The sequence below is a fragment of the Streptomyces populi genome (genome assembly GCF_002911015.1).
GTDB classification, from domain to species: Bacteria; Actinomycetota; Actinomycetes; order Streptomycetales; family Streptomycetaceae; genus Streptomyces; species Streptomyces populi.
The window spans coordinates 1-99,368 of the sequence record NZ_KZ626861.1; the positions used below are offsets into that span (position 1 = coordinate 1).

The 99,368-nt window shown below is 72.9% G+C and carries 84 protein-coding genes, 1 other RNA gene and 4 pseudogenes; 45 read left to right on the plus strand and 44 right to left on the minus strand.

Features of this window, described 5'->3' with window-relative positions:
• Together CW362_RS13820 and CW362_RS13825 are read left to right on the plus strand one after the other, a co-directional pair.
• Positions 1-345, plus strand: a pseudogene (locus CW362_RS13820) (MFS transporter); the annotation flags it as partial.
• The gene (locus CW362_RS13825; RefSeq protein WP_103549735.1) at positions 342-1,361 is read left to right on the plus strand and encodes a TolB family protein; all 1,020 of its coding nucleotides are present in this window, start codon (positions 342-344) and stop codon (positions 1,359-1,361) included. The pseudogene CW362_RS13820 and the gene CW362_RS13825, both read left to right, overlap by 4 nt.
• A 94-nt stretch (positions 1,362-1,455) precedes the next feature.
• On the opposite strand, the gene glnA is transcribed toward CW362_RS13825, so the two are convergent.
• Positions 1,456-2,817, minus strand: a complete 1,362-nt coding sequence (glnA, locus tag CW362_RS13830; RefSeq protein WP_103549736.1) for a type I glutamate--ammonia ligase — start codon at positions 2,815-2,817, stop codon at positions 1,456-1,458.
• A 327-nt stretch (positions 2,818-3,144) separates the two neighbouring features.
• On the opposite strand from glnA, the gene CW362_RS13840 reads away from it, so the two are divergent.
• Positions 3,145-4,347 (plus strand): globin domain-containing protein, encoded by a 1,203-nt coding sequence (locus CW362_RS13840; protein ID WP_103549738.1) that lies wholly within the window; start codon positions 3,145-3,147, stop codon positions 4,345-4,347.
• 218 nt (positions 4,348-4,565) lie between these two features.
• Here the strand turns inward: CW362_RS13840 and CW362_RS13845 are convergent, their stop codons facing one another.
• Positions 4,566-5,000 carry an RrF2 family transcriptional regulator gene (locus tag CW362_RS13845; protein ID WP_103549739.1) on the minus strand — a complete coding sequence of 145 codons (435 nt, stop codon included), beginning with the start codon at positions 4,998-5,000 and terminating at the stop codon, positions 4,566-4,568.
• Positions 5,001-5,251: 251 nt separating this feature from the next.
• On the opposite strand from CW362_RS13845, the gene CW362_RS13850 reads away from it, so the two are divergent.
• The 4 genes from CW362_RS13850 to CW362_RS13865 all read left to right on the plus strand — a co-directional run bounded on the left by CW362_RS13850 (position 5,252) and on the right by CW362_RS13865 (position 11,145).
• Positions 5,252-5,923: a DUF3105 domain-containing protein gene (locus tag CW362_RS13850; protein ID WP_103549740.1), complete on the plus strand. Its 672-nt coding sequence runs from the start codon at positions 5,252-5,254 to the stop codon at positions 5,921-5,923.
• Positions 5,920-6,549 (plus strand): DUF305 domain-containing protein, encoded by a 630-nt coding sequence (locus CW362_RS13855; protein ID WP_103549741.1) that lies wholly within the window; start codon positions 5,920-5,922, stop codon positions 6,547-6,549. Before CW362_RS13850 ends, CW362_RS13855 begins: the two co-directional genes overlap by 4 nt.
• Positions 6,550-6,969: 420 nt before the next feature.
• The gene (locus CW362_RS13860; protein ID WP_103549742.1) at positions 6,970-8,910 is read left to right on the plus strand and encodes a S53 family peptidase; all 1,941 of its coding nucleotides are present in this window, start codon (positions 6,970-6,972) and stop codon (positions 8,908-8,910) included.
• A gap of 177 nt (positions 8,911-9,087) precedes the next feature.
• Positions 9,088-11,145, plus strand: coding sequence for an NAD(+) synthase (locus tag CW362_RS13865; protein WP_103549805.1), 2,058 nt, complete (start codon positions 9,088-9,090; stop codon positions 11,143-11,145).
• A gap of 154 nt (positions 11,146-11,299) precedes the next feature.
• On the opposite strand, the gene CW362_RS13870 is transcribed toward CW362_RS13865, so the two are convergent.
• The 4 genes from CW362_RS13870 to CW362_RS13885 all read right to left on the minus strand — a co-directional run bounded on the left by CW362_RS13870 (position 11,300) and on the right by CW362_RS13885 (position 16,312).
• The gene (locus tag CW362_RS13870; protein ID WP_103549743.1) at positions 11,300-12,523 is read right to left on the minus strand and encodes an MFS transporter; all 1,224 of its coding nucleotides are present in this window, start codon (positions 12,521-12,523) and stop codon (positions 11,300-11,302) included.
• A 202-nt stretch (positions 12,524-12,725) separates the two neighbouring features.
• Positions 12,726-13,763 carry an endonuclease/exonuclease/phosphatase family protein gene (locus CW362_RS13875; protein ID WP_103549744.1) on the minus strand — a complete coding sequence of 346 codons (1,038 nt, stop codon included), beginning with the start codon at positions 13,761-13,763 and terminating at the stop codon, positions 12,726-12,728.
• Between the two features lie 200 nt (positions 13,764-13,963).
• Positions 13,964-14,584, minus strand: a complete 621-nt coding sequence (locus CW362_RS13880) for a TetR/AcrR family transcriptional regulator (RefSeq protein ID WP_376450350.1) — start codon at positions 14,582-14,584, stop codon at positions 13,964-13,966.
• A 126-nt stretch (positions 14,585-14,710) separates the two neighbouring features.
• Positions 14,711-16,312: an MFS transporter gene (locus CW362_RS13885; RefSeq protein ID WP_103549806.1), complete on the minus strand. Its 1,602-nt coding sequence runs from the start codon at positions 16,310-16,312 to the stop codon at positions 14,711-14,713.
• A 243-nt stretch (positions 16,313-16,555) separates the two neighbouring features.
• Between CW362_RS13885 and panB the strand changes: the two genes are divergently transcribed.
• From panB to CW362_RS13900, 3 genes are all read left to right on the plus strand, one after another.
• The gene (gene panB, locus CW362_RS13890; protein WP_103549746.1) at positions 16,556-17,440 is read left to right on the plus strand and encodes a 3-methyl-2-oxobutanoate hydroxymethyltransferase; all 885 of its coding nucleotides are present in this window, start codon (positions 16,556-16,558) and stop codon (positions 17,438-17,440) included.
• Positions 17,441-17,676: 236 nt separating this feature from the next.
• On the plus strand, positions 17,677-18,711 hold the full coding sequence (locus tag CW362_RS13895; protein ID WP_162684066.1) for an ATP-binding cassette domain-containing protein: 1,035 nt from the start codon (positions 17,677-17,679) through the stop codon (positions 18,709-18,711).
• Positions 18,708-19,583, plus strand: a complete 876-nt coding sequence (locus CW362_RS13900) for an ABC transporter permease (protein ID WP_240657779.1) — start codon at positions 18,708-18,710, stop codon at positions 19,581-19,583. The genes CW362_RS13895 and CW362_RS13900 overlap by 4 nt, the downstream gene beginning before the upstream one ends.
• A 63-nt stretch (positions 19,584-19,646) precedes the next feature.
• On the opposite strand, the gene CW362_RS13905 is transcribed toward CW362_RS13900, so the two are convergent.
• Together CW362_RS13905 and CW362_RS13910 are read right to left on the minus strand one after the other, a co-directional pair.
• The gene (locus CW362_RS13905) at positions 19,647-22,973 is read right to left on the minus strand and encodes an AfsR/SARP family transcriptional regulator (RefSeq protein WP_103549748.1); all 3,327 of its coding nucleotides are present in this window, start codon (positions 22,971-22,973) and stop codon (positions 19,647-19,649) included.
• 14 nt (positions 22,974-22,987) lie between these two features.
• A complete protein-coding gene (locus CW362_RS13910) occupies positions 22,988-23,527 on the minus strand; it encodes a DUF6578 domain-containing protein (RefSeq protein WP_103549749.1) in 540 nt (179 codons plus the stop codon).
• Between the two features lie 114 nt (positions 23,528-23,641).
• Here CW362_RS13910 and CW362_RS13915 point away from each other — a divergent pair, with 114 nt between their 5' ends.
• Complete coding sequence (locus tag CW362_RS13915) at positions 23,642-24,439, plus strand: site-2 protease family protein (RefSeq protein ID WP_103549750.1); 798 nt, start codon at positions 23,642-23,644, stop codon at positions 24,437-24,439.
• Positions 24,440-24,476: 37 nt separating this feature from the next.
• Here CW362_RS13915 and CW362_RS43765 read toward each other — a convergent pair whose 3' ends face one another.
• From CW362_RS43765 to CW362_RS13925, 3 genes are all read right to left on the minus strand, one after another.
• Positions 24,477-24,638: a hypothetical protein gene (locus CW362_RS43765; RefSeq protein ID WP_167455616.1), complete on the minus strand. Its 162-nt coding sequence runs from the start codon at positions 24,636-24,638 to the stop codon at positions 24,477-24,479.
• A 105-nt stretch (positions 24,639-24,743) separates the two neighbouring features.
• Positions 24,744-25,448, minus strand: coding sequence for an NADPH-dependent F420 reductase (npdG, locus tag CW362_RS13920; RefSeq protein ID WP_103549751.1), 705 nt, complete (start codon positions 25,446-25,448; stop codon positions 24,744-24,746).
• 68 nt (positions 25,449-25,516) lie between these two features.
• The gene (locus tag CW362_RS13925) at positions 25,517-26,662 is read right to left on the minus strand and encodes a sialidase family protein (RefSeq protein WP_103549752.1); all 1,146 of its coding nucleotides are present in this window, start codon (positions 26,660-26,662) and stop codon (positions 25,517-25,519) included.
• A gap of 115 nt (positions 26,663-26,777) precedes the next feature.
• Here CW362_RS13925 and CW362_RS13930 point away from each other — a divergent pair, with 115 nt between their 5' ends.
• Positions 26,778-27,380, plus strand: coding sequence for a hypothetical protein (locus CW362_RS13930; protein WP_103549753.1), 603 nt, complete (start codon positions 26,778-26,780; stop codon positions 27,378-27,380).
• A 30-nt stretch (positions 27,381-27,410) separates the two neighbouring features.
• Here CW362_RS13930 and CW362_RS13935 read toward each other — a convergent pair whose 3' ends face one another.
• Positions 27,411-27,647, minus strand: a complete 237-nt coding sequence (locus tag CW362_RS13935; RefSeq protein ID WP_206300954.1) for a hypothetical protein — start codon at positions 27,645-27,647, stop codon at positions 27,411-27,413.
• A gap of 58 nt (positions 27,648-27,705) precedes the next feature.
• On the opposite strand from CW362_RS13935, the gene map reads away from it, so the two are divergent.
• Both map and CW362_RS13945 read left to right on the plus strand, forming a co-directional pair.
• Positions 27,706-28,563 (plus strand): type I methionyl aminopeptidase, encoded by an 858-nt coding sequence (gene map / locus CW362_RS13940; RefSeq protein WP_037623897.1) that lies wholly within the window; start codon positions 27,706-27,708, stop codon positions 28,561-28,563.
• A 194-nt stretch (positions 28,564-28,757) separates the two neighbouring features.
• Positions 28,758-29,462: a biliverdin-producing heme oxygenase gene (locus CW362_RS13945; protein WP_103549755.1), complete on the plus strand. Its 705-nt coding sequence runs from the start codon at positions 28,758-28,760 to the stop codon at positions 29,460-29,462.
• A gap of 286 nt (positions 29,463-29,748) precedes the next feature.
• Here the strand turns inward: CW362_RS13945 and CW362_RS13950 are convergent, their stop codons facing one another.
• From CW362_RS13950 to CW362_RS13960, 3 genes are all read right to left on the minus strand, one after another.
• Positions 29,749-30,393 carry a PhzF family phenazine biosynthesis protein gene (locus CW362_RS13950; protein WP_103549756.1) on the minus strand — a complete coding sequence of 215 codons (645 nt, stop codon included), beginning with the start codon at positions 30,391-30,393 and terminating at the stop codon, positions 29,749-29,751.
• Positions 30,394-30,545: 152 nt separating this feature from the next.
• On the minus strand, positions 30,546-32,066 hold the full coding sequence (locus CW362_RS13955; RefSeq protein WP_103549757.1) for an HtaA domain-containing protein: 1,521 nt from the start codon (positions 32,064-32,066) through the stop codon (positions 30,546-30,548).
• Positions 32,067-32,157: 91 nt separating this feature from the next.
• Positions 32,158-33,567: an HtaA domain-containing protein gene (locus CW362_RS13960; protein ID WP_103549758.1), complete on the minus strand. Its 1,410-nt coding sequence runs from the start codon at positions 33,565-33,567 to the stop codon at positions 32,158-32,160.
• A gap of 118 nt (positions 33,568-33,685) precedes the next feature.
• On the opposite strand from CW362_RS13960, the gene CW362_RS13965 reads away from it, so the two are divergent.
• From CW362_RS13965 to CW362_RS13995, 7 genes are all read left to right on the plus strand, one after another.
• Complete coding sequence (locus tag CW362_RS13965; protein WP_240657780.1) at positions 33,686-34,699, plus strand: heme/hemin ABC transporter substrate-binding protein; 1,014 nt, start codon at positions 33,686-33,688, stop codon at positions 34,697-34,699.
• A complete protein-coding gene (locus CW362_RS13970) occupies positions 34,696-35,823 on the plus strand; it encodes a FecCD family ABC transporter permease (RefSeq protein ID WP_103549760.1) in 1,128 nt (375 codons plus the stop codon). The genes CW362_RS13965 and CW362_RS13970 overlap by 4 nt, the downstream gene beginning before the upstream one ends.
• Positions 35,820-36,752, plus strand: coding sequence for a heme ABC transporter ATP-binding protein (locus CW362_RS13975; protein ID WP_103549761.1), 933 nt, complete (start codon positions 35,820-35,822; stop codon positions 36,750-36,752). Before CW362_RS13970 ends, CW362_RS13975 begins: the two co-directional genes overlap by 4 nt.
• Before the next feature lie 177 nt (positions 36,753-36,929).
• Positions 36,930-38,066 (plus strand): iron uptake system protein EfeO, encoded by a 1,137-nt coding sequence (gene efeO / locus CW362_RS13980; RefSeq protein WP_103549762.1) that lies wholly within the window; start codon positions 36,930-36,932, stop codon positions 38,064-38,066.
• 11 nt (positions 38,067-38,077) lie between these two features.
• Positions 38,078-39,382, plus strand: coding sequence for an iron uptake transporter deferrochelatase/peroxidase subunit (gene efeB, locus CW362_RS13985; RefSeq protein WP_103549763.1), 1,305 nt, complete (start codon positions 38,078-38,080; stop codon positions 39,380-39,382).
• 2 nt (positions 39,383-39,384) lie between these two features.
• Complete coding sequence (efeU, locus tag CW362_RS13990) at positions 39,385-40,260, plus strand: iron uptake transporter permease EfeU (RefSeq protein WP_103549764.1); 876 nt, start codon at positions 39,385-39,387, stop codon at positions 40,258-40,260.
• Entirely contained in the window at positions 40,217-41,227 is a 1,011-nt protein-coding gene (locus CW362_RS13995; RefSeq protein WP_103549765.1) for an SCO2278 family lipoprotein, read from the plus strand. Before efeU ends, CW362_RS13995 begins: the two co-directional genes overlap by 44 nt.
• A gap of 46 nt (positions 41,228-41,273) precedes the next feature.
• Here the strand turns inward: CW362_RS13995 and CW362_RS14000 are convergent, their stop codons facing one another.
• Positions 41,274-42,008, minus strand: coding sequence for a bifunctional DNA primase/polymerase (locus CW362_RS14000; protein WP_103549766.1), 735 nt, complete (start codon positions 42,006-42,008; stop codon positions 41,274-41,276).
• Between the two features lie 289 nt (positions 42,009-42,297).
• Here CW362_RS14000 and ddaH point away from each other — a divergent pair, with 289 nt between their 5' ends.
• On the plus strand, positions 42,298-43,131 hold the full coding sequence (gene ddaH, locus CW362_RS14005) for a dimethylargininase (RefSeq protein WP_376450339.1): 834 nt from the start codon (positions 42,298-42,300) through the stop codon (positions 43,129-43,131).
• A 126-nt stretch (positions 43,132-43,257) separates the two neighbouring features.
• Here the strand turns inward: ddaH and CW362_RS14010 are convergent, their stop codons facing one another.
• Genes CW362_RS14010 through CW362_RS14020 form a run of 3 tightly spaced genes read right to left on the minus strand, consistent with a single transcriptional unit; the run spans position 43,258 to position 46,817 of the window.
• Positions 43,258-44,250 carry a small ribosomal subunit Rsm22 family protein gene (locus CW362_RS14010; RefSeq protein ID WP_103549767.1) on the minus strand — a complete coding sequence of 331 codons (993 nt, stop codon included), beginning with the start codon at positions 44,248-44,250 and terminating at the stop codon, positions 43,258-43,260.
• A 51-nt stretch (positions 44,251-44,301) separates the two neighbouring features.
• Positions 44,302-45,483: a serine hydrolase domain-containing protein gene (locus CW362_RS14015; RefSeq protein WP_103549768.1), complete on the minus strand. Its 1,182-nt coding sequence runs from the start codon at positions 45,481-45,483 to the stop codon at positions 44,302-44,304.
• Positions 45,429-46,817: a multidrug effflux MFS transporter gene (locus tag CW362_RS14020; protein WP_103549769.1), complete on the minus strand. Its 1,389-nt coding sequence runs from the start codon at positions 46,815-46,817 to the stop codon at positions 45,429-45,431. The genes CW362_RS14015 and CW362_RS14020 overlap by 55 nt, the downstream gene beginning before the upstream one ends.
• 80 nt (positions 46,818-46,897) lie before the next feature.
• Here CW362_RS14020 and CW362_RS14025 point away from each other — a divergent pair, with 80 nt between their 5' ends.
• Positions 46,898-47,908 (plus strand): Gfo/Idh/MocA family protein, encoded by a 1,011-nt coding sequence (locus tag CW362_RS14025; protein ID WP_103549770.1) that lies wholly within the window; start codon positions 46,898-46,900, stop codon positions 47,906-47,908.
• A 268-nt stretch (positions 47,909-48,176) separates the two neighbouring features.
• On the opposite strand, the gene CW362_RS14030 is transcribed toward CW362_RS14025, so the two are convergent.
• Positions 48,177-49,448, minus strand: a complete 1,272-nt coding sequence (locus CW362_RS14030; protein ID WP_103549771.1) for a D-alanyl-D-alanine carboxypeptidase family protein — start codon at positions 49,446-49,448, stop codon at positions 48,177-48,179.
• Positions 49,449-49,808: 360 nt separating this feature from the next.
• Here CW362_RS14030 and CW362_RS14035 point away from each other — a divergent pair, with 360 nt between their 5' ends.
• Complete coding sequence (locus CW362_RS14035) at positions 49,809-51,272, plus strand: ABC transporter permease (protein WP_103549772.1); 1,464 nt, start codon at positions 49,809-49,811, stop codon at positions 51,270-51,272.
• Between the two features lie 92 nt (positions 51,273-51,364).
• Positions 51,365-52,168 (plus strand): ABC transporter ATP-binding protein, encoded by an 804-nt coding sequence (locus CW362_RS14040; RefSeq protein ID WP_376450335.1) that lies wholly within the window; start codon positions 51,365-51,367, stop codon positions 52,166-52,168.
• Between the two features lie 52 nt (positions 52,169-52,220).
• On the opposite strand, the gene CW362_RS14045 is transcribed toward CW362_RS14040, so the two are convergent.
• Both CW362_RS14045 and CW362_RS14050 read right to left on the minus strand, forming a co-directional pair.
• Positions 52,221-53,213 carry an aldo/keto reductase gene (locus tag CW362_RS14045; protein ID WP_103549809.1) on the minus strand — a complete coding sequence of 331 codons (993 nt, stop codon included), beginning with the start codon at positions 53,211-53,213 and terminating at the stop codon, positions 52,221-52,223.
• Between the two features lie 58 nt (positions 53,214-53,271).
• On the minus strand, positions 53,272-53,598 hold the full coding sequence (locus tag CW362_RS14050) for a hypothetical protein (RefSeq protein ID WP_103549773.1): 327 nt from the start codon (positions 53,596-53,598) through the stop codon (positions 53,272-53,274).
• A 132-nt stretch (positions 53,599-53,730) separates the two neighbouring features.
• Here CW362_RS14050 and CW362_RS14055 point away from each other — a divergent pair, with 132 nt between their 5' ends.
• A complete protein-coding gene (locus CW362_RS14055) occupies positions 53,731-54,276 on the plus strand; it encodes a DoxX family membrane protein (protein WP_103549774.1) in 546 nt (181 codons plus the stop codon).
• 275 nt (positions 54,277-54,551) lie between these two features.
• Positions 54,552-54,881, plus strand: coding sequence for a MazG-like family protein (locus CW362_RS14060; protein ID WP_103549810.1), 330 nt, complete (start codon positions 54,552-54,554; stop codon positions 54,879-54,881).
• Positions 54,882-55,091: 210 nt separating this feature from the next.
• Here CW362_RS14060 and rnpB read toward each other — a convergent pair.
• From rnpB to CW362_RS14080, 4 genes and pseudogenes are all read right to left on the minus strand, one after another.
• Positions 55,092-55,505, minus strand: an RNA gene (rnpB, locus tag CW362_RS14065) — RNase P RNA component class A.
• A gap of 118 nt (positions 55,506-55,623) precedes the next feature.
• Positions 55,624-56,403: pseudogene (locus tag CW362_RS45615) on the minus strand (DMT family transporter); the annotation flags it as partial.
• A 73-nt stretch (positions 56,404-56,476) separates the two neighbouring features.
• Entirely contained in the window at positions 56,477-57,400 is a 924-nt protein-coding gene (locus CW362_RS14075; protein WP_103549775.1) for a helix-turn-helix domain-containing protein, read from the minus strand.
• Positions 57,401-57,492: 92 nt separating this feature from the next.
• Positions 57,493-58,926, minus strand: coding sequence for an RNB domain-containing ribonuclease (locus CW362_RS14080; RefSeq protein WP_103549776.1), 1,434 nt, complete (start codon positions 58,924-58,926; stop codon positions 57,493-57,495).
• Between the two features lie 197 nt (positions 58,927-59,123).
• On the opposite strand from CW362_RS14080, the gene yaaA reads away from it, so the two are divergent.
• The 3 genes from yaaA (at position 59,124) to CW362_RS14095 (ending at position 61,598) form a co-directional block, all read left to right on the plus strand.
• Positions 59,124-59,924 (plus strand): peroxide stress protein YaaA, encoded by an 801-nt coding sequence (gene yaaA, locus CW362_RS14085; RefSeq protein ID WP_103549777.1) that lies wholly within the window; start codon positions 59,124-59,126, stop codon positions 59,922-59,924.
• A gap of 170 nt (positions 59,925-60,094) precedes the next feature.
• The gene (gene eda / locus CW362_RS14090; protein ID WP_103549778.1) at positions 60,095-60,739 is read left to right on the plus strand and encodes a bifunctional 4-hydroxy-2-oxoglutarate aldolase/2-dehydro-3-deoxy-phosphogluconate aldolase; all 645 of its coding nucleotides are present in this window, start codon (positions 60,095-60,097) and stop codon (positions 60,737-60,739) included.
• 58 nt (positions 60,740-60,797) lie between these two features.
• A complete protein-coding gene (locus CW362_RS14095; RefSeq protein WP_103549779.1) occupies positions 60,798-61,598 on the plus strand; it encodes a helix-turn-helix domain-containing protein in 801 nt (266 codons plus the stop codon).
• Between the two features lie 63 nt (positions 61,599-61,661).
• Here the strand turns inward: CW362_RS14095 and CW362_RS14100 are convergent, their stop codons facing one another.
• From CW362_RS14100 to CW362_RS14110, 3 genes are read right to left on the minus strand one after another with little or no spacing between them, the layout of a single operon-like run.
• Entirely contained in the window at positions 61,662-63,047 is a 1,386-nt protein-coding gene (locus CW362_RS14100; RefSeq protein ID WP_103549780.1) for a bifunctional RNase H/acid phosphatase, read from the minus strand.
• Between the two features lie 12 nt (positions 63,048-63,059).
• Positions 63,060-63,803: a zinc ribbon domain-containing protein gene (locus CW362_RS14105; RefSeq protein WP_206300957.1), complete on the minus strand. Its 744-nt coding sequence runs from the start codon at positions 63,801-63,803 to the stop codon at positions 63,060-63,062.
• The gene (locus CW362_RS14110) at positions 63,800-64,651 is read right to left on the minus strand and encodes a Nif3-like dinuclear metal center hexameric protein (RefSeq protein ID WP_103549782.1); all 852 of its coding nucleotides are present in this window, start codon (positions 64,649-64,651) and stop codon (positions 63,800-63,802) included. Before CW362_RS14110 ends, CW362_RS14105 begins: the two co-directional genes overlap by 4 nt.
• A 279-nt stretch (positions 64,652-64,930) precedes the next feature.
• Between CW362_RS14110 and CW362_RS14115 the strand changes: the two are divergent.
• Both CW362_RS14115 and CW362_RS43265 read left to right on the plus strand, forming a co-directional pair.
• Positions 64,931-66,169 (plus strand): annotated as a pseudogene (locus CW362_RS14115) (hypothetical protein); the annotation flags it as partial.
• Between the two features lie 1,218 nt (positions 66,170-67,387).
• Complete coding sequence (locus CW362_RS43265; RefSeq protein WP_162684064.1) at positions 67,388-67,570, plus strand: hypothetical protein; 183 nt, start codon at positions 67,388-67,390, stop codon at positions 67,568-67,570.
• Positions 67,571-67,704: 134 nt separating this feature from the next.
• Here the strand turns inward: CW362_RS43265 and CW362_RS14120 are convergent, their stop codons facing one another.
• From CW362_RS14120 to CW362_RS14130, 3 genes are read right to left on the minus strand one after another with little or no spacing between them, the layout of a single operon-like run.
• Positions 67,705-68,655: a 3-oxoacyl-ACP reductase gene (locus tag CW362_RS14120; protein ID WP_103549783.1), complete on the minus strand. Its 951-nt coding sequence runs from the start codon at positions 68,653-68,655 to the stop codon at positions 67,705-67,707.
• Between the two features lie 49 nt (positions 68,656-68,704).
• Positions 68,705-69,781 (minus strand): Zn-dependent alcohol dehydrogenase, encoded by a 1,077-nt coding sequence (locus CW362_RS14125; RefSeq protein WP_103549784.1) that lies wholly within the window; start codon positions 69,779-69,781, stop codon positions 68,705-68,707.
• Between the two features lie 34 nt (positions 69,782-69,815).
• Positions 69,816-70,673, minus strand: coding sequence for a MaoC/PaaZ C-terminal domain-containing protein (locus CW362_RS14130; RefSeq protein ID WP_103549785.1), 858 nt, complete (start codon positions 70,671-70,673; stop codon positions 69,816-69,818).
• Between the two features lie 366 nt (positions 70,674-71,039).
• Here CW362_RS14130 and CW362_RS14135 point away from each other — a divergent pair, with 366 nt between their 5' ends.
• Genes CW362_RS14135 through CW362_RS14145 form a run of 3 tightly spaced genes read left to right on the plus strand, consistent with a single transcriptional unit; the run spans position 71,040 to position 73,927 of the window.
• Positions 71,040-71,942, plus strand: coding sequence for an ABC transporter ATP-binding protein (locus CW362_RS14135; RefSeq protein WP_103549786.1), 903 nt, complete (start codon positions 71,040-71,042; stop codon positions 71,940-71,942).
• Entirely contained in the window at positions 71,942-72,661 is a 720-nt protein-coding gene (locus tag CW362_RS14140) for an ABC transporter permease (protein WP_103549787.1), read from the plus strand. Before CW362_RS14135 ends, CW362_RS14140 begins: the two co-directional genes overlap by 1 nt.
• 15 nt (positions 72,662-72,676) lie before the next feature.
• Complete coding sequence (locus CW362_RS14145) at positions 72,677-73,927, plus strand: sensor histidine kinase (protein WP_103549788.1); 1,251 nt, start codon at positions 72,677-72,679, stop codon at positions 73,925-73,927.
• A 10-nt stretch (positions 73,928-73,937) separates the two neighbouring features.
• On the opposite strand, the gene CW362_RS14150 is transcribed toward CW362_RS14145, so the two are convergent.
• Positions 73,938-74,570 carry a TetR/AcrR family transcriptional regulator gene (locus CW362_RS14150; protein ID WP_103549789.1) on the minus strand — a complete coding sequence of 211 codons (633 nt, stop codon included), beginning with the start codon at positions 74,568-74,570 and terminating at the stop codon, positions 73,938-73,940.
• 142 nt (positions 74,571-74,712) lie between these two features.
• On the opposite strand from CW362_RS14150, the gene CW362_RS14155 reads away from it, so the two are divergent.
• A complete protein-coding gene (locus tag CW362_RS14155; RefSeq protein WP_103549790.1) occupies positions 74,713-75,489 on the plus strand; it encodes an SDR family oxidoreductase in 777 nt (258 codons plus the stop codon).
• Positions 75,490-75,580: 91 nt separating this feature from the next.
• Here the strand turns inward: CW362_RS14155 and CW362_RS14160 are convergent, their stop codons facing one another.
• Positions 75,581-77,074 (minus strand): alpha-L-arabinofuranosidase B, encoded by a 1,494-nt coding sequence (locus CW362_RS14160; protein WP_103549811.1) that lies wholly within the window; start codon positions 77,072-77,074, stop codon positions 75,581-75,583.
• 357 nt (positions 77,075-77,431) lie between these two features.
• Here CW362_RS14160 and CW362_RS14165 point away from each other — a divergent pair, with 357 nt between their 5' ends.
• Entirely contained in the window at positions 77,432-78,064 is a 633-nt protein-coding gene (locus tag CW362_RS14165; protein WP_103549812.1) for a response regulator transcription factor, read from the plus strand.
• A 286-nt stretch (positions 78,065-78,350) separates the two neighbouring features.
• On the opposite strand, the gene CW362_RS14170 is transcribed toward CW362_RS14165, so the two are convergent.
• The 4 genes from CW362_RS14170 to CW362_RS14185 form a co-directional block, all read right to left on the minus strand.
• On the minus strand, positions 78,351-79,832 hold the full coding sequence (locus CW362_RS14170; protein ID WP_162684068.1) for an FG-GAP-like repeat-containing protein: 1,482 nt from the start codon (positions 79,830-79,832) through the stop codon (positions 78,351-78,353).
• Positions 79,833-80,007: 175 nt separating this feature from the next.
• Positions 80,008-81,420 (minus strand): FG-GAP and VCBS repeat-containing protein, encoded by a 1,413-nt coding sequence (locus CW362_RS14175; protein WP_240657784.1) that lies wholly within the window; start codon positions 81,418-81,420, stop codon positions 80,008-80,010.
• Between the two features lie 199 nt (positions 81,421-81,619).
• Positions 81,620-82,462: a hypothetical protein gene (locus CW362_RS14180; RefSeq protein WP_206300955.1), complete on the minus strand. Its 843-nt coding sequence runs from the start codon at positions 82,460-82,462 to the stop codon at positions 81,620-81,622.
• Positions 82,462-83,001 (minus strand): SigE family RNA polymerase sigma factor, encoded by a 540-nt coding sequence (locus CW362_RS14185; protein ID WP_103549793.1) that lies wholly within the window; start codon positions 82,999-83,001, stop codon positions 82,462-82,464. Before CW362_RS14185 ends, CW362_RS14180 begins: the two co-directional genes overlap by 1 nt.
• A gap of 427 nt (positions 83,002-83,428) precedes the next feature.
• On the opposite strand from CW362_RS14185, the gene CW362_RS14195 reads away from it, so the two are divergent.
• Positions 83,429-84,868, plus strand: coding sequence for an RNA-guided endonuclease InsQ/TnpB family protein (locus CW362_RS14195; RefSeq protein ID WP_420856869.1), 1,440 nt, complete (start codon positions 83,429-83,431; stop codon positions 84,866-84,868).
• Between the two features lie 113 nt (positions 84,869-84,981).
• Here the strand turns inward: CW362_RS14195 and CW362_RS14205 are convergent, their stop codons facing one another.
• Positions 84,982-86,172 (minus strand): lipid-transfer protein, encoded by a 1,191-nt coding sequence (locus CW362_RS14205; protein WP_103549795.1) that lies wholly within the window; start codon positions 86,170-86,172, stop codon positions 84,982-84,984.
• 7 nt (positions 86,173-86,179) lie between these two features.
• Positions 86,180-88,606, minus strand: coding sequence for an acyl-CoA dehydrogenase family protein (locus CW362_RS14210; protein WP_240657785.1), 2,427 nt, complete (start codon positions 88,604-88,606; stop codon positions 86,180-86,182).
• A gap of 290 nt (positions 88,607-88,896) precedes the next feature.
• Here CW362_RS14210 and CW362_RS14220 point away from each other — a divergent pair, with 290 nt between their 5' ends.
• The 6 genes from CW362_RS14220 to CW362_RS14245 all read left to right on the plus strand — a co-directional run bounded on the left by CW362_RS14220 (position 88,897) and on the right by CW362_RS14245 (position 94,762).
• The gene (locus CW362_RS14220) at positions 88,897-90,417 is read left to right on the plus strand and encodes an MFS transporter (protein ID WP_103549796.1); all 1,521 of its coding nucleotides are present in this window, start codon (positions 88,897-88,899) and stop codon (positions 90,415-90,417) included.
• 122 nt (positions 90,418-90,539) lie between these two features.
• Positions 90,540-91,190 carry a class I SAM-dependent methyltransferase gene (locus CW362_RS14225; RefSeq protein WP_103549797.1) on the plus strand — a complete coding sequence of 217 codons (651 nt, stop codon included), beginning with the start codon at positions 90,540-90,542 and terminating at the stop codon, positions 91,188-91,190.
• A gap of 130 nt (positions 91,191-91,320) precedes the next feature.
• Entirely contained in the window at positions 91,321-92,295 is a 975-nt protein-coding gene (locus CW362_RS14230) for an N-acetylmuramoyl-L-alanine amidase (protein ID WP_103549814.1), read from the plus strand.
• Positions 92,296-92,500: 205 nt separating this feature from the next.
• On the plus strand, positions 92,501-93,259 hold the full coding sequence (locus tag CW362_RS14235; protein WP_103549798.1) for a DUF5336 domain-containing protein: 759 nt from the start codon (positions 92,501-92,503) through the stop codon (positions 93,257-93,259).
• A gap of 114 nt (positions 93,260-93,373) precedes the next feature.
• Positions 93,374-94,384: an LLM class F420-dependent oxidoreductase gene (locus tag CW362_RS14240; protein ID WP_103549799.1), complete on the plus strand. Its 1,011-nt coding sequence runs from the start codon at positions 93,374-93,376 to the stop codon at positions 94,382-94,384.
• Positions 94,385-94,468: 84 nt separating this feature from the next.
• The gene (locus CW362_RS14245) at positions 94,469-94,762 is read left to right on the plus strand and encodes a hypothetical protein (RefSeq protein WP_103549800.1); all 294 of its coding nucleotides are present in this window, start codon (positions 94,469-94,471) and stop codon (positions 94,760-94,762) included.
• Positions 94,763-94,865: 103 nt separating this feature from the next.
• On the opposite strand, the gene CW362_RS14250 is transcribed toward CW362_RS14245, so the two are convergent.
• From CW362_RS14250 to CW362_RS14260, 3 genes are read right to left on the minus strand one after another with little or no spacing between them, the layout of a single operon-like run.
• On the minus strand, positions 94,866-95,948 hold the full coding sequence (locus CW362_RS14250) for a prenyltransferase/squalene oxidase repeat-containing protein (RefSeq protein WP_103549801.1): 1,083 nt from the start codon (positions 95,946-95,948) through the stop codon (positions 94,866-94,868).
• Positions 95,945-96,694, minus strand: a complete 750-nt coding sequence (locus tag CW362_RS14255; RefSeq protein WP_103549802.1) for a class I SAM-dependent methyltransferase — start codon at positions 96,692-96,694, stop codon at positions 95,945-95,947. Before CW362_RS14255 ends, CW362_RS14250 begins: the two co-directional genes overlap by 4 nt.
• Positions 96,688-98,130 carry a glycosyltransferase family 4 protein gene (locus tag CW362_RS14260; protein ID WP_103549803.1) on the minus strand — a complete coding sequence of 481 codons (1,443 nt, stop codon included), beginning with the start codon at positions 98,128-98,130 and terminating at the stop codon, positions 96,688-96,690. Before CW362_RS14260 ends, CW362_RS14255 begins: the two co-directional genes overlap by 7 nt.
• Positions 98,131-98,470: 340 nt before the next feature.
• Between CW362_RS14260 and CW362_RS14265 the strand changes: the two genes are divergently transcribed.
• Positions 98,471-99,070: a TetR family transcriptional regulator gene (locus tag CW362_RS14265; protein WP_376450450.1), complete on the plus strand. Its 600-nt coding sequence runs from the start codon at positions 98,471-98,473 to the stop codon at positions 99,068-99,070.
• Positions 99,071-99,150: 80 nt separating this feature from the next.
• Here CW362_RS14265 and CW362_RS14270 read toward each other — a convergent pair.
• Positions 99,151-99,368: pseudogene (locus CW362_RS14270) on the minus strand (tetratricopeptide repeat protein); the annotation flags it as partial.

The following is a 99,368-nucleotide window of genomic DNA, read 5'->3' on the forward strand; positions in this document are numbered from 1 at the left end:
GCCCTGCTGCTCGCGTACGGCCTGCTGCTGACCTCCTGGCACGGGACGGCGCTGCCGTTCGCCGTCCTGTTCCTGCACGGCGGCTTCTACGCGGCGACGGACGGCGTGCTCATGGCCGCGGCCTCGGACAGCGTGCCCGGGGAACTGCGGTCGTCCGGGCTCGCGCTGGTCCAGACGGGCCAGGCGCTGGCCCGCTTCGTCTGCTCGCTGGCCTTCGGCGCCGCCTGGACGGCGTGGGGCGACCGCACGGCGCTCACCGCGTCGGCCGTGGCGCTGGCCCTGTGCGCGCTGTTCTCGGTGATCCTGCGCCCCGTCCGCCGCACCTCCCCGGAAGGCCTCGTATGACGCTGCGAACCCGCATCCTGGTCCTGCTCTCGGCGCTGGTCGTCCTCGCGGGCGTCGCGACCGCCTCCGTGCTGCACGCCTCGGCCCGCGCGGAGCGCAGGAACCAGGCACAGCCGGGCGGCCCGCGGGTCACCGCCGGTCCGGTCTCGCTGACCGACTCGCGGCGGCTGGTGTTCCGGAACATGGCGTGGGGCCCGCACCGCGACGAGCTGACGTCCGTCCCGGCGTCCGACCCGTCGGGCCCGCGCACCGCGTCCAGGGTCAAGTGCCTGCGCTTCCACGCCGCCTCGGGCACCGGGGTGTGCCTCCAGGCGGTGCGCGGCACGGTCCAGGACACCTACCGGGCGGTGATCCTCGACGCCGGCCTGCACGTCAGGGCCCGCTACGACGTGCCCGGCATCCCGTCCCGCGCCCGCGTCTCGCCCAGCGGCCGGTACGCCGCCTGGACCGCGTTCGTGGGCGGCGACTCCTACGCGGGCACGAACTTCTCCACCCGGGCGGCGATCGTCGACACCCGCACGGGGAGGCTGACGCCGTCCCTGGAGGCGTACCGCGTGGTGAAGGACGGCAGGACCTACCGGTCGGCCGACGTCAACTTCTGGGGCGTCACCTTCACGGCCGACGACCGCGGGTTCTACGCGACGATGGCCACGCACGGCACGACCTATCTCGTCCGCGGCGACCTGGCCGCCCGCACCGTCACCACCCTGCACACGAACGTCGAGTGCCCGTCCCTCTCCCCCGACGGCACCCGCATCGCCTTCAAGAAACGCGTCGAGGGCCTTCCGAAGGACGCGCCCTGGCAGCTGTACGTCCTCGACCTGCGCACCGGGCACGAGACGGCGCTCGCCGAGCCGCGCAGCGTCGACGACCAGGTGGTCTGGCGCGACGACCACACCCTCGTCTACGCCCTCCCCGGCGACTACGGGGCCGACCTGTGGACCCTCCCGTCCGACGGCACGGGACGGCCGCGGCGCGTCAGCACCGCGGCCGTGTCACCCGCGTACGTGCGCTAGGTGGTGCCCCGGGGCCGGCGAGGACGACCGCGGGTCCACGGTCAGTGACCGTGGACCCGCGTACTGCGTCCCGCAAAGTACCGCTGACCAGCGCCTACAGCACCGGCAGGTTCTTCCGCAGCTCGAAGGCGGTGACCTCGCTGCGGTACTCCTCCCATTCCGCCTTCTTGTTGCGCAGGAAGAAGTCGAAGACGTGCTCGCCGAGGGTCTCCGCGACGAGTTCGCTGCGCTGCATGAGGGAGAGGGCCTCGCCGAGGTTCTGCGGGAGGGGCTCGATGCCCATCGCCCGGCGCTCGCCGTCGGAGAGGGCCCAGACGTCGTCGTCGGCGCCCGGCGGGAGCTCGTACCCCTCCTCGATGCCCTTCAGGCCCGCGGCCAGCAGCAGCGCGTAGGCGAGGTACGGGTTCGCGCCCGAGTCGATCGAGCGGACCTCGACCCGCGCGGAGCCGGTCTTGCCGGGCTTGTACATCGGGACGCGGACGAGGGCGGAGCGGTTGTTGTGGCCCCAGCAGATGTACGAGGGGGCCTCGCCGCCGGCTCCGGCGGTGCGCTCCGAGCCGCCCCAGATGCGCTTGTAGGAGTTGACCCACTGGTTGGTGATGGCGGAGATCTCCGCGGCGTGCCTCAGCAGGCCGGCGATGAAGGAGCGGCCGACCTTGGAGAGCTGGTACTCCGAGCCGGACTCGTAGAACGCGTTGCGGTCGCCCTCGAAGAGGGAGAGGTGGGTGTGCATGCCGCTGCCCGGGTACTCCGAGAACGGCTTCGGCATGAAGGTGGCCTGGACGCCCTGCTCCAGCGCGACCTGCTTCATGATCAGCCGGAAGGTCATGATGTTGTCGGCCGTGGAGAGCGCGTCGGCGTAGCGCAGGTCGATCTCCTGCTGGCCGGGGGCGCCCTCGTGGTGGCTGAACTCGACCGAGATGCCCATCGACTCCAGCATCGTGATGGCCTGGCGCCGGAAGTCCTGGCCGACGTTCTGCGGGGTGTGGTCGAAGTAGCCGGAATTGTCGGCCGGGGTGGGCCGCGAGCCGTCCAGCGGGCGGTCCTTCAGCAGGAAGAACTCGATCTCGGGGTGGGTGTAGAAGGTGAAGCCCAGGTCCGAGGTCTTGGCGAGGGCGCGCTTGAGGACGTAGCGCGGGTCCGCGAAGGACGGGGAGCCGTCCGGCATGAGAATGTCGCAGAACATGCGGGCCGTGCCGGGAGCCTCGGCGCGCCAGGGCAGCACCTGGAAGGTGCCCGGGTCCGGCTTGGCGATCATGTCGGACTCGTACACGCGGGCGAAGCCCTCGATGGCGGAACCGTCGAAGCCGATGCCCTCGTCGAAGGCCTGCTCCAGCTCGGCCGGGGCCACGGCCACCGACTTCAGGAAGCCGAGCACGTCCGTGAACCACAGACGTACGAACCGGATGTCACGCTCCTCCAGTGTCCGGAGCACGAACTCCTGCTGCTTGTCCATCTTCCGCTTCCACCCATCCTTGCTGGTCAGGCCGCCTGCTCCCACGCCGCGAAGACGATCGGCGCACCTGAGCATCCCACCACAACACCATTTCATGCGCGTTGCGGACCATGATCGGCCGGGCGACCTCGGCCTGAACGCCTCGCGTACGGCAGGTGTCCTTCTCTGCCGCACATACTGCCTGCTCACCCACGCACCCGTAAGGGGCGGCCGGTACTCGCCCGTCCCCCGAGTTTTAATTTGCATCTCAAATGCAAGTTTGATTAGTGTGCGGCTCATGCGGAGGGGTGTAACCCACCGCTTCCGCCCCGGCCTTGAGGAGTCCCGATGCTGTCCGAACAATCCGCCGTCACCGTGCGCGCGACCCTCCCCGTCGTCGGCGCCGCCATCGGCGAGATCACCGAGCGCTTCTACGCCGGACTGTTCACCGCCCACCCCGAGCTGCTCCGCGACCTGTTCAACCGCGGCAACCAGGCCGCGGGCACCCAGCGCCAGGCGCTCGCGGGGTCCATCGCCGGCTTCGCCACCTACCTGGTCGACCACCCCGACGAGCGGCCCGACGCGATGCTGAGCCGCATCGCCCACAAGCACGCCTCCCTGGGCGTCACGCCCGAGCAGTACAAGGTCGTGCACGAGCACCTCTTCGCCGCCATCGTCGCGGTGCTCGGCGACGCGGTCACCGCGGAGGTCGCCGCCGCCTGGGACGAGGTGTACTGGCTCATGGCGAACGCCCTGATCGCCCTCGAGAAGCACCTGTACGACGAGAACGCCGACGACGGGGCCCTGCACCCCTGGGTGGTCACCGAGCGCGTCGAGGAGACCGCCGACGTCGCCACCTTCCGGATCCGCCCGGCCGACGGCGCGCCCCTGCCGGACTTCCGCGCGGGCCAGTACGTCTCCGTCGGCGTCGAACTCCCGGACGGCGCCCGCCAGATCCGCCAGTACAGCCTCTCCAGCGCGCCCGGCTCCCCGGTGCGCCAGATCAGCGTCAAGCGGGTCCGCGCCGACGAGAACGGTGCGACGAGCCCCGAGGGCGAGGTCTCCGCCCATCTGCACGCGCACGTCCGCGAGGGCAGCGTCCTCCAGGTCTCGGCGCCCTACGGCGACCTGGTCCTCGACGACACGGACGCCCCGCTCCTGCTCGCCTCGGCGGGCATCGGCGTCACCCCGATGATCGCCATGCTGGAGCAGCTGTCGCTCTCCGGCCACAAGGCGCCCGTCACCGTGGTGCACGCCGACCGCTCCCCCGCCGAGCACGCGCTGCGCGCCGAGCACGAGGCGTTCGCGGGCAAACTCCCCGACGCCGAGACCCACTTCTGGTACGAGCGGCCCGAGCCGGGCCACCCCGCCGAGCGGACCGGCCTGGTCGACCTCTCCGGGGTGACCGTCCGTCCGGGCACGCACGCCTACCTGTGCGGACCGCTGCCCTTCATGCGCGCGGTACGGACCCAGCTCCTCGCGAAGGGCGTGCCCGCCTCCGACATCCACTACGAGGTGTTCGGACCGGACCTCTGGCTGGCCCAGGACTGACGAGGCGGCCGAAGCGGGGCCCGGTGCGCGCCGGGCCCCGCTTCCCGGTTCCCGGCCGGACGGCGGTACACGGCGGTCGGTTCCCGGCCGGACGGCGGTACGCGGCGGCCGCGGGGCCGCCGGCTCCACTAGGGCCGCGGGCCCCTGCCTCCGCCTCCGCTCCAGGGACGCCGCCCGGACCGGACCCGACCGGACCGGGTCCGACCGGACCGGGTCCGTCACGGCCTGCGGCTGATGCCCAACAGCACGGGCCCGGTCGGCTCGGCGACGACGTCGGCGATGGTCAGCGGGTCCAGAGAGGCGTAGAAGGCCTCCTGGGCCCGCCGCAGCGCACCCCTCAGCCGGCACGCGGAGACGAGCGGGCACGGGGTGTCGCCCTCGCACTCGACGACGTCGCCCTCCCCCTCGAAGGAGCGCACGATCGCGCCGACGGACTCCCCGCGCCCCTTCTCGGTGAGCGTGAGGCCGCCTCCCCTGCCGCGCCGGGCGTCGAGCAGCCCGAGGTGCTGGAGTTCGGCGACGACCTTGGCGGTGTGCGTGTAGGGGACCTCCATGTCGGCCGCGACCTCGCGCGTGGTGGGCGTCGAGTCGCCGACGACGGCCAGTCGCATCAGGACGCGAAGGGCCAGGTCGGTGGAGCGCAGCAACCGCATGACCGACAGGGTAGGTAATGCGCATCTCCGGTTCAAATTTTCTCTCCGGGCCCCGTCCGGCCCCCTTCCCCTCCGCCGCCGGCACGCGTCCGCCGCCCGCCTCCGCCCGCCCGTGTCCGCCCGCCCGCGTCAACCCTCTTTCCGGCATCACCCGCACACTCCGGGCCAATCCCGTGCCCTCCCTGCCATGTCCCCCTCTTCCCGTTTACGATCAGCGGACCCGACCGCCCCATCCCCCATAAGGACTCACCATGGGTTCCGCCAAGAACACCAGCACCGGATCGCGCAAGGAGCGCATCGAAGAGCTGCGCCGCGCCGAGCGCGCCCGCGAGCGGCGCAACCGGTTCCTCGTGATCGCGGCCAGTACGGTCGCCGTCGCCGGCCTCGTGGCCGGTGGTGTCGCGATCGCCCGGTCGCAGTCGGACGACGGCGGGAAGGACACGGCGAGCGACTCGAAGCAGGCGTCGGGGCATTTCGTCACGGGCGCGGACGGGGTGAAGAGCTGGAAGGGCACGCTGGCGCGCAACCACGTCTCGAAGACCGTGGCGTACGCGATGGAGCCGCCGGTCGGCGGTGACCACAACCAGGTCTGGATGAACTGCAACGGCGACGTCTACCCCAAGGCCGTGAACAACATGAACGCCGTGCACTCCCTGGAGCACGGCGCCGTCTGGGTGACGTACAACAGCAAGGCGTCCGAAGCCGACGTGAAGGCGCTCGCGGCCAAGGTCAGGAAGACCCCGTACACGCTGATGAGCCCGGTCGAGGACCAGAAGGACCCGATCATGCTGAGCGCCTGGGGCAAGCAGCGCACGGTGACCGGCGCGGACGACAAGAACGTCGACGCGTTCCTCTCCGAGTTCGTGCAGGGCAAGCAGACCCCCGAGCCGGGCGCGGCCTGCACCAACGGCCTGACCCAGTGAGGCACGTGGGGTGGATCGCGGGTGCCGCGGCGACCGTGCTCGTCACGGCCGGGGCGATCACGTACGCGGTCGCCGACGGGGACGACTCCGGCTCCGGGACGCGGACGCCCGCCGCCGGCTCCGCGGACGCGGGCTTCGCCCGGGACATGGCGGTCCACCACCAGCAGGCCGTCGAGATGTCGTACATCGTGCGGGACCGCACGAAGGACGTGGAGGTGCGGCGCCTCGCGTACGACATCGCGCAGACGCAGGCCAACCAGCGCGGCATGCTGCTCGGCTGGCTCGACCTGTGGGAGCTGCCGAAGGTGTCCCCGGACCCGCCGATGACCTGGATGGGCATGGGTGACATGGCGTCCGGCAAGGACGGTTCGCTGATGCCGGGCATGGCCACGAACGCGGAGATGAAGCGGCTCGGCACGCTGAACGGGAAGCAGGCCGAGGTCTTCTACCTCCAGTTGATGACCGACCACCACAAGGGCGGCATCCACATGGCCGAGGGCTGTGTCGCCAAGTGCACCGTCGGCGTGGAGAAGCGGCTCGCGCAGGGCATGGTCGACGCCCAGCAGTCGGAGATCACGTTGATGGCCGACATGCTGAAGGCGCGGGGCGCGAAGGCGCGCGACTAGCCGGCGCGGGGCCGACGGCCCGGCAGACGGAGCGACGGAGGAGCGGGACGGGTCCAAGGTGCCTTGGACCCGTCCCGCTCCTCCGTCTCCCGCCCCGCCCCGGTTCCGCCCCGCCCAGGTCCCGTTCCGCGGCAAGGGACTCGATCCGCTCACAGAAGCCCGCCACCCCTTTACAGCGCCCCGATCGGGATCGAGGGAAAACCCTCGAATATGCGCGAGGGTGCACATCAAACCGCCCCAAATGGCCGCCAATTGCCGCCACTTGGTCTTTCCTTGGGTTGTTCATTCCCCTGGCATGAACGGTTCACCGTAAGAGTGGCCCCCATCTGTGATCCATTCCTCACGCTCCGGCAGGACGTGGGGCTTTCGCGTGGATCACCGCAACCACTACATGCGACGAATCGCATCGCAGGGGGTTCTATGAGATCCAACCGCGCCACCGCGCGCGCCGGAGTGAGCCTGGCGGCGACCCTGCCCCTGCTCGCCGGCGCGCTGGCGCTCGGCATACCCGCGGCGTCCGCCGCGGACGGCCCGAGCCGGGTCACGCTCGCGGGCACCAAGCCCGCGTGGGCCACCGCCCACGCGGACAAGGGAGCGGCTTCCGACAGCTCCCAGGTCGCGGCCCGGGTGTACCTCGCCGGACGGGACGCCAAGGGCCTGGCGTCGTACGCCAGGGCCGTGTCCGACCCGCACTCGGCTTCGTACGGGAAGTACCTCAGCGCCAAGAAGGCGCAGGCACGTTTCGGCGCCACCAAGGCCCAGGTCACCGCGGTGACCACCTGGCTGAGGTCGGCGGGCCTGAAGGTCACCGGAACGACGCAGCACTACGTCTCCGTCACCGGTGACGTCGCCGCCGCCGAGAAGGCGTTCGGCACCCAGCTCCACAACTACACCAAGGGCAGCAAGGTCTACCGGGCGCCGTCGAGGACGGCTTCCGCGCCCGCCGCCCTGAACGGCGCCGTCCTGACCGTCACCGGCCTGGACAACGCCCCGCACAAGGCGCGGCACGCCGATCAACTGCCGCCTCCGGACGCGGTGTTCAAGAACTCCGGGCCGTTCTCCTCGTACTACGGCTCGAACATCGCGAGCACCCTGCCGGACGCCTACGGGACGAAGATCCCGTACGCCGTCCAGGGCTACACCGGCAAGCAGCTGCGCGCGGCGTACGGGGCGGGCAAGCGCACCGGCAAGAACGTGCGGGTCGCCATCACCGACGCGTACGCCTCGCCGACCATCGCCTTCGACGCGGCCACCTACGCCGGCAAGCACGGTGACGCGAAGTACTCCAGCGGTCAGCTCCGCCAGGTGCTGCCCAAGAAGTACACGAAGACCGAGGAGTGCGGAGCGGCCGGCTGGTACGGCGAGGAGACCCTCGACGTCGAGGCCGTGCACGCCGTCGCGCCGGGCGCGGACATCACGTACGTGGGTGCCGCCTCCTGCTACGACGACGATCTGCTCGACTCGCTCAACAAGATCGTCGACGGGCACCTGGCCGACATCGTCTCCAACTCCTGGGGCGACATCGAGGCCAACCAGACCCCGGACCTGGCCGCCGCCTACGACCAGACGTTCCAGTTCGGAGCGGTCGAGGGCATCGGCTTCTACTTCTCCTCCGGCGACGACGGCGACGAGGTCGCCAACACCGGCACGAAGCAGGTCGACACCCCGGCCAACTCGGCCTGGGTGACGGCGGTCGGCGGTACCTCGCTGGCGGTCGGCAAGGGCGACAAGTACCTGTGGGAGACCGGCTGGGGCACCGAGAAGGCCTCGCTGTCCGCGGACGGCAAGAGCTGGACCGGGTTCCCGGGCGCGTTCACCTCGGGTGCGGGCGGCGGCACCAGCAAGACCGTGGCGCAGCCCTACTACCAGAAGGGCGTCGTCCCGAACGCGCTGGCCAAGGCCAACAACGCGGCGGGCAACCGGGTCGTCCCGGACATCGCGGCGATCGCCGACCCCAACACCGGTTTCCGCGTCGGCCAGACGCAGACCTTCCCGGACGGGACCGAGCAGTACAGCGAGTACCGCATCGGCGGCACCTCGCTCGCCGCTCCGGTGATCGCGGCCGTCCAGGCCCTCGCCCAGGAGGCGCGCGGCGGCAAGGCGATCGGTTTCGCCAACCCGTCGATCTACGCCAAGGCCGGGTCCAAGGCCTACCACGACGTGACCGACACGCCCGGCGGCAAGCACTACGCCGTGGCCCGCGTCGACTTCGTCAACGGCCTCGACGCCGCCGACGGTCTGGCCACCTCGGTCCGCAGCCTCGGCCAGGACAGCTCGCTGAAGGCCGTGAAGGGCTACGACGACGTCACCGGCGTGGGTTCGCCCGCCCCGGGCTACGTCGAGTCGTTCAGCCGTCGCTGACCGACGCCTCACGGACGATGCGCCCGGCTCCCCCGCGGAGCCGGGCGCATCGCTCGTTCTCCGGGCTCCCCGCCCGGCGCGCTCCGGAGCCGGGTGTCCGCCGCGGAGGACGGCTCGCCGCACACCCCGGCCACCCCATCGCGTCGCTCTGACGATTACACTGGCCGGGTGCCTCCTCTGAACTTCCGGTCGCTCTATCAGCACGGCTTCGCACGCGTCGCCGCCTGCACGGGCCACACCGTCATCGCGGACCCGCTCGCCAACGCCGAGGCCGTCCTGCGCCAGGCGCGCAGGTGCGCCGGGGAGGGTGTCGCCGTCGCCGTCTTCCCGGAGATGGGGCTGTGCGGCTACTCCATCGAGGACCTGCTGCTCCAGGACGCGCTGCTCGACCAGGTCGAGGAGGCGCTCGGGACCGTGGTGGCGGGGTCGGCCGGGCTCCTGCCGGTCCTCGTCGTGGGCGCCCCGCTGCGCCACCGCAACCGGGTCTACAACTGCGCGGTGGTCGTGCACCGCGGCCGGGTCCTCGGGGTCGTGCCCAAGTCGTACCCGCCGAACTACCGGGAGTTCTACGAACGCCGGCAGATCGCCGCGGGCGACGACGAGCGCGGCGGCACGATCCTGGTCGGCGGCGAGTCCGTGCCGTTCGGGGTGGACCTCCTGTTCGCCGCCGAGGACGTACCGGGCCTGGTGCTGCACGCGGAGATCTGCGAGGACATGTGGGTGCCGGTGCCGCCGAGCGCCGAGGCGGCCCTGGCGGGCGCCACCGTCCTCGCCAACCTCTCCGGCAGCCCGATCACCGTCGGCCGGGCCGAGGACCGCAAGCTGATGTGCCGCTCGGCGTCCTCACGCTGCATCGCCGCGTACGTCTACTCGGCGGCCGGACTGGGCGAGTCGACCACGGACCTGTCCTGGGACGGCCAGACCATGGTCTACGAGAACGGGACGCTGCTGGCCGAGTCCGACCGCTTCCCGCTCGACGACCAGTTCGCCGTGGCGGACGTCGACCTCGACCTGCTGCGCCAGGAGCGGCTGCGCACGGGCAGTTTCGACGACAACCGGCGCACCCACACCGCCCGCACCGCCGACTTCCGGACCCTGCCCTTCCGGCTCGACCCGCCGAGCGGCGACCTGGGCCTGCGGCGGCGCATCGAGCGCTTCCCGTTCGTGCCCGCGGACCCCGACCGGCTGGCCCAGGACTGCTACGAGGCCTACAACATCCAGGTCGCGGGACTCCAGCAGCGACTCCAGGCGATCGGTGGCCCGAAGGTGGTCATCGGGGTGTCCGGCGGTCTCGACTCCACGCACGCGCTGATCGTCGCCGCCCGCGCGATGGACCGGGCGGGCCGTCCGCGCAGCGACATCCTGGCCTGGACCCTGCCCGGCTTCGCCACCAGCGACCACACCAAGGGCAACGCGCACGAGCTGATGCGCTCCCTCGGCGTCACCGCGGCCGAGCTGGACATCACGCCGACCGCCCGGCTGATGCTTCAGGAGATGGGCCACCCCTTCGCCTCCGGCGAGCCGGTCTACGACGTCACCTTCGAGAACGTGCAGGCCGGGCTGCGCACCGACTACCTGTTCCGGCTCGCCAACCAGCGCGGCGGGATCGTGCTCGGCACCGGTGACCTCTCGGAGCTGGCGCTCGGCTGGTCCACGTACGGCGTCGGCGACCAGATGAGCCACTACAACGTCAACTCGGGCGTGCCGAAGACGCTGATCCAGCATCTGATCCGCTGGGTCATCGGCAGCCACCAGTTCGACGAGGACACCGACCGCACCCTCGCCGCGATCCTCGACACGGAGATCAGCCCGGAGCTCGTACCGGGCGAGGAGATGCAGTCCACCGAGTCGAAGATCGGCCCGTACGCGCTGCACGACTTCACGCTCTTCCACGTGCTGCGCTACGGCTTCCGGCCGTCGAAGATCGCCTTCCTGGCCTGGCACGCGTGGAACGACCCGGACGCGGGCGCCTGGCCGCCGGGCTTCCCCGAGGCCGAGCGCGTCGCCTACGACCTGCCGGAGATCCGGCGCTGGCTGGAGGTGTTCTGCCGCCGCTTCTTCGGGTTCGCGCAGTTCAAGCGCTCGGCCATGCCCAACGGGCCGAAGGTCTCGGCGGGCGGCTCGCTCTCGCCGCGCGGCGACTGGCGCGCGCCGTCCGACGGTTCGGCCCGCGCCTGGCTGCGCGACCTGGCCCGCTTCGACCCCCCGGAGGACGAGGGCGCGTCCACGGACTGAGGGTTCGGGGGCGCGGCGTCTCCGGCCGGCCGGGGACGTGCGCGGCGCCGCCCGCGCGCTCCGGACCGGCCGCTTCGTGCGGCGCGGTCCCGGCGCGCGGGCGGCGTCACCCGTCCCGGGACGGCGGACCCCGATCCGGCGACCGCCGGGCCCGTCACCGGTGTACGCGCTCCGGCGGCGCGGGCACGTGGGCGGCCACGAGACGGCCGGGGGCGCCCCCTCCGAGGGCCACCCGGCGGCGGTCGACGCCGTACGCCAACCCCGCGACGGCCAGGCCGAGCACGGCGAGGGCGGCTCCGGCGAGCGCCGGGGAGGTGGTGCCGAAGCCCGCCGCCAGGGCGAGCCCGCCGGTCCACGCGCCGCCCGCGTTGGCCAGGTTGAACGCGGCCTGGTTGGCGGAGGAGGCGAGGGAGGGCGCGGCGGCTGCCTTCTCCATGACCATCAGTTGCAGGGGCGAGCCGGTGACGAAGGCGGCCGTGCCGAGCAGCAGCACCGCGGCCGCCGCGCTCCACTGCGTGCGCATCAGCACCGGGAAGGCGGCGAGCACGACCACCAGTGAGGCCAGGCCCCCGAACAGGGTGGCGCGCATCGCGTGGTCCGCGAGCCGGCCGCCGAGCAGGTTGCCCGCCGTCGCGCCGACGCCGAACAGCGCGAGCAGCGGCGTGACGCTGCCCTCGGTGTATCCGGCGGCGTCGGTCAGCATGGGCGCGATGTAGCTGTAGGCGGCGAAGAGGGCCGCGAAGCCGGCGACCGTCGTGCCGAGGGCGAGCCAGACGGGCAGCGGGCGCAGGGCGGCGAGTTCGCCGCGCAGGCCGCCGCCGGGGGTGGGTCCGGGGACCGGCGGGATCAGCAGGAACAACGAGGCGATGGCGACGGCCCCGATCGCGCTCACCCCGAGGAAGGTGGCCCGCCAGCCCAGGTGCTGTCCCACGAGGGTGGCGGCCGGGACCCCGGCGATGTTGGCGACGGTCAGGCCGAGGAACATCAGCGACACGGAGCGGGCCTTGCGCTCGGGGGCGGCCAGGCCGGTGGCCACGACGGCGCCGACGCCGAAGAAGGCGCCGTGCGGCAGTCCGCTGAGGAAGCGGGCGGCGAGCAGCCAGTGCTGGTCGGGGGCGAGCGCGGAGAGCGCGTTGCCCGCGACGAACAGGCCCATCAGGGCGATCAGGACCGTGCGGCGGGGCATGCGGGCGGTGGCCGCGGCGAGCAGCGGGGCGCCGACGACGACGCCGAGCGCGTAGGCGGAGACCAGATGTCCGGCGGCGGGGATGGATATGTGCAGGTCGCCCGCGACGTCGGGCAGGAGACCCATCATGGCGAACTCGGTGGTTCCGATGCCGAAGGCGCCCACGGCGAGGGCGAGCAGGGCCAGAGGCATGAGATGCCTTTCGGGGGAGCTGGGGCGAGCGGGACTCCGTACGGGCGCGCGGTGTGCGGGAACACGCGCGGGTACGGGCACGCCCGCGCACGGCGATGTGCGCGGGACGCGGTCGGCTGGACACCGGCCTATTAAGTTTAGCCGGTGAACAAAGTCTGCTCGATCCAGTATTCCGGGAGACCCGAAGGCGGTTGCGGGTGGATCACGACGCGGTGGCGTCCACCTTGACGCGGGCCGCGACCGGGAGGTGGTCGCTGCCGGTGGACGGCAGGGTCCAGGAGGTCACCGGCTCGATGCCCTTGACCATGATCTGGTCGATCCGGGCCATCGGGAACGAGGCCGGCCAGCTGAACCCGAAGCCGCTGCCCGCCGCGCCCTGCGTGGAACGCATCTGCGAGGTGACCGCGTTCAACGCCCGGTCGTTCATGGTGCCGTTGAGGTCACCGAGCAGGACGACCCGCTCCAGGGACTCGTCGGCGATCTCCTCGCCCAGCGCGTTCGCGCTCTTGTCGCGCTGCCGGGCGGTGAACCCGGCCTTCATCTTCACCCGCACCGAGGGCAGATGGGCCACGTACACCGCGACGGGACCGGCCGGCGCCGCCACGGTCGCCCGCATGGCGCGCGTCCAGCCCAGCTTGATGTCCACCGGCCGGACGTCACCGAGCGGGTACTTGCTCCACAGTCCGACGGTGCCCTGGACCGAGTGGTACTTGTACGTCGAGGCCAGCGCCTTCTCGTACACCGGCACCGCCGACGCCGTCAGCTCCTCCAGGGCGAGCACGTCGGCGCCGGAGGCGGCCACGGCCCGGGCGGTGCCGGACGGGTCCGGGTTGTCGGCGTTGACGTTGTGGGTGGCGACGGTCAGATCGCCGGCCGCGCCGGTCTTGTCGGTGAGCAGTCCGCCGAAGAGGTTCAGCCAGACCGCGCCGGTCAGCAGCACGGCGATCAGGGCACTGGCGGACCTGCGCACGAAGGCGAGGACCAGCAGGACCGGGATGAACACCCCGAGCCACGGCAGGAACGTCTCGGTGAGACTGCCGAGGTTGCCGATCCGGTTCGGGATCCGCCCGTGCGCCAGCATCACCAGGGCGAGCAGCAGCGCGAGGGCGGCGAGGACCAGTCCGCGCCGCCAGATGCCGCGGTCGGCACGCCAGCCGTCGAGCAGGCGTCGGATCCGGGACTCTCTGCGCTCCGGCCCCCGGCCGTCGCTGCCCGTCTCCGTCATATACGCCTGCGCCATACCGTCGCCTCACAAAATGCCGTGCGCACCTACTGCCCCTCGACTACGACCCTAGGGGATGTCCGGTGTCGTTCTCGCCGTCCGGGACGGCCGTACAGGCATGGGGACGTACAACTCCGAGCCCGGAGTTCCGCATCCTGGCACGAGGTGCGGCTTCTGTGACGAAACACGCACATTCACGCCGTCAGAAACGGTTCGCGTCACGGCCGGACGGGGCGCAGGCCCTCCAGCAACGTGTCGACGATCTGTTCGGCGAGGCCCTCCGGGAGGTCGGTGTCCGGGCGCATGACGGAGCGGACGAGCATGGGGCCGACGAAGATGTCGTTCAGCAGCTCGATGTCGACGTCGTCGCGCAGTTCGCCGTTCTGCTGACCGCGGCGCAGCACCTCGTAGCCCAGCTGGCGTCTGGGCGCTATGACCGTGGCGTCGTACGCGGCCCACAGCTTGGGGCTGGACTTCATCTGCGCGTAGACGTTGTGCAGGATCGCCGACGAGCGGCTGACGAGACCTCGCCGGCGCAGCGACTCGAGCAGGACGACGAGGTCGTCGCGCATGGAGAGGCCGGGGAGCTCGGGGTCGGCGGGCTCGGCTCCGCGCAGGACGTCGACGAAGAGCTCCTCCTTGCCGCTCCAGCGGCGGTAGATCGTCGCCTTGCCGACCCCGGCGGTGCGCGCCAGACGCTCGATGGAGATGTCCGCGAGCGGGACCCCGTCCTCCAGGAGCTTCATCACGCCCTCGACGATGGCGCGTTCCACCGCCTCGCTGCGGGGACGCCCCCGGCCGGGGCACACCTGCCTGTCTCGGCTGTCCGCGAGGCTCACGTCGAACTCCGTTCCCATCGTTGACCAGGTGTCATTCTCCCCCGTTCACGGCGGTCGCGGACACTCGGCGTGACGTGCCCGCCGTGGACACCCCGGTCGGGGTGTCCACGGTCGTGTGCGCCGGTGTCAGTCCTGTCCGAGGCCGGCCGTCACCAGCTCGGCCCCGTCCTCGCCCTTCTGCGGGGCCGCGGGACGGCCGGGCAGGAACAGGGCGACGATCACCGCGCCGATGACCGCGACGCCCGCGCCGCACAGGGCGGTGACGTGCATCGCGTGCAGGAAGGCGTCGTTGGCCGGGGTGACGAGGGCCTTGCCCTGCGGACCGAGCTTGGCGGCGACGCCGAGGGTGGCCTCGATGGACTCGCCCGCGGTGTGCCGCAGCGGGGCCGGGACGAGGGCGAGCTTGTCCTCGATGCCGTTGCGGTAGGCGGTGGAGAGCACGGAGCCGAGGACCGCGATGCCGAGGGCACCGCCGACCTGGCGGAAGGTGTTGCTCAGCGCGGACGCGGAGCCGGCCTTCTCGCGCGGCAGCGCCTGCATGATGACGACGCTGGTCGGGGTCATGATGTGCGCCATGCCGGTGCCCATCAGGAAGAAGATGACCTCGAGGAGCCAGATCGGGGTGTCCGCCTCCAGCGTGGCGAACGCGGCCAGCATCGCGGCGATGATCACCAGACCGGCCGTGCAGGTGACGCGGTTGCCGAAGCGGTCGACGACCAGCCGCGCGCGCGGCGCGAAGATCAGCTGGGCGACGGCCAGCGGGAGCATCAGCAGACCGGTCTGCAACGGCGAGTAGCCCCGCACGCTCTGGGTGTAGAAGACGGAGAAGAAGGTCACGCCCATGAGCGCGAAGAACACGAGCGCGATGGCCGAGATCGCCGCCGAGAAGACCTTGTTCTGGAAGTACGTGACGTCGATGGACGGGTGGTCGCTGCGCTTCTCGAACAGCACGAAGCCGACGAGGACGACGACACCGGCGCCGATCGTCGCGAGGACCTGCGGGTCGGTGAAGTCGGCGAGCTGGCCGCCCTTGATGATGCCGTAGACGAGCAGGACGAGTCCGATGACGGAGAGGACCACGCCGACCGGGTCCAGGCGGCCCGGGTCGGGGTCGCGGGAGTCGGGGACCAGCCAGATCATCAGGCCGATCGCGAGGACCACGATGGGCACGTTGATCAGGAAGACCGAGCCCCACCAGAAGTGGTCCAGGAGCACACCGCCGGTGATCGGGCCGATCGCGATGGCGAGGCCGACGCCGCCGGCCCAGATGCCGATGGCCTTGGGCTGCTCGTCGCGCTCGAAGACGTTCATCAGGACGGCGAGGGTGGCGGGCATCACGAAGGCGGCGCCGAGACCCATCAGCGCGCGGAACGCGATGAGCTGGACCGGCGAGCCGGACTCGGCGGCCAGCGCGGAACCGGCGCCGAAGACGGCGAGACCGGCGAGCAGCACCTTCTTGCGGCCGAGCCGGTCACCGAGGAGGCCCGCGGTGAACAGGAGGCCGGCGAAGACGAGGGTGTAGGCGTTGATGGCCCACTCCAGCTCACCCTGGGTGGCGCCGAGACCGGTGGGCGCCGGGGTCGAGATCGTCTTGATCGCGACGTTCAGGATGGAGTTGTCGAGCACCACGATCAGCAGGCTGAGCATGAGCACGCCGAGGATCGCCCAGCGGCGCCGGTGCACCGCCTCGGGCACTCGCCGGTCGAGCGGAGGAGCGGAAGTTGTCATGACGGCCACCCTACGGGCGATTCGATACGGCACCGTCTCGTATCGGAAATGCTTTACGGAGAACTTACGAAGAGGCCCGGGACCCTGGGCCGGGGTGGGACGGGCCGGGGCTGCCGGGGACGTGGCGGGAACGACACCGGGTCCGGCGGGCCGGCTCTAGCCGCGCACAGCACGAGGTGCCACCATGGAGGTGATCCGGGGACGCCGTCAGGGTGCCTCGAGATGACATAAGGAGCCGTTGCGATGACGCAGCTTTCGGCTGCCCAGAAGCAGCCTGCGGAGGGTGCCCTCAAGGCCACCGGCAGCAAGGCGCTGTACGGGGGCAAGAGCACCCGCCGTATCACGGTGCGCGACATCACCGCCGCCAAGGAGCGCGGCGAGAAGTGGCCCATGCTCACGGCGTACGACGCGATGACCGCGTCCGTCTTCGACGAGGCCGGCATCCCGGTCATGCTCGTCGGCGACTCGGCCGGCAACTGCCACCTGGGGTACGAGACGACCGTCCCGGTGACCATGGACGAGATGACCATGCTGTCCGCCGCGGTCGTCCGGGGCACCAGCCGGGCCCTGATCGTCGGCGACCTGCCCTTCGGGTCCTACCAGGAAGGCCCGGTGCAGGCGCTGCGCTCGGCGACCCGCCTGGTCAAGGAGGCCGGGGTCGGCGCGGTGAAGCTGGAGGGCGGCGAGCGCTCGCACCGCCAGATCGAGCTGCTGGTGGAGTCCGGCATCCCGGTGATGGCGCACATCGGCCTGACCCCGCAGTCCGTGAACGCCATGGGCTACCGCGTCCAGGGCCGGGGCGAGGAGGCCGCGCACCAGCTGCTGCGGGACGCCAAGGCGGTCCAGGACGCGGGCGCCTTCGCCGTCGTCCTCGAACTGGTCCCGGCGGAACTCGCCGCCGAGGTCACGCGCACCCTGCACATCCCGACCGTGGGCATCGGCGCGGGCGCCGAGACGGACGCCCAGGTCCTGGTGTGGACCGACATGCTCGGTCTGACCGGCGGCAGGATGCCGAAGTTCGTCAAGCAGTACGCCGACCTGCGCCGCGTCATGGGCGACGCGGCGAAGGCGTTCGCCGAGGACGTCGTCGGCGGGACGTTCCCGCTGGAGGAGCACTCCGTCCACTGACCCCCGGGGTACGGGACGCGCGGCCGGCCGGTGGGACCCCGGCCCCGCGAGGTCCCGGAACCTCCGGGCCCCGAGCCACTGCGGCACCAGGGACAACCCGCCGATCTTCCCCCGTCGGCGGGTTGTCGCCGTTTCGGGCACGCTGTCGGTCGACTGTCGGCGACCTATCGGTAACGATCGGGCCCTGTAGGCGGCCTGTCGGTCGTCTGTCGGTGGCGGCTGGCACCTTGATGGACATGACGCGAATCGACAACACGCCCCGGCAAGCTGCGACCGGCCGCAGCGCCGTCACCGTACGGGGGCTGGTCAAGCACTACGGCGAGACCAAGGCGCTGGACGGGGTCGACCTGGACGTGCGCGAGGGCACCGTCCTCGGAGTACTGGGTCCCAACGGCGCCGGCAAGACCACCCTCGTCCGCTGCCTGTCCACCCTCATCACCCCCGACGCCGGAACGGCCACGGTCGCCGGCTTCGACGTGCTGAGGCAGCCCCGGCAGCTGCGCCGGGTGATAGGCCTCACCGGCCAGTACGCCTCGGTCGACGAGAAGCTCCCCGGCTGGGAGAACCTCTACCTGATCGGACGGCTGCTCGACCTGCCCCGCAAGGAGGCCCGCCGGCGCGCCGACGAGCTCCTGGAGCGCTTCTCCCTCACGGAGGCGGCCAAGCGCCCGGCGTCCACGTACTCCGGCGGCATGCGCCGCCGGCTCGACCTCGCCGCCTCGATGATCGGCAGCCCGGCCGTGCTGTACCTGGACGAGCCGACGACCGGCCTCGACCCGCGCACCCGCAACGAGGTGTGGCAGGAGGTCAAGCGCATGGTCGCCGACGGCGTCACCGTGCTGCTCACCACCCAGTACATGGAGGAGGCCGAGCAGCTGGCCTCCGAGCTGACGGTCATCGACCGCGGCAAGGTCATCGCCGGCGGCCGGATCGACGAGCTGAAGGCGCGCGTCGGCGGCCGGACGCTGCGGATCCGCCCGGCGGACCCGCTGCAACTGCGCCCGCTGGCCGCCATGTTCGACGAGCTGGGGCTCACCGGCCTCGCCACGACGATCGTGGACGCCGAGACCGACAGCGTGCTGGTCCCGGTCCTCAGCGACGAGCAGCTCACCGCCGTGGTCGGCGCGGTCACCGCGCGCGGCATCACGATCGCCTCCATCTCCACCGAACTGCCCAGTCTGGACGAGGTGTTCCTCTCCCTCACCGGCCACAAGGCCAGTGCCCCGCAGGACGAGAACCCCGCCCGCGCCTACGAGGAGGTCTCCGCATGAGCGCCCGCCCGTCGCCCACCGCCACCCTTGAGAAGAGCGGCTCCGCCGCGGACCTCCCTTCCGTCGAAGCCCCCCTCGCCGTCAAGGGCGACCCCCGCATCTCGCCCCGCGCGCACCTGCGGCACACCGGCGCGCTGATCCGCCGCAACCTGCTGTGGATCCGCCAGGACCCGGAGTCGATGTTCGACGCGATCCTGTTCCCGGTCATCTTCACGCTGCTGTTCGTCTACGTCTTCGGCGGCTCCATCGGGCAGTCGCTCGGCGGCGGCCAGGAGCGGTACGTGCAGTACGTCGTGCCCGGCCTGATGGCCATGATGGGCATGAACATGGCCCAGGGAGTGGGCACCGGCTTCAACACCGACTTCAACTCCGGTGTCATGGACCGGTTCCGGTCCCTGCCGATCGGGCGCGGCTCGGTGCTGTTCGCCAAGATCGCGGTCGAGCTGATGCGCATGCTGATCGCGACCGCGGTCCTCATGGTCGTCGGTGTCCTGGTCGGCTTCCACATCACCAACTGGCCCGGTCTGTTCGCCTCCGTGGGCCTGTCCGCGGTCTTCGGCTCGGCCCTGATGTGGGTGTTCCTCACCCTCGGTGTGATCATGAAGAGCGCGCAGTCCGTGCAGGCGATGGGCTTCCTGGTGCTGATGCCGCTCCAGTTCGGCTCGTCGATCTTCGCGCCGACCCAGTCGATGCCGGGCTGGCTGCAGAACTTCACCGAGTACAACCCGCTGTCCTCCCTCGCGGACGCGGCACGCGGGCTGATGGTGGGCGGTCCGGTCGAGCACGGCCTGTGGGTGACGCTCGCCTGGTCGCTGGGCCTCACCGTGGTGATGGCGCCCATCGCCATCCACAAGTTCCGCACCAAGAGCTGACGTCCGACGCACGGACCCGGCCCCCGTCGGCGGGGCCGGGACGGGCCGGTTCGCGTCCGCGCCTCAGACGAGGGCGGTGGCCTCCTCCAGGGAGAGGCCGCCGCCCTCCGCGTACGCCGCCTCGTACGCCGCGTCGCCGAGCAGGGCCCGCGCGCCCGACTCGGCCTGCTCACGCACCTCCACCTCCATGGGATTGGGGACGTGGCCCGGCGGCAGCAGGGCGTCCGCGGCGCCGAGGAGCCGGGCCGCGTCCGTCGCGCGACCACCGCCGTCCAGGCCGTTCAGGGCGATGGCCGCCGTCATCAGATGGGCGGAGGGCATGTGCGGCGCGATCATCCGCGACAGCCGGTCGACGGCGCCCAGCGCTCGGCGCGCCTTGTCCAGGGCGCTCTCGCACTGCCCGTCGATCGCGTCCAGCCAGGCCTCCACACCGAGCATGAACCCGTCGAACAGGACGAAGGAAGCGGCCCCGAAGTCCTGCCGGAGCAGCCGTATCTGCTCGCGCGCCTCGTCGGTCCGGCCGGTGCGGCCGAGCCAGGTCGCGAGGAAGAGGTGGGCCGCCGGCATGGCCTCGTTGTGGGCACCGTGCCCGGTCGCGAGGACGTCGCGGATCATCCGCTCGCCCCGCTCGGTCTCCCCCAGCTCCATGTACATGCTGCCGAGCCGGACGTTGAGCACCGCCCTCTGGGCCCGTGCGCCCAGCCGCTCGGCGTACTCCGCCGCCTCCGCGTAGTCCGCGGCGGCGGCCCGGAAGTCGCCCTTGCGCTCATGGGCCTCCCCGCGCGCGGAGAGCGATTCGGCGGCGCCCCAGCCGTCCCCGATGCGTCCGAAGAGCTCCAGTGCCTCGTCGGCGTCCACGGTGGCGTCGCCCGCCATGTCGGCGCGGTTGGCGAGGATGTTGGCGCGCATCTGCAGGGAGGTGGCCAGTTCCCAGTCGTAGCCGAGTTCGCGGCAGGTGCTGACCGTCTTGTTGATCACCTCGGTGAACCGCTCCATCGTTCCGGTGAGCAGCACGGCGTAGAACCAGAGGTAGCCGGGGGCGCGGCAGGTCTGCGGCATGCCGGGCTCGTACGTCATGCTGATCGCGCGGAGCTTCTCCTGGGCCTGGGGGGTCTGCCAGGCGCCCATGTCCATGTCCATGTAGGCGAGGTGGATGAGGTGGACGCCGCGCCGGGCCTCCTCCAGGACCGCCTCGCGCATCGGCGGCGGGAAGTCCGTGCAGCGCTCGTACAGCGCGGCGGCCGGCCGGGCGGGCGGGGCGAAGGGGTCGGGACCGAGGCCCATCACCTCCAGGGACCAGGCGCGGGCGTCGATGCGCTGGTCACGGATCTGCCAGTACCAGGCAAGCGAGTGGACCATGCACAGCGCCTCCTGCTCGTCGCGTTCGGCGACGGCGTGCCGCAGGGCGGTGCGCAGGTTCTCGTACTCGCGCTCGATGACGTCGATCGCGGAACGCTGTCCGGGTCCGCGCAGCAACGGGTCGGTGGTGCGGGCGAGTTCGCGGTAGTACGTGAGGTGGGCGCGCTCGGTGGCCCCGCGGGCGCCGGACTCGTCCAGGCGTTCGCGCGCGTACTCGGCGACGGTCTCCAGCAGCCGGTAGCGCATCTGGGTGTCCCCCTCGCCCGAAGGGGCGGCGACGACGAGGGACTTGTCGACGAGCGAACCGAGGACGTCCAGCGCCGCCGGACCGCACACCGCCTCGGCGGCGGCGAGGTCACAGCCGCCCGCGAACACGGACAGCCGTCCCAGGGTGTCCCGTTCGGTCTCGTCGAGCAGGTCCCAGGACCAGTCGACGACGGCGCGCAGGGTCTGCTGCCGGGGCAGCACGGTACGGCTGCCCGAGGTCAGCAGCCGGAACCGGTCGTCGAGCCGGTCGGCGATCTGGCGCGGGGTGAGCATCCGCAGCCGGGCGGCGGCGAGTTCGATGGCGAGCGGGAGTCCGTCCAGACGCCGGCAGATCTCGGCGGCCGCCTCCGGGTCGTCCTCGACGCGGAAGCCGGGCCGGGCGGCGGCTCCCCGGTCGGTGAGCAGCCGCAGCGCGACGGGCTCCGGCAGCGGGTCCACCGGACGGAGCAACTCCCCCGGTACACCGAGGGGTTCACGGCTGGTGGCGAGCACGGTCACACCGGGACAGCGCTCCAGCAGCGCCTCGGCGAGATGCGCGGCGGCGTCGACGACGTGCTCGCAGTTGTCGAGGACGATCAGCATCCGGCGCTTGGCGCAGTGTTCGGCGAGCCGGGTGAGCGGGTCGTCGTGCCGGTCGGCCACGGCGCGCATCTCCTCGGCACCGGCTCCGCGCAGTACGGTCTCGCGGGCGCCGACGGCGGTCAGCACGGCCTCGGGCACCGCCTTCGGATCGTCCACCGGGGCCAGTTCGGCCAGCCACACCCCATCCCGCGGGGCGGGGGCCAGAGCCTCGGCCGCCTCCTGCGACAGCCGTGTCTTGCCCGCCCCGCCGGGGCCGAGCAGGGTCACGAGCCGGGCCGCCGAGAGATCGCCCCGGATGGCATCGATGTCCTTCTCGCGTCCCACGAAGGACGTGAGCCGGGCACGGAGGTTGCCGGGGGGCGGTGGTGAGGGGCGGGTGCCGTCGGCCGCCGCGCGAGCGCGATCGGCGCCAGGGGAGCGCGTTTCCGGACCCCGGGCCCCTCCGTCACTCCCGGCCGGGCGCAGCAACTCCCCGTGCAGGGATCGCAGTTCGGCACCGGGGTCGGAGCCCAGGCGATCGGCCAGCAGCTGTCGTACGTCCTCGTAGGCGGACAGGGCCTCGGCCGTGCGACCCGCGTCACGCAACGCGCGCAGACGCAGGGCCTGGAGGGGCTCGTCCAGGGGGTGGGCGTCGCACAGGGCGGTCAGTTCGGGGAGGGCGGATTCGGCGTGGCCGAGGGCCAGGGCCGCGGTGAGGCGGGTGCACCGGGCGTGCAGGCGGCGGGTCTCCCAGTGGGCCGCCTCGGCGGTGCGGTCGGGGAGGTCCGCGAGCGCGGGGCCGCTCCACAGGGCGAGGGCGTCGTCCAGGGCGGCAGCCGCCTTGGCGGGATCGCCGTCGGCGAGGGCGCGGGTGCCCTCGCCCGCGAGCCGCTCGAAACGGTGCAGGTCGATGTCGTCGGACGCCGCCACCAGCCGGTAGCCGCCCTCGACCGACTCCACCGCGTCCGCGCCGAGCGCCCTGCGCAGCCGCCCGATCAGCGCCTGCAGCGCGCCGGTCGCGTCCGCGGGCAGGTCCCCGTTCCACACCTCGTCGACCAGGACGGCCGCGGAGACGGTCCGTCCGGGCCGCAGCGCGAGGACGGTCAGCAGGGCGCGCAGCCGCGCCCCGCCGACCGGGACGGGCGTGCCGTCGGGGCGGAGTGCCTGGGTGGTGCCGAGGATGCGGTAGCGCACGGGGTCCATTGTCTCCGCTGACGTCAGGGGTGGGGGCCGGGTACGTGGAGTTCGGCCAGGACTCCGACGCCGCCCCCGCCGAACCACTTGGGGCAGCGGTCCACGGCTTCCGACGAGCGCGACGCGGGCACCGGTTCCCGGGTGCGCGAGCCGGGCGCGATCTCCGCGAAGTCCTGGCGCACCAGGTGGATCGTACGGACCGTGCCGGTCGTCTCGGGCCACCGGGCCCCGTGCCGCTCGACGGTGAGCAGGCCACTCCTCGTGACCCGACGGCCGGGTCCCGGCCACGTCCCGTCACCGTCCGAGGCGGCACCGTCCCCGGGATCGGCGGACAGCGCCACGACCAGGCCGTCGTCCGCGCGCAGCACCCGCATCTCGGCTCCGTCGTCGCGCACGTGCTCCGCCGTCGCCGTGATCTCGGCGATCGCCCCGGACCAGCCTCCGCCGAGCGTCTCGCCCCCTTCGTCCAGCAGGAGCGGCCAGGTCACCTCGTCCCCGACCGAGAAGGGGGTGCCGCAGCACTCCATCTGCCAGTCCGCGTAGAACACCCGCCACAGTCCCATTCCCCCAGCCTCCCCGGAACCGATACCCGATCGCGAGACGTTTTCGGCATGAGCCCGGTACGGTCGGGCAGGCCCCGAGCACACCGTCGTCCGTCCAGCCAGTCCAGGAGCGCCATGACCACCGCCACGACCCGCCGCAGCGACCGGAGGATCAGTCCCGTCTTCGTCGGCATCGCCGCCGTCATGGGGGTGGCGGGCTGGGCGACCTGGACCGGGTTCGCCGAGCAGCCCGGCGTGGCCGTGTTCCTCTTCGTGACGGCGGCCTGGGTCGTCTCGCTCTGTCTCCACGAGTACGCGCACGCGCGCACCGCGCTGCACAGCGGAGACATCACGGTCGGCACGAAGGGCTACCTGAGCCTCAATCCTCTCGCCTACACACACGCCCTGCTGAGCATCGTGCTGCCCGTGATCTTCGTGATCATGGGCGGGATCGGGCTGCCGGGCGGCGCGGTCTTCATCGAGCGCGGGCGCATCCGCGGCCGCTGGAAGCACAGCCTGATCTCGGCGGCGGGACCGCTGACGAACGTGCTGTTCGCCGTCGTGTGCACGGCCCCGTTCTGGCTGCACGCCCTGGACGGCGTCCCGCCCGCCTTCCGCTACGCGCTGGCGTTCCTCGCGCTGCTCCAGGTCACGGCCGCGATCCTGAACTCCCTGCCGGTCCCGGGCCTGGACGGCTACGGCGTGATCGAGCCCTGGCTGTCGTACGGTGTCCGCCGCCAGGTCGAGCCGTTCGCGCCGTTCGGACTGCTCGCGGTGTTCGCGCTGCTGTGGATCCCGTCGGTGAACAGGGAGTTCTTCCACCTGATCGACACGGTCCTGGGCGGTCTCGGCATCGAGGGCCGTGACGCCGACTGCGGACAGTGGCTCTACCGCTTCTGGGAGACGGACAACGACATCTGTCTGCGGTCGTGACCCGGCGGGTGACGCCGGCCGGTGTCCCGGCCGGCCGCTACGCCCTGCCCCGCCGCGCGTAGTACCAGGTCATGTTCGACGACAGGCCCGCCAGCAGCACCCACACGATGCCCAGCCAGCTGCCCTGGACGAACGAGACGACGGCCGCGGCCACGGACAGCACACAGACGGCGAGGGCGTAGAGAGCGAGGCGGGGCATGGGGTCGGCTCCTGTCGGGGGGACACTGCTTGGCACCAGTGTCCCCCACCGGAGCGAGGACCCGCGCACCCCCCGGGACCTGCCGTCCGTCCGGGCGAGGGGGTCCTAGACGTCCGTCACCCGCAGGCCCGCGTGCGCCTTGTAGCGGCGGTTCACCGAGATCAGGTTGGCGACCAGGGCCTCGACCTGATGGGCGTTGCGCAGGCGGCCGGAGAACACGCCCCGCATGCCGGGGATGCGGCCCGCGAGGGCCTGGACGATCTCGACGTCGGCCCGCTCCTCGCCGAGGACCATCACATCGGTGTCGATCTCCTCGATCTCCGGGTCCGCGAGCAGCACGGCGGAGAGGTGGTGGAAGGCCGCGGTGACCCGGGAGCCGGGCAGCAGGGCGGCGGCCTGCTGCGCGGCGCTGCCCTCCTCCGGCTTCAGCGCGTAGGCGCCCTGCTTGTCGAAGCCGAGCGGGTTGACGCAGTCGACGACCAGCTTTCCGGCCAGTTCCTCGCGCAGCGACTCGAGGGTCTTGCCGTGGCCCTCCCAGGGCACGGCGACGATCACGATGTCGCTGCGCCGCGCGGTCTCGGCGTTGTCGGCGCCCTCGACGCCGTTGCCGAGCTCCTCGGCCGCGGCGTGCGCGCGGTCGGCGGCGCGCGAGCCGATGATCACCTTCTGGCCCGCCCTGGCGAGGCGGTAGGCCAGGCCCTTGCCCTGCGGACCGGTGCCGCCGAGCACGCCGACGACGAGCCCGGACACGTCGGGCAGGTCCCAGGGGTCCTTGGCGGGGGCCTTCTGTGCGCTGTCAGTAGAGGTCATGGGCCGACTGTACGTGCGTGGGCCGCGGCGGGGCGCCCGGGGCGGCGGAGCACCCCGGGTGAGGACGGTCACCCGAGCGCGGTCACGGGGATGCGCCGGAAGGTGATCGTCTCGTACGCGCCGAAGTCGCCCGTCTCGTAGAGGAGTCCGACCGTCCCGGTGTCGACGCGGACCAGGTCGGAGTATGCGGCGGGCAGTCCGTCCACCGTGTGCGCGGACCGCCAGGTGGTGCCGCCGTCGGCCGAGGCGCGGACCGTCATCAGCGCGCGGAACCCCGGGTCCGCGGGTCCGGAGAACAGGAGCAGGTCCGGGTCGCGGAGCTGGAGCAGGCTGCCCTGGACGACCGGGGTGACCAGACCGGCCTGCGGACGGAACGGCCTGACCAGGGTCCTGCCGCCGTCGAGGGAGTGGGCGTCGGCGCGGTTGCCGGGCGAGGGGGAGTCGTTGCGGGTGTTGAAGTAGACGCGGCCGTCGGGGAGTTCGGCGGCGGTGGTCTCGTTGACGTTGACGTACCCGTTGGTGTTCTCGTCGAGGTAGCCGAGGTACCAGGTCGCTCCCCGGTCGTCGCTGAGCAGGCAGTGCCCGCTGTTGTACTTCGCCTCGGTGCCGTTGTCGGTGCCGGTGGGCGCCAGGGTGTGGTTGCCGGGCACGACCACCCGGCCGGAGCCGAGCTGGAGGGCGTGCCCGGGGGTCGTGGCGTACCAGCGCCAGCCCGCCTTCTTCACCTGTGCGGTGATCTCCTCGGGCGCCGACCAGGTGCGTCCCTCGTCGTCGCTGTGCTGCACCCATACGCGCCGCCCGTCGGCCGCCCTCACCTTGCCGCGCAGGAGGGCGTCCTCGGTGGCGGAGGCCGCGCTGCGGACGTGGACGAGCAGGACGCGGCCGGTGTCGAGGGTGACGGGCGCCGGGTTGCCGGCGAGGTCGGTCCCGTTGTTCGCGACGACCTGGAGCGGGCCCCAGGTCCGGCCGCCGTCCGTGGACCGCTTGAGCACGATGTCGATGTGTCCGTGGTCCTTCGCGGAGTCGACCCGGCCCTCGCAGAACGCCAGCAGGGTGCCGGTCCGGGTGGCGACGACGGCGGGGATCCGGAAGCCGGCGTAGCCCTCGCGCCCGGCACGGAAGGGCACGCTCACCCCCGTACCCGTACCCGTGCCCGTGCCCGTGCCGCTCTCCGTGTCCGTCCCGGTGCCGGTCGCTGCGCTCGGCTGTGTCATGGCCGGCTCCCTGCTGCGGTCGCTCGTGGGGTCGTCGGTACCGGCTTCTGCCCGACCCGGGCGAATTCGTGGTGAACTCCGGGTCACGAGTGGCTCATTGCGGCAGGATGCGGCCATGGATGCCGTACGGGTCGCATTGCTGCGCGAAGTGCTTGCCGGGACCGAATGGCTGGGTGCGACAAGACGGTTCGGGGGAACCCTGCGGGGGTCCGTGGTGTCGTACGGCGGCGGGTTGCTGCTGGTCGGTTCCGAGGCGTACGAACCCTGGCACCTCGCGGCGCACCTGGTGGACGAGGCTGCCTGGTCGGGGACGCCGGAGCTGTCGCCGACGCTGGTGCGGCACGGGGCGCGGGAGTCCGGTCCGGCCCACCTGGCGGTGGGGCTCGGGCGGATCGAGGCGGCCCGGCGCGGGGAGACCCTGCTCGTGGTGGCATCGGACGCGCCCGGGGCCGCGCTGCTGGAGCGGGTGCACGACGCCCGGCGGGCCGGGGCGACGGTGCTGGCCCTGTCCCGCGGGGAGGGCGAGCTGCCGGCGCTGGCCCACGAGTCGCTCGCGGTGCCGCCGGACCCCGAGCTCGACCTCGACACCGTGCAGCACCTGGTCAGTGCGGCGGCCGGGGAGAACGCGCTGCCCGCGCCCCGCGGCCGCCACCGCTTCCGCGACCGCCTGTCCCGCGTCGCGGACCGGCTCACCGCCCCGCCGTCGTACCGGTGGTAGCGGACGCGGTCCGCCCGGACGTCCGGCGCCTCAGCCGCCCTCGGGACCCTGGGCCTTGCCCGACGCGTCGTGCCACTTCGGGTCCGTCTCCCATTCGAGGTTCCGCTCCCGCGCGAGGTCCATCGCGTGCGTGGCCTCCTCGCGGGTGGCGTACGGGCCGAAGCGGTCCTTGGCGGGGCACTCGGGGCCCTCCTCGACCTTCTTGTGCTCCAGGCAGTAGAACCACTCGCCGGGCTTGCCGACCGTCCGCTTCTTGAACAGGGCCATCACCAGCTCCTTTCGCCTAGGACATGTTCCCCCATGCCCGCTGGTTAGACTCGCTGCCATGTCTGGCCAGTCGCTGCTCGTACCAGGGGAGCTCTCTCCCACCCGCTCCGTGCCGGGAAACATCAGGCGTCCCGAGTACGTCGGGAAGCCCGCCCCCACGCCGTACACCGGACCGGAGGTGCAGACACCCGAGACGATCGAGGCGATGCGCGTCGCCGGCCGGATCGCCGCGCAGGCGATGGCCGAGGCCGCGAAGCTCATCGCGCCGGGCGTGACGACGGACGAGCTGGACCGGGTGGCGCACGCGTACATGTGCGACCACGGCGCCTACCCGTCGACCCTCGGCTACCGCGGCTTCCCCAAGTCGCTGTGCACGTCGGTCAACGAGGTCATCTGCCACGGCATCCCCGACTCCACGGTGCTGCGCGACGGGGACATCGTGAACCTGGACGTGACGGCGTACATCGGCGGTGTGCACGGCGACAACAACGCGACCTACCTGGTGGGCGACGTCGACGAGGAGTCACGGCTCCTCGTCGAGCGGACCCGGGAGTCCCTCGACCGCGCGATCAAGGCGGTCAGGCCGGGGCGCCAGATCAACATCATCGGGCGTGTCATCGAGTCGTACGCCAAGCGCTTCGGGTACGGGGTCGTCCGTGACTTCACCGGGCACGGGATCAACTCCTCGTTCCACTCCGGGCTGATCGTCCCGCACTACGACAACCCGCACGCGACCACCGTCATGCAGCCCGGGATGACCTTCACCATCGAGCCCATGCTCACGCTCGGCACGCACGACTACGACATGTGGGACGACGGGTGGACCGTCGTGACGAAGGACCGCAAGCGCACGGCCCAGTTCGAGCACACCCTCGTCGTCACCGCGAGCGGCGCGGAGATCCTCACTCTTCCGTAGCCGCCGGGAGGTCCCGGACCCGCTGAACCCGCCCTGTCCACAGGGCGGGTTTTTCATGTGGCCGGGGCCGGCGATCGGGGTACGGTTTTACCGACAGGATGTCGGGAAGTCTATTGACTTAGGTAAGCCTAACCATAGAAGATTCGACTGATCTTGCAACGCACTCGCCCTTCCCCACCGACTCCGGAGGCCCCATGAACGCGTCGGACACGTCGGACACGACGAGCGCGCCGGACACCACGGGCCCGGCGGCCACCCCGTTCTCGACGCTCATCCGCACCGCGTCGCACGAGGCGCACACCGAGGCGGAGACCTCGACGTTCATGAGCGACCTGCTCGGCGGCCGGCTCGGCGTCGAGGCGTACGCGCGCTACACCGAGCAACTGTGGTTCGTGTACGAGGCGCTGGAGGCGGAGACCGAGCGGCTGGCCGCCGATCCGGTGGCCGGGCCCTTCCTGCGGCCCGAGCTGCCGCGCCGCGCCGCCCTCGAACGCGACCTCGCCCATCTGCGGGGCCCCGAGTGGCGGGACACGCTCACCGCGCTGCCCGCGACCCGCGCGTACGCGGACCGGGTCACGCGGTGCGCCCGCGAGTGGCCGGGAGGTTATGTCGCCCACCACTACACGCGCTATCTGGGCGACCTCTCCGGCGGCCAGATCATCCGCGGCCGGGCGGAGCAGACCTGGGGCTTCAGCCGCAAGGGCGACGGGGTCCGCTTCTACGTCTTCGAGGACATCTCCAACCCGGCCGCGTTCAAGCGGAGCTATCGCGAACTGCTGGACGGGGTGCGGGCGGACGACCTGGAGAAGCAGCGGATCGTGGCGGAGTGCAAGCGGGCGTTCGCCCTGAACACCGGGGTGTTCAGGGCTCTGGGCGAGGAGTTCCCGCTGACCGCGTGAAGGTTCCCGGCCGCGGGGTCGGCACCAGGTCCCGGGCGCCCCGGGTTCTCCGGGGCCGTGTCCCCGATTCCCCCGGCCCCGGGGGGCCGTCGCGGTTCGCGGGCCCGCGGGACGGTGGGGGCTGGTCGCGCAGTTCCCCGCGCCCCTGACCGGGGTCGGCATGACCCCCGGTTTCGAGCGGACCGCCCCTGACCGGGGTCGGTGTGGCCCGCGGTTTCGAGCGGACCGCTCCTGGCCGGGGCCGGTGTGGCCCCGGTTCGAGTGCACCGCCCCGATGGGCGTGGGCTCAGCGTTCCAGGCGGACCCGGCCGCCCATCTCGACCCAGTCGCCCGGCTGCGGTGCGGTGAGGATCTGCGATCCGACGCCCTGGGTGATGTTGAGGGCCCGGCCGAGCTGCTGGGTCAGCAGCAGCGCCGCCGCCCCGGTGGCCTCGTCCTCCTCGATGCCGTCGTTGCGGCCGGGGAAGGCGCGGGCCCGCACCCGGCCGGCGGCCTCGTCCTCCCAGGCCCAGGCGTAGATCCACTCCCCCGACGGCGGCACGGCCAGCGCGTCGACCTCGGCCGCGGTCTCGTGCCGCCGGAGCGTCCTCGGCGGTGCCCATTCGGCGCGCGCCTCGATCCAGCTGAACTCGCCGTCCAGCCGGACCCCCACCACACCCGCGGGCGTGACCAGTTCGGGCACGTCGAGCAGCCAGCCCACCCCGACACAGGGGTGTCCCGCGAAGGGCAGCCGCGACGACGGGGTGTAGATGTCGATGATCCCGCGCTCGGGGTCGTCGACGAACACGGTCTCGCTGAAGCCGAGCTTCGCGGCGAACTCCTGCCGGTCCGCGCGGTCCGGCATCACCGAGCCCTCGCGCACGACACCGAGCTCATTGCCATACCCGCCGCCTGGTCCGCAGAAGACCCGCAGCACGTCGTAATCAGTCACTCCGGCATTCAAACATTCATCCGCCCGATCGGTGACCCACACGACCGGACCGCCCGCCTCCGAATGCCCCCTGATCATCGGGAACGGTGCCGGAGACGGGCGGTCCGGGTCCGGTCGGACCGGTCGGCGGACGTACGGACCGGACCGGTGGATCAGACCGTCTGCCGCCTGCGCATCGCGACCACCGCACCGGCGCCCGCGGCGACGGTCACCGCGGCCACGGCTCCGAGCGCTCCGGCCGGGAGCTCCGACCCGGTGGAGGCCAGCGCGCCGCCGACACCGCCCGTCGTGGACCCTGTCGTCCCCGCGCCGCCCGTGGTGCCCGACGACGTACCGGAGCCGCCCGACCCGGAGCCGGAGTCCGAGCCGCCGTCCCCGTCCGGGAGCCGGGCGTCGTCGCTCAGCGCCACCGAGAGGCCGACCGGGTCGAGTTCGGTGCCCTCGGCGTAGAAGCCGCCGAACGCCTCGGCGCCGGCCTCGGTGAGTCTGGCGGTCACCCCGTCCAGAGTGATCACGTCGTCCGTCGCCGTCAGGTCGGCGGTGTCCGCGCTCAGGTCCGCGAGGACGACGTCGTCGGAGGTCTCGCCGAGGCTTTCGACGTCGGCGGTCAGCTTCCCGGAGCCGCCGTCGAGCTCCACCCCGAGTTCGCTGAGAGTGAGGTCGAGCCCGTAACTGCCGTTCTCCTCATGGCCCTCGAAGTTCACCGCGCCCTTGAAGGAGGCCGTGAGGGTGTCGGCGTCGGTGTCGTAGGCGCCGGTGGCGTCCGGGAAGGTGAAGGCTCCGTTGCCGACGGCCTGCGCCGCCCCGCCGGACACGGTGATCTTCCCCTTCGCGGCGCCGTCCACGACGTAGGTACGGAAGGACTGCTTCACGCCCCAGCCGAGCGTGCCGTCCGCTATCTCGCCCCGCGTGGCGGCACCGGTCCCGGAGGCCGAGGCGCTCGGGCTCGCGCCCTGCGAGGCCGGGTCCGAAGGCGACGGGGACGAGGAGACCGACGCCGAGGGCGAAGCGGAGGAGGAGGGCGAGCCGGAGGCGGACGCGGACGAGGTCGGCTCCGGGGACGCGGAATTCGTCGCGGTCGACGTCGGGGTCGCGGTCGGCGACGGCGTCTGCGTCGCGGCCGGCTTCTGCGTCACGGTGAGCGGGTCGCCCGCGGCCCCCTCGTAGCCCGCGCTGCCGAGGACCGTCGCCGCCTCCTTCGTCAGTCTGGTCTCCATGTCCGTCATCGTGCGGGTCACGGTGACGTCGGCGAGCGGGACGTCGTCCCGCGTCGTGCCGCCGCTCGTCACGTCGGCGGTGACCTTCGCCGCCGCGCTGTCGAACCTCACGTCCGACAGGGTGAGTTCGAAGCCGTGCAGCTTGGAGGCGATCTTCAGGCTGCCCGCGAAGCCGAGCCGTACGGCGTGGGTGCCGGAGTCGTACGTCCCGCTGCCGTCGGTGAAGGTGAACGCGCCGTTGCCGGCCGCCTGCGTCGCCCCGTCGGCCGGGGTGAAGGAACCGGCCGCCATCCCGGTCACGTACGAGCGGTAGGACTGCTTGATGCCCCAGGTCAACTCGTAGTCCTTGAGCGGCGCTTCGGCGGCCGAGGCGCTGGTGACGGCGAGGGCGCCGACCCCCAGGGCGACCGCGACGGCGGCGGCGAGTGCGAGGGGGCGGCGGCGGTTGACGGCCATGGTCGTGGGTCTCCTCGGGGGTTCGGGGTGGGTCCGGTCGAGCGGTTCGGGGGCGAGCCGGGCTCGGGGTGGGCGGGTCGGGGGATCGGGGTCAGTCCGTGCGCGTGCGGCGCCTGCGGGCGAACCCGAAGGCGGCCGCGGCCGCGAGCAGCGCTCCGACGGCGAGGCCGACCGGCAGGACCGGTCCGCCGACGGAGCCGTCGCTCGCGGTGTTCTCGGTGCGGGGCGTGGCGTCGGCCTTCGGGCCGGGCGTCCGTGACGCGCTCGGCGCGGGCGAGGGGGAAGCGGACTCGCCCAGGTCGGGCAGGGCGGGGAGCCGGGCCGCGTCCGTGAGGGCGACGGAGAGGGTCAGGGGGTCCATCTCCGTGCCGGCCCGGTACATCCCGCCGAACGCCTCGGCGCCCCGGGCGGTCAACTCGCCCGGCGCCTCGGTGAGTCGGAGCAGTCCGTCCTCGAGCTCCAGGGCCTTGGCCGCGAAGGTCACGAGCGGGACCTTCTTCCCGGTGAGGTCCGCGCTCGTCACGTCGGCGTAGAGCGTGCCCGCGCCGTCCTCGACGGTGACCCGCACCCCGCTCAGCCGGAGATCGAGTCCATGGCGGCCGGTGAAGCGCAGGGCTCCGCCGAAGGCGGCCCTCAGGACACGCTTCTTCCCGTCGTAGGTGCCCTCGCCCGCGGGGAACCGGAAGAACGCGCCGCCGTCCCGGGCTCCGGCGGTCAGCGTCCACTTCCCGTCGGCGACGGGCCCGGTGACGTACTCGCGGAACGTGCGGCGCACTCCCCAGTCGACGGCCCCGTCCTCGATCGCGCCCGGAGCGGCCTTCCCGGAGGGGGACCCGGACGGCCGGGCGGTGGGTGTCTTCGACGGTCCCGCCGGGGCCGGAGCCGGTACGTCCGCCTCCAGGCTCACCGGATCGAGTGCCGTACCGGCCGTGTAGTAGCCGGCGAAGGACCGGGCGCCCTGCGCGGTGAGCGTGGCCGGGAGGTTGTCGAGCCGAACGGCGGTGCCGCCGCCCCTCATGTCGATGCCGCCGAGGGAGAGGGCGGCGAAGGGCACCCCTCTGGACGTCGTGACCGTCCCGGTGCCCTTCGCCTTGCTGGTGATGTCGGCGTAGAGGGTGCCGTGGCCGCCGGAGATGCGGACGGCGGGGCGGCTGATCGTGAGGTCGAGCTCGTAGCCGCCGTCGCTCCCGCGGTGCCCGACGAAGCGGACCCCGCCGGACCAGGCGGCGGTGAAGGCGCCCGTGCCGCCGTCGTAGGAGCCGGTGGCGGAGTGGAAGCGGAACCGGTTCGCGCCGACCGTGGCCGCGCCCCCGGTGAGGGAGTAACTCCCCTTCGCGACGGGCCCGGTGACATAGCTCTGGAAGGACGACTTGACGCCCCAGTCGAGCCGGCCGCCCCGCACGGTGCGGCTCGCCGCGTGCGCGGCCGTGGCGGTGAGCAGAGCCCCCAGCACGGTCACGCAGACCACGGCGGCCGCCAGGGCCCTCGAACGCGCGGTCATGGGTGTCCTCCGGATTCCGGGGCCCCGAGAACCCCTGGCGACTTAGGTAAGGCTAACCTAAACTACCGATCGGACGTGCCGGAAGAGGACCGAGAGGAACGACGGGACAGTGCAACGCTTGCGCACACGACTGGCGGGGGCGCTGCTGTCCGCGCTCGCCCTCACCCTCGCCCTGACCGGATGCGGGGGTCCCGCGGACCCCGCGTCGACGGCGGTCACCACGACGGCCGGAGCGGACGGCCCGGACGCCACCGACCGCGTCGAACCCCTGGCGTCCCCCGGAACGCCCCGGCTCCCGGTCACGGTGCGCTCGTCCGACGGGAGGCGGACGACCGTCGAGAAGGCCGACCGGATCGTTCCGCTGTCCGGCGGCCTCAGCGAGATCGTCTTCACGCTCGGGCTCGGCGACCGGGTCGTGGCCCGCGACATCACCGCCACCTTCGCCCAGGCGAGGAAACTGCCCCTCGTCACCCGCAACCACGACGTCTCCGCGGAGGGCGTGCTCTCACTGCGCCCCGACCTCGTCCTCGCCGAGACGACGACCGGACCGGACGAGGCCGTGCGGCAGATCCGCGACGCCGGTGTTCCCGTCCTCGTCGTCGCCCCGGCGCGCGGCCTCGCCGACGTGGGTCCGCGCATCCGGACGGTGGCCGACGCCCTCGGCGTACCGGCGGCGGGGAAGCGGCTGGCGCAACGGTCGCAGGACCGGATCGCCGCCGTGCGCAAGGCGGTTCCGCCCCACGCGGACCACCCGCGCGTCGCCTTCCTCTACCTCCGCGGCTCCGCCTCCGTCTATCTCATCGGCGGCCGGGGCTCGGGCGCGACCTCGCTGCTGGAGGCGGCGGGGGCGGTCGACGCGGGCGCCGCGTCGGGCCTGGACAAGGACTTCACCCCCATCACCACCGAGGCGCTCGTCCGGGCCGCGCCCGACGCGATCCTCGTGATGTCCAAGGGACTCGAGTCCGTCGGCGGAACCGACGGACTCGTCAAGATCCCCGGGGTGGCGCAGACCCCGGCCGGCATGGAGCGCCGGGTGGTGTCCGTCGAGGACGGGGTGCTCCTCAACTACGGGCCGCGCACGGACCAGGTACTGAGGTCGCTGGTGCGGCAGTTGTACGGGGACGCCCGATGACCGCCGTCGACCGCCCGGCCCCCGAGGCCCCCGCCGGCCCCTCCCCCGGACCGGCCGTCGACGGGACCGGCACCCCTCCCGTACGCGAACGGGCGGCACGCGGCACCCCCTGGCTCCTGACCGCCGGGCTGCTCGCCGCCCTGCTCGTCCTGGTCCCCGTGGCCGCCGGACTCGGCGCGTACCCGATCCCCACCGGGGACGTGCTCGCCTCCGTCGCCCACCGCGCCGGTCTCGGGGGCACCGCGCTGGACCGGGTCCCGGAGTCGGTCCTGTGGGACGTGCGCTTCCCGCGGATCGTGCTCGCCCTGCTCATCGGCGGCTCGCTGGGCTGCGCCGGCGCCCTCATGCAGGGCGTGTTCGGCAATCCGCTGGCCGAACCCGGGGTCATCGGCGTCTCGTCGGGCGCGGCGGTCGGCGCGGTCGCCGCCATCGCGCTCGGCCTGGACTTCCTCGGCACCTTCACCGTCCCGGCCGTCGCCTTCGTGACGGGTCTGGCCACCGTCCTCGTCGTCCACGCGACGTCCCGCTCGGGCGGCCGCACCGAGGTGGTCACGCTGATCCTCACCGGGATCGCCCTGAACGCCTTCACGGGCGCCCTGACCGGACTGTTCCTGTTCTTCGCGGACTCCGCCGCCGTCAGCCAGATCGCCTTCTGGCAGCTCGGCTCGCTGGCGCAGGCGACCTGGCCGAAGGTCCTCGCGGTCCTGCCCTGTGCCGCGGCCGGCCTGGCCCTGGCACCGCTGTACGCCCGCCGGCTCGATCTGCTGTCCCTCGGCGAACGGCCCGCCCGGCACCTGGGCGTCGACGTCGAACGGCTGCGGCTCGTCCTCGTGCTGGTCATCGCGCTGCTCACGGCGGCGGCCGTCAGCGTCTCGGGGATCATCGGCTTCGTCGGTCTCGTCGTACCGCATCTGCTGCGCATGGCGGCCGGACCCGGTCACCGCTTCCTGATCCCGGGCAGCGCGCTCGGCGGCGCCGCGGTCCTGCTCGCGGCCGACCTCGCCGCCCGGACCCTCGCGCAGCCCGCCGAGCTCCCCCTCGGCGTCCTCACCGCCCTGCTGGGCAGCCCGTTCTTCCTCTGGCTGCTGCGCAGGACCCGTCGCAGGCAAGGAGGCTGGGCATGAGATCCGACGGAAGCGGCACCGGGGGCACGCCCCCGAAGACGCCGCGCACCGCCGGGGGTCCGCGGCTCGCGCGTGCCGCCCGGGGGCTGCGGCTCGTATCCGCGGCGCGGCCCGCACCGCCGCCCGCGCCCGCCCCCGGTGACGTGCTCGCCGAGGCCGCGGGCCTCCACGTCCGGCTCGGCGGCCGGGAGGTGCTGCGCGGCGTCGACGTCACGGCCCGCGCGGGCGAGGTGCTCGCGCTGGTCGGGCCCAACGGGGCGGGCAAGTCGACCCTCCTGGCCGCGCTGGCGGCCGACCTGCGGGCCGCGGAAGGGGTCGTACGTCTCCACGGGCGCCCTGCGCGGTACTGGTCCGCGGCCGAACTCGCCCTGCGCCGGGCCGTGCTCCCCCAGTCGGCGGCGCTCTCCTTCCCGTTCACGGTGGAGGAGGTCGTCCGGATGGGGCGGGCTCCCTGGGCCCACAGCCCGCGGGACGACGACGCGGCGGTCGGCGCGGCCATGGCGGCCACCGAGGTCACCGCGTTCGCGGCACGCTCCTTCGCCGCGCTCAGCGGCGGGGAGCGCGCGCGGGTGGCGCTCGCCCGGGTGCTCGCGCAGCGCGCGCCGCTCCTGCTGCTCGACGAGCCGACGGCCGCCCTCGACCTGCGGCACCAGGAACTGGTCCTGCGGGTGTGCCGGGAAAGGGCGCACGCCGGTGACGCGGTGGTCGTGGTGCTGCACGATCTGGGTCTGGCGGCGGCCTACGCGCACCGGGTCGCGATCCTGTGCGCCGGTCGTGTCGCGGCCCACGGCCGGCCGGCGGAGGTCTTCACCGACGGGCTGCTGACCGAGGTCTACCGGCAGCCGGTCGAGGTGTTTCCGCACCCCAGGACCGGCGCCGCGCTCATCACCCCGAAACGCGACGAAACCGCCTCCTTGACCTCCGCTTGACCATTCCATGGGATCCGTTTTGAGTCACCGTGATCAAGCCGTTCCTGTAAGCCGCCTGTGAGAGCTGAATCACCGCATAGAGGGGTATCACTGAGGCAAGCCTCAGATAAGTTAGGCCAGCCTCACCATGCCGAACGGGCCCGCCGTGCGGCTTGTCCGACTTCTCTTGGAGCCTGCATGCGAGCCGTCCGACTGTCCGTCGTCACCGCAGCCGCCACCGCGGCCGCCCTGGCCGCTGTCACGGGTTGCACCCAGAAGAGCGACGCCAAGAACGGCGACGCGATCCAGGTGACCGCGGCCGACTCCAAGTGCGAGACCTCGACCAAGACCGTCCCGGCCGGCCAGGTCACCCTGAAGATCGAGAACAAGGGCTCCCAGGCCACCGAGGTCGAGATCGTCTTCCCCGACGACCGGATCGTCTCCGAGAAGGAGAACATCGGCCCCGGCACCAAGTACACGCTGACCGCCGAGGTGAAGGCCGGTTCGTACGAGATCGCCTGCCGTCCGGGGATGAAGGGCCACGGCGTCCGCCAGAAGCTCACCGTGACCGGCGGCAAGGTCGCCAAGCGCGACCCGCGCCTGGACAAGGCGGTCGCCTCCTACCGCGAGTGGGCACAGTCGGAGGCCGACTCCACGATCCCGAAGGTGAAGACGTTCGCCGACGCCGTCAAGGCCGGCGACCTCGAGGCCGCCAAGAAGGCCTACGCCCCCTCGCGGGTCGGCTGGGAGAGCACCGAGCCGATCGCCGAGTCGTTCGGTGACATCGACCCGAAGACCGACACCCGCGCGGACGGCCTGGAGAAGGGCCAGAAGTGGACCGGCTGGCACGCGCTGGAGAAGGCGCTGTGGGCGGACAAGAAGATCGGTGACGAGCAGAAGGCCCTCGCCGGCCAGCTCGTCACCGACCTGACCGACTGGCAGAAGCGCGTCGGCAAGGCCGAGATCACCCCGACCTCCATGGCCAACGGCGCCAAGGAACTGCTCGACGAGGTCGCGAGCGGCAAGGTCACCGGCGAGGAGGAGCGCTACTCGCACACGGACCTCAGCGACTTCAAGGCCAACGTCGACGGCGCGCAGAAGGCGTACGAGCTGCTCAAGCCGGTCGCCTCGGAGAACGACGCGGCGCTGACGGCCGAGCTCGACAAGCAGTTCGCCGCGGTGAACAAGCTGCTCGACACGTACCGCACGGACAAGACGTCCGACGGCTTCGTCTCGTACGACAAGGTCGGCGAGGCCGACCGCAAGGGGCTCCTGGACGCGGTCAACGCGCTCGCCGAGCCCCTGTCCAAGCTCGCCGCCGCCGTCGTGAAGTAGGAGCCAGCGCCATGACGGACACCACCCAGGACAGCACGAACGGCGCCGACGCCGACGGGACCGCCCGCACCGGCTCCGCGCCGACCCGGCGTTCCCTGATCGGCTGGGGCGGCGCGGGGCTCGCGCTCGGTGCCGCCGCGGCCGGCGGTGCCGTCGCGATGACCCGCGCCGGCAACGACGTCGACCCGGTCGGCGCCGACACCGGTGCCGCCGTCCCCTTCCACGGCCCGCACCAGGCCGGCATCGCGACGGCGGTGCAGGACCGGCTGCACTTCGCCGCGTTCGACGTGAAGACGGACGACCGCGACGCCTTCGTCCAGCTCCTCAAGGACTGGACGCAGGCGGCCGCCCGGATGACCGCCGGGCACGCGGTCGGCGAGGGCGCGTACGGCGGTCTGGCCGAGGCGCCGCCGGACGACACCGGTGAGGCGCTGGGGCTCAAGCCGTCCCGGCTGACCCTGACCATCGGCTTCGGCCCGTCGCTGTTCGCGAAGTTCGGTCTGGCGGACCGGCGGCCGGAGGCGCTCGTCGATCTGCCCGCGTTCTCGGGCGACAACCTGGACAAGGCCCGCAGCGACGGCGACCTGTGCATCCAGGCCTGCGCGGACGACCCGCAGGTGGCGGTGCACGCCATCCGCAACCTGGCCCGCATCGGCTTCGGCAAGGTCGCCATCCGCTGGTCGCAGCTCGGCTTCGGCAAGACGTCGTCGACGACCCCGGACGCGCAGACCCCGCGCAACCTGATGGGCTTCAAGGACGGCACCCGCAACATCGCGGGCACCGAGACCGAGCGGCTGAAGAAGTTCGTGTGGGCCGACGCGAAGGACAACGACGGGAAGGCCGCCTGGATGACCGGCGGTTCCTACCTCGTCGCCCGGCGCATCCGGATGAACATCGAGACCTGGGACCGCACCTCGCTCCAGGAGCAGGAGGACGTCTTCGGCCGCGACAAGGGCGAGGGCGCCCCCGTCGGCAAGGCCAAGGAGCACGACAAGCCGTTCCTGAAGGCGATGAAGCCGGACGCGCACGTCCGGCTCGCGCACCCCGACTCCAACGGCGGTGTGACGATCCTGCGCCGCGGCTACTCCTTCACGGACGGCACGGACGGCCTCGGCCGTCTCGAGGCGGGCCTGTTCTTCCTCGCCTACCAGCGGGACGTGCGCAAGGGGTTCATCCCCCTTCAGCGCAGCCTGTCGCGCTCCGACGCGCTCAACGAGTACATCCAGCACGTGAGTTCGGCGGTCTTCGCCGTTCCGCCCGGCGTCCGGGACAAGGACGACTGGTGGGGCCGCGCGCTGTTCTCCAAGGAGGTGTAGCCGTGTTCGGCAACTACCTGATCGGACTGCGCGAGGGCCTGGAGGCCAGCCTCGTCGTCTGCATCCTCATCGCCTACCTGGTGAAGACGGAGCGCAGGGACGCGCTGAAGCCGATCTGGGCCGGCATCGGCGTCGCGATCACCGTGGCGCTCGGCTTCGGCTGCGCGCTGGAGTTCGGCTCCCAGGAGATGACGTTCCAGGCCCAGGAGGCGCTCGGCGGTTCGCTGTCGATCCTCGCCGTCGGCCTGGTGACGTGGATGGTCTTCTGGATGCGGCGCACCGCCCGGCACCTGAAGTCCGAGCTGCACGGCAAGCTGGACGCGGCGCTCGCCATGGGAACGGGCGCGCTGGTGGCGACCGCGTTCCTGGCGGTCGGCCGGGAGGGCCTGGAGACGGCCCTGTTCGTGTGGGCGTCGGTGCACGCGGCCAGCGACGGCACCCCCCGCCCGCTGATCGGCGTGGCACTGGGCCTGGCCACCGCGGTCCTCCTCGGCTGGCTCTTCTACCGTGGCGCGCTGAGGATCAACCTCGCCAAGTTCTTCACCTGGACCGGCGGCATGCTGGTCGTCGTCGCCGCGGGCGTGCTCGCGTACGGCGTCCACGACTTGCAGGAGGCCGACTTCGTCCCGGGTCTGACGAACCTGGCCTTCGACATCAGCTCCACGATCGACCCGACGAGCTGGTACGGCACCCTGCTGAAGGGCGTCTTCAACTTCCAGCCCGACCCGACCGTCCTTCAGGTCACGGTGTGGGCCCTGTACTTGGTCCCGACGCTCACGATCTTCTTCGCCCCGGTAGGGTTCGCCTCCGGGAAGAAGAAGGTGAAGGCACCTGATGAGCAGGGATCGCACGGAGCTCAGCCCTCGAAGGCGTCGTAGCCCCGTCCGTCTCGCCCTGGCGGCGACGACGGTGACCGCGCTGTGGGCGGCGAGCGGCTGCGTGGTGGTGCACGGCGAGCGGGAGGTCGTGCCGGCCACGACCCGCGCCGACGCCGCCCGCGCGCTCGCGGACTTCACCGCCGCCTACAACAAGGCGGACGCGACGTACGACCGTTCGAAGGACGCGGACCGGGTGACCGGTCCGCTCGCGGACATCGACGGCGCCAAGCTGAGGGCCGGTCGTCTGAGCAAGCCCGCCGGGAATCCCGCGCATTCGGCGCTGGAGTTCGACGACGCCGAGTTCTCGATCCCCGCGAAGGCGGGCTGGCCACGCTGGTTCGTGGCGGACGCGACGGCCAACAAGGGCGTGCCGGGCAGCCGCTGGCTGCTCGTCTTCACCCGGGACGGCGCCCGCGAGAAGTGGCAGGCCTCGTACCTCACGGTCCTCGGGGCCGGTGACGTGCCGGAGTTCGCGAAGGACGAGGACGGCTGGGCACAGCCCGTCGCCGCCGACGACCCGGCGCTCACGGTCCGGCCGCGAGAGCTCGGCCGGTCGTACGCGGCCTATCTGAAGACCGGCGGCGACACCTTCGCCACGGGCGTCCACACCTCGCAGTGGCGGGCCCAGCGCGAGAAGTTCGCCAGCCGGCCCGGTCTCGCCCGGCAGTACATCGACCAGCCGCTGACCGCGGGCGACTACGCGCCGGTGGGTCTGCGCACCGCGGACGGCGGGGCGCTGGTGTTCTTCGCCACGCGCCGCTTCGAGAAGGAGACCGCCGCCGCGGGCACCGAGATCCCCTCCCCCGGCGCGGACGTGCGGGCCCTGACGACCGGCGAGATCAACCGGTCCCTGACCCTGGAGTTCGTCTCCAACCAGGCCGCCCTGGACCCGCCGAAGGGCTCGGGCCGTGGACAGGTGTCCGTCCTCGGACGGGTCGAGGGGCTTACGGGCGCCAAGGGCGAGTAGCCGGGCCCGCGCCACGGCCGACGTCGGCCGGCCGGCGCCCGGGGCCTCAGCCCCGGTGGGGCCAGGCGGTGAGCTGGTCCGCGCCGTTCTCCCCCGCGTAGCGGGCGCATGCGTCGGTCAGGGTCTCCAGGAGCGTGAGCGGGTCCGGCAGCGGGTGCTCGGGGCCGCGCACCCAGTCGACGCCCAGCCCTCCGGGCAGCCGGGCCGGCGGCACCAGGACGTACGAGCCGCGGCAGTGCCAGCGGAAGCCGGGGTGTTCGTCCATCGTCTCGGGGTGGCAGTCCAGCTCGCAGGGCCACCACTCGTCCTCGTCCTCGGGCGTGCCGCGGGTGAGGGTGAAGAAGAGCATGCGGCCGTCGCCGGTCTCCGCGACGGGGCCGACCTCGACGCCGGAGGCGAGCAGGCGCTCCAGCGCCTCGCGCCCGGCGTCCAGCGGCACGTCCAGGACGTCGTGCACCATGCCGGTCGCGGTGATGAAGTTCGCCTTCGGCTGATGCCGGGCCCAGCGCTCGATCTGGGCGCGGTCGGTCGTCGACTGCGTCTGCCAGGCGAAGGAGACGGGGTGGCGCGCGGGCGTGGGGCAGCCGACGCGGTCACAGGAACAGCGGTAGCCGGAGGGGTACGCGGCCTGCGCGAGCGGCAGCCCCGCGGCGGCGGCGGCGAGCAGCAGGGCTTCACGCCCGTCGGCGGACGTCTCCGCGGGGGCTTTGGGCCGGCGTCCGCCGAACCACTTCGAGATCCTGTCCCACGTGCCGGAGCGGCGGCCGAACTCTGCGCTCATCTATCCCCTCGCCTCGCCGTAGTGCAAATCGTCCTCGCCCCATCGTCCCACCATCCTGGGCCCCGGGTGGCCGGAGCCGACGACGGGGCAGGTGAGGTGATGCCTCCACCGGGCCTTGATCAGGCGTTATTGCATGATTTGAGGCTATTTCGCGGGCGTCCGACGAGTGCGGGATCACGGCCGGGGCGGGCGGACCCGGTGGACATCACCCGGGCGCCTCCCGCTCCCCGGGCCGGGCGCACCGCACCATGAGCACCAACTGCCCCTGCGGTTGCGTAAGGAGCCTTCCTTGCATCCTCTTCGCCGCGCCACGCCCCGGCGCTACCTCATGTGTCCACCGGTGCACTTCGACGTCACGTACGCGATCAATCCGTGGATGAACCCGGCCAAGCCGGTGGACGTCCCGCTCGCCCTCGCCCAGTGGGAGGACCTCCGGGACCGTTACCGCTCCCTCGGCCACTCGGTCGAGGAGCTCACCCCCCGTCCGGGCCTGCCGGACATGGTCTTCGCGGCGAACGGCGCGACGGTCGTGGACGGCCGGGTGCTGGGCGCCCGGTTCGCCTACCCGCAGCGCGAACCGGAGGCACGGGCGCACCTGGAGTGGTTCCGCGCCCGCGGGTACGGGCGGATCCACGAGGCCGAGCACGTCAACGAGGGAGAGGGCGACTTCGTCGTCACGGGGTCGTACCTGCTCGCGGGCCGGGGTTTTCGCGCGAGCCCGCTCTCGCACGGGGAGGCGCAGGAGTTCTTCGGCCGCCCGGTGATCGGCCTGGACCTGGTCGACCCGCGCTACTACCACCTGGACACGGCCCTCGCCGTCCTCGACGAGGACACGGACGACGTCATGTACCACCCGCCCGCGTTCTCCCCCGGCAGCCGCGAGGTGCTGCGCCGGCTGTTCCCGGACGCGCTGACCGCGACGGCGGAGGACGCCGCCGCGATGGGCCTCAACGCGGTCTCGGACGGTCTGCACGTGCTGCTGCCGCAGGAGGCGGCGGGCCTGTTCGACCCGCTGCGGGAACGCGGCTTCGTCCCCGTCGGCGTCGACCTCGGCGAGCTCCTCAAGGGCGGCGGCAGCGTGAAGTGCTGCACCCAGGAGCTGCGGGGCCCGGCCCCGGCCTAGGTCCTGTCGTCACATTCCCGTCGTCGCCCGAAGGGCGGCCCTGCGGCGTCGTGGGGGTCCCCCCTGCTCGAAGAGCTTGGGGGAGTGCCGGGCGTCGCGGGGCAGGCGGGAATGTGACGACAGGGCCTAGGGGGCGTCCCCGGGCGGCCAGGCGTCTCCCCACTCGGCGTCGCGGGCCGCCTTGTACAGCGGCCCGTGGCGCTTGGTCACCGTCTCCCGGCGCAGCGCCTCGTCCCGCCCGCACAGGTCGAGCAGGACCTGGCCCTTGCGGATCTGCGGCTTGCGCACGACCCGGGAGGGTGCCGGTGCGGGCGGGAAGCGGGTCGCGGCGACGTAGCTGAACTTCTCGTCCTCGTACGGCAGGGAGCCGCCCTTGACCTGGCGGTGCAGGGAGGAGCGGGCGACCCGCGCGGAGAAGTGGCACCAGTCCTGGCCGGGGACGATGGGGCAGGCCGCGCTGTGCGGGCAGGGAGCGGCGACGTGGAGGCCGGCGCCGGTCAGACGCTCGCGGGCGGCGAGGACCCGGGCGTAGCCGTCGGGGGTGCCGGGTTCGATGATCACCACGGCCTGCGCGGCGGCCGCGGCGGCGTCCACGACGGAGGCGCGGTCGTCCTCGGTGAGCTCGCCGAGGACGTACGAGACGGTGACCAGATCAGTGCTCTCGATGGTGAGCGCCGCTCCGATACGAGAGCGCTGCCACACGGCGCCCTCCAGTTCCGGGTTGGCGGCGGCGATCTCCCGGCCGAGCGCGAGGGCCGGCTCGGCCCAGTCGAGCACGGTGACCGGGCGGACGCCCGCCCAGGTGGCGTTCACCGCCCAGGTGGCCGCGCCGGTGCCGCCGCCGACGTCCACGTGACCGCCCGGCGCCCAGCCGGGCACCGCGTCCGCGAACGCCTCCAGCGCCGCGCACACCGCCTCGAACGTCGCGGGCATCCGGTACGCGGCGTACGCGGCCACGTCCGAGCGGTCCCGCAGGATCGGCGCGTGGGTCGGGGTGGTCCCCCGGTAGTTCGCGATCAGCCGCTCGACCGCCTGCGCGGCGGTCTTCGGCGGCAGGCCGTCGAGCAGTCCGGCGAGGGCGCTGCGCAGGGTGTCGGCGGGGGGTACGGGGGCGTTCACGGCCCGATTCTCTCAGGTGCCGCGTGTCCCCCGTACCCGCCGGGCGCCCTCTCAGGTGCCGCGCACCGCCCGTCGCAGCCGTGTGGCCGCCGCCGCCCGGGGCGCGTTGTCCGCCGGGCGGCGCCGGGGGTGGACCGTGTTGGCGAGCAGGACCAGGAACGTGTCCGTCGCCGGGTCCAGGACCAGGGAGGTGCCGGTGAACCCGGTGTGGCCCGCCGCCCCGTGACCGGCGAGGGTGCCCATGAACCAGGGCTGGTCGAGGGCGAACCCGAGGCCGGGCGGGGTGAGGAGGAGCTCGACGAAGTCGGGACCGAGGATGCGGGCCGGGCCGTAGGAACCGCCCGCGAGCAGGGTGCGGCAGAACACGGCCAGGTCGTGCGCGGTGGAGAACAGGCCGGCGTGACCGGCCACCCCGCCGAGCGCCCAGGCGTTCTCGTCGTGCACCACTCCGCGCAGCATGCCCCGGTCCGCCTTGGCCCACGGCCGCCGCTGGTCCTCCGTGGCCGCCGCGCCGGGGCAGGGACCGAAGGCGGTGGAGTTCATCCCGAGCGGGCGGGTGATGCCGTCCCTGACAAGGATGTCGAGCCCCCGGCCCGTGACGCGTTCCAGCACGTACTGCAACAGGAGCAGGTTGACGTCGGAGTAGCGGTACTCGCCCGGCCGCGACGAGGGGGCCTCCGCCCGCAGCAGCGCCAGCCGGGCCGTGTCGTCCGGGCAGTCGTACAGCGGCAGCTCGGGGCGCAGCCCGGAGGTGTGGGTGAGCAGCTGCCGTACGGTGACGCCGTGCTCGCGGACCGCGCGGAACTCCGGCAGGTACGCGCCGACGCGCGCGTCGATGCCCAGCGTTCCGCGCTCCAGCTGCTGCACCGCGGCGACCGCGGTGAACAGCTTGGTGAGGGAGGCCAGGTCGAAGGGCGTGTCCACGGTCATCGGCACCCGTGCCCGGGCGGGCAGTTCGACGCCGGTGTCCTTGTCCTCGTCGTGGGCCGCGTAGCGCACGGCCCAGCCCGCCGCCTCCGCGACGGCGACGACCGGACCCCGTCCCGCGACCACCACGACGCCCGCCGCCCACGGGTCGGCCCCGCGGGTGAGGGCGCGGACCTCGTGGACGAGCTGTCGCAGTTCACCGGCGTCGAGTCCGGCCCGTTCCGGCGTGCCGGTCCGCAGTCGTGGTGCGCTCAGCTCTCCGCCGCCTTTCCGTTCGAAGTACGTCCCGCCCGCCGGGGACGGCACAGTCCCACGAAGCAGGCGACGGCCACCAGCGCGGCCGCCAGCTGGACGATCGCCATCGGAACGGCGGTGTGCTCCCCGGCGACGCCGACGAGGGGCGAGGCGACCGCGCCGATGAGGAAGGAGGAGGTGCCGAGCAGGGCGGAGGCGGAGCCGGCCGTGTGCCGCACGCGCATGAGGGCGAGCGTCTGGGTGTTGGGCAGGGCGAGGCCCATGGCGGACATCAGCACGAACAGCGCGGCGGCGACCGGGGCGAGCCCGACCGGGCCGAGGGCGCCGGTGGACATCAGCAGCAGCGCGGTCGCGGCGAGGACGACGAGGGCGAGGCCGGTGGCGAGGACCTTCTCCAGGGCGACCCGGCCGACGAGCAGTTTGCCGTTGACCTGTCCGGCGATGACGAGGCCGACGGAGTTCACGCCGAAGAGCAGGCTGAAGGTCTGCGGGGAGGCGCCGTACAGGTCCTGGATCACGAACGGCGAGGCCGAGATGTAGGCGAAGAGGGCCGCGAAGGTGAAGCCGCCCGCGAGCATGTACCCGGCGAAGACGCGGTCGGCGAGCAGCCGGCGCATGGCGCGCAGTGCCTCGCCGACGCCGCCGTCGTGCCGGTCCGCGGGCTCCAGGGTCTCGGGCAGTTTCGTCCAGACGAGGGCCGTCAGCGCGACGCCGACGGCGGTGAGGACCACGAACACGCCCCGCCAGTCGGTGAGGCGCAGGATCTGTCCGCCGATGAGCGGCGCGACGACGGGGGCGACGCCGGAGATCAGCATGAGGGTGGAGAAGAACCGGGCCATCGCCACGCCGTCGTACAGGTCGCGGACGACGGCGCGGGCGATCACTATCCCGGCCGCGCCCGCGAGCCCCTGGACGAGGCGGAAGGCGACGAGGAGGCCGATGCCGGGCGCGAGGGCGCACAGGGCGGTGGCGAGGACGTAGACGCCGAGGCCGGCGAGCAGCGGCCGCCGCCGGCCCCACCTGTCGCTCATGGGTCCGACGACGAGCTGCCCGAGCGCCATGCCCGCGAGGCACGCGGTGAGCGTGAGCTGCACGGTGGCGGCGGGGGCGTGCAGGGAACCGGTGACCTCCGGCAGCGAGGGGAGGTACATGTCCATCGCGAGCGGGGGCGTGGCGGTGAGCCCGCCGAGGACGAGGGTGACGAGGAGTCCGGTGCGGCCCGGGGCGCCGGGGCCCGCGTGCGGTCGCGGCGCGGCGGCGGACGCCGCTCCGGTGTCCGCCGACGACGCCTCGGCGACCGTCGGCACGGTGCCCGCGGCGCTTGCCTCCGGTATGTGCCCCCGCGGGCTCTCCTGGTCCCGCGTGGTGCGGCCACGCTCGGGCATGTGCCCCCCTCTCCGAAAGATGCGGCCCCTATGCTCTCAGTTCGAACAGCGGGTTCGGAGTCAAGGATCAAGGGGCGGGCATGACGGGCGAGCGTGAACGCGTGCGGTGGGGGATTCTGGCGACCGGCGGGATCGCCGCGGCGTTCACGGCGGATCTGGTGGACATGCCGGACGCGGAGGTGGTGGCCGTCGCCTCACGGTCGGACTCCTCGGCGAAGGCGTTCGCCGAGCGGTTCGGGATCCCGCGGGCGTACGGGGACTGGGCGTCCCTCGCCGCGGACGAGGACGTCGACGTCGTGTACGTCGCCACACCGCACTCGGCGCACCGGGCGGCCGCCGGAATGTGCCTGGAGGCGGGGCGTCACGTGCTGTGCGAGAAGACGTTCACGCTGAACGCGCGGGAGGCCGGGGAACTGGTCGCGCTCGCCCGCAGCCGCGGCCGCTTCCTGATGGAGGCCATGTGGATGTACTGCAATCCGCTGGTGGGGCGGCTGAAGGCGCTGGTCGACGACGGTGTGATCGGTGAGATCCGCACGGTGCAGGCCGACTTCGGTCTGGCGGGCCCGTTCCCGCCCTCGCACCGGCTGCGGGACCCGGCACAGGGCGGCGGTGCGCTGCTCGATCTCGGCGTCTATCCGGTGTCGTTCGCGCAACTGCTGCTCGGGGAGCCCTCGGACGTCGTCGCGCGAGCGGTGCTCTCCGACGAGGGCGTCGATCTCCAGACGGGTGCGCTGCTCTCTTACGAGAGCGGCGCTCTGGCTTCGGTGCACTGCTCCATCAACGGCGGCACCCCCGTCACGGCCTCCGTCACCGGCTCCGCGGGCCGCATCGACGTCCCGGGCGGCTTCTTCTTCCCGGAGCACTTCGTCCTGCACCGCGACGGCCGCGAGCCGGAGACCTTCCGCGCCGACCCCGCCTCCGGCCCCCGCAACAGCCTCAAGCACGAGGCCGCCGAGGTGATGCGCGCCCTGCGCGCCGGTGAGACCGAGTCCCCGCTCGTCCCGCTCGACGGCACCCTCGCCGTGATGCGGACGCTCGACACGATCCGGGAGCGCATCGGCGTCCGCTACCCCGGTGAGGCGACGGCGTAGCGCGTCGGGCCCGTCCGGCGGTTCACCGGGAGGAGGCCGAAGCCTCGACCCACACATACGGAAGCCGAACCTCCGGGCCGTATGGGCCGTTGGTGCGCTTATGCTCAGCATCTCCCTTTCAGAGCTTCACAGTTGGAGCACACTGCTTCGGTACGACCACGGTCCACACCGATGGGGGAGGTGGCGGCCGCTCCGCGGCCCGGGAGGGGGCGGACCTCGCGCAAGGCCGCGAGGTGTGCACCGGACCGCGGAGCGACCGCCCCCGTCGTCAGCCCTGCCGGGGGCCTTCCGTCTCGGCCACCTCAGCGGTCTCGGCCACCTCAGCGGTCTCGGCCGTCCCGGTCACCTCGGCGGCCCCGGTCACCTCGGCCGTCCCGGCCGCCACGGTCGGCTCCCCCGCGGACCGGCGCCTGCGGGTGCGCAGCGCGAGCGCGCCGCCCGCCAGGAGCGCCACCGCCGCCCCGGCCCCGCCTATCAGACCCCACGGCGCGCCGTCCGACTTCCCGGCCGCGGCCGGGGCCGGAGCGCCCGCCGCCGCCTTCGCCGCCTTCCGGGCGGGGGCCTCGCTCGCGCCGCGCTCGCTGAGCGGATCGACCAGCCTGCCGACCGGCTCGGCGTGCGCGCCCTTCCCGAAGCCCCAGTCGAGCAGCCGGGCCGTCTCCTCGTAGACGCCGTTGCCGCCGCTCTTGGGGTGCATCACCGTGACGAGCAGGGTCCGTCCGTCGCGGGTCGCCGCGCCGGTGAAGGTGTTGCCGGCGTGGCTGGTGTAGCCGTTCTTCACCCCGATCAGGCCCTCGTACGGCTTCATCCCCCACGCGCCCGTCAGCAGACGGTCGGTGTTCTGGATCTGGAAGGTCTTCTTGCCGCCGGCCGGGAAGTCCGCGGTCCTCATCGAGCAGTACTCGCGGAAGTCGGCGTCCGCGAGGCCGTGCCGGGCGAAGAGCGCCAGGTCGTACGCGGACGACAGCTGACCCTTGTGGTCGAACCCGTCGGGGCTGACCACATGGGTGTCCAGGGCCTGTAGGTCCTCCGCGAGCGCCTGCATCTCGGCGACGGTGGCCGGGATGCCGCCGTTCATGTGGCTGAGCACGTGCACCGCGTCGTTGCCGGAGCGCAGGAAGACGCCCTGCCACAACTGCTCGACGGTGTAGGTGATGCCGGGCTTGATGCCGACGAGGCTGGAACCCGCGGGGACGTCGGCGAGGTCGGCGTCGACCACCTTGTACGTCTCGGCGCGCTCGAACTTCTTCAGCACGGTGTCCGCGAACAGCATCTTCAGGGTGGAGGCGGGCGGAAGACGCAGGTGCGCGTTGTACGAGGCGAGCACCTCGCCGGTGGTGTGGTCCGCCACCAGCCAGGAGCGGGCGGTGAGGTGCTCGGGCAGCCCCGACGCGCCGATCGCCTGGACCCCGGAGCGGGCCAGCCTCGCACCGCCGATCGTCGACGTGGCGTACGCGGTGGTGGCCGTCGCGGCGGCGAGGGGGACGGCGGCGGCGAGGCCCAGGACGGCACGGCGGGAGAGCCCGGAAGAATCACGCATCCCGGGACCGTACAAAGTCCGTCCGGGAAGCCCGACAGCGGGGTCGTAAAAGGAAGGAACGCTGATTTTGAAGCGGTGGCAAAATCGGGTGCGCGGAAGCGGATCCGGGCGAACGGAACCGGTCGGCGGCCCGCGGGGACCGCGTCCGCGGCGGGCCCGCCCGTCCGCGTCACGGGGCCACTCAACAGCGGTTTCCTGGCAATGAGCCCTTGAAAGGCTGAGAATGGGCTGTCTGACCCAATATTGATTCAGGGGTCCGGATTCTCAGCCCTCGCACATCTCTTACTCAGCCCGGCTCAAAGGTTCCTCCATAGCTTTTGGCCGCGCCCACAGGGGCGCCAAGAACCTTTGAGGAACGGGATGTTTGGCATCTATCTCAAGCGTGAGCTGAGCCGGCGCAAGAAGGCGGCGCTGGTGATCGCCCTGGGTCTGGCGCTCGGTATCGCGCTGGTGATCACCGTCAACTCGGTGTCGGCCGGCATGCAGCAGGCCCAGGACAAGGTCCTGAAGTCGCTGTACGGACTCGGCACGGACATGACGGTCACCAAGGCCCGCACGGCGCCGACGAGCGGCTCCTCGGGCCGACCGAAGTTCGACTTCGACGCCAAGTCGGACAGCAGCAAGACCCAGAGCTCGGACCGGGTGATGACCCAGGGCGGACAGTCCCTGAAGTCCTCGCTCGTCACCGAGGTCGCCGCGCAGAAGGGCGTGGCGAGCGCGGTGGGCGCGCTGAGCCTGAACGTCACCAAGGTCGACGGCTCCTTCACCCAGGGCAAGGCGAAGTCCACCACCTCGGGCTCCGGCCAGCAGGGCGGGCCCGGCGGCCAGGGCGACGGCACCGGCGCTCCCCAGGTGCAGGGCGGTGGCGCCTCCTTCGACGTGAACTCCTACTCGGTCGCAGGCGTCGACGTGACCCACCAGGACCTCGGCCCGCTGGCCACCTCGAAGATCACCACCGGCAAGACGTTCACGGCATCGCAGACCTCCGCGAAGGTCGCGGTGCTCAGCAAGTCGTACGCCAAGGAGAACAAGTACACGGTCGGCGAGACCTTCAAGATCTCCGGCACCAAGTACAAGGTCATCGGCATCGCGACGCCCGACAGCAGTGAGTCGACCACCGACGTCTACCTGCCGCTCGAGCAGGCCCAGACGCTCGGCGACGCCAAGAACAAGGTCACCACGATCTACGTCAAGGCGACCGACTCGAAGCAGATCTCCACGGTCAAGGCGACCATCCAGAAGAACATCTCCGGGACGACCGTCACCACCTCCGCCGACCTCGCGGACACCGTCTCCGGCTCGCTGTCCACCGCCTCGAACCTCGCCACGAGCGTCGGCAAGTGGCTGTCCGTCGCGGTCCTGATCGCCGCCTTCCTCGTCGCGGCGCTGCTCACCTCCTCCGCCGTCTCCCGCCGGGTGCGCGAGTTCGGCACCCTGAAGGCGCTCGGCTGGCCCTCCCGCAAGGTCACCCGGCAGGTCGTCGGCGAGTCGATCGTGAACGGACTGCTCGGCGGCGCCCTCGGCATCGCCCTCGGTCTCGCCGCGGCCTACACCGTCACCGCGATCAGCCCGAAGCTGACGGCGGAGCTCGGCTCCACCGGCGGGGGCGGCGGCATGGGCGGCGGCCCCGGCGGCGGGGGTCCCGGCCAGATGGCCTCCGCGGCCAAGAACACCGTGGACATCGCCCTCACCGCGCCGGTCTCGGTGACCACCATCGCGCTCGCCGCGGGCCTGGCCATCACCGGCGGTCTGATCGCCGGCGCGATGGGCGGCTGGCGCGCCTCCCGGATGCGTCCGGCGGACGCGCTCCGCAGCGTCTCGTAACCCGCCCCCGGCCACACCCCCTGAGCGGGGGCGCCGCGGCCACTCCCCCCGGGCCGCGGCGCCCCCACCCCTTCACTCCTCGGAGAAACCTCATGTACAAGCTCACCGGCGTCACCAAGCGCTACACGCGGGGCAAGGAGACGGTCGAGGCGCTGCGCGGCATCGACCTCACCATCGAGGACGGCGACCAGCTCGTCATCCAGGGCCCCACCGGCGGCGGCAAGTCGACGCTGCTCCAGATGATCGGCGGTCTCGACCGGCCGACCTCCGGCGGCGTCGAGCTGGACGGCGTGGACCTCGCCGCCATCAGCGAGGCCAAGCTGACCCGGCTGCGGGCCGAGAAGATCGGCATCATCTTCCAGTCGTTCAACCTCATCCCGACGCTGACCGCGCAGGAGAACGTCGAGACCGCGCTGGTCCCCCTCGGGGTCAAGCCGGCCGAGCGGCGCGAGCGGGCCGCCGAGGCACTGCGCTCGGTCGGCCTCGGCGAACGGCTCACGCACGTCCCGACCGAGCTGTCCGGAGGACAGCAGCAGCGCGTCGCGATCGCCCGGGCCCTGGTCAAGAAGCCGAAGGTACTGCTCGCCGACGAGCCGACCGGCAACCTCGACGAGGGCACCCGCGACGACATCATGGGGCTGCTCGAAGGGCTGTGGCACGAGTACGGACTGACGTTCGTCATGGTCACCCACGACTCCTCCATCGCCCGCCGCGCCCCGCGCCTCGCGACCATCAAGGCCGGACAGATCACCCTGACCGAGCAGGCCGGTGCCCGCCGGGCCGTCCCCGGCGGGGACGGCCGGGACCACCTGCCCGGACAGGAGCAGTACGCGCAACAGCTCTACACACCCGAGCAGTTCACGCAGGAGCAGTACGGCGCGCCCCGGGGCCGCTGAGCCCGCGGCGGCCCCGCCGCCCGCACCCGACCCCTCGCGCCTCCCGGGCCGCTCACCGTCCGAGCACGCCGTCGACCTCGGTCAACTGCGCCGCGGTGAGCGGCCCCCGGGCGATCGCGCCCGCGTTCTCCTCGGCCTGGGCGACCGAGCGGAAGCCCGGGATCGGCACGGTGCGCGGGCTGCGGGCCCACAGCCAGGCGAGGGCTCCCTGGGCGAGCGTGCGCCCGCCGCTGGTGAGGATCTCCTCGAGGGCGTCCACCCGGGCGAGCCACTCCGGGTCGGCGCCGCCCTCCCCGGTGAAGCCCTCCAGCCACACGGGCGGCACGCTGCGGATGTCCCCCGCCCCGAGGGCGCGCCCCGCCGGTCGCCGGCCGGTCAGCAACCCCATGGCCAGCGGGCTGCGGTTGACGCTCGCGAGCCCGGACTCCTCGCACAGGGCGACGAGTTCGGGCGCGTCCTGGAGGACGTTCAGCCGGTGCTGGACGGCCGCGCAGTGCTCACCCGCCGCGAAGACCGCCGCCCGCGCGGGGTCGTCGGTGCTCCACGCGTACGCCCGGATCAGCCCTTCTCGTACGAACTGCTCGCAGGTGTCCCGGAGTTCGGCGGCGCGCTCCGGGTCGGCGTCGGCCAGGTGCAGCTGGTACAGGTCGATCCAGTCGGTGTCCAGGCGCCGGAGCGAGGCGGTGAGCGCGCGGCGGGCGTACTCCGGGGAGTCGTCGCTGCCGATGAGCAGCCGCCGCTCCTCGTCGACGAGGTTGCCCCATTTGGTGGCGACGACCACGTCGGCCCGCCGTTTGCCGAGCGCCCGCCCGAGCACCCGCTCGCTGTGTCCGGTGCCGTACGCGTCCGCCGTGTCGAAGAACGTCACGCCGAGGTCGAGGGCGCGCCGTACGGCCCGTACGGATTCCTCGTCGTCGACCTCGCCCCAGCCCAGCGGCTGTCCGTCCGCCGTCGACCACTCGCCGCCGATGGCCCAGCAGCCGAAGCCGAGGGCGCTCACCTCGATCCCGCTGTTCCCCAGGGTCCTGTTCCCGGTTTTCTCCATGCCCGCGGACACTAGGAGTTGGAGTCCACGCGAGGACAAGACCCCGGGAGCGGGGCGGTCAGGCCTGGCCGGTCTCGAAGCGGCTGATCCTGCCGTCCTCGTCGACGGTGAAGGTCCACCTGGTCTTCATCTCGCCCCAGGTGTCGTTGCGGTACCGCACGAGGAGGGAGCGTCCGCCGGCGGACTCGCTGTCGACGTCCATGTGGCCGCGCGAGGAGAAGATCTCCCGGTCGGTCCAGTCGCCGAGGTCACGGTCGGAGCCGTCGTCGGACATGGTGGCGCCGGGCGTGAGCAGCGCGTCGAAGGCGCTCCGGTCGTGGGCGTTCACCGCGGCGACGAAGGCCCGGACGGCCGGGTCGCTGAGTCTCGTTACCTGAATGCTCATGGCAGTCAGGCTCACACCGGCCCCCCGCGCCCGCCACCCGAACGGCTGCGCGGGCACGTCGGGCGCGTTCGATCGGTGCGACGGTGGACACCCGGGAGGGAACCGTTGCCGCTGTCTGGACTGGGAGTCACCGTGACCTGTATCGACCGGCGTGATCTGGGACTGCTGCTGCTCCGTCTGAGTACGGGCGGTGTGCTGGCGGCGCACGGGGCGCAGAAGCTGTTCGGCTGGTTCGGCGGCGGCGGCATCGAGGGAACCGGACAGGCCATGGAGGCCATGGGGTACGCGCCGGGAGAGGCGAGTGCCCGGGCGGCGGGTCTCGCGGAGGCCGGCGGCGGCACGCTGCTGGCGCTGGGCCTCGCCACGCCCGCGGCCGGTGCCGCGGCCGCCGGCGCGATGGCGGGCGCGGCGGCCGTGCACGTGCCGAACGGGTTCTTCGCGATGAACGGCGGTTACGAGCACGCGGCCTCGCTCGGCCTGGCGGCGGCCGGCCTCGCGGTGGCGGGTCCGGGCCGGCTGTCCCTCGACCATCTGATGGGCCACGCCGTGAACCGCGGCTGGATGGTGCCGATCGCCCTCGGGACGACGGCGGCGGTCACCGCGGTCGTCGTGGGCGTCCGGAACGATCGGGTGCGCCGGGCGCGGGAGGGCAAGCAGGAAACCCTGTTCGAGGAGTAGGCGTCGGCCCCGCGGACCCGGGGGAGGCTCGCCCCATGCCTGATCGCACCGCGGAAGACGACCCGGCCGGGCGCACCGGCCCCGCCCCCTCCGGACACACCGACGCCGTCCCCTCCGGACGCACCGGCCCCGGCCCCGCCGGACACACCGGAGCCGGCACGGCGGGCGGGCCCGCCCGGGACACCCCGTCGGCAGGCCCGGGCGAACTCCCGGTCTCGGCCCGGGCCGAGGCTCCGGCCGGGCGCGCCGCCGACGGCGCGGACCCCTGGCCGACGATCGACCTGCTGCACGCCTGGCTGGACGCCGACCGGGCGCACGGCGGCCGGGAAGGACTGCTGCTGCGGGTGCTGAAGCTGTCGGAGGAGGTCGGCGAGGTCGCCCAGGCGGTGATCGGCGCGACGGGCCAGAATCCGCGCAAGGGGGTGAGTCACACCTGGGACGACGTCCGCTCGGAGCTGTGCGACGTCGTGATCACGGCGATGGTGGCGCTGCGCACGCTCGCGCCGGACGCCCGCGAGGTCTTCACCGCCCACCTGGCGGCCGTCGCCGACCGCTCGCTCGGCGGGACGCACGGCGGGACTCGCAACGAGTCGTCGACCACCTGACGGACAGCGGGATCTCGCCGACCGACCCGCGAACGGACGGCGGTGACCTGCTCTGTTCACTTCGGCGTCGAGGCCGAGGACCTGACCCACGACGAGTGGAAGAAGTCCCGGGCGACCTGGTTCACGGTCACGAACCGACTCCCGGGAACAGGGCCCGTACACGCCTCAGGGCTCGGCCCCGGTCCGTGGACCGGGGCCGAGCCCTGAGGGCAGACGAGTCGGGCTGTACGCCGGATTTTGTCACCCGGTCGCCTCGCGGCGGCCGGGGAGACGGCCATCCATCTAGGGCCGGCGTTGCCGCCGGCCTCGTGCGGTCTACCCGCGGACTCGGGCGAGCAGCCCTCGAACGTCCGCGCAGAGCCGCCTTCCCTCGCGAGAGGGCGGCTCCTCTTGACCTTGCTCCGGGTGGGGTTTACCTAGCTGCCCAGGTCACCCTGGGCACTGGTGGTCTCTTACACCACCGTTTCACCCTTACCGCGAACCGGAGTTCGCGGCGGTCTGCTTTCTGTGGCACTGTCCCGCGGGTCACCCCGGGTGGCCGTTAGCCACCACCCTGCCCTATGGAGTCCGGACGTTCCTCGGGAAGGTCCACAAGAACCTCCACGCGGCCGTCCGCCCGGCTCGTCTGCCGTGCCGACCATGGTACCGGGCGGGCGGGACGCCGGGGACCGGCGGACGCCGTGGCCAGGACGGAGCCCGCCAGGATGAGGGCGAAGGCGGCGAGGATCCCGGGGGTCAGGTTCTCGTCCAGGAAGAACGCACCCGCCGCGACCGCGACGGCCGGGTTGACGTACGTGATCACCGTCGCCCGGGTCGGACCCGCCTCCTTGATCAGTTCCAGGAAGGCCACGAAGGCGACGGCCGTGCAGACGACACCGAGGCCCACGAGAGCGGCCAGGACCTGTCCGGAGGGCATCGCCTCGGGCCGGGTGACGGCCGCCGCGGGGGCGTAGACCAGCGCCGCCAGCGCCAGGCAGGGGGCCGTCAGGTGGAGCGAGGGCACGTCCTTGAGCCGGCGGGCGACGATGAGCGGCGCGGTGGCGTAGCCGACGACCGTCAGCAGCACCTCGACCAGCGACCGGGCGTCGCCGCCGGTCAGATGCGGTGCCGTGAGGACTCCGACTCCGGCCAGGCCGAGGGCGAGGCCCGTGACGCGCCGGGCGCCGAGCCGCTCCGCGTCGCCGAGGAAGCGGGCCGCGACCACGCCGACGATCGGCACACCGGCGATCAGCAGGCCCGCGGTGGAGCTGGACAGGTGGCGTTCGGCGTCCGTGAGGGTCCACCAGGGGACCATGATCTCGATGACCGCGAAGGCCAGCATCGGGCGCCAGTGGGCCCGTACGGTCCGGGGCAGGCCGCCCTGCCGGATCGCGAAGGGGAGCAGCAGCGCGGCGCCGACCGCGCAGCGCGTGAACACCACCACCGACGGGGACACCTCGTCCACCGCCACTTTGATCATCAGATAGGGGATGCCCCAGATCACTCCCATCAGGGAGAACAGGAACCAGCCGCGTGCAGTCATACGGGCAGTCTCGGCCACCGCCCGGCGGCGGGTCTTGAACGCTGTTGCGCCCCGACGGCGTGAGCGCTCCGTCCTACGGGGACGGGAGCGGGGACAGGGACGAGGACGAGGACGAGGACGGGAGCACGCTCGCGCGGTACGCGGCCGGGGTCACGCCCAGTACCCGGCGGAACCAGCGGGTCAGGTGCGCCTGGTCGGCGAAGCCCACGAGTGCGGCGACCTCGGCGGGGCGCAGTCCCGACTCCAAGAGCCGGCGGGCCCGGTTCACCCGGTGCTGGGCCAGCCAGGCGTACGGCGGGATCCCCGTCGTCGTACGGAAGGCGCGCAGGAGCTGGTAGCGGGACAGACCCAGGTCCGTGGCGAGGGCGGCGAGGGAGGGCGGGTCCTGGAGCTCTTCGGCCAGGCGGTCGCGTACGGCGTCGGCTATGCGCGCGGCGCCGGGGACCTCGTCGCGGCCCGGGCGGGCCGTGGAGTGGCGCCGGGTCAGCGCGGCGAGCAGCCACGGGAGGCGGGACTCGGCCTCCAGCGGGTCCGGGCAGGCGCTCAGTTCGGTGTGCGCGACGCGCAGCGCGGCGGCGAGTTCGGGGTCGTCGAGCAGCCCTTCCCTGAAGTGCGGGAGGCCGCCGACGGCACCCTCCGAGAGCAGGGACGGCTCCGCGTACAGGGCCCGGTAGGCGTAGCCCTCGCAGGCGGCGGGACCGCCGGTGTGCATCTCGCCGGGGGCCAGCACGACGATGGACCCCGGGCCGGTCCGGAGGTGGCCGCCCCGGTAGCCGATGAGCTCCGAGCCGCCGACGCTGACGCCGATGGTGAACTCGTCGTGGGCGTGCGGGGCGTAGCGGTGCCGGTCGAAGCGGGCGGTCAGCAGGTCCAGCGGCCGCCCGCCCCGGCCGAGGACGGCCCGGGTCCAGCGTGCCTCTTCCCGCGCGGAGGGCTTCGAGGGGGGCTTCGCGGATTCCGTCACGGTCCCGGCCGCCGTCTCTCCCCGTCCGGTCATGGCTCTCTCCCCCTCGCTCCCGTGGCCGCCGTGTTCTCTCCACAGGGCCAACACGCGCGTCCCCCGTTTCCATGCCGGAGGCCGCACCCGGGTCAGACGGGTTCGAACCGCACCTTCGCCGTTCCGGGGTCCGCCTGTGCGAGCCGGACCCGCAGGCGTTCGCCCAGGGGCAGCGGTGCCGTGCCGCCCGAGATCCGGGCGAAGACCGCCGGGGACTCCAGTTGCACGGTGCCGGTCGTGGGTTCGTGTTCCGCCACGTCCACCACGCAGGCCTCGAAGAGGTCGCCGACCCGGTCCGCGAGGAGCGCGGCCTCCACGATGTCGACGCACTCGCGCTCGACGGTGCCCGCGCGCCGGCTGCCCTCGGCCATCTCCTTGGGCAGGGCGTCGAGCGCCGCGAGGACCCACTCGGGGGACGGCAGACCGGCGGCCGCCGCCAGGCAGATCTCCGCGGCGTAGCGGTCGACGAGCCGGCGCAGCGGGGCCGTGCAGTGGGCGTAGGGAGCGGCGACGGCGGCGTGCGCGGTGACCTCGGGGAGCGCCCCGTCCCGGAAGACGGTGTACCCGGCACCGCGCAGCAGGGTCGTGCACTCCTGGAGGAAGGCGGCGTGGTGGGGCAGGCGCGGGTCGAGGGAACGGACGAGCTGCGCGTACGAGACGTGGTGCGGCCAGTCGACGTGCAGGGCCCGGGCGGTGCGGCGCAGCCGCCCGACCGCCCCGTCGGGCGCGGCGGGCAGGGTCCGCAGCACCCCGGTGCCGTGGTCGAGCATCAGTTCGGCCGCCGTCATCCCGGTGAGCAGGGAGATCTGCGCGTTCCAGCCCTCGACGGGCAGCGGGGCCCGGTAGGCGAGCTCGTACGCCCCGTCCTTCTCGACGATCTCCTGCTCGGGCACGTTGAGCGAGATGCCGCCGCGCTCGATCTCCAGGGCCTCGCGCAGGGTGCCGACGTCCTTGAGCAGGGCGAGCGGTTCCTCCGCCGTTCCCTCGTCGATCCGGTGCTGCGCGGTCGCGTAGTCCAGCTTGGCGCGGCTGCGGACCAGGGCGCGGCGGACGTCGGTGATCTCGGTGCGTCCGTCCGGGCCCAGGTCGATCGTCCACAGGACGGCCGGGCAGGTCTGGCCCGGGAGGAGGCTCGCGGCGCCCTCGGAGAGCCGGGGCGGGTGGAGGGGGACCTTGCCGTCCGGGAAGTAGAGGGTCGTCACGCGCCGGTGCGCCTCGGCGTCCAGGGCTCCGCCGGGCGCCACGAAGGCGGCGACGTCCGCGACGGCGTACTGGACGCGGTAGCCGCCCCGCTCGCGGCGGGAGAGGTGCATCGCCTGGTCGAGGTCCTCGGACGTCGGCGGGTCGATGGTGAACAGGGGGACGTCCGTCGCGTCGTACGCGGGCAGGCGGGCCGGCGGCCCGACTTCCGCGAGGGCGTCGGCCGGGAAACTCCCGGGCACGCCGAGCTCGGTCCGCAGCGCGCGGAGAGCGGCTCGCAACGGGGTCTGAGGGGTGCCAGTGACGCGTACGTGACGGCGGGGCATGGGTCGAGCGTAGGCCGGGGCCGGGCGTCGGGCACGCGGAGCGGGGCGCCCTCCGGGCGAGGGGGACCGGCCGCACCCGCCACGCCGACGACCGGGCCCGGTGGGCCCCGGCGGGCCCGGTGGGGTCGGGCAGGGGAGGGCGTCCGGGTGTACCCGTAGGCTGGCGGCGGTCCGTACCACCGTGAGGAGAACCAACCGTGCTCGTGCTGCTGCCGCCCTCCGAGGGCAAGGCACCCTCCGGCCGGGGAACCGCGCTCAAGCCGGAGTCGCTGTCCCTGCCCGGTCTCGCGGAGGCGCGTCGGGCGGTCCTCGACGAGCTGGTCGAGCTGTGCGTGGCCGACGAGGAGAAGGCCCGCGAGGTCCTCGGACTGAGCGAGGGTCTGCGGGGCGAGATCGCGAAGAACACGGAGCTGAGGACCGCGGGCGCCCGCCCGGCCGGGGAGATCTACACGGGGGTCCTGTACGACGCCCTGGACCTGGCCTCGCTGGACGCCGACGCCGAGCGGCGCGCGGGCAGCTCGCTGCTCGTCTTCTCCGGGCTCTGGGGCGCGGTGCGGGTGACCGACCGGATCCCCTCGTACCGCTGCTCGATGGGCGTGAAGCTGCCGGGCCTCGGGGCGCTGGGCGCGCACTGGCGTACGCCGATGGCCGCCGCGCTCCCCGAGGCCGCGGGCGACGGGCTCGTGCTGGACCTGCGCTCCTCGGCCTACACCACGGCGTGGAAGCCCAAGGGCGAGGTGGCGGGGCGGACGGCGACCGTACGGGTGCTGCACGCGCAACTGGTGGACGGGGTCGAGAAGCGGTCCGTCGTCAGCCACTTCAACAAGGCGACCAAGGGCCGGATCGTCCGCAGCCTGCTCACCGCGAACGCCGCGCCGAAGGACCCGGCGGAGCTGGTGGAGGCGCTGCGGGACCTCGGGTACGCGGTGGAGGCGGAGGCCCCCGGCAAGGCGGGCAGGCCGTGGGCGCTCGACGTGGTGGTGCGGGAGATCCACTGAGCGGCCGACCACCGGGCGGGTCATCAGCGGGCGGGTCCCACCGGGCGGTTGTCCGCCGAGGGGCCGCCCGGCGGTCGTCGCCCGTCGCACGGCCGGCCCACCGCTTCACCGGCGTTGCAACATATGCAACGACCTTTGCGCACGATGCACACCCCGGGCACGATGAGGGCATGACGCCGTCATCGCCCCCGTCCTCGCGCGCCTCCGTCCTGGATCTCGCGCCCGTCGTCCCCGTCGTCGTGGTCGCGGACGCCCTCGACGCGGTGCCGCTGGCCCGGGCACTGGTCGCCGGAGGGCTGCCCGCCATCGAGGTGACGCTGCGGACCCCGGCGGCGCTCGACGCGATCCGGGCCGTCGCGGCCGAGGTGCCGGACGCGGTGGTGGGCGCGGGCACGGTCCTGACGCCGGAGCACGTGGCCGCGTCGCTGGCGGCGGGCGCCCGCTTCCTGGTCAGCCCCGGCTGGACGGACGGGCTGCTGGACGCGATGCGGGCGTCCGGGGTGCCGTTCCTGCCGGGGGTGTCCACGGCCTCCGAGGTGGTGGCACTGCTGGAGCGGGGGGTGCGCGAGATGAAGTTCTTCCCCGCGCAGGCGGCGGGCGGCACGGCCTACCTGAAGTCACTGGCGGGGCCGCTCCCCCAGGCCCGGTTCTGCCCGACGGGCGGCATCGGCCCCGAATGCGCTCCGGACTACCTCGCGCTCCCCAACGTGGGCTGTGTGGGCGGAAGCTGGATGCTTCCGGCCGACGCGGTCGCCGCCCGGGACTGGCGCCGGGTGGAGGACCTGGCACGGGCGGCGTCGGCACTGCGGCGGTAACCGGCACGACGAGTGTGCCGCCGTGCCGCTGTCGTACCCGTGACGTACAACTGGTCGCATGACGACCGGTGTCTCCGCCGACCCCCCTCCCTTCGCCCGGGAACTGCTGCGCTGGCGGCGCGCTCGCCGGGTGAGCCAGTTGGAGCTGGCCTCCCGGGCGGGCACGACCCAGCGGTACGTCAGCTTCATCGAGCGCGGGCGTTCGGTGCCCGGCAGGGAGATCGTGATCCGGCTCGCCGAGTCGCTGGACCTGACCCTGCGGGAGCGCAACGCGCTGCTCCTGGCGGCCGGTTACGCCCCCGCTTTCACCGAGTCCCCGCTCGACGCGGCCGCGCTGGAGCCCGTGCGCGAGGCGCTGGACGGCATCCTCGAGGGGCATCTGCCGTATCCGGCGGTGGTGGCGGGACCGCACGGTGAACTCGTCGCCGCCAACGCCGCGTTCGACGTCCTGTCCGAGGGGGCCGCGCCGGAGCTGCTGGAACCGCCGGTGAACGTACTGCGGTTGGCCCTTCATCCGCGCGGGATGGCGTCACGGGTGGTGAACCTGGACGCCTGGGGCCGGCACATCGTGGAGAACCTGCGGGCCCGCTCCCTGCGCAGCCCCGATCCCCTTCTCGACGCGCTGGTGGAGGAGTTGGCGCGGTACGTACCGGTGGGCGAGCCCGGCGCGGACCACCTCGGGTTCGCCGTGCCGCTGCGACTGCGGTGCCCGGAAGGCGAGTTGAGACTGCTCACCACCCTCACGTCGTTCGCGACCGCGGTGGACGTCACGCTCGCCGAACTCCACCTGGAGGCGTTCCTCCCGGCGGACCGGGAGACCGCCGGGATCCTCCGCGACCGCGCCGCCCGGCGGGGGTGAGGCCGACGCGCTCCCGGGATCGCCGTCCTCCGGACCGGCACCCCGGAACCGGTGCGGCCGGGGTCAGCGCAGGTGCGAGGTGTCGTTGAACAGCCGGACGCTCGCGTTGCCGTCCGCGTAGTACGCGACCGCCGAGAGCGACGCCGCCGACAGCTCCATCCGGAACAGCGACTCCGGCGGGGCTCCGAGGGCCAGCCGTACGAGGGTCTTGATCGGGGTGACGTGGGTGACGAGCAGGACCGTGCGGCCCGCATAGGAGGCGATCAGCTTGTCGCGGGTGGCCGCCATGCGGTGCGCCGTCGCGGCGAAGCTCTCGCCGCCGCCGGTCGGCTCGGCCTCCGGTGAGGCGAGCCAGGCGTCCAGGTCGTCCGGGTGCCGTTCGCGCACCTCGCCGAAGGTCAGCCCCTCCCAGGCGCCGAAGTCCGTCTCGCGCAGACCGTCCTCGACGACGACGTCGAGGCCGAGACGGGCGGCGACGACTCCCGCGGTCTGGCGGGTCCGGGCCAGCGGCGAGGCCACGATCGCCTGGATGGTGCCGCGCGCCGCCAGCGCCGCGGCCACCCGCTCCGCCTGCTCCCGGCCCGCGTCGGACAGCGAGGGGTCGCTGCCGCCGCTGCCCGAGAACCGCTTCTGCGGGGTCAGCGGGGTCTCGCCGTGCCGCAGCAGGACGAAGGTGGCGGGGGCGCCCATGTCGGGAGGCGCGCTCCAGCCCGCGGCCGGCGTCGTCGTGCGTTCCGAGGCCACGTTCCTCGCGGCCCGCTCGTCGTCGTCCGCCTTTCCGGCGGCCGGGATCGCGGCTTCGCCGCCGGAAGCGGGGGTGCCGCCCGACGCCGTGGGTCGGGTGCCGCTCGCCGCGGGCCGGTCGCGCAGTTCCCCGCGCCCCTGGTGGGGCGACTCGGCGCGGGTTTCCTTCAGGGCCGCGCGGGCCTTCGCCGCGCCCGCCGCCGCGTCGCCGGGTGGGCCCGTCGGCTCCGGCGCCGCGGCGCGGGCCGCGCGGGCGTCCAGTTCGGCCGTCGACGCCGACGGCGACCAGGCCTCGCCCCGCCTGCCCGCGTCCATCGCCTCGTTGGCCAGCCGGTCCGCGTGCTTGTTGCGCTCGCGCGGGATCCACTCGTACGTGACCTGGGAGGCCGGAAGGACCCCGGCCGCGCGCGCGGCCAGGGGCTTCATGTCCGGGTGCTTGATCTTCCAGCGCCCGGACATCTGCTCGACGACGAGCTTGGAGTCCATCCGGACCCTGACGCGCGCGGTCGCGTCGAGGTCGCGGGCCGCCTCGAGACCGGCGACCAGGCCCCGGTACTCGGCGACGTTGTTGGTGGCGACGCCGATGTACTCGGCGCGCTCCGCCAGCGTCTCCCCGGTGGCCGCGTCGATGACCACGGAACCGTAGCCCGCGGGCCCCGGGTTGCCCCGGGAACCTCCGTCGGCCTCGACGATGAACTCCCGCACGAGTCCGACTCCCTACAGGCCGGACTCGGCCGTGCGCACCAGGATGCGCTGGCAGTTCTCGCAGCGCAGCACGGCGTCGGGAGCGGCCGCCTTCACCTCGTTGACCTCGGTGATGTTGAGCTCCAGGCGGCAGCCCTCGCAGCGGCGCTGGTAGAGCCGGGCGGCACCGACGCCACCCTGCTGCAGGCGCAGCTTGTCGTACAGCTTGAGGAGGTCGGCGGGCACCGTGGCGGCGATGACCTCGCGCTCCTTGGTGACCGAGGCCGTCTCGCCGTCGAACTGCTCGAAGGCGGCGTCACGGCGGGCGGTCGCGTCGTCGGTCTTCGCCTGGACGGAGGAGACCCGCTCGGTCAGCTCGGCGACCCGCTCCTGGGCGGACTCACGGCGCTCCATGACCTCGAGGACGACGTCCTCCAGGTCGCCCTGGCGCTTGGCGAGGGAGACGATCTCGCGCTGGAGGTTCTCCAGGTCCTTCGGGGAGGTGACGGCGCCCGAGTCGAGGCGCTGCTGGTCGCGGACGGCACGCTGGCGCACCTGGTCGACGTCCTGCTCGGCCTTGGTCTGCTCGCGGGCGCAGTCGCTCTCCTCGGTCTGCGCGGCGACGAGCAGGTCGCGCAGCTGGGCGAGGTCCTTGTTCAGCGACTCGATCTCGGCGTGCTCGGGCAGCGACTTCCGCTTGTGCGCGAGCTGCTGCACGCGGGAGTCGAGGGACTGGACGTCGAGAAGTCGGATCTGGTCGGCGGGCGCGGCGTTCAGTTGGGGGCTCCTGTTGTGTCGTCGTGTGAGGCCGCGTGGGCGGTCCAGGGGTCGGTGACCGTCCGGGAGACGTGGACGCGCAGTCCCCATCCCTTCCGGTCGGAGATCTCGTCGAGCTGGGCGGCGGCCAGCTCGCACCAGGGCCACTCGGTGGCCCAGTGCGCCGCGTCGAGCAGCGCGAGAGGGCTGTGGGCGCGGGCCTCCGACACCGGGTGGTGCCGCAGGTCCGCGGTGAGGAAGGCGTCCACGCCGGCGGCGCGCACGTCGTCGAAGAGGCTGTCCCCGGAGCCGCCGCTGACCGCGACGGTCCGCACCAGGGCTTCGGGGTCGCCCGCGACGCGGATGCCCTGCGCGGTGGCGGGCAGCCGCTCGGCGGCCCGCGCGGCGAGTTCGCGCACGGTCAGCGGATGGTCCAGCTCGCAGACGCGGCCGAGGCCGCGGCGCCCCTCGGGGTCGGTGGTGTCCGGCACGAGGGGCCGCACGACCCTGAGGTCCAGCGCCCCGGCCAGCGCGTCGCTGACTCCCGGGTCGGCGCGGTCGGCGTTGGTGTGGGCGACGTGCAGCGCGATGTCGTTCTTGATCAGCGTGTGCACGACCCGGCCCTTGAAGGTGTCGGCCGACACGGTCGTCGTACCGCGCAGATAGAGCGGGTGGTGGGTGACGAGCAGGTCGGCTTCCAGCTTCACCGCCTCGTCGACGATGTCCTGGACCGGGTCGACGGCGAACAGGACGCGCGTGACCTCCTGGTCGGGGTCGCCGCAGACGGTGCCGACCGCGTCCCACCCCTCGGCCCGCTCGGGGGGCCAGAGGACGTCGAGCGCGGCGATGACTTCAGACAGACGGGGCACGGGGAAAAGGCTACCTGCCCCACGTCCCTGTCCGACCGGTCGCGGACCTCGGTCCCGATGTCCGGGCGGGCGGCGGACCTGCCGGACCGGTGCCGGGAAGGGCGGGCGGCACGCGGTTCCCGCCGTTCCCGGCGCGCGTCTCCCCGCCATGGTTCAGCACATCCGACCCGTTCCCTCAGGCGAATCCGAACACGGCCACCCTTATGTGTGAAGCAGCAGCCCGTCGCTCCCCCGCCTGTGCGTACGAAAACTACCTTCGTCGCCGGAGGTGACCGAACGATGACGGCCGGTGCGAGAGAACCCTTGGTGCGGAGCGAGCGTGCGAACGGTGCCGGGTACGGTGGCGCCGCGAGCCGGTGGGCCGCCCCTCCCGGCTGCGTGATCACCGCCGACGGCGCCTACGGGGCACGGCTCGCCCGCGACGGCGAGTCCTGGTACCCGGAGCGCTGGACGCTGGACGGCCCCGAGCCCTACGCCGTACCGCTGCCCGGTCCGCAGCCGGAGGAGCCCGGCGCCGAGGTGCTGCCGCTGACCGACGGCAGGGTGCTGATCCACCGCGTGGACGACGGACGCCACGCCTTCTCCCTCCTGTACCCGACCGGGCCGGGCACCGGCGAGCTCCCGCTCGGCGCCGTGGAGTGCCCCGACGCCGGCACCGTGCTGCGGCTGCTGCCGCCCGCGCCGGACGGGGAACGCGCGTACGCCCTCGCGGTGGGCCGGGGGTCGACGGCGGTGTGGCTGGTGGCGGGCGGCGCGTTCGGCCCGGAGCATCTGGCCGAGGTGCCGGGCCACTGTTCGGGAGGGGTGTGGCTGGACGGCACGGGACGGCTGCTCGCGCTGGACCGCCTCCAGAACGGCCGCACGAAGACCGTGGTCGTCGACCTGGAGCGCGGCGGAGAGGTGTCGCCGCTCCTCCAGATCGCCGAGCACAGCGACGACCGGCTGCTCCTCGCGGACGCGGACAGCGGACTCCTGCTCATCCGGTCCGACGCGCCGTCCCCCGGCCGGGACCGTCTCGGCTGGGGCGTGCTCGGCAGCACCCTGCCCGTCCGCTTCCCGGACTGTCTGAACGCGACGGGCTGTTCGATCAGCCCCTTCGCGATCCAGCCGGGCCAGGTGCTGACCCCGGAGTCCTGCGCGGTCGCCCTGCGCATCGACGGACCGGGCGGCACCTGGGTGGGCATGTGGCGCCCGTCCGAACGCCGGGTCCACCACCGGCCGGCGCCCGAGGGCTGGCTGCCCGGCACCGGTCTGTGGACCGTGGAGGGGGTGCTCCGGCTGCCGTACACCACGCGGGGCGTCCCGTGCGGCGTCGCGCGGCTGGAGGCGCCCGAGGGGGTGAGGGGCCCGGGCCCGGGGGATCCGGCTCGTCCCGGCCGTCCCGCGTCGCCGCCGGTCCCCCTCCAGCAGGCACCCCTGCGGGCCGGCCCGCCGACCGCTCCGTCCCATCCCGCCCCGCGGACCGGCCCGCCGCCCCGGGCGCTCCCGGCCCCGCGGGACGAAGCGGTCCGTGCCGTCGACGGCCCCCGGGCACCGCACGCCGGTACGGGCCCCCCGCCCGAGGGCCGGGGGGCGCCGTCGACGGTGACGAGCCTCGCCGCCAGGACCTCGCCCGCCGAAGCGCGGCGGGCGGACACGGGCCCCGGCCCGGAGACGGCCGAACCGCTCCGGCCGGTCGTACGAAGCGCCCCCGAGGCCACCGCCCCGGCCCGGCCCCGGCCGAGCCGCTGGACCAGGGTGCCCCTGCCGACCGCGCCCGGGCCGGGGCGCCGGGTCGAGCCCGCCAGAACGCCCACGACCGCGCCGGACCTCTGGACCAAGGTCGCCGAAACGCCCCCGCCCGGCATGGGCCTCAGGACCAGGGCCGACGGAGCGCTCCCGGGCGGTATGACCGTCGGTGCCGAAACCGCCGAGCCGCTTCCGCCGGCCGCGGGAACCGGTGCCGGCCCCGACGCCGAAGCCGGGACCGGCGCCGATCCGGGTTCGGGGACCGGCGCGGGCGTCCCCGCGGGTGCCGGTGCGGGTGCCCCCGCGCACGCCGGCACGGGCGTCTCCGTGGGTCCCCCTGCCGGTGTCCCCGCGCACACCGGTAGCGGCGCCGACAGGATCACGACCGCCGCGGGGCCCTCGCCGGCCGAACCGCTCCCGCCCGTCGCGGGCCCCGGTGCCCGGACCGCCGAACCGCTCCCGCCCGTCACGGGCCCCGGTGCCCGGACCGCCGAACCGCTCCCGCCCGTCGCGGGTCCAGGTGCCGGGCCCGCCGGACCGCTCCCGTCGAACCCGTGGGCCGACACCACCGGGCCCGGCCCCTGGACCAAGGTCGCCGAAACACCCCCGCCCGGCATGAGCCTCGTCACCGGGGCCGGTGGAACACGCCCGGGCGGCACCGCCCCCGGGAGCGGGAGCACCGACGCTCCGCCGGCCGTCGCCGGGTTCAGGGAGCAGGTGGCCCTGAGGCCCACGGCGAGCCGACCGGAGCTCGGCGTCGAACCGGCCTCGGCGCTCACCGCCGTGGCGCGGACGCTCACCGCCGCACCGCAGGCGCTCACGAAGCACGCGGAGCACCAGGAAGGCCCCGGGAACGGGACCGCTCCGTTCCCCGGGGGTCCGGGTGCGGTGCCTCACACAGGCGGGGAGAAAAAGGACACCACGGGCGAAGAAACGTCACCCTCCGACTTCCGTGCGGTGACCGCACGTTAGACTCCCCCGGCTGTAAAGAAGGATCTTGCATACGGGGTGAACACTTCAATGAACGACTCCAGCACCATGGAAGCGCCGGTCGCCGACGTCCACGAGACGTCGACGACGGGGTCCGAGGGCCACGGCAGACACCGCGGCCCGGTCTCCGGCCACGACGGCGAGGCGGCCCCTCAGGGCCGCCACCGCAAGCCGTCCGGCCAGCAGGCCACGACGGCCTGACGGATCCCACGGCACGCCGAACCGGCACACGGCCCCGCTCGCACCAGGCGAGCGGGGCCGTGTGCGTGTGGGGCTCCCCCGGGTCCCACACGCGGGCGCCGTCCGGCTCCCTCGGCGAGGAGAGCCCTCCCGTTTCAGCGAGGAGAGCCCTCCCGTTTGAGCCCGAGCACCTCCGCCGCCGCGAACGTCTCGCCGCGCGGCCGGTCCGCGTAGTACGGGGTGAGCAGCGCGTCGAGTTCGTCGTGGCTGAACGTGTCCTGCTTGCTGTCGAACTTCGCCGCCACCCTGGGCCGTTCGACGACCGCGACCATGCCGCCGTGCACCACGAGGAGCTGACCGTTGACGTGGGCGGCGGCGGGCGAGGCCAAGTAGCCCACGAGCGGGGCGACATGCTCGGGGGCGAGCGGGTCGAGGCCGTCGTCGGGCGGTCCGAAACCGGCGAAGACGTCCTCCGTCATCCGGGTGCGGGCGCGGGGGCAGATGACGTTGGCCGTGACGCCGTACTTGGCGAGCGCCAGCGCCGTCGAGGTGGTCAGGCCGACGATCCCGCCCTTGGCCGCCGCATAGTTGGGCTGTCCGGCGGAGCCGGCGAGGAACGCCTCCGAGGAGGTGTTCACGATCCGCCCGTGGACGGGTCCGCCGGCCGCCTTGGAGCGGTCCCGCCAGTGGACGGAGGCGAAGTGGGTGGTGTTGAAGTGGCCTTTGAGATGCACCCTGATGACCGAGTCCCACTCGTCCTCGGTCATCGAGAAGACCATCCGGTCGCGCAGGATGCCCGCGTTGTTGACGAGGATGTCCAGCTTCCCGAACGCGGCGACGGCCGCCCCGACCAGTTCGCGGGCCTGTTCGTGGTCGGAGACGTCCCCGGTGTGGGCGACGGCCCGGCCGCCCGCCGCCCGGATCTCGGCGGCGACCTCCTCGGCCGGTCCGGCCGAGGCCTCGCCCGAACCGTCCCGTCCGGGCCGGCCGTGGTCGTTGACGACGACGGCCGCGCCCAGCCGTCCGAGTTCCAGCGCCTCGGCCCGGCCGAGCCCGCGTCCCGCGCCGGTGACGATCGCGGTGAGCCCTTCGAGTGGCAGTGACATCAGGGTCCTTAGCGGTTGTCGTGGAGGTCCGCACCGGCGGTCGCCGGGATCAGATCTCTATGCACGTCCTGAGGGCGGTGCCCGAACGCATCTGGTCGAGCGCCTCGTTGATGCCGGCCAGCGGCACCCGGTGGGTGATCAGGCTCTCGAGGTCGATGCGGCCCGCGCGCCACAGGGCGATCGTGCGCTCGTAGGAGCGGAGGACGTCCCCGCCTCCGTACATGGAGGGCAGGATGCGCTTCTCGTCGAAGAACAGCTCGAACATGTTGAGCTGGAGGAAGTCGTCCATGGCGCCGGCACCGACGACGACGAGGGTGCCGCCGCGGCGGGTGTGGTCGTAGGCGGTGCGTGCGGTGGCCGACTTGCCGACGACCTCGAAGACGTAGTCGAAGCCCTCGCCCGCGGTCACCGACTGCTTGGCGTCGGCGAGTTCGTCGGGCGAGACGGCCCTGGTGGCGCCGAAGCCGAGGGCGGCCTCGCGGCGTGAGGCGACCGGGTCGACGGCGACGATCTCCGCCGCTCCCTTGAGCCGGGCACCCTGGATCGCGGAGATGCCGACGCCTCCGCAGCCGATGACGGCGACCGACGAACCGGCCTCCACGTCGGCGGTGTTGAGGGCCGCTCCGAGTCCGGTGGTGACGCCGCAGCCGATCAGGGCGGCGATGTCGAAGGGCACGTCGTCGGGGACGGGGACCGCGCAGCCCGCGGCGACGACGACCTCCTCGGCGAAGGTGCCGGTGCCGGCGAAGCCGAAGACGTCACCGCCGGGGCGCTTGAAGTTGGGGGTGCCCGCGTTCATGAATCCGGCCAGGCACAGTTCGGTCTGGCCCCTCTTGCAGGAGGGACAGGCGCCGCAGGCGGGCAGCCAGCAGATGACGACGCGGTCGCCGGGCTTCACATGGGTGACGCCCTCGCCGACCTCGGTGATCTGTCCGGCGCCCTCGTGTCCGGGCACGAACGGCGCGGGCTGGGGCAGCACACCGTTCATCGCCGAGAGGTCCGAGTGGCACAGGCCCGTGGCCCGCACCCGGACGCGCACCTTGCCGGGCCCGAAGCCCACCGCCTCGACGTCGTCGAGGACCTCGAGCTTGTCCTGGCCTGTCTCGTGCAGTACGGCTGCGCGCATGGTGCGGCTCCCCTCAGGACGGTTCGTACGGCTGTCAGGCGTGATCGACGACGGTGTCGGCGAGGACCGGCGCGTCGTCCCGTTCGACGGCGCTCACCGCCACCCGGACCGCGCCGTCGCTCCGCCACATCCGGATGCGCAGGGTCTCGCCGGGGAAGACGACTCCGGCGAAGCGGGTGGTGTACGAGCGGACCCGGGTCACGTCGCCGCCGAGCAGGGTGTCCACGACGGCCTTGAGCGTCATGCCGTACGTGCACAGCCCGTGCAGGATCGGCCGGTCGAAGCCGGCGAGCTTGGCGAACTCGGGGTCGGCGTGCAGCGGGTTCAGGTCCCCGGAGAGCCGGTAGAGCAGGGCCTGGTCCTCGCGGACCGGGCGTTCCACGGTCTTGTCCGGTGGGCCGGCGGGGGCTTCGAGGCGAGCGCTCGGTCCGCGGTCGCCGCCCCAGCCGCCTTCGCCGCGTACGAAGATCTGGGCGTCGTTCGTCCACAACGGGCCCTCGGCGTCCGCCACTTCGGTGCGCATGACGAGGACGGCGGCGGTGCCCTTGTCGTAGACCGCGGCGATGCGCCCGGTGGCGGTGGCCGTGCCCTCGGCCGGGATCGGGCGGTGCAGCCTCAGACTCTGGCCGCCGTGCAGGACGCGGGCGAGGTCGACGTCGACGCCGGGCATGGAGAGTCCGCTGATCACGCCCGGTGAGCCGGCGCCCGCGACGGTGGCGAAGCTCGGCAGGACGTGCAGCCTGGATTCGAGGGTGTACCGCAGCTCGTCGGGGTCGGTCGCGGGGACTCCCGCGCCCAGGCCCAGGTGGTAGAGCTGGACGTCCTTGTGGGTCCAGGCGATCTCGCCGGTCCGCGGTGGTGCCGCGACGGCCTTGGCGGCGTCAATGGGCATGGGGCTCCTTGCTCGACTGCGCGAAAGACCTCGATGCGGCCGTCCGCACCGTCGGCCGCACCGAGGTCGACACCGGGCCGCGGAAGGCGCTCGTTCTAGAACGCGTTCCAGTACGGCGACCCCTTGTATAGCCCAGCGTCCGGTACTTGTGAAGACTACTGACGCCATGTCAGATCGAGTCACCGCAACGGCCCTTCGCGCGAACGCGCCGTGGCGGACGGCCGTGACATTTGTCCCGGCCGATCGCCGACAAGTGCATCTGCCGGGGCACCGTCCCCGCCCCCTAGCGTCGTAGTCATGACACGGACGACGGGGACGACGGCGAGGACGACAGCGGGAGAGCCGCGGGGAACATCCGCGCCGCAGATGGCGGGGACGGCACCGGCGGTGCGCTTCAGGGGTGCGGTCAGGACCTTCGGCGACGTGCGCGCCGTGGCCGGTCTGGACCTGGAGGTGGGGTGCGGCGAGACGGTGGCGCTGCTGGGCCGCAACGGCGCGGGCAAGTCGACGGCGATCTCCCTGCTGCTCGGCCTGGACGAGCCGGACGAGGGCTCGGTCGAGCTCTTCGGCGGCCGGCCCGAGGAGTCGGTGCGCGCCGGACGGGTCGGCGCGATGCTCCAGGACGCGCGGCCGGTGCCGCGGGTCACCGTCCAGGAACTGGTCTCCTTCGTGGCGGGGCGCTATCCGGCGCCGCTGCCGGTGGCCGAGGCGCTGCGGCTCGCGGGCGTCACGGAACTGGCCGGGCGGCGCGTCGACCGGCTGTCCGGGGGGCAGGCGCAGCGGGTGCGGTTCGCGGTGGCGCTCGCCGGGAACCCGGCGCTGATCGTGCTCGACGAACCCACCGCGGCGCTCGACGTGGAGGCACGGCACGCGTTCTGGGAGTCGATGCGGGCCTACGCGCGGCGCGGTCACACCGTGCTGTTCTCCACGCACTACCTCGAGGAGGCCGACGCGCACGCCGACCGGATCGTCGTCGTCGACCGGGGGCGGCTCGTCGCGAACGGGACCGGGGAGGAGCTCCGGCGGGCGGCGGGCGGCAATCTCGTCTCCTTCGATCTGGCGGGACTCGCCGCGGAGAGCCTGGCGCTGCTGCCCGGCGTGGTGGCCGTGGAGGTGCGCGGGGAGCGGGCCCGGCTGCGCACGGACGACTCGGACGCGACGGTGGTCGCGCTGGCCGAACGGGGGGCGGTCCGCGGTCTGGAGGTCGTCCCCGCGTCCCTGGACGACGCGTTCATGGCCCTCACCTCGCACGACCGGGAGACGGTGTGATGTTCGACTACCTGCGGCTCGAAGTGCGCCGGACGCTGCGCGACACCGGCTTCGTGATCGGCGGCGTCGCGATGCCGGTGATGATGTACCTGCTGTTCACCAACCTCGGCGGGGGCGACGACGGCGCGTGGAGGACCGCGTCGATGGTCGGCATGGCCGCGTACGGGGCGGTCGGCTCGGCGCTGAACACCGGTGGCGGGGTCGCCGAGGACAAGGTGACCGGCTGGCTGCGGCAGCTCCGGGTGACCCCGATGGCCCCGCGCCAGGTGGTGCTCGGGCGGGCGCTGACCGGTGCGGTGACCGTGCTGCCCGCGATCGTCTCGGTGCTCGTGGCCGGCGGTCTGGTCAACGGGGTACGGCTGGACGCCTGGCAGTGGGCCGCGACGGCCCTGCTGCTGTGGCTCGGCTCCGTCCCCTTCACCCTGCTGGGCCTCGGCAACGGCTACCGGATGACCGCGCAGACGACGGGCGTCGCGAACATGGTGTGCAATCTGGGACTCGCGGTGGTGGGCGGCCTGTGGTTCCCGCTCGCCCTCTTCCCCGGCTGGCTGCGTTCGGTCTCGGCGTACACGCCCACGAACCGCTTCGCCGAGCTGGGCGTGTCGGTCACCGAGGGCCGGGCGCCGGGCCTCGGGGCGGTGGCGGTGCTGACCGCCTGGCTGCTGGCGTTCGGTTCGTACGCCGTGGTCTCGTACCGTCGATCCGCACGAATTGTCTGAACGGGGGAACGGAACATGTCCTGGATGAGGGGAATCGGCTGCCAGGTCCGCGCGCTGCGGGCCGAGCGACGGCGCTGGAAGGCCGACATGGAGCGGTTCAAGGAGGAACAGCGGGCCGCGCGCAGGAGCGGCGGCGCGATGCCGGAGAACCCGGGGCCGCCGCCGACCGGTTTCGCGCTGCTGCCGTGGCTGCTGCTGGGGATGGGTGCCTTCTCCAACCTCTTCCAGGGCAGGACGCCACAGCCCTGGATCGGCGGGCTCGGCCTGCTCGTCTTCAACTCGCTGTACATCTACGTGACGTTCCGCGCCTTCACGAAGGAGACACGGGAGGCCCGCTCGACGCGGGTGGCACTCGTCCTGATGGGCGTGGTCACCTGCGGGCTGGCCCTCGGGTACGGCGGGAGCTGGCTGTACTTCTTCCCCCTGCTCGGGCTGGCCACCGGGGCGGTGGTGCGCGGCCCCTGGCTCGGGAGGATCGGGCTCGGTCTGACGGCGCTCGCCGCGGCGGTCTCCGTCGTGAGGGCGGGCTGGGACGCGGTGAACGTCGCCTACGGCACGTTCCTGTCCACGATGGTGACGGCCGCGATCCTCTCCCTGTCCGAGGCGGTGCGCGAACTGCGGGCGGCCCGCGAGGAACTGGCGCGCCGGGCGGTCGAGAAGGAGCGGCTGCGTTTCTCCCGCGACCTGCACGACCTGCTCGGGCACACCCTCTCCGTCATCGTGGTGAAGTCGGAGGCGGCCCGCCGGCTGGCTCCCCGCGATCTGGACGCGGCCCTCACGCAGGTCACGGACATCGAGTCGGTCGGCCGGCAGGCGCTGACGGAGATCCGCGAGGCGGTCACCGGCTATCGCGAGGGCAGCCTCGCCACCGAGCTGGACGGCGCCCGCTCGGCACTGTCCGCCGCACGGGTGGAGCCGGTCGTCCGGCGGTCGGGACCGCCCCTGGTCCCGCAGACCGAGGCGCTGCTCGGCTGGGTGCTGCGCGAGGCCGTCACCAACGTCGTGCGCCACAGCGACGCGACGCGCTGCGAGATCACCGTCGACGGGAACGCGGACCGCGTCCGGCTGACCGTCTCGGACAACGGCACCGACGCCTCCCCCGCGGATCCCGGGCCGGGCGTCGGCGGCACCGGCCTCAAGGGCCTCACCGAACGCCTCGCGGCGGCCGGCGGCTCCCTGCGTGCGGGCCGGACTCCGCGCGGCGGCTTCGAGGTGCGGGCCGAACTCCCCGTGGAGGCGGCGGACCTGACGGAGGCATCGGTCTGAGCGGCGCTCCTCAGGGGGTGCCGGGTGCGAGCAGCGAGTCGGTGAGGCGTTCCGCGGCCGCCCGGTCGAGGGGGGCGTGGCCGAGCAGGAAGCGGTACCAGAACAGGCCGTAGACCTGGTCGACGACGAGGTCGAGGTCCCGGTCGGCGGGGAGTTCGCCGCGGGCGCGGCCGCGGTCGAGGACGTCGCGCAGCAGGGCGCGCCGGGTGCCCGTGTAGGCGCGCAGCAGCTCGGCGAGGTGGGGGTCGGTCGCGGCCTCGCGGACGAGGGTGCGCAGGGCCGGGGCCCAGGGTGCGCGCTGGGCGGCGTCGAAGGTGGCGGCGACGACCGTGCGCAGGTCCTCGCGGAGCGAGCCGGTGTCGGGCGGCGGCACGTCCTGGCCGGCGCGGTCGGTGAGCGCGTCCAGGAGCACGGCCCCCTTCGAGGGCCACCAGCGGTAGAGGGTCTGCTTGCCCACGCCGGCCGCGCGCGCGACGGCCTCCACGGTGATGGGAGCCCCCTCGGACTCCACGAGCAGCCGCAGCGCCGCGTCGAGGATCGCCCGCCGGACGGCTTCGTTGCGGCGCCGCCCGGTGTGCGGACGCGCGGCGGTGTCCTCCGGCCCCGCGTCGGGGACGGAGCCCTCGGCGTCGTTCGCTTCCATGGCTCGATCTTCTCCCATTCCGGCGCTCCGGCTTTCCGGCCGCTTGACGAGACTATTGGTCTCGGCAACACTTTAACGAGACCGACAGTCTCGTCAAGCGGCTCACCAGAAGCCTCGACGCTCCGGAAGGGGAAGCCCCGCCATGAGCACCACCACGAGCACCACGAGCACCACCGACACCTCCCCGGACCTCCCCCTCGCCGGACAGCGCGCCGTCGTGATGGGCGGCAGCTCCGGGATCGGCGAGGCCACGGCGGCCCTCTTCGCCGCGGACGGCGCCGAAGTGGTCGTCACCGGCCGCGACCGGGAGAAACTGGAGGCCGCGGCCCGGCGGATCGGCGGCAGGACGACCGCGTACCGCCTCGACGGCACGGACCCGGCGGGGATCGACGCGTTCTTCGCACGGTCGGGCCCGGTGGACCACCTGGTCCTCGCGCTCAGCGGAGCCGCGGGCGCCGGCCCCTTCGCCGAACTGGACCTCGCCGAGCTGGAGACCGGGTTCGCCGCGAAGTTCTGGCCGTACGTGCGCATCCTGCAAGCCGCCCTGCCCCGTCTGCGCGCGGACGGCTCGGTGACGCTGGTGACCGCGGCCTCGGCGCGCGCCGCGTTCCCCGGGACGGCGGGGCTCGCCGCGATCAACGGCGCCCTGGAGGCGATGGTCCCGCCGCTCGCCGTCGAACTGGCGCCGCTGCGGATCAACGCCGTCTCCCCCGGGGTCGTCGAGACGCCCTGGTGGGACGCCGTGCCCGCCGAGCAGCGCGAGGCCCTGTTCGAGGGGTTCGCGAAGAGCAGCCCGGTGGGCCGGATCGGCCGCCCCGGCGACATCGCCCGCGCCCTCCACCTGCTGGCCACCAACGGCTTCGTGACCGGTGTCGTCCTCGACTGCACCGGCGGGGCCAACCTGCCCACGGGCCGGTGACCCCCGCGGGCCGGACGGTCGCCGCGCGACGACCGTCCGGCCACCACCGGACGCCCGTGGATCCCGGCGGACCCGGCGTCCCGGCGAACCGCTACGGCGCCCAGGGAGCCGTGACGGCCCAGCTCACGTCGTCCGTCCACGAGGTGGCGCTGTCGAAGGCGTTCGAGCCGCCGTTGCTCGCGATGTAGACGGTGTGGTTGTAGTGCCGCAGGTATCTCGTCGGGTAGTTGTACGACGCGAACGAGGTCCCCGTGCCGCTCTTGCCGGTCCCGGCGCAGAACGTGGCGTCCTGCCGGAACTGCGTGGTGCCGGTCATGGGCTGCCGGTAGAGCTGGTAGTTGTAGTGCCGCAGGAAGTCGCCCGGGTAGTTGCGCGACTCGAAGGAGTAGCAGGAGCTGTCGGCGAGCCCCCTGCGCACGATCCAGGTGGCATCGCCCTTGTCGAGCGCCGAACTGCTCGACGTGATCGCCGAGACGACCGCCCCGTTGTTCTGGTGGCGGACGTAGTCGGCCGTGCAGCACGAGGTGGTCGCGCGCAGCGAGATCTCGGAACCGGGGGTCAGCGTGCCGGTGCTGCCGGTGGAGCCGCCGTAGCCGACGGAGACGATGTTCGCCTGCACCAGGTTGTCGGCGGCGTCCGTCGGGATGCCCGAGGTCATGACGCCCTCGAAGAAGGACCCGATGGAGCCGTTGCTGTTGTCGCCGCCGGTGCCGAGGACGATCGCGCCCTCCTGGTGCATGGGCGAGTAGCCGCCGGCGGTGGGTTCACCCCCGGAATAGGTGGTCGTGAGACCGCCCGATCGGGCGTTGCCGTATTTCAGCGCGAAATGGTCCTGCCCGTTGTTCTTCAGCAGAGCGGTCACGAACGGCATCGGCCCGGTGCCGGTGTTCGACGTGTTCTTGCTGTATCCGGCGTCCGACTGGAAAAGCCCGTTCTCCAGGTCGGCCTGCACCCACGGGCCCTGGCCGTAACAGGGCGAGAACCAGCACTCGGTGCCGAAGTTGATCGCGTCCATGTGGCCGTTGCCGGTGTCGAGGTTGTTGGTCTCGGCGTTGCCGTAGTCGAAGCAGCAACTGCCGTTGACGTGGGTGCCGGAGGTCACCATGTACATCCCCTCGGCCGCCCCGTCGGTGGCGACCCCCGAGGTGGAGTTGTCCCGGTAGCCCATACCGGCCGAGATCTCCAGACCGTAGACCTGGTGGCCGCCGGCGGTCACCGGCAGCGCGTCCGCGGGCGCCCCGACATCGGCCGCCCCCGCCCCGCCCGCACCCTCGATCGTGAGGTCGTTGTGGCGCGGGGACTGGTCGTAGATCTTCGTGATGATGCAGGTGGTGCCGCCGCAGAAGGAGTCCTGCGCCGCCGCGTTCGCGTACCCGCCGGCCGCCAGGAGGCCGATGTTCGCGGTGGCGCCGTCGGAGGCGCGCTGCACCTGGTAGAGCGAGCCGTCGTACGACGAGTAGAGCGCCCTGGCGAGGCTGTGCGCGGCGACGCAGGGGGTGCCCGCCCCGGCGTAGATGTCGCAGGGGAGCGACCCCGCGGCGGTGGCCCGCGGCGCGCCGACGGCGAACGCGACGACGGCCGCCATCACCGACAGCAGGGCCAGGGCGGTGTTTCTGAGACGCTGTAAGCGCACGAAGGATGACGACACGGTGCACCTCTTCCGTTCCTGGTAGGACAGTGCGGGTGTCCGGTTCGATATACCGGACATCGTTCGATCGACATGCCGAACCAATTCCCGGTCGGCATTCCGAACGTTTACGGAAAACGGCCCGGCTCGGGAATCGCAAAGGGGAGTGTTGAATTCCGAGGCGATTATTTGCCCGTGACCGTGGGCCGTCAAGACGCGCGCACCCGGGCCCTGACGATTCCCGGGAGGCGGCCGAAACGTGCGGAACGGACGGCCGGTCACCCCTCCCGCCTTACGCTTGGCCACGTGAACGAGATGCCCCGGGACCACCGGCCCGCCAAGTCCGTCCGCGTCCTGCTCGCCGAGGACCAGAAGATGATGCGCGGGGCGCTCGCCCTGCTGCTCGGGATGGAGCCGGACATCGAGGTGGTCGCGCAGGTGTCCGCGGGGGACGAGATCGTGGACGCGGTGCTGGCCGGCCGGCCCGACGTGGCCCTGCTGGACATCGAACTGCCCGGGATGAGCGGGCTGGACGCCGCCGCCGAACTGCGTGAACAGGCCCCCGACTGCCGGGTGCTGATCCTCACCACCTTCGGCCGCCCCGGCTATCTGCGCCGGGCCATGGAGGCGGGTGCCGCCGGGTTCCTGGTCAAGGACGGGCCCGTGGAGGAACTGGCCGAGGCGATCCGGCGGGTGCTGACCGGGGAGACCGTCATCGACCCGGCGCTCGCCGCGGCCGCGCTGAGCGCCGGACCCAATCCGCTCACGGCCCGCGAGTGCGACGTGCTGAAGGCCTCGGCGGACGGCGCCACCGTCGCCGACATCGCCGGAAAACTGCACCTCTCCGAGTCGACCGTCCGCAACTACCTCTCGTCCGCCATCGGCAAGACGGGCACCCGCAACCGCATGGAGGCGATGCGGGAGGCCCGTCAGCAGGGGTGGCTGTAGCGGGCCACGGACCATCGCCTCCGCCTCTCCCGCGACCGCCGGCGCGGCGGGTCGTGAACGTCCCGGTCGACGCCCTCGTCACGCCGGAGGCAGAGGCGGTGCTTCACCGCTGCGGGCGGGGCATGTCACGGGGCGGGAACTCCCGCTGACGACCCGTGCGGTTCCGGGGAGGACCGCGTTCACGATCTCCCGCATCGCGCACTCCGGCAGGACCGCCACCTCGTACGGAGCGGCGGTCGGCCCCACGTCCTTCCTGCTCCGGGCGGGATCCGTTCGAGGGCGGACCCTAGTCGCGCCCCAGCACCAGCCCGTACCCCAGCTCGCTCGTCACCGGCAGGCCCAGGCCCTTCGGCGTCAGGGCCTTGGAGTACGCCGCCCCGGGCCCCTGCGGAGTCCCCCGGAGGAACCAGACGCCGCCCGTCGCCGTGTTCTCTCCGGGCGCGCCCGTCACGAGATCCGCGTGACCGTCGGCGTCGTAGTCCCCGAGCGCGACCGAGGCACCGAAGTGGTCACCGCTCTCCGCGCTGCCCGGGACACCTGCCGTGCTCTGGCTGAAGCCGAGGCTCGACGCCGTGCCGGCCGACGACAGCAGGCCGGTGCCGCTGCCGCGCACGACGAGTACCGAGCCCGCTTCCCGCCGCGCGCCTATCGCCTCGTACGGGTCGCCGACGGCGAGGTCCGCGTAGCCGTCACCGTCGGTGTCGGCGGCGGCGAGCGAGACCCCCAGACGGTCCTCGGACTCGGCGGCGCCGACGATGCCCGGGGTGTCCTGGTGGATGTCCTGCGTGCGAGCGCCGAAGCCGCCGGACCCCGATCCGTACGCGACGTGCACGAGACCGCCCTTGAACGTCTCGGCCCGGCCCGTCGAGTAGTCCGCGCAGACCGGCGCGTCCGCTTCGTAGTCCGGGGAGCAGGCGCCGAGGGCCAGGTCGTCGGCCCCGTCCCCGTCGAAGTCGCCGACGGCGAGGGAGGCGGCGGAGGCAGGGGTTCTCCACAGCCGCGCCGGGACGCCGTCCTGCCAACGGAGGACCAGGGTGTACCGGCTTTCCGTCGCCCTGGCCGAGAGGGCCAGGTCGTCGTCGCCGTCGCCGTCGAAGTCACCGGTGGCGAGGGCGACCGTGCCGCCGAAGTTCACCTCGTCGATCGGCGCGGTCAGGGTGTCCGGGGAGCCGGCGGTGAGCGGGCCCGGGCGCAGGACCACGCCGCCCTCCTCCTCACCGCGACGGCTGAGGGCGAGGTCCGTACGGCCGTCACCGGTCACGTCCCCGGCGGCGATCACCGAGCCGATCCTGGCGAACTCGCTGTCGCCCCGCGCGACCGTGTAGCCACCGGAGAAGCCGGCTGCGGAACCCCGCAGGACGGTGACGGTGCCCTGCTCGGCGAACGGATCGGAGGTGAGGGACTCGCTGGAGGCACCCACGACGAGGTCCGCGAACCGGTCACCGTCGACGTCCGCGGCGACGACGGCGGAGCCGAACAGGTCGTCCGCCTCGGGAGTGCCCGGCACCCCGGCCGTGGCCTGGCTGATCCGTACGGACCCCTGCTTGCCCACGCCGTGGGACCCGCCCCACAGAACATGCACGTAGCCGGCCTTCGAGGCGGTCCCCACCTTTCCGGCGGGCACGCCCACCGCCAGGTCCCGATAGCCGTCGCCGTTGAAGTCCTGCGTCACGGGAGGCGGCACCGCAGCCGCGGAGGTGGCGGGCAGGGTCACGCCCAGAAGGGTCGTCGCGCAGACGGCCGTCGCGGAAAGAATCCTGTTGCGCACGGGTGTTCGGGGCTCCTTGTGTCGTGGGGCGGTCTCGGGTGGACCTCGGTGCTGGACGTCAGTGGTGGATCTCGGTGGTGGTCCTCGGCGCGTCCTGGCGCGCCCGGTGCCCCGTGGGCGCACCCGGCCCCGCGGTGGCCGCGGGGCCGGGTCGACGGGGCCTGGGGCGCCCGGATCAGCGGCCGAAGACGTCCGCGAACCTGCGTCCGTCGATGACGGGGTAGCCGAAGTCCTTCGCGCTGAAGGCCGTCGCGTACGCGGTGGTCAGACCGGTGGCCGCACCGCGCAGGACCCATGCGGCCCCGTCGTCGTATCCGCCGGGCAGGACGTCCTCGCCGAACGCGCCGATCGCCAGGTCCGCCTTGCCGTTGCCGTCGATGTCACGCAGCCGCAGCGAGGAACCGAAGTGGTCGCCCGCCTCGGCGGCGCCCGGCACCCCCGGGGTGGCCTGGTGGAAGGACTGGGCGCCGCTCGTGGTCAGACCGCCCGAACCACCCTTCAGGAGGACGACGTCGCCGACGTTGGTCTTGCCGTCCACGTCCTCGTACGAGGCGCCGACCGCCACCTCGGCACGGCCGTCACCGGTCACGTCGCCCACCGCGACGGCCGCGCCGAAGTCGTCGTACGGCTCGTCGGTGCCCGGCACGCCCGCGCTGGCCTGCGTGTAGGTCGTGCCCTTGGCCGGGAGCCCGGCCGCCCTGCCGTACCGCACGGTGAACGAACCGCCTTGCCCCGCCTTCGTGTCGCCGGTGACCAGGTCGTCGTATCCGTCGCCGTTGATGTCTCCGCCCGCCACCGCCGACGCCCACGAGACTCCGCCCGCAGCGGCCCCGTCGGCCAGCACCGAGTAGTGGTAGCCGACGTCTCCGGGGCCGCCGCGCAGAAGGCCCAGGTAGGTGCCGGTGCCCCCCGGGCTCCTGCCGTGCACCACGTAGTCGCTGCCGGCGGTGCCGGAGAAGTGACCGGCGACGATCCCGTCCAGCTCCACGCCCTCGGGCAGGAAGTCGACCTCCGGCGCCAGCGCGCGGCCCAGGGAGGACTTCCCCTCCCCGTACCACCAGAACGTGTCGCTGCCGACGACGGCCAGGTTGCCGGTGCCGTCACCGTCGAGGTCGGCGAAGGCGGCGCCCTCACCGAATCCCGCGGCCTCGGCGGTCGGGGCGGTGAGTACCGTGCCGCCGGACGTGAACGGCTTCGCCCCGCCCCACACGATGGTGACCGAGCCGCGCGGCTTCCCGGTGACCTCCTCGCCGGGCGCGCCGACGATCAGGTCGGCGTAGCCGTCGCCGTCGACATCGCCGCTGGTGACGCTCTCACCGAACCGGTCCACGGACTCCGAGGCACCCGGAACACCCGGCGTGTTCTGTGTGACGTTCACCGAGCGCGCGGGACTGACGCCGGAGGCCGAGCCGAAAACGACGGTGACCGTGCCACCGCTCGCCTTGGGGGTGCCGATGGCCAGATCGCGATAACCGTCCCCGTTGAAGTCGTCCGACAGCCCGGAGGGTGTCGCGACGGCCGTGGGGGCACCGAGCCCCACGACGGCGAGGACGGCGGCCGTGGCGACGGCCAGAGTACGTACGCGCAAAATAGTGCTCCCTGCCTGTGGAACAGAGCCCGTGGAACCGAATGCCGGTTCGAGGCTTCGGTGCTGTACGACCTCGCGGGTGGCCAAAGGGTTGTGCAGACAGGAAGACAAGGTGAACCGATCACGCGCGCCCGGTGCCGACCGGTCCGCCGGCCCCGGCCGAAAGGCCGAAACGGTGATCAGCTCACCCACCGCCCTCTCAGGTCAGCGAATCCACCCGCACGCTCTTGTAGCTCCTGCCCTCCGGCGCCAGGCACACGAACCAGTTGGCCGGAGAACCCGCGACCCGGCGGATCGCCGGCTTGAGGTCCAGGCCGAAACCGGCACCCTCGCCGGCCATCGGGACCGGGACCGACGTTCCGTCGTCCCAGGTGCAGGTGACGGCCCGGATCGTCGGATCGACCTTGCCGATCACCAACCGCCCGGCCTTCCCCGCCGCACCCGGCCGACCCGTCTCCAGCGGCCTCGAAGCGACCTCGATGTCCGTGCTCCCGTCCGCGTCGCTCTTGTCGACCGGTCCGTCCTGCACCGTCGTCGGAGGCTCGTCCCCCACGACCAGCCGGACGAAGATCCAGCTCTTGCCGATGAGGTCCGAGGCGACTTCGGTGCCCGTCGGCGTGAGACCGTACTCACCCATCTGGCTCCGCTGGTACTGCGCCTCCGCCTCGTTCCTCGGCGCGCCCCAGACGACGACGGTGACGTACCAGTCCTTCCCGTTGTCCCGCGCACCGGCCACCGTGGTCATCCGCGGCTCGTACACGTGCCGCCACTCCGCTGTCGGCGGCCCGGTCACGGCCGGCGCGACCTGCCCGCCGTCCCCGCCCGTACCCCCCGCGAGCGCCAGCGTTCCCGTGGAACCCGCGATGACCAGGGCGGCCGCCGCCGCCATCGCCCAGCGGCGCGCCTTGCGGCGGCGCCCGCCGCGCAGCACCGCCTGGTAGGGGGCCGTGCCGATCTCCACCTCGTCCGCCGCCTGGGCCAGCAGGAGGGCGATGTCCGCGTCCGTCGTCATGCCGTGGTCCGTCTCCCGGTTCGCGCTCATCACTTCCGCCCTCCGTGCGCCACCATGTCCCCGAGGCCCGGTACGACACGGAGTTTCGCGATTCCCTTGGCCGCGTTGCTCTTCACGGAACCCACCGAGCAGCCCATCGCCGCGGCCGCCTGGCTCTCGCTCAGGTCCTCCCAGTAGCGCAGGACCACCGCCTGGCGCTGGCGCGGGGGCAGCCCGGCCAGTGCCGTGATCAGGGCGCCGCGGTCGTCGGCGCGGCCGATCGGGTCACTGCTGTCGGGGACCTCGCGGTTCAGCCCCGAGTCGTCCCTCGGCGCGAGGAACTCCTTGAGTTTCCTGCGGTGTCTGCGGGCGTGTGCGTTGATCATCACGCGCCGTACGTACGCCTCCGGATCGTCGGCCGAACCGACCCTGCGCCATGCCACGTACACCTGCTCCAGTGTCGTCTGGACCAGGTCCTCGGCGGCGTGCTGCTCCCCCGTCAGGAGAAACGCCGTACGCATCAACCGTGGCCAGCGGCCGACGACGAAGCTCTGGAACTCCGCGTCCCGAGCCTGCTTCCGATCCCCCATGAGCACCTCCTCGATGACTGAAGGAGTCCGCGGGCACCGGATTCCGTTGCCTCACCGCCGCGAGATTCTCCGCGGCAGCCACAGGAACATCAGCACGGCCCCGGCCAGCAACATCACGCCGCTGACGCGGAACGCCAGCGCGTACCCGGCGGTCAGTCTTGCTTTCGGGCAGGGCGCCCGGTCCTTCGGGGCCGGGGTGAATGCCCGCTCCTGCGGAGCGGGTCGGGGGAAGCCGAATCGCCTCCAGGGCGGTTCGGCGTCTCGGAGAGACGGTGGCGAGGCCGGCCTTGAGCAGGTGTGGCAACTCGGAGTCGACGGTGGCCGGTGGTTGACGGTGCCCGGTGGTCGGCCGGGATTGGTCACTCGCGCGGGTGATGTCGGTCGATGGTGTGGGCGGTCAGGGAATGTGCGGTCTAGGTTCACGGTCATGGCACGGTTTCGGATGTACCCGACGGGTGAGCAGGCGGGCGTCATGCTCGGCCACTGCGCGCACGCCCGGTACGTGTGGAACCTGGCCGTCGAGCAGCACACGCACTGGCGCAGGGGCCGCAGGGCGGCTCCCGGTTTCGCCGAGCAGTGCCGTCAGCTCACCGAAGCCCGGCGCGACAACGCATGGCTGGCCGCAGGCAACGCCGATGTGCAGCAGCAGGCGCTGAGGGACTTCGCCAAAGCCAAGAACGCCCGCTTCACCTCCGGGTTCGGTGAGCCGACCTGGCGCCGGAAGCACGTGCACGAGGGCTTCCGCGTCATCGGCACCGACCGCGTCCCGGAGTTTGAGGCGGACGGCTCGCCGAGGCTCAACGCGAAGACCGGAAAGCAGGTCATGGGCCGCTCGGTCGTCGTGCAGAAACTCAACCGCAGGTGGGCGCGGGTGAAGGTGCCCGGCTGCGGCTGGGTCCGGTTCCGGCTCAGCCGCAACGGCAAGGGCTCCCGGCCGCCGCAGGCGAAGACGTTCCGTGTCACCTTCCGCAACGGACAGTGGCACATCGCGTTCGCGGTCGTCCCTGTGCCGGTCGAGGGGCCCGGCACGGGTGAGGTCATCGGCATCGACCGGGGCGTGGCCATCACCGCCGCCCTCTCCGACGGCCGGAAACTGAACTGCCCCCAGCTCACCGTGAAGGAACGAGCGCGGGTCCGCAAGCACCAGCGCCGCGCCGCCCGCGCCCCCAAAGGCAGCGAGCGCAAGAGCGCCGAGTACGCCAAGGCCGCCCGTATCAAGGCCCGTGAGGCGGACCGGCGCAAGGACTGGTGCGAGAAGACCAGCACCATGCTCGCCCGCAACTATGACCTGGTGCGGTTCGAGAAACTGAACATCAAGAACATGACCCGCTCGGCCAGGGGCACCACCGAGCAGCCCGGCCAGAAGGTCGCACAGAAGGCCGGGCTGAACCGGGCGATCCTCGCCCAGGGCTGGGGCCTGCTCCGGCAACGCACCGGACACAAGGCCCCCGGCCGGGTCGAGGACGTCCCCGCCCCCTACACCAGTCTGCGCTGCAGCGCCTGCGGTTGGATCGACAAGAACTCGCGCAAGAGCCAAGCCGAGTTCTGCTGCTCCTCCTGCGGCTTCACCTGCAACGCCGACACCAACGCAGCGAACAACGTCGCGGCAGGACAGGGCGGGATCCCCCGCCCCCGGCGAACAGCCGGTGCCGGAGGGGTGACAACGGCCACCGGCCGTTCGAACACCCGTGAACCCCAACCCATATGGGCTGGAATCCCCCTCTTCCAAGAGGGGGAGGATGTCAAATGCAGAACATCGCCGAGCCGGAGACGAACACGGCCGCGTTCACCGACGACACCGACCGCAGCCGCAGCGGCATCAGCGGCGCCCCGGTCCGCGCCTCGACGACCAGGAACACCCCGATGAGGGCCGCTCCCGCGCCGAGCGGCACGAGCATCGCCGCCGCGGCCCACCCCTCGGCCTCCGTACGCACGACCCCGCATCAGGATTTCGCCGCACCCGTGCGTACGGCGGCGGACCTAGGACCTGCGCAGCAGCGTGACCACCGCCGCGCCGCCCAGCCCGATGTTGTGCGCGAGCCCGACCCGCGCCCCCGGGACCTGCCGCACCCCGGCCTTCCCCCTCAACTGCCAGACGAGTTCGGCCACCTGGGCGATTCCGGTCGCCCCCAGCGGATGCCCCTTGGAGATCAGTCCGCCGGAGGGGTTCACCACCCAGCGTCCGCCGTACGTCGTCGCCCCCGACTCGACAAGTGCGCCCGACTCCCCCTCCCCGCACATGCCGAGCGCCTCGTAGGTCAGCAACTCGTTGACGGAGAAGCAGTCGTGGAGTTCCACGACGTCCACGTCCTCGATGCCGAGCCCGGAGCGCTCGTAGACCCGGCGCGCGGCCTCCCGCGACATCGGCAGACCGACCACGTCGATGCAGGAGCGGGAAGCGAAGGACTCCTCGGTGTCGGTGGTCATCGCCTGGGCGACGATCTCGACCGCCCTGTCCTGGAGCCCGCGCCGCTCGGCGAACCGTTCGGACACGACGACGGCCGCGGCGGCCCCGTCCGAGGTGGGCGAGCACTGGAGCCGGGTCAGCGGCCGGTGCACGGTCTTGGCGGCGAGCACCTCGTCGACGGAGTACACGTCCTGGAACTGGGCGTACGGGTTGTGGGCCGAGTGGCGGTGGTTCTTGGCGCCGACGGCGGCGAGCTGGGCCTCGGTCGTGCCGTACCGCTCCATGTGCTCTCGGGCCGCGTCGCCGAAGATCTGCGCGGTGGGCGGGGACATCTCGAAGCCGTGCCGGGCGGCCATGACGCCGTAGTGGCGGGCGACGGGTGACGTGGCGAAGTCCCCGCCGTCGGCGCCCGATCCGAGCGATCCGCGCTTCATCTTCTCGAAGCCCAGCGCGAGGACGCAGTCGGAGATCCCGCCCTCCACGAACTGCCGGGCCAGCATCAACGCGCTCGCCCCGGTGGCGCAGTTGTTGTTGACGTTGTAGACGGGCACGCCGGTCAGGCCGAGTTCGTAGGCGGCGCGCTGGCCGGCGGTGGAGGGCTGGAAGCAGTGGCCGACGGGGACCTGTTCCACGTCCGTGTAAGGGATCCCCGCGTCCGCGAGGGCGCCGGTACCGGCCTCGCGGACCATGTCCCAGTACTGCCACTCGCGGGTCTCGGGCTTCTCGAACCTGGTCATGCCGACACCGACGACGTACGACTTCATGGCGCTCCTAGTCCCGCGGCAGGCCGAGCAGGCGCTCGGCGACGAGGTTGAGCTGGACCTGGGTGGTGCCGCCCGCGATGGTCAGGCACCGGGAGAGCAGGAAGCCGTGCACGGCCCGCTCGCCCGGTCCCTCGCACAACGCGCCTTCGGGGCCCAGGAGTTCGAGGGCGAGCTCGGCGACCTTCTGCTGGTGCGCCGTCTGCACGAGTTTGCGGACGGAGGCGCCCGCGCCCGGTTGCACCCCGGAGACCTGGCGGAGGGTGGTGCGCAGGGTGATGCAGGCCAGGGCGTGCGCCTCGGCCAGCAGCGCCCCCAGCCGGGGGCCGTCGACGTCGGCCGGTATCAGCGCCTCCAGGCCGGTGTCGAACGTCAACTGGTCGGCCATGTGGACGCGTTCGTTGCCGAGCGTGTCACGGGCGACCCGCCAGCCGTCGTCGACCCCGCCGACGACCGCGTCCGCGGGTAGCAGCACGTCGTCGAACCAGACCTCGTTGAAGAGGGAGTCACCGGTGATCTCCCTCAGGGGGCGGATGTCGATCCCGTCCGTGTTCCGCATGTCGACGACGAAGTAGGTGAGCCCCTTGTGCCTGGGCGCGGCCGGGTTCGTGCGGGCGAGGAGGATCCCGTGGTCGGCCCACCGCGCCGCGCTCGTCCACACCTTCTGTCCGTTGACCCGCCACCGCCCGTCGGCCGTGCGCTCGGCGCGGGTCCGCAGCGAGGCGAGGTCGGATCCGGCGCCGGGCTCCGAGAAGAGCTGGCACCACAGGAGGTCGCCGCGCAGGGTGGGCAGCAGATAGCGCTCCAGCTGCCGGCGGGTCCCGTGCGCGACGAGGGACGGCACGACCCAGGCCGCGATCCCCAGATCGCTGATCCGCACCCCGGCCGCCGCCAGCTCCTGCTGCACGGCGAGCTGCTGGACCGGGCCCGCGCCGAGGCCGTACGGCGGGGGCAGGTGCGGGGCGGCGTACCCGGTGGGCGCCAGCGCCCGGCGGGCGTCCGCCGGACCGAGCCCGCGCACCCGGTCGATCACCGCACGGGCCTCGGCCCGGTACCCGGACGCCTCCGGCGGCAGTTCCAGGCGCAGTTCCCGCCGGGCGCCGTCGCGCGCGAGCCGTACGGCCCGCCGCAGGTGTCCGCCCCCGGCCCCGAGCAACTGCCGCGCCACCAGGGCCCGGCGCAGGTACAGATGGGCGTCGTGCTCCCAGGTGAACCCGATGCCGCCGAGGATCTGGACGCAGTCCTCGGCGCAGGAGAAGGCGGCGTCGAGGGCGGTACCGGCCGCGAGCGCGGCCACCAGCCCCCTCGTCCCGGGCGGCTCCTGTCCGGCGCGCGCCGCGTCCCAGGTGAGCGCCCTCGCCTGTTCCAGCCGCAGCAGCATGCCGGCGCACAGGTGCTTGACGCCCTGGAAGTGTCCGATGGGGCGGCCGAACTGCTCGCGGACCCTGGCGTGCGCGGCGGCCGTGTCCAGCGACCAGGCCGCGGTGCCGCAGGCGTCCGCGGCGAGGACGACGGCCGCGAGGTCCCGGACCAGGGACGGTCCGACCGCGAGGACCCGGTCGGCGGGGACGCTCAGGCCCCGGGCCCGGACCTCGGCGGTCGCCCGGGTCGGATCGGCGCTCCCGTGCGGCCGGACGGCCAGGCCGGCGGCGTCCACCACCAGCCAGAGGACCCGCCCGCCGGACGCGGCCTCCGCGCCGGTGTCGCACCCGGGCACGGGACCCGGGCCGGTGTCGCACCCGGGCACGGGACCCGCGCCGGTGTCGCGCCCGGGCACCGGGCCCGGGCCGAGGACGTGCCCGGACACCGGCCCCCCGTCGGCGGCGCGCCCGGAGGGCCGGCCTGCGCCGGGAGGGCGCTCCGGCCCCGGGTCCCCGTCGAGTTCGCCGTCGGACGCGGCCCTCTCGTCGCACCTCGCCGCCAGCACGAGCACGTCCGCGTCGCCGCCGGACAGCACCGGCGGCGCCGTCCCGTCGAGCACGTATCCGCCGTCCACCGCCCGGGCCGTCAGGGTCCCGGTGCCGAACGCGACGGCGCCGATGCGCTCCCCGCACCCCAGCGCCCGTACGAGACCGGCACGACCCGGCATCCGTGCGGGACCGACGGTCCCGTCCCGTTCGCCCGGCCCGCCCGCGAGTTCCGCCGCCAGCACCGCCGACGCCAGGGCGTTCGCCACGAACGGGCCCGGCAGCGCGGCCCGCGCGGCCTCCTCCACCACGACGGCGAGATCGACGAGGTCGCCGCCGCCCCCGCCGCAGGCCTCGGGGAGGTGCACGGCGAGGAGTCCCTGCGCGGCGAGCGCGTCCCAGAACGGAGGCCTGCCGCCGCTCGGGGCGTCCAGGAGTTTGCGGACCTCCTCGGGCGGCACGGCGCGGGCGATCCAGCCGCGCACGGCCTCGGCCAGCTCGCGTTGCTCCGGCGTGACCGCGATACCCATGCCTGCCTCCCCAGAGGACCGAGGTGCGTGGATCCGCGCCAGACTAGAACACGTTTCATTCTGACGGTAGGTCAGATCCTCATGGATCGGTCAAGAATTCGTTAGTACGCCGAAGCATCGGAATAGTTGCCCAGGCGCACCGGGTTCCCCCTGCACGTACCCACGCGGATCACCCGACCGACGTCCCCGTGTCCCCAGGACCCCGACCACCGTCCCCGCATCCGCACGGACCACCCCACCCCCCTCTCTCTCCCGAGAGCCCCGTTCCCTACGGCCTGGAGGCCCCCGCAATGACGCACACGACGACCGGCTCCGCCGCGCGGAGGCCGGGCGGCGCGACCGTGCCGGTGCTCGCCTTCGCGGGCATCGTTGTCGCGGTCATGCAGACCCTGCTCGTCCCGGTCATCAAGGACCTGCCGGCGCTGCTGGACACCGCGCCCAGCAACGCCACCTGGGTCCTGACCTCGACCCTGCTCTCGGGCGCCGTGGCCACTCCGATCATGGGCCGCCTCGGCGACCTCTACGGCAAGCGGCGCATGCTGCTCGCCAGCCTGTCCGTGATGGTGGCCGGCGCCCTGGTCAGCGCGTTGAGCAGCACCCTGCTGCCGATGATCGTCGGCCGTACCCTCCAGGGCTTCGCGATGGGCGCGATCCCGCTGGGCATCGGCCTGATGCGCGACATGCTGCCCCGCGAGAAGCTCGCCTCCGCGATGGCCCTGATGAGCTCCTCGATCGGCGTCGGCGGCGGCCTCGCGCTGCCCGCCGCGGCCCTCGTCGCGCAGCACGCCGACTGGCACGCCCTCTTCTACGGCGCCGCAGGCCTCGGCGTCCTCTCGATCGCCCTCACCCTCCTCGTCGTGCCGGAGTCCCCGGTGCGCGCCGAGGGCACCTTCGACGTGCTGGGCGCGGTGGGCCTGTCCACCGGGCTCGTGCTCTTCCTGCTGCCGATCACCAAGGGCAGCGACTGGGGCTGGACCGACCCCACCACCCTCGGCCTGTTCGGCGCCTCGGCCGTCGTGCTCCTGCTGTGGGGCGCGATGGAGCTGCGGCTGAAGGCCCCGCTGGTCGACCTGCGCACCACGGCCCGCCCCGCGGTCCTCTTCACCAACCTCGCCTCGATCATGGTCGGCGTCTCCTTCTACGTCGTCTCGCTGGTCCTGCCGCAGCTGCTCCAGCTGCCGACGTCCACCGGCTACGGCCTCGGCCAGTCGATGGTGCGGGCGGGCCTGATCGTGGCCCCGCTCGGCCTGACGATGATGCTCACCGCACCCGTGTACGCCCGGCTGTCGGCGAAGTACGGCCCGAAGGTCACCCTGATCATCGGCATGGTGATCATCGGGATCGGCTACGGCGCCGGTCTCGGCCTGATGAGCGCCGCCTGGCAGTCGCTGGTCATCGCGGTCATCCTGGGCGCGGGCATCGGCCTCGCCTACTCCTCGCTCCCCGCTCTGATCGTCGGCTCCGTCCCGGCCTCGGAGACGGGCGCGGCCAACGGTCTGAACACCCTGATGCGGTCCATCGGCACGTCGGTCTCGAGCGCCGTCATCGGCATGGTGCTCGCCAACACGGCCCACCACGTCGGCGGGGTCGCGATCCCGACGATGCACGGCTTCCGGGTGTCGTTCGTGATCGCCACGGGCGCCGTCGCGGCCGGTCTGCTCATGGCGTTCCTCCTCCCGGGCCGCCGCCCCGCCACCAAGCCCTCGCTGGTGGCCAGCAGCGAGGAGGACGCGGCGCGGGCACGCACGGGCGACGCCCCTGCCGCCCCCGCCCCGTCGCCGCGGGGCGAGAACGCCGACGTCACGGCCTGACACCCGCGCCCGCGGGACCGTCCGCCCCGGAGTGATCATCGCCACCCCCGCCGCCCGCGCGGCGGGGGTTTGGTGCACGATGCTCGGCGTACCCGTTGTCCGTCCCGTCGGAGGAGACCCCCATGCCCGCGGCACCCAAGCCCGAGATCCTCGCCGCCTTCGAGGCCGCCAAGGGGTTCATGCCGAGCGGCGAGGGACTCGCCCTCCACGAGGCCGCCGTCGAGGCCGGACGGCTCGGGCTGCCGCTCCTGGAGGTCGGCACCTACTGCGGCCGTTCCACGATCCTGCTCGCCGACGCCGCCCGCGAGGCAGGGGTGACCGCCATCACGGTCGACCACCACCGCGGCAGCGAGGAGCAGCAGCCGGGCTGGGAGTACCACGACCCGTCCACGGTCGACCCGGAGATCGGTCTGATGGACACGCTCCCCACCTTCCGCCGCACCCTGCACCGGGCGGGCCTGGAGGAGCACGTGGTCGCGCTGGTCGGCCGTTCGCCGCAGATCGCCGCCTTCTGGAACACCCCCCTCGGCCTCGTCTTCATCGACGGCGGCCACACCGACGAGCACGCGAGCGGCGACTACGAGGGCTGGGCACCGCACGTCGCCGAGGGCGGCCTGCTCGTCATCCACGACGTGTTCCCGGACCCCGTCGACGAGTTCACCGGCCAGGCCCCCTACCGCGTCTGGCTCCGGGCCCTGGAATCGGGCGCGTTCACCGAGACCGCGGTGAACGGCTCGCTGCGCGTCCTGCGGCGCACCGGACCGGGGATCTGAGCGCCCGGCGGACCGGCCGCGGCACGCGCCCCCCGTCCGGGACACGGCCGGACCCGCGTCCCCCGGCCGGACGCCCGGCCTTCCGCGGGGGCGCCCGTGGAACGTCCGGACAACCCGTATGGTGGCTGACGTGTCGTACGTAGGCCCAGACTTCGATCCGCCCCAGCCCCGCCGTTCCCGGCGTGGACCGCTCACCGTCGCGCTCACCGCGCTCGTGCCCGGCGCACTGGCAGGCTGGCTGGCCTGGCAGGCCGTGGGGGACGACTCGGGGGGCGGGTCCGACCGGGCCGTTCCCGCGTCCTCGTCCTCCTCGCCCGGCTCCGCCGGCCCCTCCTCTTCCTCCTCCCGTCCGTCCGCCTCGGCGACGGACGACTCCAAGGCGGACACGCCGTCGGCCCCGGCGTCCTCCTCGTCGAAGCCCGCCGCCTCCGGCTCCCTCAAGGGCAAGGTCGTCGTCATCGACCCCGGGCACAACCCGAGCAACTTCCGGCACTCGTCCGAGATCAACCACAAGGTGAACATCGGAACGAACTGGAAGGAGTGCGACACGACCGGCACGTCGACCAACGCGGGTTACACGGAAGCCCGGTTCACCCTCGACGTCGCGCACCGGATGCGGGCCATCCTGGAGAAGCAGGGCGCCACGGTGAAGTTGACCCAGGACGGCGACCGTTCCTTCGGGCCCTGCGTCGACGAGCGGGCCCGCATCGGCAACGCGGCGCACGCGGACGCGGTCGTCTCCCTCCACGCCGACGGATCGGCCTCCGGCAACCGCGGCTTCCACGTGATCCTCCCGGCGTCGGTGCACGCGGGCGCCGCCGACACCCGCCCGATCGTCGCCGCCTCCCGCGACCTGGGCGAGCACATCGCGGGCCTGTTCGTCCGCGAGACGGGCAGCGCCCCCTCCAACTACGTCGGTGACGGCACCGGACTGGTGGTCCGTGAGGACCTCGGCGGTCTCAATCTGTCAACGGTTCCCAAGGTGTTCATCGAGTGCGGCAACATGCGCGATACGAAGGACGCTGCGCTGCTCACCAGTGGCGCTTGGCGGGAGAAGGCGGCACGGGGGATCTCTGAAGGAATCGTTGGTTTCCTGCACGGGTAGTGATCTACGGACTCAACCCGGCGGACACCCTGATCGTCCGGGCGATAGGGTCGTCCGTACGATAAAGGGCCACCCCCGAGCTTCACACCGGGTCCCGACGACGGCACCATGTCGGCGACACGGTGTACAGCGATGCCTCACCGACGACGAGACGACTGACGAAGGACCTGAAGTGAATATCCGCTCCCTCACTCGAGGCGACGGCGTGGTGATCGGAGCAGCGGTGTTGCTGTTCATCGCGTCGTTCCTGCACCCCTACTCCGTTTCCGGGTTCACCTACGACGCGAACGCCTGGGACAGCCTCGGCGAAGGCATGGGCATCTACATGGGCGGGGTCATCGGCGCCGCCCTGATCGTCGTCAACCGCTGCCTGCCGCAGCCGCGCAAGGTCCTCGGGCTCGACCTGGGCGCGATCGGCGTGGCCTTCACGGTGCTGGTCGCCTGGGTCATGTTCTGGACCATCGTGGACACCCCGGACCGGATGGACGCCGCCGCGGGTATCATCCTCGGCTTCATCGCGGCCCTGGTCCTGGCCGGCGCGGCCGTCGCGACCCCGCTCGTCCCCGCCCTGCAGACGGCCCTCGTCGGCGCCCCGACCCCGGTCGCCCCGGCGCCCTACGGCGGTCAGCCGCAGGGTGGTTACGGGTACCCGGGCGCCTCGCAGCCCGGCCAGCAGCCCTTCGGCGGACAGCCCTCGGGGCCCGCGCCGTCGTTCGGCGGCCAGCCGAGCCAGCCGTCGCAGCCCCAGACGCAGACGCCGGCCCAGGACTTCTCGCCGTTCTGGTTCGCCGTTCCGGTCGCGCGGCCGCTCTTCTCGGAGGACGGCGCGCAGACGCCGATCGCCGAACTGGCGCCGGGCACCTGGTACCTGGCCGTCGAGCAGCGCGGCGCGACCCTGGTGGCGCAGACGCAGGACGGCCGTCGTGGCGTGCTCCAGGACACCTCGGGGATCCAGCGCGGCTGACCCGTCCATCGTCCTCGCTCCGGCCCCTCGCCCTTTCCGGCGGGGGGCCGTTGTCGTACAGTCGCAGCACGCCAAGAACTGACGGAGCGTCAGAATCCTTTCCCTGGAGGCGCCATGCGGCTCGGTCTCGCGCTCGGGTACTGGGGGCGCGGCCCCTCGGCGGACCACGTACCGCTCGCCGTCGAGGCGGAGCGGCTCGGCTACGACTCGGTGTGGACCGCGGAGTCCTGGGGGTCGGACGCGTTCACCCCGCTCACCTGGATCGCCGCGCGGACCAGCCGCATCCGGCTCGGCACGGCCGTCGCGCAGATGGCCGCCCGCTCCCCCACCACCACCGCGATGCACGCGCTCACCCTCGACCACCTGTCGGGCGGGCGCGTGATGCTCGGCCTCGGCCTGTCGGGGCCGCAGGTCGTCGAGGGCTGGTACGGAAGGCCGTTCCCGAGATCGCCGCTGACCGCGACCCGGGAGTACGTCGACGTCGTGCGCCAGGTCCTCAGGCGCGAGGGGCCGGTCGAACTGGACGGGCGCTTCCACTCCCACCCCTACCGGGGCGCCGACGGCACGGGACTCGGCAAGGCGCTCAAGCCGATCACGCATCCGCTGCGGGCCGGGCTGCCGGTCCTGCTCGGCGCCGAGGGGCCGAAGAACATCGCGCAGACGACCCGGATCGCGGACGGCTGGCTACCGCTGTACTGGTCGCCGACGCGTCCCCAGGCCTACGAGGCCTCGCTCACCGATCTGCCCGAGGGCTTCCTCGTGGCGCCGATGGCCCGCGCGCACGTCTGTGACGACGTCGCCGAGGGACTGCTGCCGGTCAAGGCGATGCTCGGCTTCTACATCGGCGGGATGGGGCACGCCGCCCGCAACTTCCACGCCGACCTGATGGCCAGGATGGGCTTCGAGGAGGAGGCCCGCAGGATCCAGCGGCTGTTCCTGGAAGGGCGCCGGGAAGAGGCCGTACTGGCCGTCCCGGACGCCTTCGCGGACGAGATCTCGCTCGTCGGACCACGTGAACGCATCGCCGAGCGGCTGGAGTCGTGGCGCAAGGGCCCCGTCACCGACCTGCTGGTCCTGTCCCCGGACCCCCACACCCTGCGCGTGCTGGCCGAGTTGAACTCCTGAGGCGCGCGGGACCGGTCCGGCGGCCGGACCGCCCGGCGGGAACCGGCCGGGTTTCATCCGGGGCCGACGGGCAACCCGCTGGACATGTCCCCTAGATATCGCAACGGTTCGAATCAGGCGGGGACGGTCATCGCGATCGTCGCGGACGTCATGGCCGTCATCCTCGGTCTCTGGATCCTGATGTATCTGCTCGACGCCAACCGTGGCAACGACCTCGTGCAGTTCATCCACAGCACCGCGGCCTGGCTGGCCGGCTGGTCGCGCGACCTGTTCACCTTCGACAAGGAGTGGGCGCGCGTCGTCGCGGGCTACGGTCTCGCCGCCGTCGTCTACCTGTTCATCGGCCACGCGGTGGCCAACCGCGTCCACCGCCACTGACCGGCACCGGCGGCCGGGAGCACCCGAAGCGCCGGAAGAGTTCGGAGAGTTCAGAGAGTTCGAAGTGTCCGGACGGCCTGGCGGACCAGGACCGTCCGGACCTTCAGCGGGTCGGCGCGCAGCAGTCGGGGTCCAGGCCGGCCGGCAGGCGCTCGCCCCCGAAGACCGCGCAGGTGGCCTCGTCGCCGCCCAGTGCGGCGACCGCCAGCAGCAGGGAGCCCGCCGTCCAGGTGGTGAGTTCCTCGGGCCACACGGCCCGGTCCTCGAAGACGTAGCCCGTCCAGTACAGACCGGACTTCGGATCACGCAGGTGCTGGATGGACTGGAGGATCTCCAGGGCACGGTCGGACTCGCCCACCGCCCACAGCGCCAGGGCGAGTTCGGCCGACTCTCCACCGGTCACCCACGGGTTGGGGACCACGCAGCGCACCCCGAGGCCGGGCACCACGAAGCGGTCCCAGCCCTCCTCTATGCGGGACTTGGCCTCGGCGCCCGTCAGCGCGCCCCCGAGCACCGGGTAGTACCAGTCCATGGAGTAGTGGTCCTTGTCGAGGAACCGCTCCGGGTGCAGCCGGATCGCGTGCCGCAGCGCGCCGACCGCCAGCTCCCAGTCGGGCTGCGGCTCCTCGCGCTGCTCGGCGATGGCGAGCGCGCAGCGCAGCGCGTGATGGACCGACGAACTCCCGGTCAGCAGCGCGTCCTCGACCGCCCGTCCGTCGTCCTCGCGCTTCCAGCCGATCTGCCCGCCGGGCTGCTGGAGCCGCAGCACGAACTCCACTGCCGCGAAGACGGCGGGCCACATGCGGTCCAGGAACACGTCGTCGCCGGTCGCCAGGTAGTGGTGCCAGACGCCCACCGCGATGTACGCGCAGAAGTTGGTCTCGCGGCCGCGGTCGGTGACGTCCTCGAAGTCCCCGTCCGCGTAGGCCGCGTACCAGGAACCGTCCTCGTTCTGATGCCGTGCCAGCCACTCGTAGGCCCGCTCGGCGGCCTCGTGCTCGCCGGCCGCGTCGAGCGCCATGGCGGCCTCGGTGTGGTCCCACGGGTCGAGGTGGTGGCCGCGGAACCACGGGATGGCTCCGTCGGGGCGCTGCACCGCGAGGATCCCGCGCACCGTGGCGGCGGCCTCCTCCGCGGTGAGGACCCCGGGCAGGACGAGGTGTTCTGTCCGCCGGGGAGTGGTCACGTGGCGTCCGCCTCGGCAGCGGCCGCCTTCGGCAGGTGCGGCTTGGTCGCGTACGCCACGAAGCTCTTGCCGATCAGCGGGTTCAGCGCCTGCTCGACGACCCGGGTGGCCAGCGGCTTCTTCATGATGTCCCAGACCAGCAGCTTGTGGTACGCCCGCACGGGCAGCGCCTTGTCGTTGTCGACGCCGAACGCGCACTTCAGCCACCAGTACGGCGAGTGCAGCGCGTGCGCGTGGTGCGAGCCGTAGGGCCGCAGGCCGGCCCCGCGGATCTTCGCGAGCAGTTCGTCCGCCTTGTAGATGCGGATGTGGCCGCCCTCCACCTCGTGGTAGGCGTCGGACAGCGCCCAGCAGACCTTCTCCGGGCCGTAGCGCGGCACGGTGACGGCGATGCGGCCGCCCGGCTTGAGCACGCGGACCATCTCGGCGAGGACGCCCTTGTCGTCCGGGATGTGCTCCATGACCTCGGAGATGATCACGACGTCGAAGGACTCGTCGGGGAAGGGCAGCGCGAGCGCGTCGCCCTCCATGGCGGTCGCGGTGGCCCCGGCGGGCGCCTCCCCGGCCTCCTTCATCGCCGCGAACCACTTCGCGACCTCGCGGATCTCCTCGGCGTTCTGGTCCAGCGCCACGACCTGCGCGCCGCGCCGGTAGCACTCGAACGCGTGCCGGCCGGCACCGCATCCGAGGTCCAGGACGCGGTCCCCGGGGGCGAGCGGGAACCGGGAGAAGTCGACGGTCAGCACGTGGCCCTGCTTTCGCGGTTGACTGCAACTAGTTCTTCGGCGGGAGTCTCCTCCGCCGCCTCGGCGCGGTCGGTTCCCGGGGTCGCCGGGGAGCCGCCGTGCCCGTCGGTGCCCGCGCGCGCGCGGGACCGGGACGAGGAGAGGGCCATCGCCGCACGGTAGTGGGCCACGGTGCCTTCGGCCGCCTTGGCCCAGGTGAAGCGCGCGAGGACGCGCTCGCGCCCGGCGGAGCCGAGCCGCGCCCGCAGCGCGGGGTCGCCGAGGAGCCGGCCGAGGGCCGCCGCCAGCGCTCCGGGGTCGCCCGGCGGGACCGCGAGGCAGGTCTCGCCGTCGGGACCCGCGACCTCCGGGATCGCTCCGCCGGTGGTGGCCACCAGCGGGGTCCCGGTGGCCATCGCCTCGGCGGCGGGCAGCGAGAAGCCCTCGTACAGGGAGGGCACGCAGGCGACCTCGGCCGAGCGGACGAGGTCGACGAGCTCGGCGTCGGAGATGCCCTTGACGAACTCGACGGCGCCCTCGAGGCCGTACCGCTCGATGGCCTGGGCGACCGGCCCGTCCTCGGCGCGCTTGCCGACGACGACGAGGTGCGCGCCCGGGTGTTCGGTGCGCACCTTCGCGAGCGCCTCGACCAGGAACACCAGACCCTTGAGCGGCACGTCGGCGCTGGAGGTGGTGACGATGCGGCCCGGCACCTGGGGCACCGAGGGGTCCGGCGAGAAGAGGTCGGTGTCCGCGCCGATGTGGACGACGTGGATGCGGTCCTGGTCCACCTTCAGGTGGTCGACGATCTCCTGGCGGGAGGTGCCGGAGACGGTCAGGACGGACGGCAGTCGGCGCGCGACGCGCTTCTGCATGCGGGTGAAGGCGTACCACCGGCGGACCGAGGCACGACGCTGCCAGCCCTCGGCCGCGTCCAGCTCCAGCTGCCGGTCGACGGTGATGGGGTGGTGGATGGTGGTCACCAGCGGGGCGCCGACGTCCCCCAGCAGTCCGTAGCCGAGCGTCTGGTTGTCGTGGACGACGTCGAAGTCACCGCGCCGGGCCCGCAGGTGACGGCGGGCGCGCAGCGAGAAGGTCAGCGGCTCGGGAAAGCCGCCGGTCCACATCGTGCCGACCTCGAGGGCGTCGATCCAGTCCCGGTACTCGTCGCGCGCGGGGGTGCGGAAGGGGTCGGGCTGGCGGTACAGGTCGAGGCTGGGCAGCTCGGTGAGGCTCAGTCCGTCGAGGCCCTCGTCGAGCACCGGGTAGGGCTGGGATCCGATGACCTCGACACGGTGGCCGAGGCGGGCGAGCTCGCGCGAGAGGTGCCGCACGTAGACACCCTGGCCGCCGCAGAACGGGTTTCCCTTGTAGGTGAGGAGCGCGATGCGCAGGGGTCGTTCCCCGTCGGCTGCCGCGCCCTTCCCGGGGTCCGCATCCATGGCCTCAGCGGTCACTTCCGGTCCCCTTCTCCCTGCACTTTCCCGCGAGATTACGCCGGGACGCTAATCTAGAACAAGTTTCAGACTTGATCGTTCACGGAGCACTGAATCTACCGGCAGGTAGCGCCGCTGTGAGCGGTGGATCAGGTGATTCACGCCACGACGGGGCGGCTGGATCGACTGCTCCACTCGGCGGTGTGACGCCCTGCGGTCGACTCGTCGCTCCCTCTCGCCGATGTCACGGAACGGACCCATGCCTGCGGAAGCCAAGGCGGACTCGAAGAACGCGCGACCGGCGCCGGGAGGCGGCACACCCGCCGCGTCCTCCGGCACCGCGCACACCCGGCCGCACTCCATGTCGCACACCGCCTCTCCCCCGCTCACCGAGCGGCAGGAGGCGCGCCGCCGCCGGATCCTGCACGCGAGCGCGCAGCTGGCCAGCCGGGGCGGCTTCGACGCCGTGCAGATGCGCGAGGTCGCGGAGTCCTCGCAGGTCGCCCTCGGCACCCTGTACCGCTACTTCCCCTCGAAGGTGCACCTGCTGGTCGCCACGATGCAGGACCAGCTCGAGCACATGCACGGCACGCTGCGCAAGAAGCCGCCGGCCGGGGACACGGCCGCGGAGCGGGTGGCGGAGACCCTGATGCGGGCGTTCCGCGCCCTCCAGCGCGAGCCGCACCTGGCCGACGCGATGGTCCGCGCGCTCACCTTCGCGGACCGCAGCGTCAGCCCCGAGGTCGACCAGGTCTCGCGGCAGACCACGGTGATCATCCTGGACGCGATGGGGCTCGACGACCCGACGCCGGCCCAGCTCTCCGCCGTCCGCGTCATCGAGCACACCTGGCACTCGGCCCTGATCACCTGGCTCTCCGGCCGCGCCTCCATCGCCCAGGTCAAGATAGACATCGAGACGGTCTGCCGCCTGATCGACCTGACGGGCCCGGACACCCGGTAGCTCCGGTACGAGCCGATGCGCCCGTCCACGCAAAAGCACCCGTACGAACGGGTGAACCGGCACGAACGGGCGCGCCGCTCCTAGCCCACCCGTTCCAGGCCGCTCCAGCCGCGGCCGATCGCCTTCTCCCCCGCCCAGCGCTCCAGCAGCAGCCGCGCCTCCGGCTCCGGAGCCGCCAGCGACACCGCCTGGGCGCCCGCCCGGACCTCGCGCTCCTGCTGGTGGGTGCCCTCGCTGCAACAGGCGCAGAGCATGCGTACGGCACTGGCCGGCTCGGCGCCGAAGCCGTGCTCGGTGA

What these genes read in the sequence shown, in the direction of transcription:
- CW362_RS13825 (WP_103549735.1), top strand. Translation starts at nt 342, where the DNA reads ATGACGCTGCGAACCCGCATCCTGGTCCTGCTCTCGGCGCTGGTCGTC.
- glnA (WP_103549736.1), bottom strand. Translation starts at nt 2,817, where the DNA reads ATGGACAAGCAGCAGGAGTTCGTGCTCCGGACACTGGAGGAGCGTGAC.
- CW362_RS13840 (WP_103549738.1), top strand. Translation starts at nt 3,145, where the DNA reads ATGCTGTCCGAACAATCCGCCGTCACCGTGCGCGCGACCCTCCCCGTC.
- CW362_RS13845 (WP_103549739.1), bottom strand. Translation starts at nt 5,000, where the DNA reads ATGCGGTTGCTGCGCTCCACCGACCTGGCCCTTCGCGTCCTGATGCGA.
- CW362_RS13850 (WP_103549740.1), top strand. Translation starts at nt 5,252, where the DNA reads ATGGGTTCCGCCAAGAACACCAGCACCGGATCGCGCAAGGAGCGCATC.
- CW362_RS13860 (WP_103549742.1), top strand. Translation starts at nt 6,970, where the DNA reads ATGAGATCCAACCGCGCCACCGCGCGCGCCGGAGTGAGCCTGGCGGCG.
- CW362_RS13870 (WP_103549743.1), bottom strand. Translation starts at nt 12,523, where the DNA reads ATGCCTCTGGCCCTGCTCGCCCTCGCCGTGGGCGCCTTCGGCATCGGA.
- CW362_RS13875 (WP_103549744.1), bottom strand. Translation starts at nt 13,763, where the DNA reads ATGGCGCAGGCGTATATGACGGAGACGGGCAGCGACGGCCGGGGGCCG.
- CW362_RS13885 (WP_103549806.1), bottom strand. Translation starts at nt 16,312, where the DNA reads ATGACAACTTCCGCTCCTCCGCTCGACCGGCGAGTGCCCGAGGCGGTG.
- panB (WP_103549746.1), top strand. Translation starts at nt 16,556, where the DNA reads ATGACGCAGCTTTCGGCTGCCCAGAAGCAGCCTGCGGAGGGTGCCCTC.
- CW362_RS13895 (WP_162684066.1), top strand. Translation starts at nt 17,677, where the DNA reads ATGACGCGAATCGACAACACGCCCCGGCAAGCTGCGACCGGCCGCAGC.
- CW362_RS13900 (WP_240657779.1), top strand. Translation starts at nt 18,708, where the DNA reads ATGAGCGCCCGCCCGTCGCCCACCGCCACCCTTGAGAAGAGCGGCTCC.
- CW362_RS13905 (WP_103549748.1), bottom strand. Translation starts at nt 22,973, where the DNA reads ATGGACCCCGTGCGCTACCGCATCCTCGGCACCACCCAGGCACTCCGC.
- CW362_RS13910 (WP_103549749.1), bottom strand. Translation starts at nt 23,527, where the DNA reads ATGGGACTGTGGCGGGTGTTCTACGCGGACTGGCAGATGGAGTGCTGC.
- CW362_RS13915 (WP_103549750.1), top strand. Translation starts at nt 23,642, where the DNA reads ATGACCACCGCCACGACCCGCCGCAGCGACCGGAGGATCAGTCCCGTC.
- CW362_RS43765 (WP_167455616.1), bottom strand. Translation starts at nt 24,638, where the DNA reads ATGCCCCGCCTCGCTCTCTACGCCCTCGCCGTCTGTGTGCTGTCCGTG.
- npdG (WP_103549751.1), bottom strand. Translation starts at nt 25,448, where the DNA reads ATGACCTCTACTGACAGCGCACAGAAGGCCCCCGCCAAGGACCCCTGG.
- CW362_RS13925 (WP_103549752.1), bottom strand. Translation starts at nt 26,662, where the DNA reads ATGACACAGCCGAGCGCAGCGACCGGCACCGGGACGGACACGGAGAGC.
- CW362_RS13930 (WP_103549753.1), top strand. Translation starts at nt 26,778, where the DNA reads ATGGATGCCGTACGGGTCGCATTGCTGCGCGAAGTGCTTGCCGGGACC.
- CW362_RS13935 (WP_206300954.1), bottom strand. Translation starts at nt 27,647, where the DNA reads ATGGCCCTGTTCAAGAAGCGGACGGTCGGCAAGCCCGGCGAGTGGTTC.
- map (WP_037623897.1), top strand. Translation starts at nt 27,706, where the DNA reads ATGTCTGGCCAGTCGCTGCTCGTACCAGGGGAGCTCTCTCCCACCCGC.
- CW362_RS13945 (WP_103549755.1), top strand. Translation starts at nt 28,758, where the DNA reads ATGAACGCGTCGGACACGTCGGACACGACGAGCGCGCCGGACACCACG.
- CW362_RS13955 (WP_103549757.1), bottom strand. Translation starts at nt 32,066, where the DNA reads ATGGCCGTCAACCGCCGCCGCCCCCTCGCACTCGCCGCCGCCGTCGCG.
- CW362_RS13960 (WP_103549758.1), bottom strand. Translation starts at nt 33,567, where the DNA reads ATGACCGCGCGTTCGAGGGCCCTGGCGGCCGCCGTGGTCTGCGTGACC.
- CW362_RS13970 (WP_103549760.1), top strand. Translation starts at nt 34,696, where the DNA reads ATGACCGCCGTCGACCGCCCGGCCCCCGAGGCCCCCGCCGGCCCCTCC.
- CW362_RS13975 (WP_103549761.1), top strand. Translation starts at nt 35,820, where the DNA reads ATGAGATCCGACGGAAGCGGCACCGGGGGCACGCCCCCGAAGACGCCG.
- efeO (WP_103549762.1), top strand. Translation starts at nt 36,930, where the DNA reads ATGCGAGCCGTCCGACTGTCCGTCGTCACCGCAGCCGCCACCGCGGCC.
- efeB (WP_103549763.1), top strand. Translation starts at nt 38,078, where the DNA reads ATGACGGACACCACCCAGGACAGCACGAACGGCGCCGACGCCGACGGG.
- CW362_RS13995 (WP_103549765.1), top strand. Translation starts at nt 40,217, where the DNA reads ATGAGCAGGGATCGCACGGAGCTCAGCCCTCGAAGGCGTCGTAGCCCC.
- CW362_RS14000 (WP_103549766.1), bottom strand. Translation starts at nt 42,008, where the DNA reads ATGAGCGCAGAGTTCGGCCGCCGCTCCGGCACGTGGGACAGGATCTCG.
- CW362_RS14020 (WP_103549769.1), bottom strand. Translation starts at nt 46,817, where the DNA reads ATGCCCGAGCGTGGCCGCACCACGCGGGACCAGGAGAGCCCGCGGGGG.
- CW362_RS14025 (WP_103549770.1), top strand. Translation starts at nt 46,898, where the DNA reads ATGACGGGCGAGCGTGAACGCGTGCGGTGGGGGATTCTGGCGACCGGC.
- CW362_RS14030 (WP_103549771.1), bottom strand. Translation starts at nt 49,448, where the DNA reads ATGCGTGATTCTTCCGGGCTCTCCCGCCGTGCCGTCCTGGGCCTCGCC.
- CW362_RS14035 (WP_103549772.1), top strand. Translation starts at nt 49,809, where the DNA reads ATGTTTGGCATCTATCTCAAGCGTGAGCTGAGCCGGCGCAAGAAGGCG.
- CW362_RS14040 (WP_376450335.1), top strand. Translation starts at nt 51,365, where the DNA reads ATGTACAAGCTCACCGGCGTCACCAAGCGCTACACGCGGGGCAAGGAG.
- CW362_RS14045 (WP_103549809.1), bottom strand. Translation starts at nt 53,213, where the DNA reads ATGGAGAAAACCGGGAACAGGACCCTGGGGAACAGCGGGATCGAGGTG.
- CW362_RS14050 (WP_103549773.1), bottom strand. Translation starts at nt 53,598, where the DNA reads ATGAGCATTCAGGTAACGAGACTCAGCGACCCGGCCGTCCGGGCCTTC.
- CW362_RS14075 (WP_103549775.1), bottom strand. Translation starts at nt 57,400, where the DNA reads ATGACCGGACGGGGAGAGACGGCGGCCGGGACCGTGACGGAATCCGCG.
- CW362_RS14080 (WP_103549776.1), bottom strand. Translation starts at nt 58,926, where the DNA reads ATGCCCCGCCGTCACGTACGCGTCACTGGCACCCCTCAGACCCCGTTG.
- eda (WP_103549778.1), top strand. Translation starts at nt 60,095, where the DNA reads ATGACGCCGTCATCGCCCCCGTCCTCGCGCGCCTCCGTCCTGGATCTC.
- CW362_RS14095 (WP_103549779.1), top strand. Translation starts at nt 60,798, where the DNA reads ATGACGACCGGTGTCTCCGCCGACCCCCCTCCCTTCGCCCGGGAACTG.
- CW362_RS14120 (WP_103549783.1), bottom strand. Translation starts at nt 68,655, where the DNA reads ATGTCACTGCCACTCGAAGGGCTCACCGCGATCGTCACCGGCGCGGGA.
- CW362_RS14125 (WP_103549784.1), bottom strand. Translation starts at nt 69,781, where the DNA reads ATGCGCGCAGCCGTACTGCACGAGACAGGCCAGGACAAGCTCGAGGTC.
- CW362_RS14130 (WP_103549785.1), bottom strand. Translation starts at nt 70,673, where the DNA reads ATGCCCATTGACGCCGCCAAGGCCGTCGCGGCACCACCGCGGACCGGC.
- CW362_RS14135 (WP_103549786.1), top strand. Translation starts at nt 71,040, where the DNA reads ATGGCGGGGACGGCACCGGCGGTGCGCTTCAGGGGTGCGGTCAGGACC.
- CW362_RS14140 (WP_103549787.1), top strand. Translation starts at nt 71,942, where the DNA reads ATGTTCGACTACCTGCGGCTCGAAGTGCGCCGGACGCTGCGCGACACC.
- CW362_RS14145 (WP_103549788.1), top strand. Translation starts at nt 72,677, where the DNA reads ATGTCCTGGATGAGGGGAATCGGCTGCCAGGTCCGCGCGCTGCGGGCC.
- CW362_RS14150 (WP_103549789.1), bottom strand. Translation starts at nt 74,570, where the DNA reads ATGGAAGCGAACGACGCCGAGGGCTCCGTCCCCGACGCGGGGCCGGAG.
- CW362_RS14155 (WP_103549790.1), top strand. Translation starts at nt 74,713, where the DNA reads ATGAGCACCACCACGAGCACCACGAGCACCACCGACACCTCCCCGGAC.
- CW362_RS14160 (WP_103549811.1), bottom strand. Translation starts at nt 77,074, where the DNA reads ATGGCGGCCGTCGTCGCGTTCGCCGTCGGCGCGCCGCGGGCCACCGCC.
- CW362_RS14165 (WP_103549812.1), top strand. Translation starts at nt 77,432, where the DNA reads ATGCCCCGGGACCACCGGCCCGCCAAGTCCGTCCGCGTCCTGCTCGCC.
- CW362_RS14180 (WP_206300955.1), bottom strand. Translation starts at nt 82,462, where the DNA reads ATGAGCGCGAACCGGGAGACGGACCACGGCATGACGACGGACGCGGAC.
- CW362_RS14185 (WP_103549793.1), bottom strand. Translation starts at nt 83,001, where the DNA reads ATGGGGGATCGGAAGCAGGCTCGGGACGCGGAGTTCCAGAGCTTCGTC.
- CW362_RS14195 (WP_420856869.1), top strand. Translation starts at nt 83,429, where the DNA reads ATGGCACGGTTTCGGATGTACCCGACGGGTGAGCAGGCGGGCGTCATG.
- CW362_RS14205 (WP_103549795.1), bottom strand. Translation starts at nt 86,172, where the DNA reads ATGAAGTCGTACGTCGTCGGTGTCGGCATGACCAGGTTCGAGAAGCCC.
- CW362_RS14210 (WP_240657785.1), bottom strand. Translation starts at nt 88,606, where the DNA reads ATGGGTATCGCGGTCACGCCGGAGCAACGCGAGCTGGCCGAGGCCGTG.
- CW362_RS14220 (WP_103549796.1), top strand. Translation starts at nt 88,897, where the DNA reads ATGACGCACACGACGACCGGCTCCGCCGCGCGGAGGCCGGGCGGCGCG.
- CW362_RS14225 (WP_103549797.1), top strand. Translation starts at nt 90,540, where the DNA reads ATGCCCGCGGCACCCAAGCCCGAGATCCTCGCCGCCTTCGAGGCCGCC.
- CW362_RS14240 (WP_103549799.1), top strand. Translation starts at nt 93,374, where the DNA reads ATGCGGCTCGGTCTCGCGCTCGGGTACTGGGGGCGCGGCCCCTCGGCG.
- CW362_RS14245 (WP_103549800.1), top strand. Translation starts at nt 94,469, where the DNA reads ATGTCCCCTAGATATCGCAACGGTTCGAATCAGGCGGGGACGGTCATC.
- CW362_RS14265 (WP_376450450.1), top strand. Translation starts at nt 98,471, where the DNA reads ATGTCGCACACCGCCTCTCCCCCGCTCACCGAGCGGCAGGAGGCGCGC.